The sequence below is a fragment of the Sphingomonas yantingensis genome, from assembly GCF_014199325.1.
Classification (GTDB): domain Bacteria; phylum Pseudomonadota; class Alphaproteobacteria; order Sphingomonadales; family Sphingomonadaceae; genus Sphingomonas; species Sphingomonas yantingensis.
On record NZ_JACIJJ010000004.1, the window covers coordinates 1 to 111735 of the forward strand.

The window sequence follows — 111735 nt, forward strand, 5'->3', positions numbered from 1 at the left end:
AGCATCACCGGCTTCTCGCACTCGGCCACAACCTCGCGCAGGATGTGGATGCTCTCGGCTTCGAGCCGCTGAAGGTGGTTGAGGTCGGTCATCGGACGCTTCTCTGCCTGCTCGCTTGCAGGCGGGCCTCCCATATGGGAGGTTCTTCGCCATGGATTTATCTCGCGTCGACCAAGCTGAACTGCTGACCACGCTCCACGCGATCGGCGAAATGACGTATTTCTCTGCATTTCTGGAGCGATTGCTGCGGCGAACGCGCGCGGCTGAGGCGTTCGTAATCGAATGGAGCGAGCGCGACGGCTGGCGGTCATCGCGGCACGGGCGGACGGGGCAATCCCTGGCGGCGGCGTTGCCGCTGGATGCGTTGCGGGCGCTGCGGGCCGGCCGCGTCTATGATCTTGCGGAAATCGGGGTGCGCGGTGCGGGAAAGGTGATCCGATCAACCGGCACACTTGGCGACGTTTGGCTCGGCGTTCGCGGCGATACGCCGTTCGACGCGGCGGATGGCGCGCTGCTTGCCGCGCTGTCGCCGCATGTCGCGATCGCCAGCGACAATCACGCCCGGCTGGCAGCGATGCAGCGCGATCTGGCCTCCATGCAACTGGCGCTCGATCGTGCGGGCGTGGGCTGGACCCGGCTGGATCGGCAAGGCGAGCGTCAGGCGGGAATGCCGCCGCCGGCCTCGCCGCGGCAGCGCGCTGCGCTTGCCGACGACATCGCGGCGGGCGCGCCGATCGCGGCAGCGGGGCAGATGGTGGCGCTGCCCTTTCCGGACGGCGGTACGGACGCATCGCTCGCGCTGTTCAGGACGGAGGTGAAGGCGATCGACCGCGTGGCCGCGTTCGCCGCCGCCTTCGGGTTGACCGTCGCTGAAGCGCGGATGGGCGCGGCGATCGCGGCCGGCGCGTCGATTGCGGAGGCTGCCATCGGGCTTAACATCACCGAACAGACGGCGCGATATTATACCAAGCGGCTTTTTTCCGCGACAGGCACCCGCGGACAACCCGACCTTGTCCGCCTGTTCTGGACGAGCATCGCCGCACTCGCCTGATCCAGCGTGCCGTTCGTTCCGAATGTCTCGTAGAGGTACGCTGGTCCGCCGTAGTCGGCGATGATGGTGACCCCTACGAGAATCGAACTCGTGTTTTCGCCGTGAGAGGGCGACGTCCTAACCGCTAGACGAAGGGGCCGTCAGCGAGAGGGGCGCGGATAGCGGGCGGGTGGGGGTGCGTCAAGCGTGATCTTCGCGGGAACTCGTGGGGCGTCATGCGTTGTTCGCACATGCAGCAGATCATGCTTCTCTGGCAGCGATTGCCCACGTTCGCCGGGGATATCGCGGTCGTCGCATTCGCGGTGCTGATCGCACTGGCGCTTCACTGGGCGGGGATGCGCATCCTCGACCGGATCGCGCGGCGGACACCCGGATCGACCGACGACATCATCGTCGATCATGCGCGAAAGCCGCTGCGCTGGATCGGCGTCGGCATCGCGCTCGCCACCGTGCGGCGGTTCCTCGACCTCACCCCGATCGCCGATGCGGCGTGGACGCAGGCGGCGGGGCTGGTCGTGCCGCTACTCGTCGGCAGCCTCGCGATCCAGATGATCCGCGCGGCGGGCAAGGCGATCGAGCTTGATGCCGACATTACCGTCGCCGACAATCTGCGCGCGCGGCGGCGGCGGACGCGGTCGGCGATCCTGGTCCGCATCGCTGTGTTCGGGGTGGGGTTCCTCACCATCTGCCTGATGCTGCTGAGCATCCCCAGCATCCGCAGCGTCGGTGTGACGCTGATGGCGTCGGCGGGCCTTGCTGGCCTGGCCGTGGGTGCCGCCGCGCAGCCGCTGCTCAAGAACCTGATTGCCGGCGTGCAGATGGCGTTCACCGAGCCGATTCGGCTCGACGACGTGGTGATCGTCGAGGGGGAATGGGGGCGGATCGAGGAAATCCGCCTCACCTATGTCGTGGTGCGCATCTGGGACGAGCGGCGGCTGGTCGTGCCGGTGTCGCAGTTCCTCGAAAAGCCGTTCCAGAACTGGACGCGCAACACCAGTCAGCTGCTCGGCTCGGTCTTCCTGATGCTCGACCCCGCCGCCGACATCGCCCGGCTGCGCGCGCATGCCGAGCGGGTGGTGAGGGACAACCCGCGCTGGGACGGGCGCGCGTTCGTGCTTCAGGTCACGGATTCGAAGGCCGATGCGATCGAGGTGCGCGTGCTGGCGACGGCCAAGGACGCTGGCACCGCATTCGACCTGCGCTGCGACGTGCGCGAGGCGCTCTACGCGTACATCCGCGACGAGATGCCCGAGGCGCTGCCGCGGCGGCGGGTGGCAATGGACGCGGCGCCCTCAGGCGCGGCGTGATGCCTCCCACCGCTCGACATTCTGGGCGAGGACGTTGAGCGGCACGCCGCCGCCCTTCACGACCACGTCGTTGTAACCGCGGAAATCGAAGCGGTCGCCGAGCCGCGCCTGTGATTGGGTGCGCAGCCGGTTGATCTCGCTGTGCCCGACCTTGTACCCGCACGCCTGGCCCGGCCACGCGCAATAGCGGTCGACCTCGCTCGTCACCTCGTCCAGGCCCGAGCCGTTGGTCTCGGCGAACCACTGGATCGCCTTCTCGCGCGTCCACCGCTTGGCGTGCAGGCCGGTATCGACGACGAGGCGACAGGCGCGGAACGCGATCGACTGGAGATAGCCGAGCCGACCCACCGGATCGTCGTCATAGACGCCGAGCTCGCCCGCCAACTGCTCGGCATAGAGCGCCCAGCCTTCGGAAAAGGCGTTGAAGCCCATCTGCGTGCGGATGAGCGGCAGCTTGTGCGTGTATTCGCCCTGCCAGACATGGCCGGGGATGGACTCGTGATAAGTCAGCGTCGGCAGGCTGAACTTCGTATGCAGGTCGGTGGTGCGCAGGTTGATCCAGAAGCGCCCCGGCACCTTGCCGTCGATCGACCCCGCGCCGCCATACGCGCCCGGCGCGCCGGGCTCTTCCGCCGGCGCGATGCGGCGGACCTCGACCCGGCCGTCGACCAATGTGGCGAACGCGCGGGGCAGGCGGGTGCGGATATCGGCGATGCGGTTCTGGATCAGCGCCATGATCTGCGCGCGACCGGTATCGTCGTTGGGGAAGGTGTAGCGCGGGTCCTTGCCCAGCGCGATCATCCGCGCGCCGACGCTGCCCTTGGTATAGCCGAGCTTCTTCAGGATCGTGTCCATCTCGGCCTGGAGCTTGGCCAGTTCGGACAGGCCCATCGCGTGCACCTCGTCCGGGGTCATGCGCGTGGTGGTCGAGGCGCGCAGCGCCCAGGCGTAATAGGCGTCGCCGTCCCTGAACTTCCAGACGCCGGCGTCCGCGGTCGCGACCTTGCGGTGCGCTTCGAGCTCGGCGATCTGGCGGTCGAGCGCGGGGGCGATGCGGGTCGCGGCGATCTTCGCGGCGCGCGGCCCCCAGTTGCCGGGGATCGAGCCGGTCCGCTTGGTGAGCGAAGTGACGACGTCCCAGGTCGCCGGCTCGCCCTTGCGCGTCATGCGGATCGCGGCCAGCGTCTTGTCCATCAAAACGTCGCTGGCGACGATGCCGCGCGCGCGCGCTTCCTTCAGCCGCCCGGTTTCGCCGTCGAGCTGGTCCGCGAAGGCGTCGAGGCGCGCGAGATACGCCTCGGCATCCGCCGCATTCTCGACCGTGTGGCTCGAATCGAGGAACTTGGGCACGTCGATGTAAGCGCCCATGTTCTGCGCGACGACATACGGCCCGTTGCGCCAGCCGCCGATATCGACCGCGCCGTAGGGGAAGGCGTAGCCGTCGATTGCGGTCGCATAGGCGGTGCGCGCGACCGCGGCATCGACGCGTGAGGCTTCGGTCGGCTTCAGCGTGTCGATCTTTGCGAGCGCGGTGCGCAGCCACGCGGCTTCCTTCGCGCGCCCTGCCGCCGAACGGTCAGTCAGCCGCGACTTGAGCGGTGCGCGCTTGCCGGTGTCGATGCCGAGGCCCGTCGCCCCCTCCGGCTGGAGGACCAAGAAACTCTCGGCGAGCGCATCGAGCGCGATACCGGCCGGGTCGGTCGGCGCGGCGATCTGCATCGCGCGGGCAGGTGCGGCGGCGAGCGCGAGGCTCGATCCGGCAGCGGTCATCAGGTCACGGCGCGACAGCGAAACAGACATTAGGCTTGGTTACTCCGGTAACGAAAGCAGAGGTTCGACGACGAGCGTCAGCCCGTCAATGGCGACGACGCGCGCGCGGGTGCCCGCGGGCATGGCGGGGCCACGTGCGGGCCACTCGCCGTCGCCCAGCCGCACGCGCCCCTCGCCATGTGCGAAGTCGGTGACGGCGACCACGGTCGCGCCGATGCTGCGCGCCGCGCGATCGTTGAGCAGCGGATCGGCCGAGGCGACGGCATCGCCGCCATACCAGCGCCGCCCGATCGCCACCGCCACCGCTGACCACACCGCGAAGCTCGCCAGCTGCCCGCCGATGCCGAGGTCGGGGAAGAGCAGCGTGAACGCTCCCGTGATCGCCGCCGCGACCGCGAGAAAGACGAGAAATACCCCCGGCACGGCCAGCTCGATGCCCGCGAGCAGCGCCGCGGCGATCAGCCAGAGGATGCCGGGTTCGGCCAGCCAGTCGGCCAACTCAGCCCTCGCGCACCACGGGCACGCCGGTGCGCGGCGGCGGGGTCGGCGAGGCGTCGCGCCCCAGCGCTTCCTTCGCGATCTCGCCGATGCCGCCCAGCGTGCCGATCAGCTGCGTCGCCTCGACCGGGAACAACACGGTCTTGGCATTGGGGCTGGTCGCGAACTTGCCGATCGCCTCGACATATTTCTGCGCGATGAAATAGTTGATCGCCTGTGCAGAGCCCTGTTCGATCGCCTCGCTGACCAGCTGCGTCGCCTTGGCCTCTGCCTCCGCCGCGCGTTCGCGCGCCTCGGCATCGCGGAACGCGGATTCGCGGCGGCCCTCGGCCTCCAGGATGCGGGCCTGCTTCTGGCCCTCGGCGCGCAGGATCTCGCTGGCGCGCGTGCCCTCGGCCTCGAGGATGTTGGCACGCTTCTCGCGCTCGGCCTTCATCTGGCGGCCCATCGCGTTGACGATGTCGGCGGGCGGGCGGATGTCCTTGATCTCGACGCGGGTGATCTTGATCCCCCACGGATTGGTCGCGTGATCGACGACGGACAGCAGCCGCGCATTGATCTCGTCGCGCTTCGACAAGGTTTCGTCGAGGTCCATCGACCCCATGACGGTGCGCAGGTTGGTGGTCGTGATCTGTTGCAGCGCGACGAACATGTCGGAGACTTCGTACGCCGCCTTGGCCGGGTCGAGCACCTGGAAGAAGACGACGCCGTCGGTCGACACCATCGCATTGTCGCGGGTGATGATCTCCTGCCCCGGAATGTCGATCACCTGCTCCATCATGTTCACGCGGCGACCGACGCGGTAGAAGAAGGCCGGGTAGAAGTTGAAGCCCGGCTTTGCCACGCTGGTGAAGCGGCCGAAATGCTCGATCGTGTATTGATAGCCCTGCCGCACGATCTTGATGCTGGCGAAGAGATAGGCGAGCGCGACAAGCACCAGCAGGCCAAGCGCGCCGACGAAACCGTCCATGTTTCCAGACCCCTCCGGTGTTGCGGGCGCAGTCTAGCCGTGCGGCGGGCGAAGTCGAGCGGAACCGGGATGACGAACGGGGCGCGGGCAGGGTAAGTGAGCGGCATGACCACCGTTCCATATATCCCGCCGCGGACCGCGTTGTTCCTGCCCGCCTCGAACCCGCGCGCGATCGAGAAGGCGCGGGGGCTCGCGGCCGAGATGATCGTCCTCGACCTGGAAGACTCGGTGCGCGACGAGGACAAGGCGTGCGCACGGGAGGCTGCCGTCGCCGCCGCGGCTGAGGGGTTCGGTGGCCGGCTGGTCGCGATCCGCGTGAATGGCGAGGATCATGAGTGCCACGCCGACGACGTGGCGGCAGTCGCGGCGTCGGCGGCCGATTTCCTCGTCGTCCCCAAGGTCGAGACGGCGGCGCTCGCCGCACGGGTCGCAGCGGCGGGCAAGCCGGTGTTGGCGATGATCGAGACGCCCGCTGGCTTGCTCGCTGCACCCGCCATTGCCGCGGTGCCGGGCGTCGCGGGGCTGATCGCGGGCGTCAACGACCTGCGCGCGACGCTGGGCGTGCCGGCGGACAGCGGGCGAGCGGGGATCGGCTATGCGTTGCAGGCGATCGTGCTCGCGGCGCGGGCGGCGGGCGTCTGGGCGCTCGACGGCGTCTACAACGCGCTGGAGGACGAGGCGGGGCTGGCCGAGGATTGCGCCGCCGGCCGCCTGATCGGCTTCGACGGCAAGACGCTGATCCATCCGAACCAGATCGCCGTCGCCGCGCGCGCCTTTGGCCCGAGCGAGGTGGAAATCGCCGATGCAGAAGCGCTGGTCGCCGCCGCCACCGGCGGGGCCGAGCGGTTCCGCGGGCGGATGATCGAGGCGATGCACGTGGACCAAGCGCGCGCCTTGCTGGCCCGCGGCGGACGGGGGTAGCGCCGGAGGCCGCCCGCGTTTAGATGGGCCGCCAATCCTCGACTCGAACCGGATCCGGCGCCCCCATGGACATTCCCCTCGGCCTCACCTTCGACGATGTGCTCCTGTACCCGGCGGAATCGGACGTCCTGCCGAGCATGGCCGACACCCGGACCAAGGTGGCCCGGGGCCTCGACCTCAACATTCCGGTGCTGTCGTCGGCGATGGATACCGTGACCGAGGCGGACATGGCGATCGTCATGGCGCAGATGGGCGGCATTGGCGTGCTCCACCGCAACCTGTCGGTCGAGGAACAGGTGGCCGCGGTGCGTCAGGTCAAAAGGTTCGAGAGCGGGATGGTCGTCAACCCGATCACCATCACCCCGAATGCGCCGCTGCGCGATGCTCAGGCGCTGATGCAGCGGCACAGGATCAGCGGCATCCCGGTGGTCGAGGCGTCGGGCAAGCTCGTCGGAATCCTGACAAACCGCGACGTTCGCTTCGCCGAGAACCCGGACCAGCCTGTGTCCGAGCTGATGACGCGCGACAACCTCGCCACCGTGAAGACCGGCGTGACGCAGGAGGAGGCGCGCCGCCTGCTCCACCAGCGCCGCATCGAGAAGCTGCTGGTGGTTGATGACGCCTATGCCTGTGTCGGCCTCATCACCGTGAAGGACATCGAGAAGGCTGTGCTCTATCCCGAGGCGACCAAGGACGCCGCCGGGCGGCTGTGCGTGGCGGCGGCGACGACTGTCGGCGACAAGGGCTTCGACCGCACTGCGGCGCTGGTCGATGCCGAGTGCGACCTGATCGTCATCGACACTGCCCACGGCCACAACCGCGACGTCGCGCGTGCGGTCGAGCGAGTGAAGAAACTCTCCAACTCGGTGCAGGTCATCGCCGGCAACGTCGCCACGGCCGAGGCGACGAAGGCGCTGATCGACGCGGGCGCGGACGGGATCAAGGTCGGCATCGGCCCGGGTTCGATCTGCACCACGCGCGTCGTCGCCGGCGTCGGCGTGCCGCAGCTCACCGCCGTCATGGACGCGGCGCGCGAGGGTGCGAAGGCGGGCGTGCCGGTGATCGCCGATGGCGGCATCCGCACGTCGGGCGACGTGGCCAAGGCGCTGGCGGCGGGCGCATCCGCCGTGATGATCGGCTCGCTGCTGGCGGGGACCGAGGAAGCGCCGGGCGAGACCTTCCTGTATCAGGGCCGCGCCTACAAATCCTATCGCGGCATGGGCAGCGTCGGCGCGATGGCGCGCGGCTCCGCCGACCGCTATTTCCAGCAGGACATCAAGGACCAAATGAAGCTGGTGCCCGAGGGGATCGAGGGGCAGGTCCCGTTCAAGGGGCCGGCGCGCGACGTCATCCACCAGCTCGTAGGCGGGGTGAAGGCGGCGATGGGCTATACAGGTAGCAAGACGCTCAAGGACCTGCGCGAGCGGGCGCGGTTCGTGCGGATCACCGGCGCGGGGCTGCGCGAAAGCCACGTCCACGACGTGACGATCACGCGCGAGGCGCCGAACTATCCGACGCGCTGACGACTGGACAGGGGCGGCGAGGTGACCGACCAGCAGAAGGTGCTGCTGATCGTCGCGATCACCGGCCTCTACATCTTCCTGCGCATCCGCTGGCTGCGTCGCAAATGGCATGTGACGCGGGCGAAGCTGGCGGCTGAACAACAACGGGAGCGCGGCGAATGACACCGGGCGCGCGGGTACAGTCCGCCATCGAGATCCTCGACCTCGTCATCGGTGCGGCGAGGAGCGGCGGCGCGGCCGCCGACACGATCCTCGCGCGGTGGTTCGCGGCCCATCGCTTTGCCGGGTCGAAGGACCGGCGCGCGATCCGCGAACTGGTCTATGCCGCGATCCGCCGCTGCGGCGAGGTGCCGGCGAACGGCCGCGCGGCGATGCTGGCGGTGGCCGAGGTCGATGCGGCAGTTGCGGCGGCTTTCGACGGATTAGGCTATGGCCCGCCGCCGATCGGGACGGGCGAGCAGGCGGCGGTGGCCGGGGCGGTGCCGGCCTGGCTGGCCGAGGCGCTGGCGGCATCCGGGCTGGACGAGGCTGCGCAAGCCGCGTTGCTCGGCCGCGCGCCGCTCGACACCCGGATCAATCGTCTGCGCGCCGCCACGGTCGCGATCGACGGGGCCGAACCGATCGAGGGACTGCCCGATGCCCTCCGCCTCGCGCCCGATACGCAGGTCGAGCGGCTGCCCGACTATGCGACCGGCGCGATCGAGGTGCAGGATGCGGGCAGCCAAGTCGTCGCGCTAGCCTGCGGTGCGAAGCCCGGCGATCGCGTCGTCGACCTGTGCGCGGGGGCGGGGGGCAAGACGCTTGCGCTGGCTGCGGCAATGGCGAACGAGGGCGCGATCCTCGCCGCCGATACCGACCGCGCGCGGCTCCAGCGGCTACCGCCGCGGGCCGAGCGCGCAGGGGTGACGATCGCCGAGACGCGGCTCCTCGATCCGAACCGGGAGGCCGCCGCGCTGGAGGACTGGCGGGGCAGCGCCGACGTGGTGCTGGTCGATGCGCCTTGTTCGGGTACCGGCACGTGGCGGCGCAACCCGGAGGCGCGCTGGCGGCTGACGCCCGAGCGGCTGGCGCGGTTGACCGATACGCAGGCGCGGCTCCTCGACATCGCCGCCGACCTTGTGCGGCCGGGCGGGCGGCTGATCCACGTCGTCTGCTCGCTGCTCGATGCAGAGGGGCGCGATCAGGCCGAGGCGTTCGTCCTGCGCCATCCCGGCTGGGTCGCTGCGCCGGTCGACGTGCCCTTCGGCAGCCGACACGGCCTTGGAATCCGGCTCGATCCCGCCCATCATCGGACCGACGGCTTTTTTGTCGCGGCCCTCACAAAGCCGTGATAGCCCTGTGAGCGTGGTTTCGGAGAGCATCATGCGGTTCACCAGCGTTTCGGTCGCCCTTGCCCTGGCAGCGGTCAGCATCTCGACCTCGCTGCACGGACAGCGGCCCGACGACCAGATCGACCCCAGGTCGATGGCGCTGGTGGAAAAGGCAAAGGCGGCGCGGGCGGCGGGCAATCTGTCGGGCGCCAACGACCTCCTTGAAAGCGCCACCGTCGTCGATCCGCGCAACCGGCAGGCGTTCGTGCTCTTGGCAGAGGTTGCGCGGCAGCAGGACCTGCCCGGCAAGTCGATCCGCTTCTATCGCGAGGCGCTGACGATCGAGCCCAACGACGCCGCCGCGCTGGCGGGACAGGGACAGGCGCTGGTCGACAAGGGCGCAGTGTCGAAGGCGCGCGAGAACCTCGCCAAGATCAAGACGTTGTGCGGCACGAAGCCGTGCGGCGAGGCGACCCAGCTCGCCGCCGCGATCGCCAAGGGTCCGCCGGTGACCGCGACGGCGCAGCAGTCGGTTGCGCCGACCCCGGCGGCGACACCGCCCGCGAAGAATTAAGCCGCACCCGCCAGCTTCGCCTGTTCCCACGCCGCTTTCGCCAGTGGCCTCACCCGCTCGGCCATCGCAGCGGCGCCGGCGTTCGAGGCGTTGCCGTCGATCACGCGCTTCTTGATTCCCTGAACGATGCCCACCAGCCGGAACAGGTTGTAGGCGAAGTACCAGTTGAGGTTGGGCAGGCCGTCGCGCCCGGTCGCCGCGCAGTATCGCGCCACCGCCTCGTCCATCGTCGGGATGCCGTGTGCCGTGAGGTCGAGGCCGGCCAGCCCTGAGCGCCCGTCCTGAGGCATCGCCCAGTTCATCGCTAGATAGGCGAAGTCGGCGACCGGGTCGCCGAGCGTCGCCAGTTCCCAGTCGAGTACCGCGCGCACATTGGCATCGTCGCCGTAGATCAGATTGTCGATGCGATAGTCGCCATGGATCACCGATACGCGATCCTGCGTGGGCAACGTCCGGGGTAGCCATTCGATCAGCCGCTCGACCTCCGCCACGTCGTCGGTCTGCGCGGCGCGGTACTGGCGGGTCCAGCGCGCGACCTGCCGCTCGATATAGTTGCCGGGCGGGGCGAAATCGGAAAGGCCGATCGCGGCGGGATCGAGTGAATGAAGCGCCGCCATCGTGTCGATCATAGCGAGGTAATGCGGCCGCCGCGCCTCGATCGGCACTTCGGGCAGGGCGCCGTTCCAGAAGGTGCGCCCCTCGACCATCTCCATCAGATAGAAGACCGCGCCGATCACCCCCTCGTCCTCGCACAGCGCGATCGGGCGGGGGACGGGAAAGCGGGTGGGGTGAAGCGCGCGCAGCAGCCGGTATTCGCGATCGACCGCGTGAGCGGAGGGGAGAAGCGGACCGAACGGCTTGCGGCGCAGCACCACGTCGCCGCTCGTCGTGCTGATGCAGTAGGTCGGGTTCGACTGGCCGCCGGCGAACTTCGCGATCCGCGTGACCTGTCCCAAGGCGGGTAGGTTTGCGGCAATCCAGTCGGCGAACGCCTGTTCGTTCAGATCATGCGGTTCGGGCATACCCATCCTTCGATCGCGCGGCTTTGTAGCTTCATCTGATGCATACCGATCCCTCCAAGCCCCGCGCAACCCGGACATAAAATGAAATGCGCGGCCGATGGCACCGCGCGGGCGCTCCCGCGTTCTATGTGCATGGAGAGCCGGGCTTTTTTCCGGGTGTAAGAGCAGCGACAATGACCGACGAGCAGACCGTGACCGATGCCGAATATCTCTACCGCCGTGCCGAACAGGAACTGCTTCAGGCGCAGCGCGCCGAACATCCGGCGGTGGTGAAGGCGCACTATATGCTCGCGGGTTACTATCTCGACCTCGTCTATGGCCCCGGCGATGCGGAAAAGGCGGCGGCCGAATAGGCGTCAGTCGTCGATCATCGCCTGTAGCGGCAGTGTGAGGACTTCGCCCGCCCGCGTCACGATCCGTGCGGCGGGTTTGAGCGGTTCGAGCGCCGACAGGTCGGGCCACGCGATCGCGATCGCTGTGGCGAGTGCATCGGCGGCCATCGCGGTTTTCGCGACGACGCTGACGCTGACCACGCCGTTATCCGGCGCGCGGCCGGTGCGCGGGTCGATCGAATGGGCACCGCGAACATAATCGCCGCTCGTCGCGACGCCCATCTGAAGCAGTGCGATGCGAAGCGGCAGCAGCGGCGGGCCGGGCGGCGTCTCGAGATCGACCCACCATGGCTCGCCATCGGGCCGGATGCCGCGCCCGACGAGTTCGCCGCCGACTTCGATCAGGCAATGCGCGATCCCCATCCGCCCCAGCCGGTCGGCGAGTTCGTCGGCGGCATAGCCCTTGGCGATCCCCGACAGGTCGAGTTGCAGCCCGCCCGGTTGGCGAAGGCACTGGCCATCGCCATCCCAGTCGAGCCGCTGCCAGCCCGAGACCGCCCGCGCCGCCTCGATTGCCGCTTCGTCCGGGACAGGCATCGGGCCGCGAGGGCCGAAGCCCCAAAGGTCAACCAGCGCGCCGACCGCCGGATCGAACGCGCCGCCGCTCACCCGTGCCAGATGAAGCCCGGCATCGACAACGCGGGCGAGGTCGCGCGGCAATGTCACCCACGCGCCCGCTGTCCGGTTGAACCGGCAGAGCGCCGAGTCCGGTTCCCAATGACTGAGCACCGCAACTAGCTCGGCGAGCCGCGTCTCGATCGCCGCCTGCACCTCGCCCGGCGGGGCATGGCGCGCCGCATAGAGCACGCGCCATGTCGTTCCCATCGTCTCCCCCGCCAGCGCATCGACCGGCGCATCGGGATCGTGACCAGCCAGCGCCGCCGGGTCGATCCGCAGGGGCAGGGCGATGCGCGGGTTCAGGGCGTCATCACCTCGACCGTCGACGTATAGCTCATCCGCCGCCCGGTCGCGCGCGGTTGCGTCACCTTTGCGTCCTCGGCGGTGGCGTTCAGCCAGTACATTCCCGCGGCGGGCCAATCGAGCGCGACAATGCCGTCCGCCCCTGTCGTCAGATCGCGCGCACCCTCGGCATCTCGGTATCGCTTGCCGCCGGGGACGACCGTCACCTTCAGGTTGGCGGCGGGTTTGCCGTCGATCAGGAAGCGGACCCGCCCCGGCTCGCCCGCAACCAGTTCGTCGGGATGGGTCTGCCAGTCTGCCTCCAGGCCCTTGCCCGCGGGCTTGAGCACCGTCGTCGTCGGCTCGCCCGCGGTCACGTAGATCTCGTTGCGGCTCGACACCTCGGTCAGCTTGACCTCGGTCGCATCGGCGGGGATGTCGGCGGCGGTCAGCGGGGGCAGGCGCTTGCCGTCCTGCCCCATCTGCGGGCGTCCGCCGATGCGCTTCTCGACGCCGCCGACCTTGAAACTGCCCATCAGGCCGTCCTGCACCATGCCGATCTTCCACGTGCCCGGCGCATCGAGCTGAACGTCGAAGACCGAGCGGTAGCGGCCGGTCGACCCGTTCTGCATCCGCCCCTCTTGGCCATCGGGGCGCCAGACCTTCACGCCCTCCAGCCGCCCGGGCTGGTGGTCGGCGTAGAACAGGTCGTTCGACGCGGCCATGTCGACCGTGACCCAGCTGTCGGTGCCCGAAAAGATCGTGCCCGAGGGGAGGAGCCACAGCCGGTGGGCGGACACGCCGACCGGGATCGAGGCGAGCGCGGCGGCGGCGAGCAGGCGGAGGGTGAGCTTGTTCATCGGATACCTCAACGGGCGGAAAGGGTGACGGCGCCGAGTTCGTGGCTGCCCGCGGCGCGTGCGGCGGCCTTGGTCGGCACGGACAGGGGCACGCGGACGAGTTCGCGCCCACCGGTCTCGCGCGCCGCCTCGACATTCAAGACATACTCGCCGGGCTTGAGGTCGGCGGGGAGCGGGATGGTGTGACTGCCCGGCGCGCGGGTCGCGCCGCTGATGCCGTTGGCGGGCATCTTCATCGACCGCCCGCCCTTGCGCCACCAGGCGCGCAGGTCCGCGAGCCATTTGGTGCCGGGCTCGGCGCCGGCCTTCTTCACGTCATACCAGATCGCGATCGTGCGCGCGGGCCCGCCCGCGGCGGGCTCGACCCACACCGCCACATAGGGCCGATGATATTCGGCGACGTTGAGGCGCGGGATGGTGATCGTCACCGAACCGGCCACCGCCGGGGCGGCGAAGGCGCCGGCGAGCAGCACGAGCGAGGAAAGGCGCATAGAGGCTCCGGTCAATGAATGAAGAACACGGCAAGGATCAGCGGCAGCACGAGCCCCGCCGCGACGATCGGCCAGGTCGAGGGGCGGCGGCGCGCGTGCATGTAGAGAAGGAGTAGCCCGGTCACGGAGAAGACGACGCTGGCGACCGCGAACACGTCGATGAACCAGAACCACGCCGCGCCCGAATTGCGCCCCTTGTGCAGGTCGTTGGCCCAGGCGATCCAGCCGCGGTCGGTCACCTCCGCCTCGATCGCGCCGGTCGTCCGGTCGATGCTGACCCAGGCGTCGCCGCCGGGGCGGGGGAGGGCCACGTAGACCTCGTCGTCGGACCATTCGCCGGGACGCCCGCGCGCGTCGAGCCCGACCGCATTCTCGACCGCATCGGCCACGACTGGTGCCAGCGGCTCGGCCCCGCTGCCGGTCAGCCGACGGACGAGGGGGGCGGGGAGCTTGCCCGACCGCTGCGTCACCTTTGGCTCGGCGGAGATCGTTGCTGCATGATTGAGCGTGATGCCCGTCACCGCGAACAAGAGCATGGCGGCCAGGCTGATCGCGGCGCTGATCCAGTGCCAGGTGACGAACTGGCGCATCCAGAAGCTGCGCAGGTTCTTGCGCGGCGCGGCGCGGACGGGGGTTTCGGCGTTCATGCGTCGGCCCAGCGGCGAAGGAGGTTGTGATAGACGCCGGTCAGCTCGACCACCGCGCGGTCGCCTTGCCCCTTCTCGGCCCCAACGCGCTGGATCGCGCGGTCGAGGTCGAACAGGATGCGCCGCTCGCCATCGTCGCGCACCATCGACTGGACCCACAGGAACGAGGCGAGGCGGGTGCCGCGCGTCACCGGCTCGACCCGGTGGAGGCTGGAGGCGGGATAGAGCACCGCATCGCCGGCGCCGAGCTTCACCCGCTGCTCGCCGAACAGATCCTCGACCACCAGTTCGCCGCCGCCATAGTCGGCCGGGTCGGCAAGGAAGACCGTCATCGACAGGTCGCTGCGCAGGCGAAAGTCGCTGCCGCGCTTCAGCCGCACCGCATTGTCGACATGCGCGTCGAACGCCTGCCCGCCGGCGTAGCGATTGAACAGCGGCGGAAAGACCTTGTTCGGCAGCGCCGCGGCGACGAACAGGGCCGAGCGGCCGAGGCAGTCGAGGACGATCCGCCCCGCCTCGATGCCGGCGGCATCGTCCTCGTCCAGTTGCTCGTTGCGCTTGGCAAGCGCTGCCTGCGGCCCCGACGTGGCGTTGCCGTCGATCCACGCGGCCCCCTCCACCAGCGCGCGGATGCGGGCGAGGGTGGGGGCGTCGAGCAAGTCGGGGATCGCGAGGAGCATTTGCGAACGCTTATCGCGATCAGAAGCTGTAGAACAGGCTCAGCGTCGCCTGGCGACGGTCGCCCGGCTGCGCCCAGCCGCCGGTGACGACGCCGCTCGTCGGCTGGTTGACTGCTGTGTTCAGGTTGTTGCGCACGCCGGTCAGATACTGCTCGTCGGTGAAGTTCTGGACGTTGAGCTGCAGCGTCCAGCGATCGGCGAGCGTGTAGGCGGCGAAGGCGCGGTGGATCAGGTAGTCGTCCGCCCGGTACTGCACGGGGTTGGCGGCAACCGGCGCGTTGGTCGCGAAGCTGCCCTGATAGGTCAGGCCATAGCCGATCTCGAGCCCGAACGGCAGCTTGTAGGTGGTGAACAGGCTGCCCGAATGCTCGGGTGTCTGGATCAGCAGGCTGTCCGTCTGCGGATCGGGCACCCCCGCCGAATTGCCGCACGTCGCCGACGGATTGGCGAGGCACTGGTCGGAAACGCTCTGCAGCACCCGGCCGTCGAGATAGGTGTAGTTGGCGAACACCGTCCAGGCGGGGGTGACGTTGCCCGACAGGCCGAGCGCGATGCCGTCAACGCGGCTTCGACCGTCGAGCACCTGCAGCCCCGCGGGTAGCGCCGGGTCGTTGGAGGGGACGCGGAAGTTCGTCCGCTCGTTGCGGAACACCGCGGCGGTGAGCTGGAGCATGTTGTTCCAGAGCCCGGCCTTCACCCCCGCCTCAAAATTCTTCGCGGTCTCCGGCGCGACGGCGCACGGATCGGCACCCCCCGCAACAGTCGGCACGCCGCAGCCGAGGCGGACGGTCGCCGACGACGGCGTCTTGGCGTTGCCGTAGCCGACGTAGAGGCTCACGTCCTTCACCGGGTGGAACACCGCGCCGACGCGCCAGGAGAACAGGTCCTCGCGGTTCGTCTGCGGCACTTGCTGGAGCGGGGTGAGTGCGGTCGTGCCCGGCGGCACGAAGGCGAGCGGGATGTTGCGGAAGGTCGCGCGCTGATGCTCGAACCGGACGCCGCCGTTCAGCTCGAACATCGGCCCGAGCTCGAGCGTGTCGAAGGCATAGACCGCGATGCCCGAGGTCTCGCTGCGCGACTGGGCGGTCAGCGTGTAGTTGACCGGGCCGGTCCAGTCGGTCCGCGGGTTGGCGATTTCGATCAGCGGCGGGGTCACCACGCTGCCGTCCGGGTTGCGCAGCAGGGATGCCTGCGACAGGCGATACCCCTCCCAGATGGCTGCCGCGCCCACGTTCAGCACGTTGCGCACGCCGCCCTTGGTGCCGACTTCGTGGCGCAGGTCGGTCTGGTTGTAGAGCAGGTTGTTGACCTGATCGCGAACCAGCCCGCGCGGGCCAGAGGGGAGGTAGAAGCCCGGCGGCACGTTGGCGGGGCAGGCCGCGCCCACCGTGTCGCCGACGCGCGCGGTGATCGGCTGGCGCCCGGTGGATGCTAGGCAGAAGGTCCCCTGTGGCGCGGACGTAACGCTCGATTGCTCGACACGCTGCCAGCGAGTGAGGTTGCGCACGCCGAAGCCGCCGCCCAGTTGATACGCGAAGGTCGCGGTCAGGCGATCGACAGTCACGTCCTGCCGGTCGAGATTGGCAATGCCGAAATAGTCGCTGCGATCGACGCCGGGCAGAACGCCGTCGGTCACACCATTTCGCACGAAGGGGACGCCGTAGATCGGCGTATTGCGATCCTCCTGATGCACATAGGCGAGCGTCAGGCTGGTCGGCTCGCCGATGCCGAAGGTGACGGACGGCGCGACCCCCCAGCGCTTGAACCGCTCGACATCGCGGCCGGGCACGTCGTTGCGGTGGATCATCGCGTTGAGGCGGACGGCGGTGAAGTCGTCGACGCGGACGTTGCTGTCGATCGAGCCGCGATAGTAGTTGTCGGTCCCGACCGATCCTTGCGCGATCGTCAGCGTCTCGGTGCCCGGCACCTTGGAGACGAGGTTGATCGTGCCGCCGACGCTGCCCGATCCGTTGAAGACGCTGTTGGCGCCGTTGTAAACCTCGACCTGCTGCAAATTGAACGGGTCGGTCCGACTGTACTGCGCGCTGTCGCGGACGCCGTCGATGGTGACGTCGTTGTTCGCCGAATAGCCGCGCAGGTTGATACTGTCGCCGTATCCGCCGCCGCCCTCGCCCGCGCCGAAGGTGATGCCGGGGATCGTCTGGAGCACGTCGCGCAGCGTCTGGAGGTTCTGTTTGCGGATCGTCTGTTCGCTGACGACGGTGATCGTCTGCGGCGTGTCGATGATCGCCGCGGTCGCCTTGGGGCTTTCGACGTATTTCGGCGCCCCAAGCTTCTGGCCGGTGACGACGATGTCGCGGTCGGCGGGGCGTGACTGATCGCTGACCGGTGCCTTGTCCTCATCGGCGGCATAGGCAGGCGCGGTCGCCAGAAAGCCGACGCACGACAGCGCGAGAAACGTGTTGGACACCCCGAACCCCTTATCTTGTCTGGGGCTGGGCTATTGCGAGTCACTCTCACTGTCAAGCGAGTTGCGAACGATTATCGTTTACACCTCGGCGGCGCGCACGATCCGCCAGTCGATCGGCTTGAAGCTGCCGCCGTTGCTGGCGGGGGCGGAGCAGGCCGTGAGGCCGATGATAAGGTCGATCGCCGCGCGAAAGCGGATCGTGTCGCCCGCCTTGCTGAGCGGCGGCAGCACCTTGAACCAGCCGGTTTGGCCGTCGACGGGCACGTTCATGAAGCAGTTGAAGGCGACCGGGATCGCGTCGTCCTCGATCCCGTAGGGCGCGAGCGCGGCGGCGAGGTTGCCGTGACAGCCGCGATGCGGCGGCTCGTTTTCGTAGCAGAGGCGGAACGTCGCCTCGCTGCACGGGGTGAGCAGGAAATCGTGGCGGCCGACATCGTCGTGGACGATCTCCAGCATCACGTTCGAGCGGTTCGAATAGAGCCGGTCGCCCGTCGTCAGATAGATGCGCTCGGCATAATCGAGCGTGCGGCCCGACGACAGCATCTCGCGCACGTCGCCGCGTGTGACCGCGAGCAGGTCGGCGACCTGCCCGCCCATCGGATCGATGACGACCAGTTCGTCGCCGGCGTTCAGCTCGAAAGCGGTGCCGCTGCGCGGTTCGATGCGGCCATTCATGACAGAATCTCCAGCCCGGCATCGCCGCCGGGCCTGCGTGAAAAGGGGCAGCGCCAGTCGGCACCCACCGCGCGGCCGCTATATTGCCGCGCCTCCGACGTTTCGCCGTGGCGCGACAGCATCGGGTTGGCGCTGCCCGCCAGCGCCACGTCGCGCGCGATGATTGAGGCGCGCAGTTGCTCGTAGCGGTTCTGCTCGCGCAGCGTCTCGAATTGGTCGTGCAAGTTGAAGACGAGGGCGGGGCGCTCGAACCGGCGGGCGGGGCGGCTGGCGCCCGGATGCAGCCCGACGACGAAGAAGGCCTCTCCGCCAAAGCTCAATCCGAAATGAGGGTCGGCGGGGTCGCTGCTGACGCGCGGATCGGCGGGCTGACCGCGCCACGCATCCTTGTCCGACAGCGATTGCAGGCGCGCCCACATCGCCGCCTCGAACCCCGCTTCGTCCAAATCGTCCGGCTCCTCGAACAACACGGCAAAGCTGCGGAACAGGCCCGGCTCCTGCTTATAGGCCCAGGCGAAGCGCATCAGCGCCTCGTGAATGGCAAGGTCGTCCCAAGCGCTGCGGATCGAACGCGCGGTCAGCAGGTCGAGGGTGCCGCGCCCGAGCGCCGACTTGGCGCCGACGCAGGGAAACGACTTTTCGAGGATCATGGCCCGGAATGCCTCGGCGAGGTCGGGCGGGGTATCGGTTTCAGTCACGCGGCCTGAAGGTTCGAACCCCGTTGGAAGTTCCGATATTTTTCAAATACCTGCATCGGCCAACATGCGTAATTGATCGTCGTCAAGGTCGACGGTCCAGGCGCCTGTCAACTCGTCCAGTTGCTCGATGCTGGTCGCGCTGGCGATTGGCGCGGTGACGCCCGGCTGTGCGGCGAGCCACGCCAGCGCGACCTGCGCGTGGGTGACGCCAGTCTGTCCGACGACCTCGTCCATCGCCGCCAGCACCGCCGCGCCCTTGCCCTCGAGCAGCTTGGCCATGTTTGCGCCGCGCACGCTTTTCTTGAGGTCGTCGGTCGACCGGTACTTGCCCGTCAGGAAACCGGCCGCGAGCCCGAAATAAGGCAGCACGCCGAGATTGTGGGTGATGCACAGGTCCTGCAACTCGCCCTCGAACTTGCGGCGGCTGACGAGGTTGTATTCGGGCTGGAGCGCGCGGAAATGCGGCAGGCCCTGCTCGGTCGCGAGGTCGAGCGCCGCCTTCAGCCGCATCGCGTGGAAGTTGGAGGCGGCGATGTGGCGGACCTTGCCCGCCTCGATCAGCCGCTGGAACGCGGCCAGGACCTCGGCCTGCGGTACGCTGTCGTCGTCGCAATGCGCGTAGTACAGGTCGATCGTATCGACACCCAGCCGCTGGAGCGAAGCGTCGCAGGCGGCGGCGATGCGATCGGGCGCGAGGCCCTTGCCGCCTTCGCCCGGCAGCATCCCGACCTTGGTAGCGATCAACACGTCGCCGCGCCGGCCCGATGCCTTCAGCCACCGGCCGATCACTGCCTCACTCTCGCCGCCCTTATGCCCCTCGACCCACGCCGAATAGACGTCGGCGGTATCGATCATTGTGCCCCCCGCGCCGACGAAGCGGTCGAGGATCGCGTGGCTCGTCGCTTCGTCCGCGGTCCAGCCGAAGACGTTGCCGCCGAGGATCATCGGCGGGGTTTCGAGGTCGGTCGCGCCGATACGGCGAAGATCGGTCATTGCGTGTTCCCGGTTTCGTTGAGCGCCTCTGCCGACACCGCGTTGACGTCGAGCATCTCGGCCGCCTCGTTCAACTCGCGCGCCTCGCTCTGCGTCACGCTGCCCGGCCCCGGATCGTTGTCACCCGCCCCGCAGGCGGCGAGGCCGAGGATAGGGAGGACGGCGAGGATCGAGCGCATGAACGGGCCTTTCGGACATGAAAAGGGCCGCACCAGCCCTAAGGCGCGGCGCGGCCCCGTCAACGGCGTCGATCGACGACGATCAGCGCTGCATGTCCTTGCCGGCCGCCTCGAGGCTCTGGCCCGCTTCGCGCTTTGCGTTGTCGGCGGCGGCATCGGCCTTGGCCGCGCCGCGCTCGACCGCAGCGCCCGTGCGGTCGGCAGCGTTCTCGATCTTGTCGCCCGCGCGATCCGCGGCCTGCTCGGCTTCACCGAACGCGTCCTTCGTCGCGTCCTTCACGTCGCGCGCGGCTTCGCCCACGGTCGAATTCACGTCGGCGGCGACGGCACCGGCGGCCTCGCCCGTCTGCTGCTGCGCGTTCTCGCTGCACGCGGCGAGCGCGAGGCCGGCAAGGGCGGGGAGGATCAGCACTGTCTTCTTCATGGGACTTCCCTCTTAGGTCATGATTGCTGGCGAGCACGACGCACGATGCCGCCCGTTCGTTCCGCCCCCGTGCATTCGTACCCGGACCCATCTTCAAGATTGACCCCATATAAAGATATCTTTATATGTTCATTCCATGCCCGGTGCCGTCGAAATCTTTCAAGCGCTCGCCGACCCGACCCGGCTTCGGATCATCGCGCTCCTGCGCGCGATGGAGCTGTCGGTCGGCGAACTGGCGCAGGTGCTGGGCCAGAGCCAGCCGCGCGTCAGTCGGCATGTGAAGATCCTGTGCGATGCTGGCCTCGCCCGCCGCCGCAAGGAAGGCAGCTGGGTGTTCGTCGCGATGGGGGAGGGGGCGGCAATGCCCGACCTGCTCGCCGCCGTCGATGCTGTCTGGGAAGCGTCGGGCAGCGACCATTGGGCGGTCGCCGACACCGCGCGCCTCGCCGCCGTCCGCGCTGACCGTGCGTCGGCCGCGGCGGAGTGGTTCGAGGCGAATGCCGGCTCGTGGGACGCGATCCGCAGCCTGCACGTCGCGGACAGCGAGGTCGAGGCGGCGATGGCCTCGGTCCTCGGCAGCGGCGGGATCGGCCAGCTCATCGACATTGGTACCGGCACCGGCCGGATGCTCGAACTCTTCGCGCCGCAGGCCGAGCGCGCGCTCGGCATCGACCGCTCCTCCGAAATGCTGCGGCTGGCCCGCGCGAAGCTCGCCGAACAGGGGCTCGCCCGTGCCGAGCTTCGTCAGGCGGACCTCTACGCGCTGCCGCTGGCGGATGGTGCGGCGGACGTCGCGATCCTGCACCACGTGCTCCACTTCGCGCAGCAGCCGGGGGCGGCGATCGCGGAGGCGGCGCGCGTGCTGGGGCAGGGCGGGCGGCTGCTCATCGCCGACTTCGCACCCCACGAGCGCGAGGAGCTGCGCATCCGCGACAACCACGCCCGCCTCGGCTTTTCGGACGAGCAGATGCTCGGCTGGTTCGCGGGCGCGGGCCTCGCCCCCGTCCGGACCGAGACGCTGGGCGGCGGCGAACTTACCGTGAAACTATGGCTGGCGCGCCGCACGGGCGATGCCAAATTGGAGGTCAAGGCGGCATGACGCTTTCCGTTGGACAGCTAGAAGAGGCGCGCCGCGCGCTCGACGGCCCGCTGTTCGCCGACGTGGCCGGCGACGCCGACGTGTCGTTCGAATTCTTCCCGCCCAAGACCGAGAAGATGGAAGCGGCGATGTGGGAGGCGGTGCAGACGCTCGCGCCGCTCGGCCCGCGCTTCGTCAGCGTCACCTATGGCGCGGGCGGCACCACCCGCGACCGCACCCACGCGACCGTCGCCCGCATCGCGCGCGAGACGAGCGTGCCCGCCGCCGCGCACCTCACCTGTGTCGAGGCGAGTCGCGACGAGGTGGATGCGGTGGCGCGTGAATATTGGGCGGCGGGCGTCCGCCACATCGTCGCGCTGCGCGGCGATCCGCCGACGATGGGCGAGGCGTTCGTGCCGCACCCGCAGGGCTATGCCAGCGCCGCCGAACTGGTCGCGGGGCTGAAGCGCCTGCACCCGTTCGAGATTTCGGTCGCCGCCTATCCGGAGGCGCATCCCGAGGCGACGAGCGCGTCGGCAGATATCGACAATCTGAAGCGCAAGCTCGACGCCGGCGCTACCCGCGCGCTGACGCAGTTCTTCTTCGAGCCGGAGACCTTCTTCCGTTTCCGCGACGCGGCGGCGGCGGCGGGGATCGGGGCGGAGATCGTGCCCGGCATCCTGCCCGTCTCGAACTATGCGCAGACGCAGAAGTTCGCCGGCATGTGCGGCGCGGCGATCCCCGACTGGATGGGCCGGCTGTTCGACGGGCTCGACGCACATCCGGCCGCGCGCCAGCTCGTCGCTGCGACGATCGCGGGCGAGCTGTGCCGCCGCCTCTATGCGGGCGGCGTGCGCCATTTCCATTTCTACACGCTCAATCGCGCCGAGCTGAGCTACGCGATCTGCCACATGCTGGGGCTGCGGCCCAAGGCACAGGCGGCGCTGGCCGCGGCGTGAAGGAACCGACGATGACCACCGCCCGCGACCGCCTGTTCACTGAGGCCGCCAAGCGCATCCTGATGACCGACGGGGCGTTTGGGACGGAGATCCAGAACTGGAAGCTCGCCGAGGCGGACTATGCCGGCGACCTCGGCCTGTCCCACGACCAGAAAGGCAACAACGACATCCTCGCGCTGACCAAGCCGGAGGTGCCGCGGATCATCACCGAAAGCTATCTGAAGGCGGGGTCGGACATCGTCTCGACCAACACCTTCTCGGCCAACCGCATCAGCCAGGCCGATTACGGCGCCGAGCATCTGGTGCGCGAGATCAACGTCGCCTCCGCCCGCATCGCGCGCGAATGTGCCGATGCGTTCGAGGCCGCCGATGGCCGCCCCCGCTTCGTGGCCGGCGCGATCGGGCCGACCAACAAGACGCTGTCGCTGAGCCCGGACGTCAACGACCCCGGCTTTCGCGAGATCGACTTCGACTATCTGAAGGACGTGTACCGCGAACAGGTCGATGCGCTGGTCGAGGGCGGCTGCGACTTCATCCTGATCGAGACGGTGTTCGACACGCTCAATGCCAAGGCGGGCGTCATGGCGGTGATCGAAGCGGGCGAGGCGCTGGGGCGCGAGGTGCCGATCATGCTGTCGATGACGCTCACCGACCTCAGCGGCCGCAATCTGTCGGGCCATACCGTCGAGGCATTCTGGCACGCGATCCGCCACGCGCGGCCGGTGACGATCGGGCTAAACTGCTCGTTCGGGGCGGAGCAGCTTCGCCCGCACGTCGCGGTGCTGTCGAAGCTCTGCGACACGCTCGTCATGGTCTATCCCAATGCGGGGCTGCCCAACGAACTCGGCGCCTATGATGAGGCGCCGGTGACGACTGCCGGCCTCGTGCGCGACTGGGCCGAGCATGGCCAGGTGAACATCCTCGGCGGCTGCTGCGGCTCGACCCCCGCCCATATCCAGGCGATCGCCGAGGCGGTGGCCGACCTGCCCCCGCGCGCGCTGCCCGGTGTGCCGGTGCAGACGCGGCTGGCGGGGCTCGAGCCGTTCACGATGGCGGCTTGATCGCTGCCTGACCCCGAAATGAAGACTGACGGCCGGGCCAGTTCCGCCCGAACCGAACGGAAGCCTTGATGACCAACCCCACGCCCATCTTCGTCAATGTCGGCGAGCGCACGAACGTCACCGGTTCGGCCAAGTTCAAGAAGCTCGTCATGGCCGGCGACTACACCGCCGCGGTCGAGGTGGCGCGCGAGCAGGTGGAGGCGGGCGCGCAGGTCATCGACGTCAACATGGACGAGGGGCTGCTCGACGCGCACCACGCCATGACGACGTTCCTGAAGCTCATCCAGGCCGAGCCCGACATCGCCCGCGTGCCGGTAATGGTCGACTCCTCCAAATGGGACGTGATCGAGGCGGGGCTGAAGTGCGTCAGCGGCAAGCCCATCGTCAATTCGATCAGCATGAAGGAGGGTGAGGCCCAGTTTCTCGCCCAGGCGCGCAAGTGCATGGCGTACGGCGCGGCGGTCGTCGTGATGGCGTTCGACGAGGTGGGACAGGCGGATACGAAGGACCGCAAGGTCGAGATCTGCGAACGCGCCTACAAGCTCCTCACCGGCGTCGGTTTTCCGCCCGAGGATATCATCTTCGACCCCAACGTGTTCGCGGTGGCGACGGGGATCGAGGAGCACGATAACTACGCCGTCGACTTCATCGAGGCGTGCCGGGAGATCAAGGCGCGCTGTCCGCACGTCCATATTTCGGGCGGGCTTTCCAACCTGTCCTTCAGCTTCCGCGGCAACGAGCCGGTCCGGCGGGCGATGCACAGCGTGTTCCTCTATCACGCGATCCCCGCGGGCATGGACATGGGCATCGTCAATGCCGGCCAGCTCGACGTTTACGATGCGATCGACCCCGAACTTCGCACCGCATGCGAGGACGTGATCCTCAACCGCGATCCCCAGGCGGGTGAGCGGCTGGTGGCATTGGCTGAGCGCTTCCGCGGCACCGACGCAGTGGCGGAGAAGGCCGCGCAGGAATGGCGCGGGTTCGAGGTGCGCAAGCGGCTGGAATATGCGCTGGTCAAGGGTATCGACGCCTATGTCGTCGAGGATACCGAGGAGATGCGCCTCGCCATGGATCGCCCGATCGAGGTGATCGAAGGCCCGCTGATGGACGGCATGAACGTCGTCGGCGACCTGTTCGGGTCGGGCAAGATGTTCCTGCCGCAGGTGGTGAAGTCCGCGCGCGTGATGAAGAAGGCGGTCGCCCACCTGCTCCCCTATATCGAGGCGGCGAAGGAACCCGGCGCGAAGGGCAAGGGCCGGGTCGTGATGGCGACGGTAAAGGGCGATGTGCACGATATCGGCAAGAACATCGTCGGCGTCGTCCTCCAGTGCAACGGCTTTGAGGTCGTGGACCTCGGTGTCATGGTGCCGTGGACGAAAATCCTGGAGGCGGCGAACGAGAACGACGCCGATATGATCGGCCTGTCGGGCCTCATCACCCCCAGCCTAGACGAGATGGTGACGGTGGCCGAGGAGATGCAGCGCGCCGGCATGGCGATGCCGCTGCTGATCGGCGGTGCCACAACCTCGAAGGTGCATACGGCACTCCGCATCGCGCCTGCCTATCAGGGGCCGGTCGTGCACGTCCTCGACGCCAGCCGCGCGGTGGGCGTCGCGACGACGCTCGTCTCCGACACGCAGCGAGACGATTACGTGACGAAGATCGCCGACGACTACGAAGCCGTCCGCCGCGCGCGCGAGGGGAAGGGCCAGTCCGACCTGATCCCGATCGAGAAGGCGCGCGAGAACGGCTTCAAGGCAGACTTCGCGCTCAAGCCCGCCGCGCCCGTGCAGCCAGGCCTGCACGTGTTCGACGACTGGGACCTCGCCGACCTGCGCGAGGTGATCGACTGGACGCCGTTCTTCCGCTCGTGGGAGCTGGCCGGCAACTTCCCCGCGATCCTCGACGACGCGATCGTCGGTGAAAGCGCGCGGTCGCTGTACGCGGACGCACAGGCGATGCTCGACACGATCGTCGGCGAGAAGTGGCTGACCGCACGCGGCGTCGCCAGCCTGTGGCCGTGCCGGCGCGACGGCGACGACGTGATCGTCACGGGCGAGCATGGTGAGACCCGCTTCCCGTTCCTACGCCAGCAGATCGCCAAGCGAGAGGGGCGGCCGAACATGTGCCTGGCCGACTTCGTCGACCCCGCGGGCGATTGGATCGGCGGGTTCGCGGTCGGCATCCACGGCATCGACGACCATATCGCCCGGTTCAAGGCGGGGCATGACGACTATCAGGACATCCTCCTGAAAGCACTCGCCGACCGCTTCGCCGAGGCGTTCGCCGAGCGGCTGCACCAGCATGTGCGCACCACCCTGTGGGGCTATGCCGCGGGCGAGCAGCTCGACAACGAGGCGCTGATCCGCGAGCAATATCGCGGCATCCGCCCCGCGCCCGGCTATCCCGCGTGCCCCGACCATTCGGCCAAGCCGATGCTGTTCGAACTGCTCGGCGCCTCCGCCCGCGTGGGCCTCACCCTGACCGAGAGTTTCGCGATGCTGCCGACCGCGGCGGTGTCGGGCTTCTATTTCGGCCACCCGGACGCCAGCTATTTCGGGGTTGCGCGCGTCGGCCGCGACCAGCTCGAGGATTATGCCCGCCGTCGCGGCGTCGACCTCGCCCAAGCCGAGCGGTGGCTGCGCCCGAATCTCGATTGAGGTGAGCGTCGAGGCGCTTATCGCCCGCTACGGCCTTCCCGCGCTGTTTCTCGGCGCGGGGGTCGAGGGGGAGACGGTCGTCGTCTTAGGCGGCGTCGCGGCGCATCACGGACTGTTCGGGCTGGTCCCCGCGATCCTCGCGGCGGCGATGGGGTCGTTCCTCGCCGATCAGATTTTCTTCTACACCGGCCGCCTGTTCCGCCACCGCCCACGCGTCCGGCGGCTGATGGCGAAACCCGCATTCGAGCGCGCGATGGCGACGTTCGAGAAATACCCGACGGGTTTCGTCTTCGTCTTTCGCTTCCTCTACGGGCTGCGGACGATCAGCCCGATGGCGATCGGCACGAGCAGCATTTCGGCGGCGCGCTTCGCGATCCTGAACGCAGTGGCGGCGTTCGTCTGGGCAGCGATCTTCGTCGGGCTCGGCTATGCCTTCGGCAACGCGATCGAGGCCGTGCTCGGCCGGCTGATGCACGGGGCCGAGTGGGTGGCGCTCGCCGCCGGGCTGGCGGTCGCGATCTGGCTGATCGCGCGCGGGATCGCCAGGCGCCGCGCTTGAACCATCGGGCCGACCGGCCGATAGAGGGCCCATGTCGACCTATCCCGCGCTTCGCCTTCGCCGCACCCGCGTCAGCCCATGGAGCCGCGCGCTCCATGCCGAGAACGTGCTGACCCCTGCCGACCTCATCTGGCCGCTCTTCGTGACCGAGGGGGCGGACGAGGAGCCGATCGCCAGCCTGCCCGGCGTCTCGCGCTGGTCGATCGTGGAGATCGCGAAGCGCGCGAAGGAAGCCGCCGCGCTCGGCATCCCCGCCATCGCGCTCTTCCCTAATACGCCCGAGCATCTGCGCACCGACGACGGCCGGGAGGCGACCAATCCCGGCAATCTGATGTGCCGCGCGATCCGCGCGATCAAGGATGCCGCGCCGGGCATCGGCGTGCTGACCGACGTCGCGCTCGACCCCTATACCGCGCACGGCCATGACGGGCTGGTGGACGAGGGCGGCTATGTCCTGAACGACGCGACTGCCGCGGTGTTGACGCAGCAGGCGCTGGTGCAGGCGGCGGCCGGTGCCGATATCGTCGCGCCGAGCGACATGATGGACGGCCGCGTCGGCCTGATCCGCGCCGCGCTGGAGGGTGACGGGCACCACAATGTCCAGATCATGGCCTATGCCGCCAAATACGCCAGCGCCTTTTACGGCCCATTCCGCGATGCGGTGGGCAGCCGCGGCCGGCTGAAGGGCGACAAGAAGACCTATCAGATGGACCCGGCCAACGCCGAGGAGGCGCTGCGCGAGGTCGCCGCCGATCTGGACGAGGGCGCCGACAGCGTGATGGTCAAGCCCGGCCTTGCCTATCTGGATATCGCGCGGCGCGTGAAGGAACGGTTCGAAGTGCCTGTCTTCGCTTATCAGGTGTCTGGCGAGTACGCGATGATCGAACATGCCGCCGCCGCCGGGGCGGGCGACCGCGACGCGCTGGTGATGGAGACGCTGATGGCGTTCAAGCGCGCGGGTTGTTCGGGCGTGCTCACCTATCACGCCGCGCATGCCGCGCGGCTGATGGGCGCGTGATAGAAACCGCGCGTCTGCGGCTACGCCGGCCTGTATTCGCGGACCTCGACGCGCTCGCCGCGATCTGGGGCGATCCGCGCGTCATGGCCGATCTTGGCCCGGTCAAGGATCGCGCGATGAGCGCGGCGACGCTCGAGCGGCACCTCGGTTACTGGGCGGACGGCTTCGGCTTCTGGCTGATCGAACATAATGGCGCGGTCGCGGGCTTTGGCGGGCTCAAGCCCGGCGCACCGGACACCCCGATCGAGGGTGAGATTGAGGCCGGCTGGATGCTTGCGCCCGACCACTGGGGGCAAGGGCTGGCGGGGGAGGCGATGACCGCGGCGCTCGGCTGGGGCTGGGTCAATCTCGCTCCCCCACGGATCGTCGCGATCACCGCCGAGCAGAACGGCGCCAGCCGCCGGCTGATGACGCGGCTGGGCATGGCGCAGTTACCCGACCTCACTTTCGACCACCCGCAGTTCGATCTGGCCGATCCGTGCCGACGCACCGTCACCTATGCGATCGCGCGCCCGTGATCGAAACCGTCCGACTGATCCTGCGCGAATGGCGCGAGAGCGACGTTGAACCGTTCGCGGCGATGGGCTGCGATGCCGAGGTGATGGCGTTCATCGGCCCGCCGCTGGACGAAGCGGGCGTCCGCGCCGCGATCGAGCGGCAGCGCGGGTTTCAGGCGGCACATGGCTACTGCTTCTGGGCGATCGAACGCCGCGTTGACGGCGCGTTCCTCGGCTTTTGCGGATTGAAGCCCGGCGCGACCGGCACCCCGATCGAGGGCGAGGTCGAAATCGGCTGGCGCCTCGCCCGTCATGCCTGGGGGCAGGGCTATGCGCGTGAGGTTGCAGCAGCCTGTCTCGCCTGGGGCTGGGCGCGGGGGATGCGGCGGATCGCGGCGATCACCGTGCCCGCCAATGTCCGAAGCTGGGGGCTGATGGAACGATTGGGGATGCGCCGGCTGGCCGATCGTGACTTCGCGCACCCAGCGCTTGCCGCTGACGACCCGCTCTCGCTGCATATCGTCTATGTCATCGACAATCCCGGCTGAGCGACCCGTGCGGGAAGCGCGCATCGATATCGTTCGAGGAAGCGCGATCCTCGTCATCCTTGTGAACCATCTGAGCCAGGTGGCTGAATTGGGAGGGCTTCGGTCGGGTCTGATCCCGACGCCGACGCGATATGGCTGGTCGACCGCGGCCGAGCTGTTCGTGATGCTGTCGGGCTATATGGTTGGGCTCGTCTATCTCCGCCGCCCGGCGCCCTCGCGTGCGATCTGGCGCCGGGCGGGGCGGCTGTGGCTCTACGATCTGGCGTTGCTCGCGCTCGTGTTGCCGCTGGTCGCGGTGATGCCGGGGGAGGAACTGGCCTTCTGGCGGCTCGATCCGTTCGCCGCCGATCCGCTCACTGCAACGCTGCGCTTTGCCGCGCTCCTGTCGGCGCCGCGGCTGCTCGACATTCTCCAGCTCTACATCGTGCTGATGCTCGCCGCGCCGATCGCGATCGCGGTGCAGCGGCGGTCGAACGCGCTGCTGATCGTCCTGTCGGTCGCCATCTATGCGGCGGCACAGCTCTGGACGATCGGGCTCGTCGCGGCGGGCGGGAGCAAGGACGGGCTGCCTGACCGGCTGGCGTGGCAGATGCTGTTCTTCGTGCCGATGGCATTGGGCGCGATGGGTGTGCACGAGCCGCTGCTCGGCGGGCTCGACCGCCATCGTTGGGTCGCTGCGCCGCTGCTCGCGCTGTTCGTCGCGGCGGCGTTCGCCAAGGGGCATGAGCCGGCGATTTTCGACCCGCGCCACGGCCTGACGCTGCTGCGCGTCGGGCATGGCGTGCTCGTCCTCCTCCTGTACCTCGCGCTGCTGACGCTGGCTGGCGGCTGGACGCGGCGCCAGCCGCTGGCGGCGGTGGCGATGGTGGGGCGACATAGCCTTGACTGCTTTGCGGGCGGCGTGTTGCTCACCTATGGGCTCGGCACCCTGTGGCTCCGTCTCGCGAGCGGCTATGATGGCTACCTCGTTGCGGTGGCGGCGGGCATCGCCGCGACGGTCGCGCTCGCCGCGTGGCGGGACGGCCGCCGTACCTAGCTTTCGCGACCCCGCCGGCTAAGGTCGGGCGATGCGTATCGAAACCGATAGCGGCGCGGGCGGCGGGGCCGTCCGCATCCGCCAGCCCCTTCGCCCCCTGTTCGTCGCCGCGATCCTGTCGGGGTCGTTCCTCCTCTTCCTCGTCCAGCCGATGGTGGCGCGGATGGCGCTGCCGCGGCTCGGCGGCGCGCCGGCGGTCTGGAATTCGGCGATGCTCGTCTATCAGGCGCTGCTGCTCGGCGGGTACGGCTATGCGCATTGGCTCGGCCGGTTCGGGGTGCGGCGGCAGGCGGGTATCCATCTGGCACTGCTGGCAGTCGCCGCGCTGTGGTTGCCGATCGGGCTGATCGAGGGGGCGCCGGGCGTCGGCGATGCGCCGGTATTGTGGGTGCCGTGGCTGCTCTTCGCCTCGATCGGGCCGCTGTTCCTGGCGGTGTCGGCGCAGGCGCCGCTGCTCCAGCGCTGGTTCGCCGCCTCAGCGCCGGCCGCGAACCCCTATGCGCTCTATGCGGCGTCGAACATCGGCAGCTTTGCCGGCCTGATCGCCTATCCGCTGCTGGTCGAGCCCAACATGGCGCTGTCGGGGCAAAGCTGGCTCTGGACGGCGGGCTACGCGTTCGTCGCGCTACTCGTCGGTGCCTGTGCGCTCCGATTGCCACGCGGCGGGGCGGCGGCGCGGGTGCTGCCGACCAGCGTCGCGCCGACGCGTCGCCGCATCGCGCTCTGGATCGCGCTATCGCTCGTGCCGTCGGGGCTAATGCTCGCGACCTCGACGTTTCTCACGACCGACATCGTCGCGGTGCCGATGCTGTGGGTCCTCCCGCTCGGGCTCTATCTGCTCAGCTTCAGCGCCGCGTTCGCCGCGGGGCGGCGGGTGGCCGACTTCCTGACAACATTCGCGCCGGTGACGATCCTCGTCTTCGGCGGGGTGATGATCGGGGGGACGCACAGCTATCCCTATCTCAATGCCGTGATCGCGCTCGGCCTGCTCTTCATGGCCGCGACGGCGCTCCACACGCGGCTCTATCGGCTGCGGCCCGAGCCCGATCGGTTGACGGGGTTCTACCTCGCCATGTCGGTGGGCGGCGCGCTGGGGGGCGTGTTCGCCGCTTTGGTCGCGCCGATCGTGTTCGACTGGACGTACGAATACCCGATCCTGATCGTCGCCGCGGGCCTGCTCGTGCCGCAGGAATGGCTGCTGCCGGTCCTGCGCCGCGCGTGGGGGGAAAAGCGGTCGCTGACGTTCGCGCTCGTGACCGCGGCGGCGGGCGCGGTCATGCTGATCGGGCTCGAAAATCCCGGCGACCTGCTCGGGCCGAAGCACGAGAGCCTCGCCTTCCTCGTGCTCGCCGGCATCGGCATCGTCGCGATCGGCGCGCGCCCTGCCTATGTCGCCGTGCTTGTCGCGTCGCTCCTCCTGTTCGGCGGCTGGCGGGCGCTTCAGGTGAGCTTCCAGGGCGACGCGCGGACGCGCAGCTATTTCGGCGTCTACACGATTCGCGACTATCCCGAGACGGGGACGCGCACGCTGGCCCACGGCACCACGCTGCACGGTGTCCAGTTCGTCGACGATCAGGCAAAGGCGCGCGAGCCGACCAGCTACTACGTTCCCGGATCGGGGATCGGACAGGCGATGCAGGCGCTGCCCGCCCTCTACGGCCCCGGCGCGCGGGTCGGCGCGGTGGGACTGGGGACCGGGACGCTCGCCTGCTACGCCAAGCCGGGGCAGGACTGGCGCTTCTACGAGATCGACCCGGCGGTGGTCCGCATCGCCCGCGACAGCGGCAAGTTCGGCTATCTGAGGCGCTGCCTGCCCGATGCGAAGATCGTCGTCGGCGATGCGCGCCTGTCCATCGCTGCGCAGCCGGCAGCGAGCCTCGATCTACTCGCGCTCGATGCATTCTCATCAGACGCGGTGCCGATGCACCTGATGACGCGAGAGGCGCTGGCGACCTATGCCCGCGTGCTCGGCCCGCGCGGGCTGCTGATGGTCCACGTCTCCAACCGCTTTCTCGACCTGGAGCCCGTCGTCACCGCGACCGCGCGCGGCGGCGGCTGGCATGCGGCGGCGCTCCATTACGTGCCGGGGCTGGGTGACAATTCGGAGGCGACGCCGTCGGACTGGATCGCCCTGACCCGCGATCCCGAGGTGCTGGCGGGGCTGTTCGAGGGCGGCGGCGACTGGCAGCCGCTCCGCTTCCGCCGCGACGTGCCAGCCTGGACCGACGACTATTCGTCGATCGTGCCGGTGCTGGAGGATCCGCTGGCCGAGCTCAAGGACTGAAGCGTCAGGCCTCCGGCACCGGGATGCCGGGCAGCGCCTTTGACGTGCGGATCGTCAGCGACGTCTTGACGCTCGCCACGTTGTCCGCGGTCGTAAGCTGCGTCGTCAGCATTTCCTGAAAGCTCTTGAGGTCGGTCGCGACGATCTTGAGGATGAAGTCGATCTCGCCGTTCAGCATGTGGCATTCGCGCACTTCGGGAATGTCGGCGATGTGCCGCTCGAACGCCGCAAGGTCGCTCTCGGCCTGGCTCTTCAGGCTGACGAGCGCGAAGACGGTAATGCCATAGCCGAGCGACAGCGGATCGAGCGCCGCATGATAGCCGCGGATCGCGCCGCCCTCCTCCAGCGCGCGCACCCGGCGGAGGCAGGGCGGCGCGGTCAGCCCGACGCGTTCGGCCAGCTCGACATTGGTCATGCGGCCATCCTCTTGCAACAGCGAGAGGATCTGGCGGTCGATGCGGTCGAGACTCATGAAGGCTCCGAAATTCTGGTACAAACAGCGCGGCGCGCGATGCCCCTTTAGAAGAAAATTGCTCGCCTGCGCAATTGTCCCACAATGCGACGTGCCGTTTTAGGTGGTTCCTGTGGCGAGTCCGCCGCGTTAAGAAATGATCGACGGCGCCCCCGGCCGTTCAGGAAACGATCCCGTTGCGCTTCGACGATACCCTCGACACCGTGCTCGCTGCCGACCTGTCGACGCCGCTGGGGCGCCAGTCGGTTTATCGGCAGCTCGTCGACCTGATCGGGCGCCGCCGCGTCGCCCCCGAAGCGCGCGCGATCGAGACGCTGGAGGCGATCGCGCCCGCGGTGGCGCTCTCGCACCGCACCGCCGCGGCGCGCGGTCTTGCCTTTGCGCAGCCGCCCTTCGCGCTCGTCCGTCTGTTCGCGCGCGACACGCTGGCGGTCGCGGCGCCGGTCCTGCGCACCGCGACGCTCGACCCCGCCGAGTGGCGTGCGCTGCTGGGCGAACTTGCGCCGCCCGCGCGCGCGGTGCTGCGCCATCGCCGCGATCTTGGCAGCGAAGTCGAACGCGCGCTCGAGGCGTTCGGCGCTGTCGACTTCGTGCTGGCGGACGAGCGGGCCGATGCCAAGCCCGTGCCAGCCACGACGCCGGTCGAGCCCGAACCCGCGCCGGTCGAAACGGCCGAGCCCGTCGTCGAGCCTGAAATACCCGAGCCTGTTCCGGAACGCCGTCCCGCGCTTCCGCCGACGTTTTCGAGTTTCGGTGCGGTCGCGCTGACGCTGCCCGTCGTGGCCGAAGCGGTCCGGCGCAGCGAGGTCGAGCCGGCGCCGCCGCCCCCGCCAGAGCCGATGCCGGAAGGCCCGTTCCGCATCGCCGACGTGGTCGCCCGGATCGACGCGTTTCGCGACGCGCGCGAAAGGGCGCGCCCCGTCGCCAACGACGAGAGCCAGCCTGCGGGCGAGGCGCGGATGCGCTTCGAAACCGATGCGGAGGGGATCATCCGCTGGGCCGACGGGATCGGCCGCGCTGCGCTGATCGGCCTGTCGCTGCGGCTGGCCGGCGGTACCGGCCTTGCCCGTGTCGACGGCGTGGCGGCGGGCGCATTCCGCCAGCGATCGCGGTTTCGCGACGCCCGGTTGCGGATCGACGGCAACGGCCCGGCGACGGGCGACTGGCTGATCTCCGCGATGCCCGCCTTCGACCCTGCCTCCGGCCGGTTCACGGGGTATCAGGGCACCGCGCGCCGCCCGCATTTCGGTGAGGTCGCGGCGCCGACCGGCGCGCCCGCACCCGCGCCCGATGCCCTGCGCCAGCTGGTTCACGAGCTGCGGACCCCGACCAACGCGATCATCGGCTTTTCGGAGATGATCTCGCTCCAGATGCTCGGCCCGGTCGCCGACCCCTATCGCGACCGCGCGCGCTCGATCCATCGCCACGCCCGCGACCTGCTCGGCGCGATCGACGACCTTGACCTCGCGGCCAAGATCGAGAGCGATGCGCTGACGCTCCGGCCGGAGGCGGTGTCGCTGCGCGCGGTGCTGGGCTCGGTCGCGCACGATCTGGCGCCGCTGGCCGAGCTTCGCGGTGCGACGATCGCGCTGCCCGAGCGCGACGGCGCGGTGGAGGGGGACCGCCACGCGATCGAGCGGCTGTTCGGCCGGCTGATCGCGACGATGCTCGCTGCCGCCATCCGCGGAGAGGTGCTGGCGATGGCCATCGAGGAAGCGGGCGACCGCCTGACGCTGTCGATCTCGCGCCCCGCCGGCCTGCCCGACCATGCGCGCGCCGGCGGCGAGGTGAGCGAGGAGGACGCGACCTTCGCCGCGCTGCCGCTCGGCACCGGCTTCGCCCTGCGGCTGGCTGAAAATCTCGCGCGCGAGCTGGGCGGCGACATCGGCTTCGGCCCTACCGCGATCGAGGTGCGGCTGCCCGCCGCGATCCGTGATACGGGACGCGCCGCAACCAATTCTTGATGTGGGTGCGATAGGGCGGGGCCATGTCGACCGCTTCTTGGCCCGCCGCCGTCGCACCGCCGACCGGCCCCCGCTTTCGCTGGCCCGCCGGGTTCGGCACCCGCTTCGCCATCTGCATCGATACGGAGGAGGAGTTCGACTGGAACGCCGCTTTCGACCGACAGGCGACAGCGGTGACGGCCATTCGCGCCCTGCCGGCGATGCACCGCCGCTTCGCCGATCGCGGCGTGCCGCTCACCTACTTGACCGACTATCCCGTCGCCTCGACGCCGGAGGCCGCGGACACGATCGCACGGCTGCTTGAGGATGGGGTGAGCGCGGTCGGCGCGCACCTCCACCCCTGGGTCACGCCCCCACATGAGGAGGTCGTCAGCCGCCCGCACAGCTTTGCCGGCAATCTGTCGCCCGCGCTGGAGGGGGCCAAGCTCGACGCGCTGGGCGCGGCGATCGAGGCGGGGTTCGGGCGTCTCCCGCGGATGTTCCGCGCCGGGCGCTACGGCATGGGCCCGTCCACGCTGGGGCTGCTCGCCGAGCGGGGCTATGTGATCGACAGCTCGATGCGATCGGGCTTCTGCTACACGGGCGAGGGCGGGCCCGATTTCCGGCACGTCGGCAATCACGCCTTTCGCGCCGGACCCGGCGGGGCGCTGCTCGAACTGCCGCTGACGACGGTCTGGCTGGGCGCGATGCGGGCGGGGGGCGCCGCGCTCTACGACCTGTTCGATCGCCTGCCGCGGGGGCGCGGCGTCGCCTCGCGGCTGGGCCTACTCGACCGGATCGCGCTGACGCCCGAGGAGATGCCGCTGGCCGAGGCGCTGCGCGCGATCGACCGCGCGGTCGCAGACGGGGTCGAGCTTCTCAATTTCTCCTTCCATTCGCCGACGATCGTCCCGGGGATGACGCCGTACGTCCGCAATGCCGAAGATCTTGCCCGCTTTTACGCATGGTGGGACGCGGTGCTCGATCGCCTCGACCATCACGGCGTCCGCCCGGCGAGCGAGGCCGATCTCGTAGCCGCCGCCACGACGGCCCCGCTTGCCGTCGCCGCGTAAGGTCGGCTAGGCGAGAGGCGCTGGGGGCCTGTAGCTCAATGGTTAGAGCTGGCCGCTCATAACGGCTAGGTTGCGGGTTCGAGTCCTGCCGGGCCCACCAGCGTTTCGTTCGGCCAGCCCGGCGGTTGGCTTGGCCCTATCAGGAGGATCGCTGACCGTGGCGACCGCGAACGACGTCGCGCGATTGTCTCGATGCGGCTGGTCGGCGCTCTCCGCTCGCCGGCCGGGCACGGTATAGCATCATGCGGGGACCGACCCTTCGCCAGGCGCGGGTCGCGCTGAAGCGGCATGGGCCGACCGCGCCGATCTGGCGGCGCCGGACCGCGATCCTCGGCGGCGCGGTGCTCATCGGGCTCGTCGCTCTCGCTTTCGCTTCCGCCGCCGATCACGCGGGCGAAGCGTTCGCCGCACTAGCCGCGCGGTGGTGGTGGGCGCCGCTGATCGTGACGCCCGCCGGCTTTGCTGCGATCGCCTGGCTGACCGCGCGCATCGCGCCAGCGGCACGCGGATCGGGCATCCCCCAGGTGATGGCCGCAACGCACGATCCGGATCGTGCGATGACCGGCCTCGTTTCGCTCCGGACGGTCTCGGTCAAGCTCGTACTGACGATCGGCACGCTGCTCGTCGGTGCCTCGACCGGGCGGGAAGGGCCGACGGTCCAGGTCGCCGCGTCGATCATGGGCTATGCCCACCGCCTGCTCGCGGTGCCGCTGCGCGCCTCGGTCTTCATCGCCGGCGGCGCAGCGGGGGTGGCGGGCGCGTTCAACACCCCGCTGGCGGGCGTCGCCTTCGCGATCGAGGAACTCGCCGCCGCCTATGAGCAGCGGATGACGCTGCTCGTCATGACCGCGGTGCTGATCGCCGGGATGGTCAGTCTCGGCCTATCGGGCGATTACGTTTATTTCGGCGTGATGCGACAGACGCTGAGCGTGCGCGAGACGCTGCTGGCGGCCCCCGTCGCGGGGATTGCGGGCGGGCTGGCCGGCGCGCTGTTCTCGCGCCTCGTCATCGGCGAGGGGCGCGTGCGCTGGGCACCGCTGGCGGCCATCAAGCGACAGCCTGCGGTCTTTGCCGGGATCCTCGGGCTGTTCGTCGCGGCGATCGGCGTCGCGACCGGCCTCACATGGGGCACGGGCTATGGCGCCGCGCGCGGCATCATCACCGGGGCGGAGGTGCCGGTCTGGTTCGGCGCGGCGAAGTTCGCGAGCACGCTGGCGACCGCGGTCTCGGGCATGCCCGGCGGCATCTTCGCGCCATCGCTGTCGGTGGGTGCCGGCCTCGGCGCGATGCTGCGCGAGCTGTTTCCCGCCTATCCGCCCGGCGCCGTCGTGCTGCTGGGCATGGTCGCCTATTTCACCGGCGTCGTGCGCGCGCCGCTGACCGCGGTCATCATCATCGCCGAGACGACCGCGAGCCGCGGCCTGATGATGCCGCTCCTCGCCTCCGCCCTGATCGCCGACGGCGTCGCGCAGGTCGCATGCAAGGAACGCCTCTACCACGCGCTGGCAAAGGGCTTCCTCTCGCCGCCTGGCGAGGTGGGCGATGATTCGCGTCGTGACGGGCACTGAAGGGCAAGCGGCGGCTGATCGATCGGCGGTATGTTCCAACCGCCGATCGAAGGCGGATCCAGGCCAGCGCCGTCCCGTAACTTTAGGCCGACCTCGTCCTACTTCCCGTTGCCCATCCGTTCGGCGCACCGCGCCACCCAGTCGGGGATTGCCGGATCGGCGGGCATCATGTCGGCGAACCAGAAGAACGGCGAACTGCACAGCATGTCGGCAGCGGAGAAACGCTCGCCGAGCAGCCACGGCCCCTTGCGGAGCGGCTCGGCCAGTCGCTCGATCATCGTGTCGAAATCGCGCAGGCCCGCGGTGATCGCGGGATGGCCGACGTTCGCCCATTTCAGGATCAGCAGCGGTTCGATGACGCCCTGATAGTAGAATAGCCACGACAGATAGGCGCCGCGCCCCGCCTCGCCGGGCAGCGGCCCGAGCCCGGCATCGGGATAGGCGTCGGTCAGGTAGAGCATGATCGCCCCGCGCTCGCGCACCGAATCGTCGCCATCAATCAGATAGGGCACCTTGCCCTCCGGGTGCGGATTGGCGGGATCGCGGCCGCCCGATCCGTCCTGTCGCGCGATGGTCACCTCCCGCATGTCGATATCGGCGCCGAGCATCCGCACGAGCGCGACGACCGTGTCGGACCGCGAATTGGGCGAGTAATAGAGGGTGCGCATCGGATTGCTCCTTGCGTTGAATGACGCCGTCACCCTACGAAGGTGCTCCTGACATTTTCGGGCAGTAGGAATGGCACGATCCGATCGCCTGATGCGGTTGCTCGACGCGTTGCGACGGCTTCCAAAGCCGGTGACGGCGACGCGCCTCGCCACGGAAACCGAAATCTCGACGCGGCAGCTCTACCGCGACATTGCCACGCTGCGTGCCGGTGGGGTACTGATCGATGGAACGGCGGGCTATGGCTACACGCTGACCGAAGACCCGGCGCTTCCGCCGCAGAGCTTCTCGCGCCTCGAGATCGAAGCGCTGATGCTCGGGGTCGCGAGCCTCGGCGATCTCGGCGACGATACGTTGACGAGGGCGGGCCGCAATGCGCTGGCGCGGATCGTCGCGACCTTGCCCGACCGGCAAGCGCGGCAGGCAGCCCACGCCACGATGCGATCCTGGCGCCCGTCGGCGCCGCGCACCGCCGTCACCATCGACCTCGATCTGCTGCGCGAAGCCTGTTGGGACGAGTTCAGCGTCCGCATTGCCTATCGCGACGCTCAGGGGCGACGGACTGAACGCGAGATCCTGCCGCTCGGCATGTCCTATAGCCCGACGACGCTGATGCTGGTCGCATGGTGTTTGCTCCGCGAGGCCCATCGCACGTTCGAGGTGGCGCGGATCGAAGCGCTGGAACGGGGCGGACACAGCTTTCGTCCCCGCCGCGTGCAACTGCTTCGGGAGTATGTCGTCCTGCGGACCGCGGAGTGGAAGCGAAAGGAGGAGGATACGCAGACTTCGTCGTGAAAGCGTCGCCCGCAAGGCCGAGGTTCGGCGAATGGCATCCGACGACGACAGCCTGCGTTCGCGCGCCGGCGAGGGGGATCAGGGCGTCGACACGACGCCGCAAATTGCTATCGAGGGTATGCGGATCGGCGGGCGCGACGATCCCGGCCGCTACCGCGCCCGAAACTCGTCGGAGGACGCACCTATGGCTTCGGCGCGCATCCTCGTACTTGGCGGCACCGGGACGATCGGTCGCGCGACGGTGCGCGAACTCGTGTCGCGCGGGCACGAGGTCGTCTGCTTCGTCAGGCAACGCGGCGGCGATAGCGACGCCGAGCAATTGTCGGGTGCGACGATCCGGGTCGGCGATGTTACCGATCCGTCGTCGCTCTCGAACGACGGGATCCGAGGTGAGCATTTCGACGCCCTGGTCTCGTGCCTCGCCTCGCGCACCGGCTCGCCGGAAGAGGCTTGGGCGATCGACTATCGCGCGCATGTCGGCGCGTTGCAGGTCGCTCGCGCGGCCGGCGTGAGGCAGATGGTCCTGCTCTCCGCCATCTGCGTGCAAAGGCCGGTGCTGGCCTTTCAGCAGGCCAAACTGGCGTTCGAGGACATGCTGGTCGCGTCCGGCCTCGATTACACGATCGTCCGGCCCACGGCGTTCTTCAAGTCGCTCTCGGGACAGGTGGAGCGGGTCAGGCGCGGCAAGCCGTTCCTCGTTTTCGGCGACGGCACGCTGACCGCGTGCAAGCCCATCAGCGATCGCGATCTCGCAATCTATCTGGCCGACTGCCTGGAAGATGAAAGCCGGCGCAATCGCGTGCTTCCGATCGGCGGCCCGGGGGATGCGATCACGCCCCGGGACCAGGGCGAGCGTCTCTTCGCCCTGCTCGGGCGCCAGCCGCGCTTCAGGCAGGTGCCGCTATGGTTGCTGGACGCGATCATCACGGTGCTAAGCGTGTCGGGCCGTCTATTGCCGCCGCTCGCGGCAAAGGCCGAGCTTGCTCGCATCGGCCGCTATTATGCGACCGAGTCCATGCTGGTCCTAAATCCGCGAACCGGATCGTACGACACGGACGCCACCCCCGCCAGCGGGACCGAAACCCTCTTCGATTACTACGCCCAGCTCCTCAGCGGCGAGGCGACGGCCGAGCGCGGCGACCACGCCGTTTTTTGAGCGGCATGTCAGCTTAAGCAAACAGCGAGAACGCGGGGCCGAAATCGTGCGGCAGGATCGGCGGGGCCACGCTGCCCATTCGCCAGCGTATCCAGACGGCGATGAGCCCTGACCCCGGGGAGCAGCGCTCAAGCGGATGACGGAGACCGTAGCCCTTCATCGCCACCAGCCCTCGCCGGAGTCGCGGCGGTGTAAACCGGGTGAAATACGTTGTGGCTAGGTGCTTGATCTATTGGTCGGGGAGACAGGATTCGAACCTGCGACATCTTGCTCCCAAAGCAAGCGCGCTACCGGGCTGCGCCACTCCCCGACCGTGGGGCGGGCCTTAGACCAAAAGTGGCGCGCGTCAAACCGGCGGTGGGCGTCGTGCGTATCCGGCAGCGACCCATCCAGGCTGGACAGCGGCGGTCGTTCGGGCGAAGGCGTTGGCGATCCGATCGATGGGCCGCCGGACGGGCGTTCGCGCTCGCGGTCTTTCTTTCTTTCTTTCTTTCTTTTCACGACAATGGTGGCCCAGCCTTGAAATCCGCCCTTCTCGCCGTCGCTCTGTTCGGTGCAGCGGCGCTGCCGCTCGCGGCGCAGTCGCTGGAGGAGGCGGGGGACACGCGCCGCGCCGGCGAGGCGGCGGCGGTCCGGCGCGAGATCGCGGGCGATCCGGTCGCCCCCGCCGTGGCACCGAAGGGGGCCGACGTCACGCTGGTCGTCTTCTCAGACTATCAATGCCCCTATTGCCGCCGCATCCATCCCGCGATCGAGCAACTGAAGCGCGAGGACCGGCGCCTGCGCATCGTCTATCGCGATTGGCCGATCTTCGGCGCGCCATCGGTCGAGGCGGCGCGCACGGCGATCGCAGCGAACTATCAGGGCCGGCACGCGGCGTTCAACGACGCGCTGATGGCGACGCAGGGGCGGATCGACGGGGCGGCGATCCGGGCGGCGGCGGCGCGCGCGGGCGTCGACTGGAAGCGGCTGAAGGCCGACGAGAATCGCCATGCGGGCGAGATCGAGGGCGTCATCGCGCGCACTCGCGGCTATGCGCGGGCGATGGACCTGACCGGGACGCCGGCGATGCTGGTCGGGCGATATCTGATCCCCGGCGCGGTCGACCTGCCGACGCTGCGCAAGGCGATCGCGGCGGCGCGCGCCGACAACCCTAGCCGCGCAGGTCCTTGAGGTCGATGCCGAGGCGCTTCACTCGGTAATAGAAGGTTTCGCGCGGGATGCCGAGCAGCCGGGTCGCAGCGGCGACCTCGCCGCCTGCGCGCCGCACCGCATCCTCGATCGCGGCCCGTTCGAACGCGCGCACGCGGTCGGGCAGCGGAAGGTCGCCGGCCGCCGGCCCGTCCGCATCGTCGAGGCCGAGGACAAAGCGCTCGGCCGCCATTTCGAGCTCGCGGACGTTCCCCGGCCAGTCGCGCCGCGCGAGCATGGCGGCGGCGCTCGCCATCGGCGGAGGGGGGCGTCGGCGGGCGGCGGCGATCGACGTGAGGAAATGCGCGGCCAGCAAGGGCACGTCCTCGGCTCGCTCGGAAAGCGGCGGCAGGCGAAGCGTGACGGCCGCGAGCCGGTGATAGAGCGCCGGCTCGATCCGCAGCCGCGCCCCCTCGTCGATCGCGGCGACGATGCGAACGTCGACCCCGACCGGGTCGCGCGTCGCCAATGCAACAGCACGGCGCTCGGCGAACTCGGCGAGGCGGTGCTGGAGCGCGGGGGGCGCGCGGTCGAGATTGTCGAGGAACAGCGTGCCGCGGTCGGCGCCGGCGATCGGGCCGCGCGCCTCGAACAGCGGGTCGATCCCGCCGATCGCCGCGCAATCGACGACCGCGAAGCGATGGCGCCCGCGCTTGCCCGCCCGGTGGATCAGCCGGGCGACCAGTTGCTTGCCCGTGCCCGTCGCCCCCTCGATCACGATGTCGAGATCGGCATCGGCCAGCGTCGGCAGCGTGGCGCGCAGCCGCGCGATCGCCGGACTGCGCCCGATCAGTTCCTCGCCCGCCGATGCTTCGGCGAGCGCACGCAGCCGGCGATTCTCGATCGTGAGGCTGCGCGTGGCGCCCGCCCGAGCGACGGCGGCGAGCAGTGCGTCGGGCCCGAACGGCTTGGCGAGGAAATCCCACGCCCCCGCCTTGATCGCCGATACCGCCATGTCGACGTCGCCGTGCCCGGTGACGAGGATCACCGGCAGCTCGGCATCGCGCGTATGCAGCGTGCGGAACAACCCGAGCCCCGACATGCCGGGCATGCGGATATCGGTTACGACGACGCCTGGAAAGTCGCGGGTCAGTGCGGCGAGAGCGGGCTCGGCGGCGGGAAAGGGCCGAACCTCGTGCCCCGCCAGCGTCAGCAATTGCGCGGTCGCGGTGCGCAGGTCGTCGTCGTCGTCGACCAGCGCGACGGGGGCGGGCGCGGTCATGCGCGCACCATCTCGATTTCAAATCGTGCGCCCGCCTCGCCCGCGATGTGGCGGAGCGAGCCGCCCATCTCGACCATGATATCCTGCGCGATGACGAGGCCGAGGCCGAGCCCCTCCGCGCGGCTGGTGACGAAGGGGGTGAAGAGGCGTTCGGCAACGTCGGGCGGGACGCCCGGACCGTTGTCCTCGACCGTGAGGACGACACGATCGGGACCGGCATCCAGCGAGAGCGCCAATCGCGGGGCAGGGCGGTCGCGCAAGGCCTCCAGTGCGTTCTGCATCAGGTTGACGAGCACCTGCTCGAGGCGGACGCGGCCGCCGATGACTAGCAGGCCGGAGTCGATCGCCGGCGCAAAGAACGCGACCGCGCGAAGCTGCTCGCGCAGGATCAGTGTCGCACCCTCGACCACCTCGGCCAGCGGCACGGGGCGCAGCGGACCGGGGCGGCGGCGGGCGAAGCCGCGCAGCCGTTCGGTCACGGTGCCGATGCGGTCGGACAGGCGCGCAATCGTCGTGAGGTTGTCGCGCACCGCATCTGCGTCGCCGCGGTCGAGCAGCATCGCGCTCGTCTGCGCATAGGTGCGGATCGCCGCCACCGGCTGCGCGGTCTCGTGCGCGACGCTGGCGGTAACCTGACCCAGCGTGGCGAGGCGGTTGGCCTGGCGCAGTCCCTCGCGCAGTTCGGCGGCGCGCGCCTCGCTCGATGCGCGTTCCTCCATCTCGCGGGTGAGCGCGGCGGTCCGGGTCGCGACGGCGGCTTCCAGCTCGGCGGTGCGGCGGCGGGCGAGCGCGGCGCGCTGGGCGAGGCCCCAGGCGAGCGCACCCGCGGCGATCACCGCCAGCGCCGCGCCGATCGCGGCGATGCGAACGCTCGGCCAGACCAGCGGCGCGGCGGCGCGGCGCAGCGTCAGCGTCCACCCCGGCTGCGCGGCGGGAACGCGCGCGGCGACGGGATCGCGCATCGCGGGCAGGGGGCGGAGCGCCGCTTCCGACAGGCTGGCGTCGGCGCGCAGTTCGGCGAGATGCCGCGCGTCGATCGCGCGGGTGCGGCGAAAAACCCATTCGGGGCGGCTGGACACCAGGACGACGCCCTCGGCATCCTCGACGAAGGTTTCGCCGCCGGCGCGCGCCCAGTCGGCCTGGATGCGATCGAACTCCAGCTTCACGACGACGACGCCGCCGGCGACGCTGCGGCGCGAGAAGAACAGGCCCGCGCGGCGACTGACGGTGCCGCGGGCGAATTGCGCGGCGCTGCCCCTGTCCACCGCTTCGCGGACATAGCGGCGAAAGGCATAGTCATTGCCGACGAAGCTGGTCGGCGTGCGCCAGTTGCTGGCCGCGATACCCCGTCCGCGACCATCGACGACGTAGATGACCGAAGCGCCGGTACTTGCTGCCAGTGCCTCCAGCTTGGCATCGAGCACGGGGACTGCGCCGGCCTTGCCCTGAAGCGCCGCGACCACGTCGCGATCGTCGGCCAGCGCCAGCGGCATCAGCCGGTAGCGGGCAAGCTCGCTGTCGAGCAGTGCGGCACGCAGCCGCGCATCGGCCATGACGGTGTCGGCAAGGCCCGCGCGGACCCGCCCGCGCGTCACCCAGCCGGCGACCAGCGCAGCAAGCGTCGCCGCCAGCGCGACGGCGATCAGCCAGCCGAGGCCCGAACGAGCGGCGCGAGTCATGGCGATGTTCTAGCGCGGCCTGCCGGCTGTGCAAATCTTTGCACAATCGACAGGACCGGCATGCAGCATTCTACACGCTGCGGTCGGACCGATCACGGAACAATCCTTGAATAACCCAGCTTTTCGCCGGGTTGCACTATTCGTTCGCCGCCGCACCGCGTCCGGCGACAGACTGTCCGCTTCCAACGATCCGCCCGAAGAGCGGCAAGGAGAGGTTCGATGATCGCCCAAGACAGCGTCCTGCCGCCCCCGGCCCCCAAGCCGTGGTACCGCCACCTCTATGTCCAGGTGCTGGCCGCGATCGCCGCGGGCGTGCTGCTCGGGCATTTCTATCCCCAGACGGGGGAGGCGATGAAGCCGATCGGCGACGGGTTCATCAAGCTCGTGAAGATGATCATCGCGCCGGTGATCTTCCTAACGATCGTCACCGGCATCGCCGGCATGCGCGACCTCGCCTCGGTCGGCCGGGTCGCGGGCAAGGCGTTCGCCTATTTCCTCTTCTTCTCGACGCTGGCGCTGATCGTCGGTCTGATTGTCGCCAATGTCGTCCAGCCGGGGGCGGGCCTCAACATCGACCCCGCCAGCCTCGATGCCGGCAAGGTGGCCGATTATGCGGCCAAGGCGCACGAGACGACGCTGACGGGCTTCCTCCTTGGCATCATCCCCGACAGCTTCATCGCGGGTCTGGCGGCGGGCAACATCCTCCAGACGCTGTTCGTCGCGATCCTGTTCGGCATCGGCCTTGCCATGATCGGCGAGCGGGGGGAGCGGATCACGAACGCGCTGGAGGACCTGTCGCTCGCCGTCTTCAAGGTGGTGGCGATCCTGATGAAGGCCGCGCCCATCGGCGCGTTCGGCGCGATGGCGTTCACGATCGGCAAGTACGGCGTCGGTAGCCTCGCCAATCTCGCGGCGCTGGTCGGCACCTTCTATCTCACCAGCCTGCTGTTCGTCGTCGTCGTGCTGGGCGCGGTGTCGCGGCTGGCGGGTTTCTCGATCTTCCGCCTGATCGCCTATCTCAAGGCCGAGCTGCTGCTTGTCCTCGGCACCTCTTCGTCCGAGAGCGCGCTCCCCAGCCTTATCGAAAAGATGGAGCGGGCGGGGTGCCCCAAGTCGATTGTGGGCCTCGTCGTGCCGACGGGTTACAGCTTCAACCTCGACGGCACGAACATCTACATGACGCTGGCGGCGCTGTTCATCGCGCAGGCGGTGGGCGTCGACCTGACGCTCGGTCAGCAGTTGCTGTTGCTCGGCGTGGCGATGCTGTCGTCGAAGGGCGCGGCGGGCGTCACCGGCGCGGGGTTCATCACGCTCGCCGCCACGCTGTCGATCGTGCCGACCGTGCCGGTTGCGGGCATGGCGCTAATCCTCGGCGTCGACCGCTTCATGTCCGAATGCCGCAGCCTCACCAACTTCATCGGCAATGCGGTGGCGACGATCGTCGTCTCGCGCTGGGAGGGGCGTCTCGACCGCGAGCAGCTGAACGCCGCGCTGTCGGGCCGGGCACGCCCGGTGGACGAGCTGCCCGCCAACGCCGTTCCGGCCGAATAAGGAAGGCCCGCCATGATCCGACCGATCCGCGCGCTTCTGAGCGCCACGGCCCCCCTCGCGCTTGCGCTGGCTGCCGCCCCCGCCATCGCCCAGACCGCGCCGAGTGAGGCCGGGCAGACCCGCAATCCCGCCAACCCGACCGTCAGCAGCTATCCCAACGCGGCCGCCGGTGACGGCGCGACCACCAACGGCTTCAACCTGTCGCGCTGGGCCGAGGACTGGCGGGTGATGCGCGATCCCGCCAAGCGCGACGACTTCATCGACCGGCTGAAGTTCCTGCCGATCGACGACGATGGCGATGTGTACCTGACCCTGTCGGGCGAGTTGCGCGCACGCGTCAACCTGACCACCAACCCCAATTTGCGCGAGGCGGAGGCGCAGCGGCAGGACATCAACCGCATCTTCCTCGGCGCCGACCTGCATGTCGGGCCGCACCTGCGCTTCTTCGGCGAAGTGGCGCATGGCGGCATCTCCGGCCGCAATCTCGGCGTACCCGCCGCGACGCTGCGCAACGACGTGGTGTTCCAGCAATATTTCGCCGAAGCTTCCGCGGAAGTTGGCGGGATCGACGTGGGCGCGCGTTACGGCCGGCAGGAGTTCACCGACGGGCCGAACCTGCTCGTGTCGCAGCGCGACAACAACACGATCCGCTATACGCTGAACGGCCTTCGCCTGTGGGCGAGGGGCAGCAAGGTGCGCGTCGACCTGTTCGACCTGAAGCCCACCCAATATGGCGATCTCGGCACCGACGACGACGTGATTGATCCGGCGCGGCGTTTTTCGGGCGTCACCATGGGCTTCGTCCTGCCCAAGACGTGGTTCGGCAAGTCGTCGCTCTATCTCGACCCCTTCGTCTGGCGCCGCCGCAACGACGTCGGCGCGTGGGGCGGGCGGATCGGCCCGGCGGAGCGCTTCTATGCCGGCGCGCGGCTGTGGGGCGATGCAGGGCGGTTCAACATCGACTGGTCGGTCAACCACCAATGGGGGACCTATATCGACCAGGAGATCGACGCCTGGCACGCTTTCATCGCGCAGACCTATCGCCTCGGCAAAGGCGCGACCTCGCCGCGCATCGGCGTCCATTTCGATTATGCGAGCGGCGGCGGCGGGTATGGCGACGGCAAGCTGCGCAACGCCTATGCGCCGTTCGGGAACAACATCTATTACAGCTATGCGTTGTTCCTGACGCCCTCGAACCTGATCGCGCTGGCGCCCAATTTCACCTTCTCGCCGGTGAAGAAACTGCGCGTGACCGCCGAGTATCAGCTTGCCTGGCGAGATAACGTGCGCGACGCGGTGTACCGCGCGAACGGCCAGCCCTTTGCCGGCACGCAGAACGTCGCGGACGCCAAGATCGCCGACGTGGCGCGGTTGCAGGCGGTGTGGTCGATCACCCCGCGCCTGTCGGTGACGGGCAGGTACGAGCATCTGGCGGCAGGGCCGTCGCTGACCAAGGCGGGCTATGCCAGTTCCGACTTCCTTGCCGGCTGGGTCAGTTTCCGGTTTTAGGTCAGATGATTTCTGACCAGCCGCAACCATCCATCGTCACCCCGGACTTGATCCGGGGTCCCGCTTTCTTTCAACCGAAGAAGAAGCGGGACCCCGGATCAAGTCCGGGGTGACGAAAGAGGGATGGTGCAGGTTGATCGACGAGGAGGAAGCAAAATGACCCAAGCCATCGACGATCGCCGTCACCGCCTGAAATCGATCATCGGCGGCTCGACGGGCAACATGGTCGAATGGTTCGACTGGTACGTCTATTCCGCCTTCACCCTCTATTTCGCGCCGCACTTCTTTCCGAAGGGCAGCCAGACCGCGCAGCTGCTCAGCGCCGCCGCCGTGTTCGCGGTCGGCTTCGTCATGCGGCCGGTGGGCGCGTGGATCATGGGCATCTATGCCGACCGGCATGGGCGCAAGGCGGGGCTGACGTTGTCGGTGACGCTGATGTGCGCCGGCTCGCTCATCATCGCTTTGACGCCGGGGTACGAGACGATCGGGCTGGTCGCGCCCGCACTGCTGGTGATCGCGCGGCTGATGCAGGGGCTGTCGGTGGGCGGCGAATATGGTGCGTCGGCGACGTACCTGTCGGAAATGGCGGGGCGCGACCGGCGGGGGTTCTTCTCCTCCTTCCAGTACGTCACGCTGATCTCGGGCCAGTTGCTGGCGATCGCGCTGCTCCTGATCCTGCAGTCCGCCATGTCGGCTCAGGCGCTGGAGGCATGGGGCTGGCGAATCCCGTTCGCGATCGGCGCGGTGCTGGCGGTAGTAGTGTTCCGCATCCGCCGCGGGCTGGCCGAGACTGAAAGCTACAAGAACGCGAAGCGCGAGGGCGCGGAGAAGTCGGGCGCGCTGATGCTCCTCAAGCGCCACCCGCGCGAGTTCGGCCTCGTCATGCTGCTGACTGCGGGCGGCACGCTCGCCTTCTACGCCTATTCGATCTACATGCAGAAGTTCCTGGTAAACACCAGCGGCTTCAGCCGGGAAGCGGCGAGCCAGATCAACGCGGTCACGCTGTTCGTTTTCATGTGCATCCAGCCGCTGGCGGGCGGGCTGTCCGACCGGGTGGGGCGCAAGCCGCTGATGGTCGGCTTCGGCATCGCGGGCACGCTGTTCACCTATCCGATCTTCGCCGCGCTGGAGCAGACGCGCGACGTATGGGTTGCGGGCGCTCTGGTCATGGCGGCGCTCATCATCGTCACCGGCTACACCTCGATCAATGCGGTGGTGAAGGCCGAACTGTTCCCCGCGCATGTCCGCGCGCTCGGCGTTGCGCTCCCCTATGCGCTCGCCAACACGATCTTCGGCGGGACCGCGGAATTCGTGGCGCTGTCGTTCAAGGACAATGGCTGGGAGCGCGGCTTCTACTGGTACGTCACCGCGATGATCGGCCTGTCACTGATCGTCTATCTGCGCATGCGCGACACGCGGACCACCAGCGCGATCGGCGAGGACTAGACACGGCGGGGCGGCGATCCCAAAGAGAGGGTGCGCGAAGCCGAGAAGAGCCGCGCACCCCATTCACAGTCCTTGAGAACGCCCCATGTCCGCCGCGCCGCTTGCCGTTGTCCTCGTGTCCGGGGGGCTCGATTCGATGGTCGCGGCCGGCCATGCGCGAGAGGCCGGGTTCGACATTCTCGCGCTGTCGGTCGACTATAACCAGCGGCATCAGGTCGAGCTGGCCGCCGCGCGCCGCATCGCCCGCGCGCTGGAGGCGGAGCGCCACGTCGTCCTGCCGCTCGACCTGTCGGCGTTCGGCGGCTCGGCGCTGACCGCCGATATCGACGTGCCCAAGGGCGGCGTCGGCGACGATATTCCCGTCACTTATGTGCCCGCACGCAACACGATCTTCCTCAGTCTCGCCTTGGGCTGGGCGGAGGCGGCGGGCGCGCGCGACCTGTTCATCGGCGTCAATGCGCTCGATTATTCGGGCTATCCCGATTGCCGGCCCGAGTTCGTCGCCGCGTTCGAGGGGCTGGCGGAACTCGCGACCAAGGCGGGGGTCGAGGGACAGCCGTTCAAGATTCACGCCCCGCTCCAGCACATGACTAAGGCGGATATCGCGCGGGAGGCGGCGCGCCTCGGCCTCGACGCTGGCATGAGCTGGTCCTGCTACGACCCCGCGCCCGGCGGCAAGCATTGCGGCCTGTGCGACAGCTGCCGGCTTCGCGCCAAGGGGTTCGAGGAAGCCGGGCTGCCCGATCCCACCGTCTACGCGACCCGGCCATGAGCTACGCGGTCAAGGAACTGTTCCTGACGCTGCAGGGCGAGGGGTTCCACGCCGGGCGACGCGCGGTGTTCGTGCGGTTCGCCGGCTGCAACCTTTGGTCGGGCCGCGAGGAGGATCGGAGAAACGCGATCTGCAAATTCTGCGACACCGATTTCGTCGGTATGGACGGCGGCGGCGGTGCGCGTTTTGCCGATGCCGCGGCGCTGGCGGCGGCGGTGGTCAAGGCGTGGGGAGAGGGCACGGAACGCCGCTTCGTCGTGCTGACCGGGGGCGAGCCGATGCTCCAGGTCGACGATGCGATCGTCCATGCGCTCCACGATGCGGGCTTCATCATCGCGATCGAAAGCAACGGGACGCTGCCCGTCCATCCCGGCATCGACTGGGTCTGCATCAGCCCCAAGGCGGGCAGCGACGTCGTCCAGCGAACCGGCGACGAACTGAAGCTCGTCTGGCCGCAGGCGGGGACCGACGTGGCGGCGATCGAGACGTGGGACTTCCGCCACTTCCTCGTCCAGCCGCTCGACGACGCGGCGGGGCAGGCGAATTGGGAGGCGGCGACGGCGTTCGCGATGGCGCGACCGAAATGGCGGCTGTCGCTCCAGACGCACAAGCTGCTCGGGTTGCGGTGAGGGTCGCGCCATCCTCGTGCCCCTCCCTGACTGGGAGGGGTTGGGGTGGGTCGGCCAGTTTGAATCGATGCACTTACCAACCGGCCAACCCACCCTCAGCCTCTCCCTTTCAGGGAGGGGAGCCGTCCGGTCGCTTCCCGGCGGCCGCCTGACCCATGCACATCGCCGCCACCGCGATCATCCTGTCGGTGCGGGCGCATGGCGAGCATGGGGCAGTCGTCCGCGCGCTGACGCCCGAGGACGGCGTGCAGCCGGGCTATGTCCGCGGCGGGCGGTCACGCGCGCTTCGGCCCGTGCTCCAGCCGGGCAACCTCGTCCGAGGCGACTGGCGCGCCCGCTCGGAGAGCCAGCTTGCGGCATTGACAGTCGAGCTGGTCGAGAGCCGCGCGCCGCTGTTCGCCGAGGCGCTGCCCGCCGCGGCGATCGAATGGCTGACCGCGCTCACCGTCGCGACGCTGCCTGAGGCGCAGGGCTATCCGCGCCTCCACGCCGCGCTCGATGCGGTGATCGTCGCGGTCGAGGCGGCACCGGCCGCGCGCGCCTGGGCGGGGCTGGTCGCGCGGTACGAATTGCTGCTGCTTGCTGAGCTGGGCTTCGGCCTCGCGCTCGACCAGTGCGTGTCGACGGGGGCACGCGACGACCTGGACTTCGTCAGTCCGAAGAGCGGCAGCGCCGTATCGGCCGGTGCGGCGCACGGGTATGAGGCGCGGCTGTTTCCGCTGCCGCGGTTCCTGGTCGAGGGGGGCGAGGCACCCGACTGGCCCGCGATCTTCGATGCGTTCGCCATCACCGGCCATTTCCTCGAACGCGATCTCCTGACCGGGCGCGCGGCGGAAACGCTGGCGGCGCGTGCACGATTGATCGATCGGTTGCAGCGCGCCAGCGGCTAGGGCATTGGCGGGCCGCTACGAGGGAGGGTTCATGCCGCATCTGATCGCCGTGTTGCCGGGGGACGGCATCGGCCCCGAAGTCGCCGCCGAGGCGCGCCGCGTGCTCGAGGCGACGGGCCTCGACCTGACCTTCGAGGAGGCGGCGGTCGGCGGCGCGGCCTATGACGCGGCGGGCCATCCGCTGCCGCCCGCGACGCTCGCGCTGGCGCAGCGCGCCGACGCGATCCTGTTCGGCGCGGTCGGCGATGCGCGTTACGACAAGCTGGAGCGGGCGCTGCGGCCCGAGCAGGCTATTCTCGGCCTGCGCAAGGAACTTGGCCTGTTCGCCAACCTGCGCCCCGCCAAGCTGTTCAAGGGGCTGGAGGGCGCCTCGGCGCTCCGCCCCGAGGTGGCCGCGGCGATCGACCTCGTTATCGTGCGCGAGCTGACCGGCGACGTCTATTTCGGGCTGAAGTCGCGCGGCACCAGTGCCGAGGGGCTGCGCGAAGGCCGCGACCTCATGCGCTATGACGAGGCGGAGGTTGCGCGCATCGCCCGCGTCGGGTTCGAGACCGCACGGACGCGCCAGTCGCGGCTGTGCTCGGTCGACAAGGCCAACGTCCTCGAAACCTCGCAGCTGTGGCGCGACGTGGTGATCGAGGTGGCCGCGGACTATCCCGACGTGGCGCTGACCCACATGTACGTCGACAATGCCGCGATGCAGCTGGTGCGCGATCCGGGCCAGTTCGACGTGATCGTCACCGGCAATCTGTTCGGCGACATCCTGTCGGATCAGGCGTCGATGTGCGCGGGATCGATCGGGATGCTGCCCTCCGCCGCGCTCGGCGCCACGGGCAAGGGGCTGTACGAGCCGATCCATGGTTCCGCGCCCGACATTGCCGGGCAGGGCAAGGCCAATCCGTGCGCGGCGATCCTGTCGGCGGCGATGCTACTGCGCCATTCGCTGGACGAGGGCGAGGCGGCCGGCCGGATCGAGGCGGCGGTGGCTGCGGCGATCGCTGGCGGCGCGCGCACCGGCGATCTGGGCGGGTCGCTGTCGACGAGGCAGATGGCCGACTGCATCCTCGCCGGGCTCTGACACGAACATGCTCGAACTCGCGGTCGTCGTGCCCGTGTTCAATGAGGCGAAGAACGTCGCCACGATGGTCGCGCGGCTCGATCAGGTGCTGGCGGGACGCGCCTGGGAAGTCATCTTCGTCGACGACGACAGCCCCGATGGGACGGCTGGTATCGCCCGCGAGCTCGGTCGCGTCGACCCGAGGGTCCGGGTGATCCAGCGGATCGGCCGGCGGGGTCTGTCCACTGCCTGCATCGAGGGGATGTGCGCCACCGCCGCGCCGCTGGTCGCGGTGATCGACGGCGACATGCAGCATGACGAGGCGCTGCTGCCCGCGATGGCCGACGCGCTGAACGCCGAGCGGGCGCTCGACCTCGTCATCGGCTCGCGCTTCGTCGAGGGCGGCGGGACGGGCGACTGGGACCGCGACCGCGTGGCGAAGTCCGAGTTCGCGACGCGGTTGTCGCGCCGGGTGCTCAATGCCGACCTGTCCGATCCGATGAGCGGCTTCTTCATGATCCGTTCGGACCTGCTCCGTACGATGGTGCCCAAGCTGTCGGGGATCGGCTTCAAGATCCTGCTCGACATCATGACCGCGAGCGATCGGCCGCTCAATTTCAGGGAGTTGCCCTACGTGTTTCGCACGCGGACCGAAGGCGAGAGCAAGCTCGACCATGTGGTCGCCATGGAGTATCTGATTGCGCTCTACGACCGGATGTTCGGCAAGATCGTGCCCGTGCGCTTTGCCATGTTCTCCGCCATCGGCGCGCTCGGCGCCGGCGTCCACATGACGATCCTGTCGGCACTCTATGTCGGTCTGGGAGCCAGCTTCATCCTGGGCACGATCGTCGCGACGGTTGTCGCGATGACGTTCAACTTCTTCCTCAACAACGCACTCACCTATCGCGACCGACGGCTCAAAGGGGCGAGGGCGCTGTTCGACGGGTGGGTGTCGTTCTGCGTCGTCTGTTCGGTCGGCGCGGCGGCCAATGTGGGCGTGGCGGCGTTCCTGCACGACGTTCGCGCAGGTTACTGGGCGCTATCGGCGATTGCGGGGATCGTGGTGGGCGCGGTCTGGAACTTCGCCTTGTCGTCGCGCTTCACCTGGGGGCGGTACGGGCGGAAGGCTTCGGCCTGAGAGGGCGGAGCGCTCGCTCCGCCCGCTCCGATCAGAGATCCACGCCCGCCGCGATCGCCTCGAGCTTCTTGATCCGCTCCTTAAGGTCGGCGATCTCGATCCGCTGGGTGGGCGAGGGGCCGGGCATGTCGGCGGGCAGGTGCCCCGCCAGCGCCATCTGCTGCTGCTTGAGGGTCAGCCAGCCGCGCCAGGCGGTGAGCAGACCGGCGGTGACCATGCCGAGCGCGACGAGGCCGGCGGCGGCCATCACGAAATAGAATTGGGGGTCCTGCATCGCTGCTTCTCCCAGGTTGAACACGGGGGGCATCAGTCGCGGGGATCGCGCAACCGCGCGATTTCCCGGTCGAGGCGGACGCTGTCCTCGCTGTCGGTGACGACGCGCTCGAGGACGGCGACACGCTCCTTCAACGTCCGGACTTCCTCGCGCATCCGGATCGCATCGGGGTGATCGGCGGCGGGCTGGCTCTCGCGGGTCTTGACCTTTTCGCGCACGATCTTGCCGACCGTGACCACCGCGACGATCCCGACGACCATCGAAAACGGATCCATGGTTACACTCCCTCTTATGTTCTGGTTCAGTTGAGCGGCGCGTCGCGCAGCCGCTCGATTTCCTCGGACAGGCCGAGGCCTTGGTCGGTGACGATCCGCTCCAGCACCCGCACCCGCTGTTCGAGCCGCTCGACCTGCGCGGCATATTGCGCTGCCTTCTCCGCGGTCTGGGCGTTGAGCGCGGTGGTCATCGCCTCCTTGTGGCGTAGCCAGCGCTTGAACATGTCGCCGCCGACCCCGGCGATGACGGGGATGCCGACAACGATCATGAAAAAGGCGATTGCGGTCGTGTTCATGGCCGTTGGTCCTCAGTTGGTGCGGCTGCCGCGCAGCTGCTCGATCTCGCGGTCGAGGCTGTGGGCGCTGTCGGTGACGATCCGCTCGACGTTCGCGAGGCGATCCTTGATCGAGCCGAGCTCGGCGCGAAGCTGGGCATTCTCCTGGCTGAGCAGCCGGATGCGCTCCATCGCCTCGTCGCTTTTCTTCGGATAGATCGCCTGTCCCCAGGCGCCGTCGAGCGGATAGCCGTTCTTGACGCGCAGCCAGGTGGTGAACATCCAGGCGATCAGGCCCAGGGCGCCGATGCTCATGCCGCCGGCGATGATCCAGGGCAGGTTGGGCAGGATGATGTTGTCGGCCGGGTCCATGGTCGCTCTCCCTTCAGCGCAGCGCGTCGATGTCGCGGTTCAGACGCTCGGCGGGATCGGTGGCGATCCGTTCAAGCACCGCGATCCGCTCCTCCAGCCGTCCGATCTGGCCGACCAGCCGCTCGTTCTCGCTCGTCAGCAATTCGATCTTGCGCTCGGCATCGGGGCCGCCACTTTTGTGGATCGTCTTGCCGTTGTCGTCGGTGATCGGATAGCCGTGCTTGACGCGCATCCATGTCGTCGCGACCCAGGCGCCCATCGAAAGGCCGATAATCGCAAGGACGAAACCGGGTCCACCCCAACTCATGGTCACTCTCCCTTGTTGACCGGCGCGCCTTAGCGCAGCCGGTCGATTTCGTCGGCGAGCCGGCTGTTGCGGCCCACATAGAAGCTCTCGATTTCAGCGAGGCGACGGTCGATGTCGCGGAACTTCGAGCGAACCTCTGCGGTCGAGCGCTTCGGGTTCGAGCGGACCCGCTGCCAGAACTTCTCGTCCTCGGCATTCTCGTACAGGCCATAGGGCTTGGCCGGAGCCATCCAGGCGATCATCCCATAGGCGACCAGCGTCCAGGGAAACCCGCCAAGGCAGGTGAGCAGCACGGCGCCTACCCGGACCCAAATGACGTCAACCCCGGTATAGTCCGCGATGCCGGCGCAGACGCCCATCCACTTGCCGTTCTGCTTGTCGACATAGAGCTTGGTGCGGCTGGCAGACATCAGTTCCTCCTCTGGGGTTCGTAGGACGACCGCAGCTCCTCGCGCACTCGCGGGGCCTCGAGCCGGAAGTCCGGATTGTCGGCGGCGACGATGCGCTCGATCGTTTCGAGCCGTTCGTCCAGCCGGCGGGCGAGGTGATGCAGCTCGTCGAGCAGCTTCTCGTCCTCGCCGGTCATCGTCGGCGCCTGTTTCCACTTCGTGAGATAGTGGAGGATGATCCAGGGCATGCCGACGAACAGGATGCCGCAGATCATGATCGGCAGGAAAACGTCTTCCATCGATCAGCCCTCCTTGTTCAGGCGGGCCTTGAGCGCGGCGAGCTCGGCATCGACCTTTTCGGACGACTTGAGTTCGGCGATCTCCTCCTCGAGGCTCTTGGCACCGCCCATGCCCGCGGCATCGGCGCGGCCCTCGGCCATGTCCACGCGGCGCTCCAGCGTGTCGAAGCGCGAGAATGCGTCGGCCACCCGCTCGCCGGCATACATCTCGCGCAGGCGATAGCGGTTCTCGGCGCTTTCGAGCCGGGTCGCGATCGAGTTCTGGCGGGCACGCGCCTCGCGAAGCTTGTTCTGGAGCTTGGCGATGTCGGCCTCCGACGCCCTGAGCGCGTCGTCTAGCACGGTGATCTCGGCCTGAAGCTGGTCGGCCATGTCGGCGGCCTTCTGGCGCTCGACCAAAGCGGCCTTGGCCAGGTCCTCACGGTCCTTCGACAGCGCCAGCTCGGCCTTCTCCGTCCAGCTTTCCTGAAGCTTGTCGAGCTTGGCGATGTGGCGGCGCATCTCCTTCTGGTCGGCGATGGTGCGCGCGGCGGACGCACGGACCTCGACCAGCGTCTCCTCCATCTCGAGGATGATCATGCGGATCATCTTCGCGGGGTCCTCGGCCTTGTCGAGCAGGTCGGTGACGTTGGCGGCGATGATGTCGCGGGTGCGGGAGAAGATACCCATTTGAACGAACTCCTTGCGTGCAATTCTGAAAATCCGGGGCGAGGATGGGGGCCTCGCCCCGGCAGTGGCCGATCAGCCTTGCGGCCGGTCGGCGGGAACCTCTGCGTGAGACTGCTGGATGCGCGCCGCCAGGTCCAGCGCGGTCCGGCGGATCGCCGGACGCGAGCGGTTGGCATTCGGCGTGCCGAAGAACACCTCGACCGGCACCACCCGCACCCGGCCGCGCATCGCGGCCGGCAGCGCGGGGAAGTCGATCGCGTTGACCGCGCGCAGCGCCTCGTTGTCGAGCACGCGGTTACCGGTCGCGACGTCGAGCGAGGTGGCATAGAGCACGCCATCGCGATCGAAGTGCGCGGCGACGACCGCCGCCTTCTGCATCCGCACCGCGGCGGGGACCGTCGGCATGTCGCGGATCTGCTGCTGCAGGTCGCCGCTCACGCGGGCGGTCCATTCGCGGGCGTCATCACCGGCGGCACGGGCCGGGGCGGCGGCGAGCCCAAGGACCAGCGTCGAAGCGGCGGCGGCACCGAGGATCGAGACGATCGAGTGGCGGACATTCTGGCTGGCCTTTACGAACATTGGTGGTTCTCCCTGAACCTTGGCTGTTTTTCCTGCCACTCTGCGGTGGTCGAAAGATGCTTTGCAGGGGCCGTGCCAATTTGCTCGGAGGCCGATTTTCCTCGCTTTTCTGACGTTCGGTTCATCGACGCGGCGATTTCGGTTGCCAAGCATTGGCAAAATCCACCATCAAGCGGTGCATGGAACGTGTCGCCCCCGTCATCGGCCAGTCCACCGCCTTTCTCGACGCGCTCGAACGCGCTAGCCGCGCGGCGTCGCTCGATCGCCCCGTGCTGGTCATCGGCGAGCGGGGGACGGGTAAGGAACTGGTGGCCGAGCGGCTTCATCGCCTGTCAGGTCGCTGGTCGCAGCCGCTGGTCATTATGAACTGCGCGGCATTGCCCGAGACGCTGATCGAGGCGGAGCTGTTCGGACACGAGGCGGGCGCCTTCACCGGCGCGTCGAAGGCGCGGGCGGGCCGGTTCGAGGAGGCGGATGGCGGCACGCTGTTCCTCGACGAGCTGGGCACGCTGTCGATGGCGGCGCAGGACCGGCTGCTGCGTGCGGTCGAATATGGCGAGATCACGCGCATCGGCTCGTCGCGGCCGCTGCGCGTGGACGTGCGCATCGTCGCGGCGACCAACGAGCATCTGCCCGATCGCGTGCTCAAGGGCACCTTCCGCGCCGACCTGCTCGATCGGCTGAGCTTCGAGGTGGTGACTCTGCCGCCGCTGCGCGCGCGGAGCGGCGATATCCTGGTGCTGGCCGATCATTTCGGGCGGCGGATGGCGGCCGAACTGGGCCGCGATCGCTGGCCTGGCTTCGGGCCGGAGGCGATCGAGATGCTCGAGAACCATCGCTGGCCGGGGAATGTCCGCGAGCTTCGCAATGCGGTCGAGCGCGCGGTCTATCGATGGGAGCGCGACGGGCCGGTCGATATGATCCAGATCGACCCGTTCGATTCGCCCTGGCGCCCGGCATCGAGCGGTGGCTTCACCCCGGCGCCCGAGGTGGCGGAGGGCGAGCCGACGCCGGTAGTGGCCGTGCCCAGCGAACCGCCGATCGAGGGTGATTTCCGCACCCGCGTCACCACCTACGAACGCCGCCTCCTGAGTCGCGCGATGGCCGAGCATCGCTACAACCAGCGTGCGACGGCGGAGGCGCTGGGGCTGACCTATGATCAGTTGCGCCACGCGCTGAGGAAGCACGGGCTGTTGTCGGGTTGAGCCGCGACCTTCAGGGCTATGCTTGCCGGAAAGTTAGGATAGGGTGCCCACCGAACGATAGGGTGGGTGCGTGACGGACAGGAAGCTCAAGGGGGTCGCGCTGTTCCGCGCGGCGCTGACCAATCGCAAGACATCGGCGATGCTTGTCCTCGGCTTTGCGTCCGGGCTGCCGTTCACGCTGCTCATCGGCACGCTCAACGCGTGGCTGGGCGAATTGAAGGTCAGTCTGGCGACGATCGGCGTCTTGTCGTGGATCGGGCTTGCCTATGCGTTCAAGTTCCTGTGGTCGCCGGTTGTCGACCGCCTGCGTCTGCCGGTCATCGGCGAGCTGGGGCGGCGGCGGTCGTGGCTGGTGCTGTGTCAGGCGCTGCTCGCCGCCGCGCTCTGGGGTCTTGCCGCCACCGATCCGCTCTCCGCGATCGGCGCGTTCGCGGGGATCGCGGTGGTCGCCGCGTTCCTGTCGGCGACGCAGGACGTGGTGATCGACGCCTGGCGGATCGAGATCGCCGACGACACCGCGACGGTCGAGTTCCTGTCGGCGGTCTATCAGCTCGGCAATCGCTTCGCCGCGCTGGCGGGCGGCGCCTTGGCACTGGTGCTGGCGGCGCGGCTCGACTGGCCGAGCGTCTATGTCGGCTTCGGCTTCGTCATGCTGGTCGCGGTCGCGGTGACGATCTTCCTGCCCGAGGCGAAGCTCGACGCCGCCGACGCGGCCGAGCCGCTGGCGGGCCATGCGGTGCCCGATCGCGCACAGCGGCGGACGGCGCTGGCCATCGTCGCCGTGTGCTGGACCTGGGCGATCTTTACGCTCGGCAGCTTCATGGTGTCGGCGCTGCAACCGCCGGTGCCGGGCGTCACCGCGCCGTCCGCCAGCGACTTCACGCGGATGACCGGACCGTGGATCATCGTCGCCACCGTCATCATCCCCGCGCTGGTCGCCGGCTGGACTCGCCGCCTGCCGCAGCATCCGGGCGGGGGCGAGCCGATGGGCGGACTGCGCGCCGCAGCCGATCACAGCTATCGCGCGCTGATCCTGCCGCTGGCCGAGATCGTCGACCGGCTGAAATGGGGCGCGATCCTCGTCCTCGCCGTCATACTGCTCTATCGCATTGCCGATTCGATCTGGGCGCCGTTTGCCTTTCCCTTCTATCTCGATTTCCTGGGCTATTCGAACGACGAGGTGGCGTTCGCGTCGAAGCTGTTCGGCGTGTGGATGACGATCGGCGGCGTCGCGCTGGGCGGGTTCCTGCTGGCGGCATGGGGGCGGATGCCGACACTCGTCGTGGGTGGCATCGTCGCGGCGCTGTCGAACCTGCTCTATGCCGACATGGCGCTGGGCGGGGCGGGGATCGACGGGTTCGCGCGGCTGTTCGGGCTCGACAGCATCGGGGTCGATCCGCGGCTGATGCGCCTGCTCATCGCGATCAGCGGCGAGAACATCGCCGGCGGTCTCGCGGGGACAGCGTTCGTCGCCTACATCTCTTCGATCACGGCGCGCGAATACAGCGCGGTACAGTACGCACTCCTGTCCTCGATGACGTTCCTCGTCGGTGCGCTGGGCCGCGCGGCGACGGGGGAGGCGATCGACGTTTACGGCTATGCCAACGTCTTTTTCGTGACCGCCGGCCTCGGCGGGATCGCGGTACTGCTGGTGCTCGCCGAATGGTGGCGCAGCCGCGCGCAGGTCGAGGTCAGTCGGGTCTGATTGGCAGGCCGAGGTCGCCGAATGCCGACACCACGCCGGCCATCGCGCACACGGCGGCATCGGCGCGCCGCACCCCGATTAGGTCGGCGATAAGATAGGCCGAGCGGTCGGGATTTTCGCTGAAACCGCGCATCGCCTCGACCAACGTGGCTTCGGCGGCGGTCATGCGCGGGCAGCACCACGGCGCGATCGGAATCGGACGCGCCGCCGCCACCGACAATTCATGCATTAGCACGCGCAGCATCATCAGCGGCCGGCGAAAATCGACGCCGAACGCGGTGAGGAAGGCATTGGCAGCCGTCGCCTCGTCCAGCCCCTGCGCGCCCATCTGGCGGATGCCGAACAGGATCAGGCGGGCGGCGGGATCGGCGGGTTGCAGATGCGGCAAGGGCGCCGACAGGGTTTCGAGCGTGCGCGTCAAGGCAGGGTCCTTTCGCTGACCCCACCCTTGTCACGCGTCCGTTATTGATAGTCAATATCAATAAAGCGTCAGTCCGGCGCCTCGTCGTTCAGCGCGAGCACCCGGCCGGCAAGATAGAGCGAGCCAAGGATCAGCACGTCGCCGGTCCAGCCGGATAGGCTGCCCAGCGCCGCGGGCACGTCGGCGGCCGGCTCGGCCTGCAACCCGCGCGCGGCGGCGAGGGCGGCGAGGTCCTCAGGCGCGTGAAAGGGGTGCGAGGGGACGGGTATCGTCCGCACCGGCCCGACATAAGGCGCCAGCGCGTCGAGGATGCCGCCCGCATCCTTGTTGGCGAGCACGCCGAGGATGAGCGCGGGCTTGTCCGCCCGCTGCGCCAGATACGCCGCGGCGGCGTCGGCGGCGTTGCGATTGTGCGCCCCGTCGAGCAGCAGGCTCCCACGGACGCGATCGGCGAGCGGCCCAGGGCGCAGCCGCTGCATCCGTGCCGGCCAGTGCGCGCGGGCGGCGGCACAGATCGCATCATCGCCGACGGGCAGCCGGTCCTGTGCCCGCAGCATCGCGGCGGCGAGCGCCAGATTCTCGTGCTGATGCGCGCCGGGCAACGCGGGCAGCGGCAGGTCGAGGATCCCACGCGTATCCTCGAACCGGATCGTGTCGCCTTCCGTCCGCGAGTGCCACTCGGCGCCGCGCCGCTGAGGGGTCGCGCCGGTTGCGGCGGCCACCTCCTCGATCACCGCTGCACAGCTCGCCGGCTGGTCGAGCGTCACCAGTGGCACGCCCGCCCGCGCGATCCCCGCCTTCTCGCCAGCGATCGCCTCAAGCGTATCACCCAGGAACGCCTGATGGTCGATGCCCAGCCGCGCGATCCCGCCAACCAGCGAGGTCGGAATGACGTTGGTCGCATCGAGCCGCCCGCCAAGCCCCACCTCGATCACGCAGGCATCGGCAGGCGTACGCGCAAAGGCGAGAAAGGCGGCGGCGGTCGTAACCTCGAAGAAGCTCGCGCCGATGTCGCCGCCCGCGTCCAGCACCTCGGCCAGCAGCGTCGCCAATGTCCGGTCGTCGATCAGCGTTCCCGCCACCCGTATCCGCTCGTTGAAGCGGACGAGGTGCGGGCTGGTATAGGCGTGGACGCGATAACCCGCCGCCTCCAGCCCCGCGCGCAGGAATGCGCAGGTCGAGCCCTTCCCATTGGTCCCCGCGACATGGAACACCGGCGGCAGCGCGCGGTGCGGATCGCCGACACGTGCGAGCAACCGCGTGATCCGCTCCAGCCCCAGCGTGTCGGCACCGGGGCCGAGCGCGTTCAGCCGGTCGAACTGCGCCTGGACGAAGGGATCGTCGGAGCGGGCATGGTCGGCCATGATCGCGCGGCGGTCAGGCGGCGGCGCGGTCGTGGGTCAGGTAATCGATCAGCGACGACAACTGCGCGCGCAGATCCTTGCGCTCGACCACCATGTCGATCAGGCCGTGGTCGCGATAATATTCGCTGGTCTGGAAATTCTCGGGCAGCTTCTCACGGATCGTCTGTTCGATCACACGGCGACCGGTAAAGGCGAGCGTCGCCTTCGGCTCGGCGATCTGCACGTCGCCCAGCATCGCATAGGCGGCCATCACCCCGCCCGACGTCGGGTCGGTCAGCACGACGATATAGGGCAGGCCCGCATCGTGCAGCATCTCGATCGCCACGGTGGTGCGCGGCATCTGCATCAGGCTCAAAATGCCTTCCTGCATCCGTGCGCCGCCGCTGGCGGTAAAGACGATGAACGGCGCGCGGGCGGCGATCGCCGCCTCGACCCCGGCGATAAAGCCTTCACCCACTGCCTGGCCCATCGACCCGCCCATGAAGGCGAAGTTCTGCACGCCGATCACGGCGCGCCGCCCCTCGATGTTGCCGCGGGCGGATACGAACGCGTCCTGGTCGCCGGTATCGGCGCGTGCGGCCTTCAGCCGGGCGACATAGGGCTTGGAATCGCGGAACTTCAGCGGATCGTCGGCAACACGCGGGGCGGGGAGGAGCTTGCACGTCCCCTCGTCGAACAACTGCGCAAACCGCTGCTTCGGCCCGATGCGGCCGTGATGGTCGCACAGCGGGCAGACGTAGAGGTTTTCCTCATATTCCTTGGTGAAGATCATCTGCCCGCATCCCTTGCACTTGTGCCAGAGATTGTCGGGCGTCTCCTTGACGGGAACGACGGCGGCGAGGGCGTTGCGGACGCGGTTGAGCCAGCTCATGCAGGAATCCTGGAGGTTTCGATCGCGTCCTTGAGCGAACGCACATAGTCGGTGACGTGGGGCGCGGCGGCGATACCGTGCTCAGCGACGATCTCGACGATCGCGGAGCCGACGACGACGCCGTCGGCGACGCGCGCGATCGCGGCGGCCTGATCCGGGGTGCGCACGCCGAAGCCGACCGCGATGGGCAGGTCGGTGCCCGCCTTGAGCCGCTGGACGGCCTCCTCGATCGAGGCCTGCGCGGCCTGCTGCAACCCGGTGATGCCCGCGACGGAAACGTAATAGACGAAGCCCGACGCGCCGGCCATGACCGCGGGCAGGCGAGCGACGTCGGTGGTCGGCGTGGCAAGACGGATCAGATCGACACCCGCGTTTCGGAGGGCCGGGCCGAGCGCATCGTCCTCCTCGGGCGGCACATCGACGCAGATGACGCCATCGACGCCGGCCTCGGCAATGGCGCGCGCGAACCAGTCCGGCCCACGGCGAAGCATCGGGTTGGCATAGCCCATCAGGACGAGCGGCACGTCCGCGTGGCGTTCGCGGAAGCCGCGAGCGATCGAGAGAATGTCGGCGGTCGTCGTGCCCGCGGACAGGCTGCGGATGTTCGCTGCTTGGATCGCGGGGCCATCGGCCATCGGATCGGTAAACGGCATGCCGAGCTCGATCACGTCCGCCCCGCCCGCGACCAGCGCGTCGAGGATCGCGGGGGTCGCGTCGGGCGTGGGGTCACCCGCGGTCACGAACGCGACGAGCGCGGGATTTGTCTTGGCGAAAGCGGCAGCGAGGCGGGTCATCGGCGGGTTCCAGTCTGGCCGAAGAGTTGGGAAACCGCACCGACGATGCCGCCGGTCAGCACGACGCGGCCCGTCTGCGGATCGCGGACCGACCAAGCCTGAACATCAAGCCCATGCCCGAACAGCAAATGGACGAGCAGCGCCACGACCACGCCGATGCCGACGCCGGTCAACAGGTTGCGTGTGGCGATCAAATCGCCACTCCCAGCGCGTCGGCCACGGTGAAGATGTCCTTGTCCCCCCGCCCGCACAGGTTGGCGAGGATCACCTTGTCCCGCGGCATTTCGCGCGCGCGCTTCGCCACGGCAGCGATCGCGTGCGCGGGTTCGAGCGCGGGGATGATCCCCTCGGTCCGGCAAAGAAGCTGGAAGGCGTCCAGCGCCTCTGTGTCGGTGATCGACGTATATTCGACGCGGCCGATCTCCTTCAGCCACGCATGTTCCGGGCCGATACCCGGATAATCGAGACCCGCGGAGATCGAATGCGCCTCGGCGATCTGGCCGTCCTCGTCCTGGAGCAGATAGGTCTTGTTGCCGTGAAGCACGCCCGGCGCGCCGCCCGCCAGGCTGGCGGCATGCAGCTTGTCGAGGCCATGGCCCGCCGCCTCGACGCCCAGCATCTTGACGTCGGCATCGTCGAGGAAGGGGTGGAACAGCCCGATCGCATTCGACCCGCCGCCGATCGCCGCAACCAGCATGTCGGGCAGGCGGCCGGTACGCTTAAGCATCTGCTCGCGCGCCTCGCGTCCGATCACGCTCTGGAAGTCGCGGACGAGTTCCGGGTACGGATGCGGGCCGGCGGCGGTGCCGATGATGTAGAAGGTGTCGTGAACGTTCGCGACCCAGTCGCGCAGCGCCTCGTTCATCGCGTCCTTGAGCGTTGCCGAGCCCGACGTGACCGGGCGGACCTCGGCCCCGAGCAGCTTCATACGGAACACGTTCGGCTGCTGGCGCGCGGCATCGGTCGCGCCCATGAAGATGGTGCAAGGGAGGCCGAAGCGCGCACAGACCGTGGCGGTGGCGACACCGTGCTGGCCCGCGCCGGTCTCGGCAATGATGCGCGTCTTGCCCATCCGCATGGCGAGCAGGATCTGGCCGACGCAATTGTTGATCTTGTGCGCGCCGGTATGGTTGAGCTCGTCGCGCTTGAACCAGACTTCTGCGCCCATGCCCGGCTCGGCGCTCTCGCGCAGCGCCTCGGTCAGCCGCTCGGCGTAATAGAGCGGGCTGGGGCGGCCGACATAATGTTCGAGCAGGTCGTCGAACTGCGCAGCGAAAGCCGGGTCGGTCTTGGCCGCGCGGTACTCGCGCTCGAGATCGAGGATCAGCGGCATCAGCGTCTCGGCGACGTAGCGGCCGCCGAAATCGCCGAAATGGCCGCGCTCGTCGGGCTGCTGGCGAAGGCTGTTGGGAGCGTTCATGGGTGCCACTTAGCGATGGCGATGCCCGAACGGAAGCCCGCGGGTCAGGCCGACGATACGGCCTTGAGGAACGCGGCGATCTTCGTCGCATCCTTGACGCCCGGCGCGCTTTCGACGCCGGAGGACACGTCGACGATCGGCGCGCCCGTGCGCCGGATCGCCTCGACCACGTTGCCCGCGTCGAGCCCGCCCGACAGCGCCCAGGGGGCCGGGTGGCGGAACCCGTCGAGCAGGCCCCAGTCGAAGCGCAGGCCCATCCCGCCGGGCAGGCTCGCCCCCTCGGGCGTCTTGGCGTCGTAAAGGATACGGTCGACGAGGCCGGCCAGTGGGCGCGCTGCGTCAAGGTCGGCGCGCGCCTTCACCGCGACGGCGGCCCAGACCGGCAGGCAGTGGCGCGCACGGATCGCGGCGATCCGCTCGGGCGCGGTCTTGTGGAGTTGCAGCACGTCCAGCCGTCCGGCGGCGATTGCGCGCTCGAGCAAGTCGTCGGCCGGATCGACGAACACGCCGACGCGCGCCACCCGATCCGGCACCCGCGCCGCCAGCCCCGCCGCCGCATCGAACGACAGGTTGCGGGGGGAGGGGGCAAAGAACACAAAGCCGACATGGCTCGCCCCGCCAGCGATCGCGGCGTCGAGCGTGTCGGGCGTCGATAGGCCGCAGATCTTGGCAGTGGTCATGGGCGTGCGTTAGCGATGCTTTTCGACGGATGACAGCCCCGGTTCATCCTGCGTTAGCATAGCCATGCTATCAGGTTGCAAAGAGGAGGTTCGTGATGCGGTTCAACCCCATCGTCCGCGCCAAATCGCGTGGGCTTGTCATTGCATTGGTCGTCGGCGCGCTCGTGATGGGCGTGCTCCTGGTGACCGCCGGTCAGGCGATCACCAATTACGCCACCGCGGTCTGACCGCGCTTAACCGTCGATGCTGACGCCTAGCGAAGCGTTGACCAGCCCGCCGTCCACCGTCAGCGTTTCCCCCACCACGTAATCGCCCGCGCGGCTGGCGAGATAGATCGCCGCCGCCGCCATGTCCTTCGCCTCGCCGATGCGGCGCGCGGGGATCGCTTTCGCCACGTTGTCGCCGTGGTCGCGCGCCGCCTTGTTCATGTCGCTGGCAAAGGCGCCGGGGGCGAGCGAGGTGACGACGATGTTGTCGCGGATCAGCCGCGCGGCCATCCGGCGGGTGAGGTGGATCAGCGCCGCCTTCGAGGCTTGGTAGCTATAGGTTTCCCAGGGGTTGCAGCGCTGGCCGTCGATCGAGGTGATGTTGATGACCTTGGCCGGGCGCCCGCCCGTGCCGCTGGCCTTCAGCGCCTCGTGCAGTGCCTGCGTCAGGAAGAAGGGGGATTTCACGTTGAGGTTCATCACCTTGTCCCAGCCGCTTTCGGGAAAGGTGTCGAACGGCTCGCCCCAGGCGGCGCCAGCATTGTTGACGAGGATGTCGAGCCGTCCCTCACGCGCCGCGATCTCGGCGGCGAGGGCGCGGCATCCCTCGACTGTCGAGACGTCGGCGGGCAGGGGGATGGCGTTGTCGCCGAGCTCCGCCGCGGTCGCCTCGCACGCATCGGCCTTGCGCGAGCAGACATAGACGCGCGCGCCCATGCCGATGAAGCCGGTGGCGATCATCCGCCCGATCCCGCGCGACCCGCCGGTGACGAGCGCGACGCGGCCGTCGAGGCGGAAGAGGCTGTTGGTGTCCATGGTTGCTCCTGTTCAGCGGTTGGGCGCGGCGTCGTTGACTTCGATCCGGTGGCCGTCGGGATCGTGGATATAGACCTGTCGCACGCCGTCGGTGCGGAGGCGCTGGATCGTCGAGGGTTTGTCCTCGAAATCGGTGAAGGGAATCCCCTCGCGCACCAGCATCGCGACGAAGCCATCGAAATTGGCAACGGCGAAGGCGATGTGGTTGCCGCGGTCGACCCCCACCGGCGCGGTGCGGTCGGGGATAATGTGCATCGCGAATCCGCCGCCAAGATCGAGCCAGCGGCGGTTCTTCACCGGCGCCTTGAGCTCGGGAAAGCCGAAGACGCGTTTATAGAACTCGGCACTGCGGTCGAGGTCGGTGACGGAGATGGCGACATGATCGCCGCGCGCCGCGACGGGGGCGGGGCGGTCCTGCGCCAGCGTCGGGGTAGCGACGGCGAGGGCGGCGAGAAGCAGGGCGCGCATGCTCAACCCCCGCGCTTCATCGTCTCGCGCGCGACGATGACCTGCTGGATCTGGGTCGTCCCCTCATAGATGCGGAACAGGCGCACGTCTCGATAGAGCCGCTCGATACCGTAGTCGGCGATATAGCCCGCGCCGCCATGCACTTGTACCGCGCGGTCGGCGACGCGGCCGACCATCTCGCTGGCGAACAGCTTGGCGGCGGCGCTTTCCAGCACCACGTCTTCGCCGCGATCCTTGGCATCGGCGGTCTGGAGGACGAGCGCGCGGGCGGCCAGTGCCTCGGTCTTGGAGTCGGCAATCATCGCCTGGACGAGCTGGTGCTCGGCGATCGGCTTGCCGAACTGGCGGCGTTCGCCGGCATAGGCGACGGTGTCGGCGATCAGCCGCTCGGCGACGCCGACGCACACCGCGGCGATGTGCAGGCGCCCGCGGTCGAGCACCTTCATCGCGATGCGGAACCCCTCGCCCTCTTCGCCCAGCCGGTTGGCGACGGAGACGGGCACGTCGTCGAAATGCACGTCGCAAACGTGCGCGCCCTTCTGCCCCATCTTCTTCTCGGGCGGCCCGACGCGAAGGCCGGGCAGGTCGCGGGGCACGAGGAACGCACTCACGCCCCGCCCGCCGGGCTCGTCGCCGGTGCGCGCCATCACGGTGAACAGGTCCGCCTTGTCCGCATTGGTGATATAGCGCTTGGTCCCCGACAGCCGGTACACGTCGCCATCGCGGACCGCGCGCGTCTTCACGCTGCCCGAATCGCTGCCGACATCGGGTTCGGTGAGCGCAAAGCTGGTCACGATCTCGCCGCTGGCGATGCGCGGGAGCCACTCGGCCTTCTGCTCGGGCGTGCCGGCGATGACGAGGCCCTGACTGCCGATTCCGACATTGGTGCCGAAAGCGGAGCGGAAGGCGGGCGTCGTGCGCCCCGTCTCCATCGCGACACGCACCTCTTCGGCCATCGAGAGGCCGAGGCCGCCATACTCCGGCGCGATCGACAGGCCGAACAGCCCCATCTCGCGCATCTCCGCCACCACGTCGGCGGGGATCGCATCGTCGTTTTCGACCTGCGCCTCCAGCGGGCGAAGCCGCTCAGCGACGAAGCGGCGGACGGCGTCGATCAGTGCGTCGAAGGTATCGGCGTCGAGCGCCATGGCGGCATCCTCTCCGGCTGGGGGCTGGACCTCGGCCATCGGAAGCCGGTACGCACCCCGCATCGTTATCTGGCGACATCGCTAGGGCAAGGCAGGGCGAGATGGCAAGTCGAAAGGCATACCCGATCTTCCAAAATCGCCATGAACGGTTCGCCGAACGATGAGCGGCGCAATACCCGATGCGCGAAGCGGCGATGCCCACGCGCTGCCGCCCGTCCGCCGCGTGGCGACGGCGACGACGCTTGCCTATGGCTTCGGCGCGGTGGCGTACGGGGTGAAGGACAATGGTTTCGGCACGTTCCTGCTCCTCTTCTACAATCAGGTGATGGGCCTGCCCTCGGCGCAGGTCGGGTTCGTCGTCATGTGTGCGCTGCTGCTCGATGCGGTCATCGATCCGATGATCGGCGTCGCGTCGGACCGGACGCGCAGCCGCTGGGGGCGGCGGCATCCCTGGATGTACGCCGCCGCGCTGCCGATCGCGCTCGGTTGGGTGGCGCTGTGGAATCCGCCCGCCCTGAGTTCGGGCTGGACGCTGGCGTGGCTGTTCGGCGCGGCGGTGGTCGTGCGGACCGCGGTATCGGCGTACGAGGTGCCGAGCCAGGCGCTCACCCCCGAACTCACCGCCGATTATGACGAGCGGACGCGGATCACCGCCTATCGCTACATCTTCGGCTGGACGGGCGGGCTGCTGATGCTGCTCGCCGCCTATCAGTTGTTCCTGGTGCCGGAGGCGGGGCAGACCAACGGGCTGCTCAATCGAGAAGGCTATCGCGGCTTCGCTATCGCCGGGGCGATCGCGATGTTCGTCGCGATCACGGTTTCGGCGATCGGTACGCATCGCGAGATCCGCCGGTTGCCCAGGCCCGCGATCGAGCCGGGCGGTCTCGGCACCGCGTTCCGTGAACTGGCGAGCGCGATGAAGAACCGGCCGTTCCTGATCCTGATGGCGGCGGGGCTGTTCGCCTACACCAATCAGGGGATCAGTTTCGCGCTGTCCAACTATCTCTATACCTTCGTCTGGAAGTTCGAGACGGCGACCTTCGCCTGGCTGGCGGCGGTGCTGTTCGCGGGCGTCGTCATCGCCTTCGTCGGCGCGCCCGCGCTTGCCCGCACGATCGGCAAGCCGCGTGCTGCCGCCTCGATGATCGCGGCAGCGGGCCTGCTTCAGGCGACCCCGTTCGCGCTGCGCCTTGCCGGCATCTTCCCGGAGCCGGGAGAGCCGGCGATGCTGCCGATCCTGTTCGCGATCTACACGCTCAACACCGCCGTCAGCGTCGGCACCGCGATCCTCGGCGCGTCGATGATGGCCGACGTGGTCGAGCATAGCGAGGTGCGCACCGGCAAGCGCAGCGAAGGCGTGTTCTTCGCCGGCGCCTTCTTCGTCCAGAAATGCACCAGCGGGATCGGTATCTTCGTCTCGGGCCTGATCCTCGCCGCCGTGGGTTTCCCGGAGGGGGCGAAGCCGGGACAGGTGGGGGCGGACACGCTCGACTGGCTGACGATCCTGTTCGCCGGGACCTATCTCGTCCTCTCCTTTTCGGCGGCGTGGCTGTTCCTCCACTTTCCGTTCGGCGCGGCGGAGCATCGCGCGCGGGTCGAGGCGCTGGCGGCGTCCGACTGACCCCATTGCCGCGCAGGCGGCGACGCAATAGGGCTTGGGCCATGTCGAGTGCAGTCCGCCGGCGATGCTGGCCCGTTGCCGCCGCCGGCCTGTTCCTGTTGTCGCCCGCGGCCGCGTGGGCGCAGGATCAGTCGCGGCCGGGCGACGACGCGCTCCTCGATCCCGGCGATCCGCTGGCGCCGATGCCCGAACTCGGCCTCGATTGGCCCGACCTCAAGGCCGATCCCGCCGATCCCGCCGCCGCGACCGACGCGCCGCAGATCGCCGCCGAAACCCGCTATCGCTACCGGGTCGAGGGGATGGACGGCATCTGGACCGACCTGATGCGCCAGCGGTTCAACGAAGCCTCGACGCTCAGGACGGGCGAAGGCAAGCCGGCCAACGCCGCGCAACTCGATCGCCGCGCGCGCGAGGATGCGGGGCTGCTGAACGAGCTCCTCCGCGCCGAGGGCTATTACGACGCGGAGGTGCAGACGCGGGTCGAGGCCGAGGCGGGTGACGTGACCGTGCTGCTGACCGCGGTGCCGGGCGACGTCTATCGCTTTGCAGGCGTGACGCTGGAGGGGCTGGACGCCGCGGGGGCCAAGACCGACGCGCTACGAAAGGCGTTCGCGGTCGAGCCGAAGGACCCGGTCAATGCCGACACGATCGCCGCGGCCGAAGCGAACCTAAAGGAGCGGATCGGGCGCGAGGGCTTTCCCTTTGCTGAGGTGGGCGAGAGCCGCATCGTGATCGACCACGCCACCCGCACCGCGACGCTCGCGGTCAAGGTGTCGCCGGGCGAGGCGCTTCGCTTCGGCCGGATCACCACGCGCGACAATCGCGTGTTCGACGGCGACCATGTGCAGGACATTGCCCGGTTCAAGCCGGGCGAAAGCTTCGACCAGGGATCGGTCGATGACCTCAGGCGCGCGATCATCCAGACCGGCCTCGTCAGTGCGGTCCGTATCGAGCCGGTGAAGGGCGCCGAACCCGGCACCGTCGACCTCGACGTCCGCATGGCCCCCGCGCCGCCGCGCACGATCGCGGGCGAGATCGGCTATGGCACGGGCGAGGGCGCGCGCGTCGAGGCAAGCTGGACGCACCGCAACTTCTTCCCGCCCGAGGGAGCGCTGACGCTGCGCGGTGTCGCGGGCACGCGCGAGCAGCTGGCGGGCGTCACCTTCCGCCGCAACAATTTCCACGAGCGCGACCGCGTGCTGACGCTCCAGGCGACCGCCGCGCATCTGGAGCGCGACGCCTATTCCGCCGACACGCTGCTGCTGGCCGGCACGCTGGAGCGACAGACCAACATCTTCTTTCAAAAGGCTTGGATCTGGTCGCTGGGCGCGGAACTCGCCGCCAGTCGCGAGCAGGACGTGGTCGTCTCGACCGGCGAGCCGCGAGTTCGCACCTACTTCATCGGCGCGCTGCCGACGAGCCTGACCTATGACGGCACCGACGACCTCTTGAACCCCACGCGCGGGTTTCGCCTCGGCGGGCGGCTGTCGCCCGAGGTGTCGCTGTCGGGCGCGACGTTCGGCTATGCGCGCACGCAGCTCGATGCGAGCATCTATCGCCCCGTCACCGATCGTGTCGTCCTGGCGGCACGGACGCGGCTCGGCACGATCGTCGGCGCGCCGCGCGATGCGATCGCGCCGTCGCGGCGCTTCTATGCCGGCGGCGGCGCGTCGGTGCGCGGCTACGGCTTCCAGTCGATCGGGCCGCGCGACGCCAACAACGACCCGATCGGCGGCCGCAGCCTGACCGAGTTTTCGATCGAGGCGCGGGTCAAGGCGTTCGGCAATTTCGGCATCGTGCCGTTCATCGACGCGGGCAACATCTATACCTCGCCGCTGCCCAAGCTGACCGACTTCCGCATCGGCGCGGGCGTGGGCGTCCGCTATTACTCCAACTTCGGCCCGATCCGAGTCGATGTGGGCACGCCGATCAACCCGCAGCCGGGCGATTCGCGCATCGCCGTCTATGTCAGCCTGGGGCAGGCATTTTGAGCGAGGAAGTGCCGCCGCCCGCAAAGTCGCCGCGCCGCTGGTGGCGGTGGCTGCTCGGGCTGGTCGCAGTGCTAGTGCTCGCGATCGGCGCGGCGCTGCTGCTCATCGACACGCAGCCGGGGCACCGTTTCATCGCCGATCGGATCGCGGCGCTCGCCCCCCGCGACGGCATGAAGTACCGCGTCGGCCGGATCGAGGGGTCGATCTACGGCCGCGCGACGCTGATCGACGTGACGATCCGCGATCCCAAGGGCCTTGTCTTCAGCGCCCCGCGGGCGGAACTCGACTGGCGGCCGCTGGCCTGGGGTCGTAACACGCTCGACATTCGTAGCCTGATCGTGCCGGCGGCGACGCTCCACAAGCTGCCGCAGCCGAACCCCACCGGGCGGCGCGGGCCGATCCTGCCGGGGTTCGACATTCGCGTCGGGCTGCTGCGCGTCGAGCGGCTGGAGCTGACGCCCGCCGTCGCGGGCCAGCGACGCGTGGCGACGCTGATCGGCCGCGGCGACGTGCGCGACCGCCGCGCGCTGATCGACCTTGCCGCGCTGGTGCAGGGGAGCGATTTCGTCCGGCTGAAGCTCGACGCCGCGCCCGATCGGGACCGGTTTGACCTCGCCGCGCGTGGTCGCGGGCGCGGTGACGGCGTGCTTGCGCGCATGATTGGGACGCGAACGCCGGTTGGCTTCGCGGTCGCGGGCGACGGTAGCTGGTCGCGCTGGCGCGGGTCGGCCCGCGCCGATGTAGGAGCGGCGCGGATCGTCGACCTCAAGCTCGGCGTGGACGCGGGCCGCTATGCGCTGGACGGCAACCTCGCCCCCGCCAGCCTGTTGAAGGGCCGGCTCAAGCGCCTGTCGCAGCCGCGCATCCGCGTGGCGGGACAGGCTACGCTGGCCGACCGGCGGCTCAACGGCACGCTGTCGCTGCGCACCGCGGCGCTGGCGATCGACAGCAAGGGGGGCGTCGATCTGGCGACAAGCGGCTGGCGCAACCTCGTCACCGAGATCCGCCTGCTGCGCCCGCCCGCTTTGTTCCCCAACATGACCGGGCGCAACATCCGCGCGCGCGTGACGCTGGACGGCGCGTTCGATCGGGCAAGCTTCGACTATCGCCTGACCGCCGACCGCGCCGCGTTCGACCAGACGGGGTTCGAGGTCGTGCGCGCCGCCGGCCGCGGCCGGCTGTCGAAGGCGCCGGTGACGGTGCCGCTGACGCTGACCGCCGCGCGCGTGACGGGCGTGGGCGACGTGGCGGGCGGGATCCTGCGCAACCTGACCGTCAGCGGGCCGCTGAAGGTGACGAGCACCGCGCTCACCGCCGACGCGCTTCAGGTGCGGTCGGATCAGCTCAACGGCCGCGTCATGCTGCTCGTCGACCTGCGCACCGGCCGGTACGAGGTCGGGCTGGCGGGTGGCCTAAAGCGCTATCGCATCCCCGGCCTGGGGCTGGTCGAGGTCGATACGAAGCTGTCGGTCGTGCCCGGCGCGAACGGGGTCGGCACGCGGATCGTCGGCACCGGCACCGCGCGGATGCTGACCCTCGAAAACGCGTTCTTCCGCTCGCTGACGCAGGGACTGCCGCGGATCGTTACCCGGCTGGAGCGGGGGCCGGACCGCATCCTGCGCTTCACCGACCTGCGCCTGACCTCGCCCGGCTTGAATCTCCGCGGCAACGGTTATCGCCGGATCGACGGGACGTTCGTCTTCGCCGGGCAGGGCGTGTCGCGCCAATATGGCCCGGTCGTCCTCAGCATCGACGGCCGGATCGACCGGCCCGTGATCCGCCTGCGGCTCGCCCGGCCGCAGGAGACGCTGGGCCTCACCGACGTCACCGCCGCGCTCGATCCGGTGGCGGAGGGGTATCGCTACACTGCCGCAGGCGGTTCGCGGCTGGGGCCGTTCACCGCCGGCGGAACAATCCTGTTGCCGCGCGGGGGACAAGCGCGGATCGTCATCGACCGGCTCGACGTGGCGGGCGCGCGGGGCCAGGGGGCGCTCGATATCTTGCCCGGCGGTTTCTTGGGCGCGATCGACCTCACGGGCGGCGGCCTCTCCGGCCGGATCGGCTTCGCGCCCGAGGGAGAGATACAGCGCATCGACGGCGACCTGACGGCACAGGGCGCCACGATTTCGGGCGCGCGTATTCGCTCGGGCCGGCTGCGCTTCACCGTGCGGCTCGATCCAGCGGGCACGGACCTGGCCGCCGAAACGCAGATCCGCGGCCTCAGTCGTGGCGCGCTCAGCCTTGCCCGGCTGGGGGGCAGCGTCGTGCTGCGCGACGGGTCGGGCAGCGGCAAGGTGTCGCTGGCGGGGTCGCGCGGGCGGCGGTTCGCGCTCGATTTCGACCTGGGCGTGACGCCGGATCGCTACACGCTGTCGGGCGGCGGGCAGGTCGATGGACGCCCGTTGAAGTTGCTCAGTTCCGCCGAACTGACGCGGACGGTCGAGGGCTGGGCGCTGGCGCCTACGAAGCTGTCGTTCGCCGGGGGCGAGGCGCAGCTCTCGGGCCGGTTCGGCGACGCGCTGGCGATCGACGCCGGCCTGACGCGGATGCCGCTCGGCGTGCTCGACATCGGCTATCCGGGCCTTGGCCTCGGCGGATCGGCGTCGGGCAAGCTCAGCTATTCGAGCGCGCCGGGCGCGGCGCCGACGGGTAGCATCGACATGACCGTGCGCGGTTTGAGCCGCGCTGGCCTCGTCCTCTCGACAACGCCGATCGACATGGGCCTGCGCGGCATCCTGCGCGCCGACCAGGCTGGGTTCCGCGCGGTCATGGCCTCGGGCGGGCGTGTCGTCGGCCGGGCACAGGCGCGGATGGCGCCGCTGGGCGGCGGTACGCTGGCCGAGCGGCTGTCGAATGCGCCGCTGTTCGCCCAGCTTCGCTATGGCGGGCCGGCGGATACGCTGTGGCGGCTGACGGGGATCGAGCTGTTCGACCTGTCCGGCCCGGTGCAGATCGGCGCCGACGTGACCGGCCGCCTCGCCGATCCGCGCATCCGCGGGCTGGTGCGCAGCGACAATGCGCGGATCGCCAGCGGGGTGATGGGCACCGTGCTGACCGGCGTGAAGACCGCCGGCCGCTTCGACGGCTCGCGCCTCGTCATCGAGCGGTTCGAGGCGAGCGACGGCAAGGCGGGGACAATCACCGGCAGCGGCGCCTTCGACCTCGCCGCCGCGCGCGGGTTCGGCATGGACCTGAAGCTCGAGGCAAAGAACGCGCTGGTCATCAACCGCGACGATATCGGTGCCAGCGTCAGCGGCCCGGTGACGATCAGGAGCGACGGTGCCGGCGGTACGATCGCGGGCGAGGTGACGCTCAATTCGAGCCGCTATCGCCTCGGCCGCGCGACCGCCGCCGCGGCGATCCCGCGCCTCAACATCACCGAGATCAATCTGCCCGAGGGCGACGAGGAAGTGCGGGCGACCACCCCGTGGCAGCTCGACCTGCGTGCGCGGGCGCCCGGCGGCATGAAGGTGACGGGCCTCGGCCTCGACAGCGAATGGTCCGCGGACCTTCGCATCGACGGCGAGCCAACCAACCCACGCATCCGCGGACGCGCCGATTTGGTCCGCGGCGATTACGAGTTCGCCGGCCGCGACTTCGACCTTGAACGCGGGGCGATCCGCTTCGACGGATCGGTCCCCGCCAACCCCGCGCTCGATATTCAGGCGAATGCCGACACGCAGGGGCTGAATGCGACGATCCGCGTGACGGGGACGGCGCTGAAGCCCGAGATCAGCTTCTCCAGCGTCCCCGCGCTGCCCGAGGACGAGCTCCTCTCGCGCCTGCTGTTCGGCACGTCAATCACCAGCCTGTCGGCGCCGGAGGCGTTGCAGCTGGCGGGGGCGGTGGCGGCGTTGCAGGAGGGGGGCGACGGCCTCAACCCGATCAACGCGCTGCGCCGTGCCGCCGGGCTCGACCGGCTGCGCATCCTGTCCGCCGACCCGCAGACGGGGCAGCAGACCGCGATCGCCGCGGGCAAGTTCATCACCCGCCGCGCTTATGTCGAGATCATCAGCGACGGCGCGGGCTATTCCGCGACACGAGCCGAGTTCCAGTTCACGCGCTGGCTGTCGGTCTTGTCGACGATCTCGACGATCGGGCGGCAAAGCGTCAACGTACGCATCTCGCGCGATTATTGATCGGAGTCGTCCCCATGCAGACCCATGTCCAGCGCATCGCAAAGACCGGCGGGCCGGAAGCGTTCGAGTTCGTTGGCACCGCGCTGCCCGAGCCCGGGCCGGGGGAAGTGCGGCTGCGCGCGACGGCGATCGGGCTCAATTACATCGACACCTATCACCGCACCGGCCTCTATCCGATCGACCTTCCGGCGGTGCTGGGGCAGGAGGGCGCAGGCGTGGTCCAGGCGCTGGGCGAGGGGGTGACGGATTTCGCTGTCGGCGACCGAGTCGGCAGCTTCACCGCGCGCGGCGCCTATGCGACGCACCGGACCGTGGCGGCCGACCAGCTCGTGCGGCTGCCCGACGACGTGTCGGACGAGGATGCGGCGGCGCTGATGCTGAAGGGCGCTACCGCCGCAATGCTGGTCGAGGATTGCGGGCGGGTCGAGGCGGGGCAGACCGTCCTCGTCTATGCCGCGGCGGGCGGCGTCGGGCTCTTACTTACCGGCTGGCTGAAGGCGATCGGCGCAACCGTGATTGCTGTCGTTGGCAGCGAGGCGAAGGCGTCGCGCGCCCGCGGGGCGGGGGCCGACCACGTGATCCTGCACCGCGACGAGGACATCGCTGCGCGGGTGCGCGAGATCACCGGCGGTGCGGGCGTGCCGGTCATCTTCGACAGCGTGGGCAAGGCGACGTGGCAGGCCTCGCTCGACAGTGCGAGCCCGCGCGGGCTGATCGTCAGCTTCGGTAACGCCAGCGGGCCGGTCGAGGGCATCAATCTCGGCGTGTTATCGGCAAAGGGTTCGCTGTTCGTCACCCGCCCGACGCTGTTCCACTATGCCACGACGCCCGAAGCGCGGCAGCGTTATGCGGACAAGGTGTTCGCGATGCTGCGCTCGGGCGCGATTCGGGCCGAGATTGGCCAGCGCTTCCCGCTGGAAGCGGTGGCGGAGGCGCATGAGGAGCTTGAGGCGGGGACGACGATCGGCAGTACGGTGCTGATCCCGTAACCGAAGCGTCACCCCGGAACCAGTCCGGGGTGACGCCGGGGGACTTACCCCGGGTAGGGCGCTCCCTTCAGCAACCCCGCCAGATGCGCGGCGTTCGACGCGACCATCTTCGCGGTCTCCGTCACCTTCTCCGGCGTTTCGTCGAGGTCCTTGAAGTCCACCGACCCCATCGCCTCGCCTACCCAATAACAGGCGGCGACCGCGGGAATGGTGAAGCCGACGTCGTTGAGCGATTGGAAAATCTGCGCCGAAGAGAAATGTGCGCCGTCCTCGTTTCCGACGATCGCGGCGACCGCGACCTTGGAATAGCTCGGCATCCGGCCCTGATCGTCGGTCTCGGAGATGAAGGCGTCCATCCGCTCCATCACGCGCTTGGCGACGCTGCCGGTCTGTCCCATCCAGATCGGCCCGCCGAGGATAAGGATGTCGGCGGCGAGGATCTTCTCGCGAATCGCGGGCCAGGCGTCGCCGTCGCCTTCGTCGCTCGTGACGCCGGGTTTCACGTCGTGCGCGGCGACGCGGATCGTCTCGGTGATCGTCACGTCATGCGCCTTGAACGCGTCGGCCAGCACCGCGATCATCGCGTCGGTGGAGGACTCGCCGCTGGGCTTGAGCGTGCAGTTGAGTGCGAGGGCGGTGAGGGCCATGAACCTGTCTCCTGATTAAGACAGGTTAGACATTTCAACGGCTTCGCGGTTCCTTGGACAACCGCGTCAGGAATACCGCATTTCGGGTCGCCTGACGCGGCAGGCTGGTGAGGTCCATCCACTCGCCCTCAGCATGTGCCTTGCCCCCGACGGGGCCGAGGCCCGCGAGCGTCGGCACAATCGCCGCGACCCAGCCCGAATCGGCCGCGCCGCGCTTGGCGGGATCGTACTCGGGCATTTCGGGCAGCTTCAGCTCGCGATTGACCGCGTTGAGCGTCGCCAGCAGCGCGCGATTGCCCGCACTGGGCGCCATCGGCGGCATCCCGTCGAAGAAGGTCAGCGTCGCGCCGGTCTTCGGCAAATGCTGTGAGACGATCGCTTCCATCTTGGTCCGCACGCGCGCGTCCTGCTCGGGCGTCAGTGTGCGCAGGTCACCGCGCGCGACCGCGGCTTCGGCAACGATGTTGGTCTTGCCGCTGCCGCTTGCGGTGACGCCTGCCGCGTCGATCGCCGCGGGGGTGCCGCCCGCCATCACGCCGACATTGTAGGTCAGGTTTTTCTCGGGCAGCTCGCGACGGAAGCCGTCGAGGATGCGCGCCATTTCATAGATCGCGCCGTACCCCAGGCTCTCGCCAAAGATGCCGCTCGAATGGCCGGTGACGCCAGTCGTCTTCAGTTCCCAACTGGTCGAACTGCGCCGTGCGACGGTGCCGTATTCGACGCCGTCCTCGGTCGCCTGATTCTCGTATTCGAGCGCGACGTCGCTGGCCTTCGCGGCGGCCACCAGCCCCTCGCGTGCCTTCTCGGCAGGCGCCCCGGTCCGCTCCTCGTCGCCGGTCAGATAGACGGTGATGTCAGCGCCCTTGAGAGTCCCCGCCGCCTGCATCGCGCGCAGCGCCGCGACGATGATGACGACGCCGCCCTTGTCGTCGCCGACACCCGGCCCGATCGCGCGCGTCCCCTCGCGCTTAAAGCCGGTGAAAGGCGAGGAGGGCTCGAACACCGTGTCGAGATGGCCGATGAGGAGCAGCCGCTTGCCGCGCCCGTCGCCCTTGTGCCGCGCCACCAGATGGCCCGCGCGGCCGACCGCCGTCTGGTCGACCCATTCGACCGCGAAGCCGAGCGGCTCGAGTTCGGCTCGCACGATCTCCCCCGCCGCCTTGACGCCGGGCAGGTTCAGCGTGCCCGAGTTCTGGACGACCAGCCGCTCCAGCAGCGCCTCGTTTCGCGGCGTATCAGCGGCGACGGCCTTGCGCATCGCCTCCACCTGCGGCGGGGTCTGCGCAAGCAGGGGGAGGGGCAGGGCAGCAAGCGCGATCGCGCCGAAACGGGTGAGCATCCCCGATGCTAATCCGCCGCGCCGCGGCTTGCCAAGCCTAACCGCCGTGCGCGTGGAGGATCGTGTCGAATGCCGACGGATCGCGGCGAAGTGCCTCGAACTCGTCGGCAGTGATGGCGAAGCGGCGCTCGCGCCCGCCGAGATCGCCGGTCTGATATTCGAGCTCGAACCCGTCGTCGGTCCGCCGGGCATGCCATGCGTCGCCCCAGATATTGTCGGCGTCGTTGGTCCGCGGCGTGGCCGTGGCCGTCGTCTTTTCCCCGAATTTGAGCTTCATCGTCACTCTCCCAGCGTGACAGGGGTATATGGCATCCCCGCGGGCAGGTCCACGACCGCCTCCGGCACGCCTTGGCCGGTGTAGCCGCCGGGGACCCACATCCCGTCCCACGCGCCGCGCTCGTTCCCGCTCGGGATGCGCAGATTGTTGAGGTCTTCCGGCGCGATATAGGCGATGACGTTGTCGCCGCGCGTCAGCGTGCCGGGGTCGAGTTGCAACCGCGCCTCGATCCGGCCGAGATCGCCGCCGGTTTCCTCGACCAGCCGCTCGAAATCGGCCCGCGGCATGATGAAGCCGCCATCAGGCGGGCCGAGCGTGCCGTAGCGATCGATGCTCGATTGCGGGGTGAAGCGGATCGCACCGCTTTCCTCGAACGGGCGCAGATGGGCGGCGATCCGTTCGGGCGACAGATATGTCGACGGGTCGGGCCGGCCCGGCTTGGGCGTATCGAGGATTTCGCGCACGCGCGTCTCCGGAATGCCGGTGCGGCTGGCGGTTTCGGCAATTGTCGCGCCCGGCACGCCATTGGCGCTGGGTGGCGGGTCGATCCGGGCACCCCCGCTGGCCGCGTCGTCGGCGTGGCGGGCGGCGCCCTGTGCGACTTCGGTGCCCGCGTCTGCGACGTTCGAGCCGCCGCGGATCGCCGCCTTGGCCGCGTCGCCGATCCCCGGCACCCAGCCGACGACCGACGCGCCGAGGTTGAGCCAGCCGCCATTCTCGCCGCGGATCACCTGGCCGATCGAGGCGGCGGTATCGCGCAGGTCGGCAATCTGGCCGGCGACGGGGACGAAGCCGACCACGACCTGACCCGCGGTTGCCGACCAGCTTGAATTGTCGCCGAAGTCGCCGAGGATCGCGCCCTCGACGAACGAGCCGACACCCTCGCGGTCGTTGGCGGCGGCGGGGACCGGCGCGGGCGACGCGGTCGGTGCCTGTGCATAGAGCTGGCGGTCCAGCTCGGCGCCGACCTGTGCCGGGTCGGTCGTACCAAGCCGGGCAGCGGCACCGTCGAACGCCTCGCGATAGCCTGAGCCGGCGGGCTGGCTGCCCCAGTCGGTCGTTCTCGGCGCACTTGCGGAGATGCCGTCGAACACCCGTCCTTCGGCGACATGCAGACGCCCTGCCGCGACTTCCCCGCTCTGTACCGCGGTCAGCGGCGGCGGGGGTGGGGGCGCCCGGTCGGTGCCCGGCTGCTGCACGGGTTGGGCGGCGTGGCCTTGTATCTGCATCGAGCGTCTCCGATCAGGATCGGCCCGTTTTAGGCAGTGCAGAGGCGGCTGGCTGTAATCGCTTCGATTACGGCGCGGACGGAAAAGGGCGCCCGGTGGTGCCGGACGCCCTTTTCGTGAGGTTTGTGCCGCGGCGAAGCCGCGTCGTCGGTCGCAGGCTTCGCCTGCGCCGGCCGGCAGCAGCTGTCGCGCTGCGACCGGCGCGGGCGCAGCCGCGCCTCAGCTGCTATAGTACATGTCGTACTCGACCGGGCTCGGCGTCGTCTCGAACCGGATCACGTCGGCCCACTTGATGTCGGCGTATGCCTCGATCTGGTCCTTGGTGAACACGTCGCCCTTCAGCAGATACTCATGGTCGTCCTGCAGCGCGATCAGCGCCTCGCGCAGTGAGCCGCAGACGGTGGGGACGTTGACCAGTTCGGCGGGCGGCAGATCGTAGAGGTTCTTGTCCATCGCCTCGCCCGGATGGATCTTGTTCTGGATGCCGTCGAGGCCCGCCATCAGGATCGCGGCATAGGCGAGATACGGATTGGCGAGCGCGTCGGGGAAGCGGAACTCGACACGCTTCGACTTGGCGCCCGTGCCGTACGGGATGCGGCACGAGGCCGAGCGGTTGCGCGACGAATAGGCGAGGAGCACCGGCGCCTCGAACCCCGGCACCAGCCGCTTGTAGCTGTTGGTCGAGGGGTTGGTGAAGGCGTTGAGCGAGCGCGCATGCTTGATGACGCCGCCGATGAAGTAGAGGCACATGTCGCTGAGCCCGGCATAGCCGTCGCCCGCGAACAGCGGCTTCGAGCCTTCCCAGATCGAGAAATGCGTGTGCATGCCCGAGCCGTTGTCGTCCTTGATCGGCTTCGGCATGAACGTCGCCGACTTGCCGTACGCGTGCGCGACCTGGTGCACGACATACTTGTAGATCTGCATCCGGTCGGCGGTGGTGACGAGCGTGCCGAAGGTCAGGCCGAGCTCATGCTGCGCGGCGGCGACCTCATGATGATGCTTGTCGCAGGGCAGGCCCATTTCGAGCATGGTCGAGACCATCTCGCCGCGGATGTCGACCGCCGAATCGACCGGCGCGACGGGGAAATAGCCGCCCTTGGCACGCGGGCGGTGGCCCATGTTGCCGCCCTCATATTCCTTGGACGAATTGCCCGGCAGCTCGATGTCGTCGATCTTGTAGTAGCTCGACGAGTAGGTGTTCTCGAACCGCACGTCGTCGAACATGAAGAACTCGGCTTCGGGGCCGACATAGACGGTGTCGCCGATCCCCGTGGTCTTCACATACGCCTCGGCGCGCTTGGCGGTCGAGCGCGGGTCGCGCGCATAGAGCTCGCCGGTCGACGGCTCGACCACGTCGCAGAAGACGATGAGCATCGGTGTAGCCGAGAACGGGTCGGTATAGACCGCGTCGAGGTCGGGCTTCAGCACCATGTCGCTCTCGTTGATCGCCTTCCACCCCTCGATCGAGGAGCCGTCGAACATCAAGCCGTCGGTCAGCTGGTCCTCGTCGAGCGCGGAGGCGACCATCGACAGGTGCTGCCACTTGCCCTTGGGGTCGGTGAAGCGCAGGTCGACCCACTCGATCTCCTCGTCATGGATGCGCTTCATGATCTTGGCGCCGTCGGTGGCCATTCAAAGTCCCTTTCGTTCCAAAAAGTCACTCACGCGAATCGCGCAAGGAAATGTCGCGGGTCGATAACTCAAAAGCGTGTTTGCTGCGCCGCGTCAAATCGCGTCGTCGTTGCGCTCGCCGGTGCGGATGCGAAGAGCGGTCTCGACGGGAATGACGAAGATTTTGCCGTCGCCGATGCGGCCGGTCTGTGCCGCCGCGGCGATCGCCTCGACCGCACGGTCGGCCAGACCGTCCTCGACGACCACCTCGAGCTTCACCTTGGGCAGGAAGTCAACGACGTATTCGGCGCCGCGATAGAGTTCGGTGTGGCCCTTTTGCCGGCCGAAGCCCTTGGCCTCGGTCACGGTGATGCCCGAGACGCCGACATCGTGCAGCGCCTCCTTCACCTCATCGAGCTTGAACGGCTTGATGATGGCTTCGATCTTCTTCACGCCGCGAATCCCCGACTGTTGGAACCAGTGCGTCCAACATCCCTCGCGCCGGGCTTTGCATCAAGTGTGCCAGCCCGAAAACCGCGAAAAATCGAGGTTTGCCTGATCGCCGCCTGCCCCAAAAGCGAGCATGCTGCGCAGCACTGCCCGCTTTTGCAGCAGGTCAGGCGTAGGGCGGCTGGTGCAGACCGGCGGGCGAGAGCGTGAAGATCTCGCACCCGTCCTCGGTGATGCCGATCGAATGCTCGAACTGCGCCGACAGGCTGCGGTCGCGCGTCACCGCCGTCCACCCGTCTTCGAGCAGCTTCACATCGGGGCGGCCAATGTTGATCATCGGCTCGATCGTGAAGATCATGCCGGGGCGCAGTTCGGGGCCCGTGCCGGGGCGGCCGACATGGACGACCTCGGGGGCGTCGTGAAACAGGCGGCCGACGCCGTGGCCGCAGAAATCGCGGACGACGCCGTAGCGGTGCTTCTCGGCGTGACGCTGAATGACGTGGGCGACGTCGCCCATCGTGTTGCCGGGCTTCGCCTGCTCGATCCCGAGCATCAGGCATTCATAGGTCACGTCGACCAGCCGACGCGCCTTCAGCCCCACATCGCCGACCAGGTACATGCGGCTGGTATCGCCGTGCCAGCCATCGAGCAGCGGGGTTACATCGACGTTGACGATGTCGCCGTCCTTCAGGATGCGATCCGACGGGATGCCGTGACAGACGACATGGTTGATCGAAATGCACGACGAGTGCGTGTAGCCGCGATAGCCGAGCGTCGCGGGCACCGCACCCGCCGCCAGCATCTTCGCCCGGATCGCGTCGTCGATCGTCCGCGTCTCGGTCCCCGGCACCATCAGTGGCACGATCGCGTCGAGGATCTCGGCGGCAAGGCGCCCGGCGCGGTGCATCCCCTCGAACGCATCGTGGCCATAGAGGTGGATGGCGCCGCTGCGCGACAGCGGCTGATCGGGGGCGACGGTCGCATATTCGGTCATGGGCGGCGACATAGCCCTTCGACGGGGGATTTGCGAGGGGGCGCCGCCGCGCTATGCCCCGGCCATGAGCGAGCGCATCTGGACGGCCGGCATCGTGGTGATCGGCGACGAAATCCTGTCAGGCCGAACGCAGGACAAGAACATCGCGCAAATCGCGACGTGGCTGAACGTGCAGGGCATCCGCCTGTCCGAAGCGCGGGTGGTGTCCGACCGCGAGGAAGCGATCGTCGAGGCGGTGAACGCGATCCGGCAGCGCTGCGACTATTGCTTCACGACCGGGGGCATCGGGCCGACGCATGACGACATCACCGTCGATGCGATCGCAGTGGCGCTGGGCGTCGAGGTCGTGGTGCACCCGGAGGCGCGCGCGGTGCTCGAAAAATATTACCAGACGCGCGGCGGGCTGACCGAGGCGCGGCTCCGCATGGCGCGGGTGCCGGACGGCGCCGACCTGATCGTCAACCGCGTGTCGGGCGCGCCCGGCATCCGCCACGGCAACATCTTCATCCTGGCCGGCGTGCCGCACATCACCGCGGGGATGCTCGATGCGCTGACCGGCACCTTGGAGGGCGGTCGGCCCGTCGTTGCGCGTACCATCGGTTGCTGGGTGGCCGAGAGCGAGGTCGCCGACCTCCTTCGCACCACCGAGCGCGACTATCGCGGCGACGGGGCCGAAGCGGGCGTCGCGATCGGCAGCTACCCCTTCTTTCGCGAGGGGCGGACGGGTGCGAATTTCGTCGTGCGCGGTACCGATCCGGTGGTGGTCGATGCGTGTCTCGCGGCGCTGACCGCCGGGCTGGAAGCCGCCGGCCGCGACGTGACCGACGGCGGCATCTGACCTGTCCGACGCTGTCGTCCTGCTGGCGGCCGGTGCTGACGTAGCCAAACCCCTCAGCCGCCACGAGGTCGAGTGCGTGGAACGCAGCGTCTTCGGTAACGATGACCAAGGCCGCGCCACCCTCGGCCGCATCAAAGGCTGAGGTTGAGCAGGCTACGCCGTAGAGCATCGGGCGCGCCGCTCCCATCCGCTCGGGGTTGTAGGCGCGGATCGTCGCGCCCCTGTCCTGAAGCGCCGGGATGATCGCGATCGACGGTGCCTTGCGCATGTCTTCGGTGTCGGGCTTGAAGGTGAGGTCGAGGATGGCGACCGTCTTGCCGTGCACGTCGCCGCCCATCGCGGCGATGACCTTTCACGCCATCAGCGTGTCGCTGACGGCATTCATCGTTCGATCAGCCTGTGCGGTCTTGATCGGCGCAAACCTGTCCGTCGGGAAGCATGCGCCGCTATCGCCCGGGCCGCGGTGTAGAGGTTGGGCGCCGATTGGGTCGTCGGGGCCGATGCCGCGCGACGCCTTCTGCACGTCGGCACCTGAAGAGGACCGGCGTCTTGTCAAGATAGAGCGTGCGATCGATCTAATCCATCGGGCCGCGCAAACGCTTGTCCTCGATGCCGGTGAACGGACTTCGGCCTTAGCTACGGTGCCGGCAAGGTTGATGGGAAAGGATAGGCATACGGCTGCGACATTCTTTGCAGCCCGCTGCGCCGCGCGCCGGTGTCTGACAAGTGACAAGCGGGCAGTGGCAATGAGAAAAAAAAGGCATCCGCTTGAGGATGCCGTCAACACAGCCGTATTTTACTAGGCGGTGGAAGGCTCGGATCGACCCGACAAGCGCATCGATCCGAGACCGTTTCAGGAATTCAGAACGGACGAATGGTTTCGCCGTACACTTCCCGGAACAGGACGTCGTACATGTTTTTTCTCCCAGCGGGGTCGTTACGCCCCGCGCCAAGAGTTAATGGATAATTAACCGCTCAACAAGCGAGTTTTCGATGCCTAATCAGGATCATTGTTGGACGGTCGCGCGGTTAACCGGTTGGCAACGGCTCTTGCCTAAACCGGCAAAAGATGCCGCCAGACGCCCTTTCCGCGATCACCGCACCGTCCGCCGCTCATAGCGGCATGGCTGTGGCTGGCCTGCCTGCCTGGCAGCTTCTGCTGCTGGCGGAGATCGTCAATTTCGGGGCGCTGCGTCGCCACCTCGGCCGGTCTCGCGCCGACTTTCTTGCCGAGGATGTCGCCGCGATCATGGCGCGTCAGTTGCCGGGTGCGCGCGTCCTGCCGGTCGGCCGGTCGACGCTGGAAATCGCGTTCGAGGGCGCGCTGCCGACCGATGCCGACTCGGCGATCAGCCGGCTGCGAGAATGCTTCGCGCTGCCGCTCGACATCGACGGTGAAAAGCATTCGCTCGAACTGCTTCTGGCCGGGGCGGCGATGCCCAGTCATGAGCGCGACGACGTCCGACTTGCGGAGGCGGCCGAGGCCGCGCTCGGCCAGGCGCGCGCCGACCAGCGAGACGTAGTCCGCGATCTCAGCCGGATTGAGCACGCCTATGACCGCCTGTCGCTGATGCGCGACCTGTCAAAGGCGATCGGCAATGGCGAGATCTTTCTCCAGTATCAGCCCAAGGTCCATCTGCGCCGGCAGGAGATCGTCAGCGTCGAGGCGCTGGTGCGCTGGCAGCATCCGCAGCGGGGCCTTATCCTGCCGGGCGATTTCATTCCGCTGGCCGAGGAATCCGGCAAGATCGGCGCGCTGACGCTCTGGACGATCCGCCAGGCGATCGCCGACCAGCAGGTGCTGGCCGAATCGGGGCACGACATCCCGATCTTCGTCAACATCTCGGGCTTGCTGCTCGCCGATGCGGAGTTCGTCGATCAGGTGTGCACGATGGTGCGCGGCGTCGCGGCAAAGGTCGGGTTCGAGATTACCGAGACCGCGGTGATCCGCGATCCCGAATGTGCGATCCGGCATCTGCGCATGTTCGCCGATATCGGCGTGACGCTGGCGATCGACGATTACGGCGCCGGTCTGTCGAGCCTGGCCTATCTGAAGCAGTTGCCCGCGCGCGAGCTCAAGATCGACAAGATGTTCGTCCTCGAACTGACCAGCAGCAACCGCGACCCGCTGATCGTCCGTTCGACCATCGACCTGGCGCACGCACTCGACATGGAAGTGACGGCCGAGGGCGTCGAAACGCCCGCGGCGATGGCGCTGCTCAGCGTCATGGGATGCGACATGGCGCAAGGCTTTCTCATCAGCCGGCCGATCGCGATCGGCGCGATGCGTCAGTTCCTGGACGAGGGGCGGCATCTGACCGCGACCGCTGCGATGCGGCCCAGCTTCGGCCGGCCCGAAAGCTTCTGGAAGCGCGCCTGACGCCGATGTTGACCGGACCGCAAGGTTTTGCGGTCTATCATCAGCTCATGCGTGCGTTTTCTCGGCTAATCCTGATCGTGGTTGCAGCCTGTCCGCAATATCTGGCGGCCCAATCGACGACACCGTCGTTTTCGGAATCCCTGAAAACGACACTCGCCGCCGCACGTGCGACGATGTTGACGGACCCGGCGCGTGCCTATCACGAGGCGCAGCGAGCCGAGCAGGCAGCGATTGGAATTTCCGACACCCAGCAGCGTCTGGTCGGTCTTGCCAATGCGCGGTGGCTGGGCAGCGAGGCCCTGGTTCGGCTCAACCGCGCTGCCGCCGCGGCGGGGCTGGTCGACAATGCGAGGTCCCTTGCCAGGGCGACGAGCGAGCTCAAGCTGCTCGGCGACATAGAGCTGACCCGAGGAAGCGTATTTGCCTATGAAGTCAGGGTCGCTGATGCGCTCAGGGCTTATCAGACCGCGCACGCTACGTTTATCCGCGCGAACGATCTCCGCGGGCAGGCGATTGCGCTGCAAAGCATCGCCAATCTCTACACCGATGGTCGCGATTTTGCGAATGCCGAGCGCTATTACCGCCAGGCTGAGGAAGCGTTTCCCGACGATCCCGTACTGACGCTTGCCCTTTACAATAATAGAGCGACCGCGCTCATCACCCAGGAGCGCTATTCCGAGGCGGTGGTCGAGCTAGAACGCGCGCTGCGGTTGGCACGGCAGCGTGGAATCATCCCTCTACAGGCGCGAATTCTCGGGAATCTCGCCAATGCTTACATCGAATTAGGCCAGCTGTCGCGTGGCGAGCTGATGTTGCACGAGGCGTTGCCGCTAATTGCGCGGGACGAAGGTCGATCGGCGCGTTTGCAGATCGAAAGCGTCGTGGCGCAGTTGGCATTGCAACGGGGCAATACAGCGGGCGCGATGCGTCGGATTGCGCCGCTATTCGCAGGCGTCAACTTGGCAACGACCAGCGCCAGCTTTCGCGACGCTCACGTCATCGCCTACGAAGTGTACAAGGCCAGCGGCGAGACCGCGCTGGCGCTCGCGCATCTTCAGGCCCTGCGCCGGCTGACCGACGAAGAGACGCGGCTTGCTGCGTCCACGAATACCGCGCTGATGGCGGCGCGGTTCGACTTCGCCAATCAGGAACTGCGCATCGCTCGGCTGAAGGCCGAGGAGTTGCGCGCCAGCGTGGCGTTCGAAAGGTCGCGCGCGCAGTTCCAGCGGACGCTGACCATCGGCGTGGTCGGCGGTGCGATCGTCATCGTCGGGCTGCTCAGCTTCGGCATCGTGACGCTTCGTCGCAGCCGCAATCAGGTCCGCGCCGCCAATATCGACCTCGAGGCCTCGAACATCGCGCTCGGCAAGGCGCTCGCCGCCAAGACCGAGTTCCTGGCGACGACCAGCCACGAGATCCGCACGCCGCTGAACGGCATTCTGGGCATGGCACAGGTGATGCTGGCCGATCGCGCGCTGCCGCCGGCACAGCGCGAGCGCGTGCAGGTGGTCCACGGTGCGGGCCTGACGATGCGCGCGCTGGTCGACGACATTCTCGACGTGGCCAAGATGGAAACGGGGCATCTGACCGTCGCGCCAGCGCCCGTCGATCTTCGCGCGCTCCTGAGCGAGATCGCGCGGATGTGGGCGGAGCAGGCGCGGACCAAGGGACTGGCTTTCGAGCTCGACATCGCCGATGCGCCGCGCTGGATCGTCACCGATGCCGGGCGTCTGCGCCAGGTGGCCTTCAATCTTCTGGGCAACGCGATGAAGTTCACCCAGGCCGGCGCGATCGGGCTGAGCGTGCGGGCGATCGACGGGGGACAGCGTTTCACCCTTGCGGTCCGCGATACCGGGATCGGCATTCCGGCGCACAAGCACGAGGATATCTTCGAATCTTTTCGCCAGGCCGATTCGACCACCACGCGAGAGTTCGGGGGTACGGGCCTCGGCCTTACCATCTGTCGCAATCTGGCGCGCGCGCTGGGGGGCGACATCGCCGTGGCGAGTCGCGAGGGGGAGGGGTCGGTCTTCACCGTCACGCTCCCGCTGGTCGAGGCCGACGCACAGGCCGAGGTCGCGGCGGAGACCGGCGCGGGCGGCCTGGTGATCCTCGAGCGCAATCCGATCGCGCGGGCGATGCTGAAGACCGTGCTGGCCCCGCGCGGGGCCGAGATGGCGCTCGCCGACAATCTGGTCGATGCGCTCGCCCGGTTGCCGGGTGCCGACCGTATCCTGGCCGACGCGGCGACGCTGGGCGAGGACGATCCGACGCGGTTGGCGGCGGCCGCGCGGCTGGCGGCGGCGGCGGCGGAACAGGGGGCGCTCGCCTTTGTTCTCTGGAAAGAACCGGACGCAGCGATCGTCCGGCGGATCGAGGAGATGGACGCGATGACGCTCATCGAGAAGCCGATCGCAGGACCCGCGCTCGCCGAGCGCCTATTTGGGGTGCAGTCGGGCGATCCACCCCTTGTCACCGAGGCGGCTTGGGCAGATAGCACGCTCATGGTCGCAAACCTTATCCGTAACGATCGTCAGCCGGATAACCGGCGATGAACGTGCTTTTCATCGAGGATGACGCCATGAACCGGCGCGTCGTCCGCGATATGCTCGATGTCGCCGGGGCGCAAATGGCGGAGGCGGATCGAGCGGAGGCGGGGCTCGCCCGCATCGATGCTGAGGAGTTCGACGTGATCCTGGTCGATCTGAGGATGCCGGGCATCGATGGGTTCGAGACCATCGAGCGGATCCGGTCGCGCTGCGATTCCAAGCGCGACCTGCCGATCATCGTCGTCACGGCCGACACCGCCCCCGACCTCACCGAACGCTGCAAGCGGCTTGGCGCAGACGAGGTGCTGTTCAAGCCGGTAGCGATGGATTCGCTGTTCGACGCGATCGGCCGCATCCTGGCCACGCGTCCGGGCGAAACCAACGTCCTCATCTGACCTCAACCATGGTCTGCGATGCTTGAAATCGCTTCCCAACGCGCGTAAGGGGCGCGCAACGTACGAAGGGGGTCCTTCGGCGAACCCTACGCCATTGGCTTGAGAAGTTTGGAGCAAGACGGACTTATGCAGATCATCGTTCGCGACAACAATGTCGACCAGGCGCTGCGGGCGCTTAAGAAGAAGCTGCAGCGTGAGGGCGTCTATCGCGAGATGAAGCTGCGTCGTCACTACGAGAAGCCGAGCGAGAAGCGTGCTCGCGAGCGCGCCGCCGCTGTCCGCCGCGCGCGCAAGCTCGAGCGCAAGCGCCTGGAGCGCGACGGCGCCCGGTAAGTGATCCGGCCGGCCCCGTAACGGGCCGGCCGTTTTGATTCGGCATCCCGCGGCGGCGCTTCGCCCGTCCGCGACCTTGCACCATCTGTCTTTCAGGAACTCGTAGTCCCATGTCGATCACCGCCGTCCCGATCGCGCCCGTCAAGCGTGGCTATCTCGTCTGGCTCTGGATCGGTATCGCGGCGGCCGTGCTCGCGGGCGTGGGTCTCGCCTGGAAGGGGACGGCTGCGGTCGTCGCCGACACCGGCAGCAACGCACAGTTCCTCTCCTTCAACGGTGGGCAGAAGGGCGTCACGACGACCGCCAGTGGCCTTCAGTACAAGGTGCTGACCGAGGGCAATGGCGGGCGGACGCCCACCAATGAGGACCTCGTCCTCGTCAACTACAAGGGCACGTTGCGCGACGGCACGACCTTCGACGAGAGCCGCCAGCCCACGCCGATGGACCCGACGCAGGTCGTCCCCGGCTTCGGCGAGGCGGTGAAGCTGATGCCCAAGGGCGCCAAGTACCGCTTTTGGATCAAGCCCGAGCTGGCCTATGGCAGCACGCCGCCGATCGACCCGCGGACAGGCCAGCCGGGCGTGCCCGCCGACGCGTTGTTGATCTTCGACGTCGAGCTGGTCGATTTCGTGCCGAAGGCGGTCGTACAACAGATGCAGATGCAACAGATGATGCAGTCGCAGGGCCGGGCCGGCAGCGAGCCAGCGCCGTCGCAGCGTCCGTGATCCACGTCACCTGCTGGTCGGATGATAATTGCCGGACACCGTCCCGGTCGTGATGAAGATGAAACACCGGCGTGAGTTCGGACTGCGCAGCATAAAGGCCACCGATCGTCGGTGGCCTTTTCTGGTTGTTGCGGGGTGATGCCGGGCGAGAGAGATGGGCGCCGGCGGGTCCGACGCCATCTCATTCACGCAGATCGTCAAGCCTGAGGAAGGGTTGTTTCGAGAAGTCGCTGCGCGATCCGACGAACCTCGGCGCCCATGTCGGGACGCTCCAGCGCGAGGGCCAGCGTCGCTTCGACGAAGCCGAGCTTGCTACCACAGTCGAAACGGCGGCCGGCGAATGTCACGGCGTGGAAAGGTTGAACGCCGATCAACTTTGCCATCGCATCGGTCAGCTGGATTTCGCCGCCCGCGCCCTTCTCCTGCGCCTCAAGGATGCGCATGACCTCGGGCTGCAGAATGTATCGGCCGGACACGATCTTGTTGGACGGCGCCTCTGCAATCTTGGGCTTCTCGACAAGGCCATGCACCTCGGTGAGCGCGCCGCGCTGTACACCGGGCGAGATCACGCCGTAGCTTGACACTTCTTCATGCGGCACTTCCAGCACACTCACCAGATTGCCGCCCGTTTCCGAATAGGCATCGATCATCTGCCGAAGGCAGCCCGGCTCACCAATCATGAGCTCGTCGGGAAGAAGCACTGCAAAGGGCTCGTCCCCAACGATCGCCCGCGCGCACCAGATCGCATGGCCAAGACCCATCGGCTCTTGCTGGCGGACGGTCATGAGGTTGCCCGGCGTGAAGCGCGTGGCGTCAAGAACGCTGAGGTCCTTTCCCCGCGCCCGCATGGTCGTCTCGAGCTCAAAGGCGATGTCGTAATTCTCGACCAGCGCAGTCTTGCCGCGCCCGGTCACGAAGATCATCTGCTCGATCCCCGCCTCGCGCGCTTCCTCGATCGCATACTGGATCAGCGGGCGATCGACGATCGGAAGCAGCTCTTTCGGCACTACTTTCGTTGCGGGCAGAAAGCGGGTGCCCAGCCCGGCAACGGGAAACACCGCTTTGCGCACCGTCTTTTGTGTCGTCACTTGCCCGTACCCCTACTGTTCCGCACTCGGATTTAGATCTGTCGTGCCAAGCCGCGAGGGGTACACGCATAGGCTGCATCGCAGCAGGATAAAAGCCGTGCCCCGCCACCGTGACAGGTTTTGCTTCGAACGCACTTCGCCGGTGGGCCGCTAAACGGTAGCTGGCGTCGCTGCCAACCCGTGCGTGCCGCAAGGCGCCATCGTCGGACTCCGAGTCCGGGCTTTGGGTGCCAGCAGTCGCGAACGCCGTTTCCATACCGGTGGGGATCGGTCGAGCGCTTGCCGACGAACCACGCATGTTTTTGTTGATGGGTGCGCAGTGGACGGCCCGCGATATTGACCATCCACGCGGTGTCCGTAAGCCGCAGACCCCGGACGATCGGGAAGCGGGGCCATCTGCTTGGGGTGGCACGCGGCGATACTCGGGTATTGCCCTAGCGAAGTATGCAGACGGTTTCGTTTTGACTGCCTCTGGCGATAGCAAGGGGGCTCAATTTGGCGCGCCAGCCGCCTGGTTGTCGGCATAGCGACCGATGGCTTCGTCGATTTTGAACATCCGTCACGTCCTGCCCGAGGTCCCGTCGATATATCGGCCATCGGACAATCGCGGGCCGATGCGCGCACGGCAGAAGAAATGCCGATGCACGTTTCGAGGGAGGGCCCTTGTGGTGGCAGAAGGCGGTCGCCGTATCCACCCGCAGACACTGTCGATCAACGCGTCCAAGAGAAAGAGAGATTGTCGCTGTGTTCATCCGGATCGTGATGAGGCGTGATGGATCGAAGACGCGTAGGGTCGAGAACGAAGCGCGTAAGGAACGGGGTCACGCTGGATCTCTGGCGGCCGGCATAAGCGACCACAACTCCGCCGGCGTCTGGTTCCGGTCGCCGGCGGATGCTGGCAGCAAGGCTGAGGTCGGGCGACGGCCGCGGGCGACAGTGTGCCGCACGACGCTTCTTTTTCGTACCCTCTCGCCGGGCGCACCCATGACGAGGTGTTTTCGATGCTGTTTCGGCCGGTTTGCGGCGAACCGCGTCATTCTGGTACGATTATGTTGATATTGCCGCGGAACACAATGGTTGATGAAAAGTAAATGCGCTATGGGAATGACACCGCGAGTTTACCGATTCGGTGGTGCCCGCATTTGCAAAACACCGAGGTCGCAACGGGGTTTCGTAACGGGTGAGAGGCAGGGGGGGTGTTCGGGCCCACACTGCTGTTTTCACCATCAGCGTCGTTTTTGACACATTGGCTAAAGGGATGATGGACATGGGTTTTCGAGACAACAGTGTGCTGATTTCGACCGCTTCGACGATCAACGTCGTGGCGAACGGCACCGATGACGTGTACGTCGCCGGCGACGGCGCGGTCGCGTTCGTTATCGCAGACGGCAACGTCGGTGACGATCAGTTCAGCAATTTCACCAGCAACGACTCGATCATCACTGGGAAGAAGATTTTTGACGGCAACAACGACGGCTTCATCGCCTTCGGCCCGAACGGCGTGCTCGACGTCGATCGGTTCGGCGGTGGCAACAGCCGCGCCGGTGAAGACCAGATCCAGGTCGTCGGCAACGGCGGCGACATCACCGAGATTCGTTATCTCGGCACCAAGGGTGGCAATTTCGCTTATGCTGACGCGGCGACGCTGCGTAACCTGTTCGCGGAGTTCGGCCAGGCCAACGTCGTCGAGGGCACGGTCGCCAACAACACGATCAGCATGTCTGGCGGCGCGAAGGTGCTTCTGCATGACAACGCCCTGGGCCTGAATCTGGGCAGCGACATCGTCAACGATTTCGGCAACGACGATCTGTTCGTGACCACCAGCCAGCTGTTCGACGACACCGGCAACAATGTCGTCACCTTCGGTGGCAACAAGGTGCTCGACACCTCTGGCGCCAGTGGCCCGCAGTCGAGCGATCCGAGCACCGGCCCCGGTGGCCAGGTGTTCTTCAGCGGCGGCATCACCGGTCTGGCCTATCTGGGCACGCAGAACATCGGCGGCGTCGATTATTACTACTACGGAACGGCCAACACGACGGTCAATCCGTTCGCCGGCGAAGCGTAATCTGGTTGGGTCGGGCCAAGCCTGACCCATCGGTTACCTGGAGGCCCGCCCCGTCATCCACGGGGCGGGCTTTCTCGTTTTTGGACTGGATCAGTGCGCGCAACACGTCCCGGCTGAGATCGGTCGAAACCAGCATGGAAGGCAGGAAAGTCGCGATCGCCACCAGCGCGGCTCCTCCCGTAGAAGCGCCCCACAGCATTGTCCGTCGCCGATCGGTTACTCTGGCTGGCGAGCCGGTCCGAGCGGCAGGTCGTCGCCGTTCGCCTTTGCGGCGATCCGCTTCAGGCGGGATCGGGACCTGCTGCCGGCGTCGGTCATATTGCCTGCGACGTTCGGGATGCGACAGCGTCCGATACGCTTCGATGATCCGCGCCGCCCGGTCCTGCGATCCGCCCTGTTCGCCGCAATCGGGGTGCCAGGTACGGATGAGCGCGCGAAACGCCGCGCGCACCGTTGCCGCGTCGGCGGCTTGGGGAACCATTAGGACATCGTAATAGCTAGGACTGCAATAGTTCGACACCCCCCAACCCCTTAATTGCGGACGCAACGGGGGCTTGCTACAAACCAATGTATCGACCGTTGAATTCATTCCTTAGCGAGCCGTTCATCATGAATTCGTCAGCGGACAGGATGACGGCGACCATGGTTGCCGACGACCCAGTCAGTCAGATCGGGCCGATCCGGATCGCCGTCCTTTCCGAGGCCCAAGGGGTGCAGCGAGTGCACGCCATGATCGAGGCATCCGGCGAACGGATCGTGGCATTCTGCAACGCCCACAGCGTCAATCTGGCGCGCAAGGATCCGGCACTGCGCGACGCCTATGCCCGGGCGTTGGTGCTCAATGACGGAATCGGCTTGGATATCGCGCGCAAGTGGCTGGAGGGGGCGGCGTTCCCCGCCAACCTTGCCGGTAGCGATTTCGTCACCCGGCTCCTGCGCGATCGTCGCGCGCCGCTGAAGCTGTATCTGCTGGGAAGCAAGCCGGGCGTCGCAAAGGCGGCCGCCGCTGGATTGTCGGCGATCGTTCCGCAGCACCGGGTCGTCGGTGTTCAGGACGGCTATTTCGCACCGTCACAGACCGATGCGGTGGTGTCCGATATCGTCCGGTGCGAGCCCGATATCGTGCTGGTCGGTATGGGGCAGCCCCGACAGGAAATCTGGGCGGCACGCCATGCCGCGCAGACCGGGGCGCTCGTGATCTGTGTCGGCGCCTACCTGGATTTCGTCGCCGGCGTCTTTCCCCGCGCGCCGAAAGTTCTGCGTGCGCTGCGCGTCGAATGGCTCTATCGTCTGGCGCTCGAACCAAGACGACTGTTCAGTCGCTATGTGATCGGCAATCCGAAGTTCCTGCTCGGTATTCTGCGCGATCGAAGTAAATCGAGAATTAAGCAGTCATCCTAAGGCTTTGCACAAGTCCCTTGTCCTATCGGCTACGCGAACGGTCGCATCATGCGACCATCGGGGCTGGGCAAGACGAGCATGCTGGGAATCAATCTCTCCGGGGCGGAATTCGGCAAGGGCGACAAGTACGGATACGACTATATCTATCCGTCTTCGAAGGATCTGAAGTTTTACGCCGACCAGGGATTGACGCTCGTTCGATTGCCGGTGCGCTGGGAACGTCTCCAGCCGGAACTGGGGGGCTCGCTCGATGCCGTTGAACTCGGACGGCTGAACACCTTTCTGGTGAATGCGGCGAAGGCCGGGGTGCAGGTCATCGTCGATGTACACAATTACGGGCGCTATGACGGCAAGGTGATCGGGTCGCCGGAGGTTCCAATCGCGAGCTTCGCCGACTTCTGGTCGAAGCTGGCCGGCGCGATCGGATCATCGAGCGCGTTGCTTGGCTACGACCTGATGAACGAACCGCACGACATGCCGAACAAGACGATCTGGCCGCAGGCCGCTCAGGCCGCGACTGACGCCATCCGCGCGCTGGGCGATACCCGCACGATCTTCGTCGAAGGCGAACATTGGGCCAATGCGACAAACTGGGCGGCGAAGAACCCGTTTCTTGACGTGAAGGACCCGTTGGGCAACCTCGTCTATGAAGCGCATGTCTATTTCGACAAGGACGGATCGGGCACGTACAAGGGCACCTATGACCAGGAAGGCGCGTATGTTGAGATTGGCGCACAGCGCCTGAAAAGCTTTGTCGGCTGGCTGGAAGCGAAGGGCGCGAAGGGCTTCATCGGCGAATTCGGCGTTCCCTCGGACGATCCCCGGTGGCAGGCGGTACTCGACCATTTTCTGGCAACGCTGAACGATTATGGCCTGTCGGGCACCTATTGGGGCGCGGGGTCTTGGTTCAACGGCTACAAGCTGGGTCTGGTCGACAAGAAGGGCGCAGTGACGGCGTCGCTGGACACCTTGCTGTCGCACGTCGCCGATGGCGCGGATGTCGGGATCGGTGCCGTCGCACCCTCGGCGGTCGATACCGCGTCACGCGTCGAACTGGACGGTATCGTCCGCTATGTCGGCACGGCGGGTCATGACGTGGTCGACCTGTCGGCATCCGGCGACGCGGTGATCGCCACGCTCGACGGGGTGCGGTTCGTGTCGATCGAGGAACTGATCGGCGGGCGCGGCAACGATGTCTTGACCGGCGACGGCATGGCCAATCGCCTGCGAGGAGGCGACGGCAACGACTGGCTCGACGGGCGCGGCGGCGCCGACATGCTGGTCGGCGGGGCTGGTGACGATCTCTATTTCGTCGATCACAGCGGCGACGAGGTGATCGAGCGCGTCGGCGAAGGCCGCGATCAGGTCATCGCGAGTATCGATTGGACACTCGACAACTCGATCGAGAACCTGACGCTGGGCGGGGCCGCGGTGCAGGGGACGGGCAACGGTCTGGGCAATGTGCTGATCGGCAATGCGCTGAACAACCGTCTGATCGGGCTGGGCGGCGACGACGTGCTGGATGGAGGGGCCGGGGCTGACACGCTGACCGGGGGAACCGGCAACGACCGGTACGTGGTCGACAATATCGGCGATGTGGTCATCGAGCGGTCGAAGGAAGGCTTCGATACGGTCGTGGCGTCGCTCAACTGGACGCTGAATGCGAATGTCGAACATCTGTCGCTGGTCGGTGCCGAGCGCCTGACCGGCACCGGCAATGCGCTCGACAATCGCATCGATGCCAACGACGCGGGCAACATCCTGATCGGCGGCAGCGGCGACGATACGCTGACCGGCGGGGCCGGCGCCGATCGTCTGGACGGCGGTAGTGACGAAGATACGTTGATCGGCGGTGCCGGTGACGACATCCTGATCGGCGGTCTCGGGCGCGATTGGCTGACCGGTGGTGCCGGCAACGATCGTTTTGTCTTCCTGACGCGCAACGACTCGAAGAATGCCGGCATGGACCGGATTCTCGATTTCGTGCGAGGCGAGGATCTGATCGACCTGTCCGCGGTGGATGCGAATACAAGGGCATCGGGCAACCAGAGCTTCGCCTTCATCGGCGCGGAAGCATTCGGCAAGCGCGCGGGGCAGCTTCGTTACGACACGCGCGACGACTATACCGTTGTTCAGGCCGATCTGGACGGCGATGGCGTCGCCGATATCGCCTTCCGCCTCGAGTCCTTCGTCCACAAGCTGGCGGCATCCGACTTCCTGTTGTGAACCGGCCCGCGCAACCGTCGGGCTGATAAACCTCAAGTCAAGAATCGCGTCTGGGAAGAAAAAGAAAGTTGCAGTGTACGTCGAAAGAGCTTGGGGGTAGACGCGTCGTTAACCATTCGCTGACAAGCTGAGGCGACGGGAGAATCATGATGCTAAGCGAAATTGCCAAGCTGATCGCTGATGTGGAAACCATGGGCGGCGAGCCGATGAGCGAGATCCTCGCGCCCAGCGAGATCCGTGCCATCGCCGAGACGATCGTCGCGTCGAACCTGCTGGCGAGCGGGCAAGCCATGGCGGCGGCCTATCCGACCCGTTTCGCGTGGATGGCATCGCTCCCACCGGCTTTACACGACTGTTTCAGCGCCTGAACCCTGCCGCGCGGCCCAATCACCGGGGCACGGACCTCTCCCGATCGACCTCAGTCATGATCGGCACCAGCGACCGGGAAAGATAAGGGATCAGGGTTCGGACGAACGTATTCGTCAGGTGATGCCGATCGGAATACATCACGATATTGCCGGCGACCACTGGGCAGCGTGTCTCCGGACAAAGGTGGTCGGTAATGTCCACGAAATGAAGTCGCGGCTCGGTCGTGGCGTTAGCCAGAGGACTGGTCGCGGCGAGTGCCCGCGATCTCGGCATCGTGCATCGCACACTGTCGGGGCCGTTGACCTGCACGCATTCGGGCACGTCGTTCGGAAACCAAGGATTGTCGCGGATCGCCACGACGTGCACGCCCAGCGGCGTCAGCTTTGCCCAGCGTTCGGCAAATTGCGGCACGACATGCTCATTCGCACCGTCCCTGCCATGGGTGGCGGTCGTGAAGACGATATCGGGTCGCAGCGCGATCAGCCTCGCCATCAGATTCTCGTTCCAGCGGGCGCAGGAACGGTCGTTTTTGGAGGTGCCGGTGCGCGGCGTGGCGAAAACGCAGCCGCTCTTCGTGAACGTCACCACGCGCCAGCCCTGTCCGGTGACGATCGGTTCGATCGCCGAGAAATAATGGGCGCTGTGCGATCCGCCGACCAATGCCAGCACGCGCGCCGCATTCGGATCGCCGAATGTGCAACTGACCAGACCGGCCTTGTCGATGTCCTGATGACATTTCTTGGCATAGAGTGGCGAAACGTCGCGCTTCATCCATAGCGGGCCGGGCTTGACCGGCACCTTGCCGTCGGCCGCAAAATAGCCGCGATCGAACACGGCGGCTCCGGGATAGCGAAGCGGATCGGGCCTGGTCAGCTTGTCCGCCGGCACTGCGCGTGCCGTCTGCATCCGCCACGCGCCGTCGCCGGCGGCGATCAGGGCGACCGCTGCGACGCCGACGGCGATGGTGCGCCACGGGCGGTCTTCGCGCACCGTGCGGAACGGACCTTCCACCAGCCGCGTGGTCAGCCATGCCAGCACGACCGACGCCGCCAGGATCGCCGATCCCGCCGCGAACGATGCCTGCGTCTGGTAGGTCACGGTCAGGAACGCGATGAGCAGCGGCCAGTGCCACAGATACAGCGCATAGGATATCCCGCCCAGCCAGTTCAGCGGCTGCAGCGATAGCAGGCGGCGTACGCTGAACCGGTGCTTTGCTTGACCGCACAGCAGGATCAGCGCCGCGCCGAGCGTCGGCCACAGTGCGGCATAGCCCGGAAAGATGGTCGATACCTGTAACAGGACGCCGCAGCTAAGTACGAGGAACAGGCCCAGCCACCCGCCGATCAACTGCGCCGCGGCGGGCAACCGCACCCGCGACAGCAGCACCGCGGTCAGGCCCCCCAGCGCGAATTCCCAGATGCGGGCGAAGGTATTGAAATACGCGACAGGCTGGTTTGTCGCGGTCGCATAGACCGAATAGGCGAATGAGAGCGCGAACACCGCGATCAGGACGGCGATCGCCGCCGGTTCCCGGTGACCGGTGCGCTTTCGGATCACGAGCCCGGTCACCGTCATCGTCAGGCACAGCAGGACCAGCGCCTGCACCTGTGCCGACATCGCCCAGTAATGCTGCAGGGGGCTGGCAACCTCGTCACGGGCCAGATAGTCGACCGCCGACCATGCCAGATACCAGTTCTCGACATAAAGGGTCGATGCCAGCACATGCGTGACATGCCCGGCCCAGCGGGTCTGCGGCATCCAGAATGGCGCGGACACCAGCACGACCGCGATCACGAACAGCGACGCCGGCAGCAATCGCTTCACGAGCCGCCCGATGAACGCGACGAAATCTACGCGGCCGTCGTTACGCAATTCGCGCACCATCGAACCGACCAGCAGGAAACCCGACACGACGAAGAACACGTCGACGCCGCCCGAGACGCGTCCCACCCAGATGTGGAACGCTGCCACCAGCAGCGCGCCGATCGCGCGCAGCCCCTGGATGTCATCGCGCCGGGTTTGGCGCGGGCGTGGTGTCGCTGGATCCGGTGTCAACATCGATATTACTCCCACCCCGACAGGATTGCGCCGCAATATCGCATCGTCGCGCGCAATGCGTCTTAAATCACTGGGTCGGGACGGGAGACTTTTTGGGACACTTTAACCGCGTCCGTGATAGGCGACGGTGATCGGCCTCAGGCGGACCCGTCCTGACGGACAGGGGACTGGCCAGCTTCCGAAAAAATGAAACGGGGTGGCGGCGTGTTGAAATATCGTACCGATATCGATGGCCTGCGGGCGGTGGCGGTTGGCGGCGTCGTCCTGTTCCATGCCTTTCCGACACTGCTGACCGGGGGGTTCATCGGCGTTGACGTGTTCTTCGTCCTGTCGGGTTTCCTGATTACAGCGATCATCCGGTCGGATGCCGAAGCCGGCACTTTTTCGATCGCTGGTTTCTACGAACGCCGGTTCCGGCGGATCCTGCCCGCGCTGCTCGCGATGGTGGCGGCCACGTCGCTGGCCGCGATCGTCATCCTGCCGCCATCCGAACTGCGCAACTACGGCAAGAGCCTGGCCGGGGTCGGCCTGTTCGTGTCCAACATCGTCTTTTGGAACGACAGCGGATATTTCGACACCGCTTCGGCCGACAAGCCGTTGCTGCATACCTGGTCGCTGGCGGTGGAGGAGCAATTCTACATCGTCTGGCCGATCGTGGCGGCGCTGCTGGTCCGCCTGGGGCGGCGGCGGTTGCTGGCGGGGTTCGTCTGGGCGACCGTCATGCTGTCGCTACTGGCAGCGATCGCGGCGGTGCGATATTCGCCGTCGCAGGCATTCTACCTGCTGCCCTATCGCGCGTGGGAACTGGGAATGGGCGCGCTGCTGGCCACCGGTGCCGTCCCGCCGCTGCGCCAGCAATGGGCGCGAGAGGGCGCCAGCTGGGCCGGGCTGGCGCTGATCGTCGTGCCGATGCTGGCTTATACAGAGGCGACCCCATTCCCCGGCCTCGCCGCGCTGCCGCCGTGCCTTGGCGCGTTGCTGATCCTCCATGCGGGGCAGGGGGCGGAAACCCGCGTCGGTCGGATGCTGTCGTGGCGGCCGATGCTGTTCGTGGGGCTGGTGTCGTACAGCTTCTATCTGTGGCACTGGCCGCTGCTGGTGCTGCCGCGCATCGCGCTCAACCGTCCGCTGACCGCGGTGGAGGCGGCGGTGGCGGTAGCGGTGGCGCTGGGCCTGGCGGCACTGTCGCTGCGCTATGTCGAAAAGCCGTTTCGCGGGCGGGGTACGATTGCCTTGTCACGGCGCTCGGTGCTGACCGCCAGCCTGGTCGCATGCATTGGGCTGATCGGCATCGGGGCCGGCCTATTCGCGACCCGCGGCTTTCAGGCGTTCGCCGCGCCTGAGATCGTTGCGGCCGAGCGAGCGGTGGGCAGCATCAACCCCTTGCGCAAGACATGCCATAATGACGAAGGTACCGACGTACTCGGTCCGGTCGGTCGTTGCATGGGCGGCGCGCCGTTGCGCTCGAACGGTGGCTATCAGGTGCTGCTATGGGGTGATTCCCATGCCGACCACCTTGCCGCCGGGTTCGACCGCCTTGGCCGGGAACAGGGCTTTGCCTTTCGTCAGGCCAGCGTTTCGGGGTGCGACACGCTGGCAATCCTCGATACCGACGACCGGCGCAAGGCTTGTGCGGATTTCCATCGCAAGGCGCTGGCCGAGGCTGCACGGCAGCCGGGCCTGCGTGCAATCGTCATCAGTTCACGGTGGTCGAAATCGCTACCGGGCCGGGCCGCCATCCTGAAATCGGAACCGGGGGCTATCCGCCAGATGCACGACAAGCTGACGCAGATGGTGCAACTCATCCGTGCCCAGATCGGCCCGCGTCCGGCGATAATCCTGATCGGCTCGACGCCCGAGTTCGATTTCTGGCCGGCGACCTGTCTGGCGCGGGCCGCCAAGTCGGGGATGGGCAGGGGGCAGTGCACGCATGCCGTCGCCGCGGACCGGCGGTGGGGACCGAAGGCGGATCGCGTCCTGACCGGGATCGAGGGCGTGACCGTGATCCTGCCGCGCCGGTCCTTCTGCCGCGGCGATCGATGCCAGACGGTGGCTGGCGATAAGATCCTGTATCGCGACGATGACCACCTGACCAACGAAGGTGCATGGTTCGTGGCCCGTCAAGCCGCAGCGGCGATCGCCGCCGCCCGGCCGGCGGCCCGCGCTTCCGACCCCAGATAGCTGGTTTACCCTGTTTCGCCCTTTCCCTATCCGGTGACATTTGCCGGTATGCAGGAGCTTGTGCCATGTCCGACGTCCCGCTCGTCTCGGTGGTCAGCGCCTTTTACAATCGTGCCGGCCGGGTCGCGGAATCGATCGGCAGCGTGCTGGCACAGGACTATCCCGCCCTCGAAGTCATCGTCGTCGATGACGGATCGCGCGACGATACGGTGGGGGAACTGCGCAAGATTGCCGACTCCCGGCTGACGATCATCCATCGCGAAAACCGCGGGTTCGTCGCATCCATGAACGAGGCGATCGCCGCCAGTCGCGGCGCCTTTGTCGCGGTCCACGGATCGGGCGACCTGTCGCTACCGGGGCGTATTGCCCGACAGGCCAAAATCCTCACCGAACAGGCTGAAGTGAGCGTGGTGGGGTGCTGGGTCGACAACGAAGAGACGGGTGGCGCCGGATCGCGGACGTTCAAGCCCCCGCGCGGGCTGGACTTCCACAAGACGCTATTGTCGCGCGGGTTGTTCACCCATGGCGAAGTGATGTTCCGGCGCTCGCATTTCGATGCGGTCGGCGGCTATCGGGACTTCTTCCGCTTTGCCCAGGATCGCGACCTGTGGCTGCGCATGTCGCGGCTGGGCGGCTACGAGATCGTGCCCGAGATACTGTACCGGCGCTACAAACCCGAAGGCGGGGTGAGTGCCGATCCCGAAAAGCTGCTGCTGCAAGCCTATCTGTCCGACTTTGCGGTGCAATGCGCCCGGATCGTCGATGCCGGTGGGCGCGATCCGATCGACCGGCACGGGGGGGCGGCGGCGTTCCTGCGCACGCCGTCACCGATGTTCGCGCGCAAGCTGGCCTGGTTCGGCGCCCGGATGATGGTGGAGGGCGATGTAGCACAGGGCTGGCTGATCGTCGAACGCGCCCATCGCGAGCATCCCGGCCGACAGGTCCGGATGATCCGCGCGCTGGCCGCGCTCCACGACCGCCCGGCGCTGTGGGCACGGATCGGCCGGCCGGTCCTGGCGCGGCGATTGCGCCAGTTTCGGGAGGGTCACTGACCGATCGCTGCGCCGGTTCAGCGCACCAGGATGTTGCCCAGCACCGGCACATCATTGGCGGCCAGTCGATCGATCAGCGCACGAACCGCTTCCAGCGGCGTATGGCGACGTTCGGACAACAGCAGCACGCCGTCGGCACCGCGCGCGATCGCAGCAACGATGTCGGCGGGCTGATTGCCGGCATCGACGATGGCAAAGCGATAGCCGCCACGCAGCGCGCGCAGCTGTTCGACCAGCGATACCCGTTCCACCGCTTCGCTCAGCCCCGAGATGACGGGACCTGACGCGATAAGGTCGAGGTTGGGGACCGGGGTGGAGACGACGCTGTCCTCGCGCGCCGCGCCGCCGGTCAGCAGCGACGTCGCCCCTTCGACAGGGGAGACCCCGAACAAGGCATCCTGTGCTGCCGCGGCGAAGTTGGCATCGACGACGAGTCCCGGCTTGCCGAGTTGCGCGAACAGCGTGGCCAGATTGGCTGCCACCCCCGCCGTGTCATCGGTACCGCAGCCCGCCAGTACGACGACCGACAGCGCGTCCCGATCGATCTCCAGCACGGTCAGCAACGATGACCGGACCTCGCGCAGCTTCACCGACAGGGGATCGTCGGGGGCATAGGCAGCGACGACCGCACGATTCACGCCGGTCGTATCGGGATCGATCAGTTCGCCCGCCTCGACATGGCGGGCCAGCGCTTGGCGCACCGCATCGGGGTCCACGAGGCCGAGGTCGACGGCGGCGGCATCGACGCTGGCGCCGGTCCGAGCCTGGTACCGGGCGATGCGATCGCGATCCTCGGCACTCAGGCTGTCGATATCGATCAGCGGCGAGTCTGTCCGCCGGCTGGTGCCCGGCATGCCGAAATCGACCGACGACGACGCCAGACCTCGACCGGTGCTGGAACGCAGCTTCATGCCATGGCTCCCGAGCCCAGAAGTTTCGGCTCGCGGTTGAGGTCAGCGAGCACCGGCACGCCGGTGAGCGACACCAGTCCGCCGATCGTGCGGACCTTGGGATTGCGCCATTCGAGGAAAAGCGCCGCGGCGATACCAAGAAACAGACCCGCGAACAGCCCGAGCAGGAAGCGCAGCGGGACATTCGGGCTGGACGGCAGGGTCGGCGCGACCGCGCGGTCGAGCACGCTGACGTTGCTCATCGGCACTTCGCTCTGCAGCCGAACTTCGTTCAGGCGCGCCGTGACCGCATCATAGGCGTTGCGTGCGGTATCGACGTCACGTTGCAACACCGCCATCTGATCCTGCGCTCCCGACAAGCGCAGCACCTGCTCCCGCTTGGCCTGAACCAGACCGCTCAATTCGCCGGCGCGTGCCTGGGCGGCGGCATTGGCAGTCTGGACCGCCGAAACCGCTAGCCCAACCGCCTGCCCGCGCTTGGAACGCAGCTCGGCGATCTCGGCATTGGCGGCCGTCACCATCGGATGATTCGGACCGAGAGACTGACGCAATTGCTGCAACGAAGCGGACTTGGCGGCAATCTGTGTGTCAAGACTTTGGACCACCGCCGACTGCTGGGCATCCGACGAGCTGCCGATACTGCTGCCTGCCTTGGCGCGCGCCTGGGCGGCGTCCGCCTGTGCGGCAGTCAACTGCTGGCTGAGTTCGCTCAGCTGTGCCTGTTCGATATCAAAACGACCGGCTCCGACTAGGCCGCGTTCTTGCTGGAAGCGCGTCAACCGCGCCTGAGCCTGTTCAAGGCGGCCGCGCGCTTCGCGGATCTGGCTTTCAAACCATTGCGAATAGACCCGTGCGGGATCGATGCGCAGCTGCAACTGAACCTGAACATAGGCCTGGGCAAAGGCGGTCGCCAGACGCGCCGCCAGCTCCGGATCCTCACTCTTGTAATTGACGGCCAGCACGCTGGTGTTGCGGGTCGGCAGAATCTCAAGCGGCTTGGTGATACGCCGCCCGATCCACTCGCGGATCGGCAGCGTGCTGTTCGACGCCTGATACTGGCGGATCAGCTGCGGGTTGCGGTCCATGGCCAGATTGCCGGCGACCCGCTGAGCGACATAGGCGCTGCGGATGATGTCGGCCTGGGTGCCGATCACCGCGGCGGCCTTTGTCGCTCCGCCCGCGCCGGATTTGGTCGCAACGGGATCGGCCTGTTGCGTGTCGAACAACAGCGTGGCCGCCGCGGTGTAGGTTCGGGGTGAGGTCCAGGTCCACAGCCCCACGACCCCCAGCACGGCCAGCGTCGCCAGGACGATCAGGCGCCAGCGGGCGCGCAGCGCCTCGACGTAATCCCACGCATTCATTGCCTCACCCCCTTGATGATCCGGGACTGGCCGGTTTGATTAGCCCACCGCTCCGCAGCGCAGAAGGTCAACAGGAATTGCGGTGCAAGCACATCGTCAAATGCCAGTCGCGCGGTCCCCTCGTCCAGGCGGCCCAGTGCCGGCGACAGCGCCTCGATCATCTGAGAAGCAATCGCCGGGTCGGCACCGATTGCGGTCAGCGCGCGAATCAGGTCGTCGGGCGTGAATTCCAGTCGCATCGCCGCCGTCTGGGCAAATGCCTCGATCGCGGCCAGCGGGAAGCGGCCCTCGCGCACCAGCGATGCGAACAGCGCCTCGTCTCGCTGGTTCGTCTCGCGCCAGATTTCCCGAGCGCGCGCGCCGCCGGCAAGGACGATCTCGGTGGTGGCGAAACGATGGTCGCGCTCGATCGCGCACAAGCAGCTGTGCAGGCTGAGCAGGCGCATGTGATAGGGCGAACCGCAAACCAGCCAGCGCAGCAGCGCCAATGCCTCGTCGTCGAACTGCAGGCCGATGGCCTGGCTTGTCGTCTGGATGAAGCGTTCGACGTCCTCGTCGGCGATCGGCATCAGCCCGACCGCCAGAATATGCCGTCGAACCGACGCGTGAACGTCGATCAGGTCGCCAACATCGCCCGAGATGCCCACGAAGATCAGCCGGACGCGCGATCGCATGTCGGACAGAAGCTTGATGAGCAGCGCGATCTGCCCCTTCGTCGCCTTGTCTTCCAGCCGGTCGAATTCGTCGAGGATCAGGATCACGTCCTCGCGCTCGACACGCGCCAGCATCGTGGCCACGGACCGCGGCGTCGGCGCGGTGCGGATCAGGGTCACCGCTTGTGCGAAATCATCGGCACGCATGCCGAATGCGGCCGGACCGATCTCGTCCAGATAAGGCAGCATCAACTCGCCGAAATCGCCGCCGCCCGCACATGACAGGTAGATAACCGACAAGCCCTGCGCATCGGCCAGATCGCCGAAAACGCGGACGAGCGACGTCTTGCCGCTGCCGCGCGGCCCGTAGATCACCGCGTGCATGTGTGAATCGATCACCGCCCCGATCAGGCTGTCCAGTTCCCGCTGGCGACCGAACAGGTCGCGGGGATTGTCAACGGGCTGATGCGCGCCGAACAGCCGGATCGCCAGGGTTCGGGTCCGTTCCGCCATCCGCACCGCGCGTTCCGGCGCGATCGGCGCCGACGCAGCGCGCGGGGCAGGCGCTCGGGCTGCCTGGGATGCGCTGCGCAGCGGATCGGGCAGCGCCAGCACGGGCGGCCTGCGCGTCAGCCAGTCACGCAGATAACCGAACCATTCACGCAGCATGGCTATCTCCGACAGGCATGGAAACGAAGCTGCCTTTCCCCGACGAAACGATCTGAAGCCGCATTATTGTCTGCCTATGACCTAACCTTGGCCCGGACAAGTCTTGCCCGTTCTTCTTGACCCCTTTTGTCATGGTCGCGCGGTATCCGAATAACGCTCGGGATGCAGCAGCCGTTCGCCGATTTCCTCCCACCGCGGGAAGGATCGAGGCTTGATCGTACCGGCCGCGGCCAGTGCGATCGCTACCGCGCGTTCGATCGATGCGGGCTGGTCTGGGTGATAGGGGGATCGCGACGCGACGTCGCCGGCGGCGAAATCGGGGCATACCGCCGGCAGCCCCAGATATTCGAACTGGGCAAGCTTGAGGCTCGTGTCCGCAAGATACTCGACGCCCGGTGCGTTCACGTACGGTGCAATGCCGATCGTGGCATGGGCGATATAGGGCAGGGTGTCACGAAACGGCATTTCGTCATGCACGACGACGTTAGCTGCGGCCGTGAACCGCCGGCCGCAGCCGATCACATGGAAGACGACGTCGGGAAAGGCGGCAGCGGCGTGATGGAAGAAACGTTCGTCGAACAGCATCGACCCGACCGACACGGCGTTCCGAGTGCCCGCCGGGTAGGGGCTGGGGCCGATATTGGCGAAATCGGCGGGGTCGATGCCAAAACCGATCCGCGTGAGCCGGTCGGATGCCCATGCGAAGTCCGGGGCCATCAGCCACGATCGCATGCTGACATGGTGGATCAGGCCCGCATCGCGCGCCAGCTGGGCCTGCACGAACGGGTGTGCGCCGACCGTGGCAAGGCGGTCCGTCGCATAATAGATGATCCGCGCAGTCGGGTTCAGCCGTCGGATGCGGCGCAGCAAAATCGCGGCGACACTCGCCTCGACGACGACGTGATCCGCTGCCGCCAGCAACGCATCGACATCGCGATTGGGCAGCCGTGCGTATAGCCGGAACAGCGGTCCCATCAACCGGTCGGCCAAGGCGTTGCCCGTTGCGAAGGGGTGAAGATGCGTGCGCCATAGATAGCAGCCGATGCCGTCGACCATCTCGATACGATTGGCGCGCTCCCAAAGGTTCAGGCGGGAATCGCCCTTCGATCGCGACAGCCGGCTGAACCGCGTCGAAAGAAACGACACGGCATAGCCGCTGCGGGCGAGCGCATGGGCGATCTGATGGATGCTCGCGCGCTTGGCAGTGCGGTAATCGTGAAAAGCGGAGATGAAGACTACATTGCCCTTGTTCATCTCGCCCCCGGCTCCATAAGAATGCCGTCGCATGGCCGTCCGGCTGTGCAGGGTCAAGCCGGTTGCGATGCAACATCGGTTGCTGCTACCGCTAGCACATCATTGGAAGGGCCGACGAACGTCGGCCCGACGAGCTGCCTGCGTGGAAATGAGGATGGTCATGCCTGGGACTGCGCCGCTCGTTTCTGTCATCGTGCCCGCTTACAATGACGGCGCGCGCCTCGCCTTGTGTCTCGAGCTGCTGCTGGCTCAGTCGATCGCAGACCAAGCTGAAATCATCGTCATTGATAATGGGTCAAGCGAGGACCTGGCGCCGCTACACGAACGCTATCCGATGGTTCGCTGGCTGCATGAAGCCACTCCGGGGTCCTATGCCGCGCGCAACACCGGTATCACCGTGGCACGCGGGTCGATACTGGCGTTCACCGATTCTGATTGCCTGCCGTCGGCAGGATGGCTGGAGCATGGCATCGCACCGCTGCTGGGTGATGATCCGCCCAGCTTCGTGGGCGGCGCGATCGATCTGGTCACGACCGGAGCGGCGAGGTTGAGTGCCGCTGAACTGTTCGACCTGGCCTCAGGATTTCCGCAGAAACGCTTTGTCGAGCAAGTCCATTTCGCGATGACCGCCAATATGCTGACCACCGCCAAAACGATGGCGAAGGTCGGACCGTTCGCGACGAGCATGAAATCGGGCGGTGACCGCGAGTGGGGCAACCGCGCCTGGGCGATGGTCGGTCCGGGCCACTACGTCTCGGCCGCTCGCATCGGTCATCCTACGCGATCCAGCCCCGCCGAGGTGCTGAAACGGGTACGCCGCGTCGCCGGCGGTGAGCGGGATCGCAAGCCGGGCTGGGCCGATTGCCTTGCCTTTTGCGCGCGCCAGCTGACGCCGCCGCGCCGCGCGTTCCTCGATATCGCGGCGCTCGATCCCGCGGTCGCGCCGCCGGTGGCCAAGGCGTCGGCGATGCTGTTCGCCTATCGCACCCGGCTGGCGCTGGTCCGCTACCGGCTCGCACTCCAGTTCGGCGGAGAGTCGAGCCGTTCATGATCCTTTGACGCCTGACACCGAATGAAATATCGACCATGGCTCGCGCACTGTCGTCAGCCGGGTGATGTGGTGTGCCGGGGGGAACCAGATTTCATGATTCGCGGCTTCATGGTCGGAATGGTCATCGGCCCGATGGCGCTGACCGGCACGGCATATGCGCAGGAAAACAAGTTCGAGCTTTCGGCGCGGCTGGTCGAGACGTATGACAGCAATATCCTGCGCCTGGGTGATCTGCGCACCGACAATCCGACCGACAACCTCTCGGTCTCGCCTCGCGTCGCGGTGGATTTCGACCGGCGTTTTGCCCGGCAGCGGGTTTATGTCACCGGATATGCTGGCTATAACTTCAACAGCCGCTTCCGCTTCCTCAATCGCGAGGAACTGGCGCTGAACGGAGGGGTCGATCTGCGGTTCGGGCCGCGTTGTCGTATCACACCGTCCATGTCGATCCTGCGAGCCCAGTCCGACCTTGAGGATCTGGGTCAGATCGTGACCAACGTCGCCACGATACAGGATTACAGTATCCGCGCTTCGTGTCCGCGTCCCGCCGGATTCTATCCAACGGTCGGTGCAGGCTATTACCAGGTGCGCAATTCCGAGATCCGCCGCGAACGCGACCTGTCGATCGTCGATGCGCGCGTCGGCATTGCCTATGCCCGGCCCAGCATCGGCAATTTCGAGCTGTTCGGGCAGTTTGCCCGCATCGAGCGCAACCGGCGCGACCCGACGCCCGCCGGGCTGTTACAGGATGAAACCGATGTACGCACCGTCGCACTGCGTTTCAGCCGCGACGTCGGCACCCGGATCGAATCCGCGCTTCAGATCGGCTATACCGATGTCGTTCCCAAAACGGTCGACGTGCCCAGTTTTTCGGGTCTGACCTATGAGGGCAGCCTGACCTACCAGCCGACGCCGCCCCTGGCCCTCACGCTGGGTTTCGGCCGTCAGGTCAGCGGGCGCGGCAATCTTGGTACCAGCTATTACGTATCGGACAATGTCCAGCTGCGCGCGCGGGCGAAGCTGAGCGCGCGCACGTCGGCGGGTGCCGGGATCCAACTGTCGAGGCGCGATTTCGCGGGTGAGGACCGGGTGTTCCAGTTCGGGCCACGTGGTCGCGACCGCCAGTTGGATGCCAACGCCACGATCGGCTACCGCCTGGCACGACCGATTAACCTCGACCTGTCGACCCGCTATCGCCGGCGAAATGCAGAGAATGATTTTTACGACTATGACAGTCTTTCCGCCACGCTGGCGGCGGCGATGAGCTTTTGAGATAACGGAGACGGACGATGAAGGCATTCGCACTAGCAGGGATCGCCGTGTTGCTGGCGCCGGTAGCTGGCGTGCCGGTCGCCGCCGGCCAGACCGTCTGGCAAGGGTATCAGCTGGGGGCCGAGGACCAGATCGAGGTCCAGATCCACGGGCAAGGCGGGGCCACCGTCAAGACTCGGGTAAAGTCCGACGGGTCGATCACCCTGCCGCTGGTGGGTCGCGTGCGCGCCGCCGATCAGACGACGCAGTCGCTCGCGACCGCGATCGAGGGGCAGCTGAAGCGCGGTGGGCTGATCATGAACCCAATCGTAAACGTCGAGATCCTGGAATATGCCAGCCGCACCGTCACGATGCTGGGTGAGTTCGCGAATCCCGGCCTGGTCCCGCTCGATCGTCCGCTGACGCTGACCGAGATCGTCGCGCGCGTCGGCGGGCTGAAGGCGGGAGCATCGGATGATGTCGTGCTTCGCCGCGCTGGCGGGACGATTGAACGCTACAATCTGACCGCGATCGCCCGCAACGAAGCGAGGGACATCGTGCTGTCGCCGGGCGATGCACTGTTCGCGACGGCGGCGCCGCAATATTATATCTACGGCCAGGTCGGCAACGCCGGCAGCTTCGCGATCGCGCCGCAGATGACGATCCGCCAGGCTCTGGCGCGCGCCGGTGGCCCCACGCTGGCCGGATCGGAGCGGAAGATCACCCTGTTTCGCGGCGGTCAGGAAATCGATGCCGACCTTTCTGCGTTTATCCAGCCCCGCGACGTCCTGTTCGTACGCGAGCGTGTGTTCTGATCTTTCGGCGTCCTACCGGTAAGCGGCCCGGGCCGCGCCGGGTATCCGTCGCTGTCGATTGAGGCGTACCACATGACCGACGACAGCCGCATCGATACCGACGACGCGGTGTTCCCCCGCCGCCCGGCCGGTTCGATGAAGCGCCAACTGGCCATCGGCGCAGGCTGGATGACGGGGCTGCAACTGCTGTCCAAGGTTATCGAGATCGGCTTCATCGCCGTCCTCGCGCGTATCCTGTTTCCCGCCGATTTCGGCGTGATCGCCGGCGCGGCCATCTTCATCCAGCTCGCATCGCTGCTGGTCGAGGTTGGCATCGGTGCGACGATCGTCCAGATTCCGAACCTGACGCGCACCGACCTGCGCATCGGGGGCACCATCGTGGTCCTGAACGGCGTCGGCTATTTCACGCTGGCCCAGGTGCTCGCCCCGTTCGCGGGCGATTTCATGGGCATTCCGGGCACCGAGCCGGTCATCCGGGTGTTGGCGCTGGTGTTCATTATCCAGTCGTTCGGGATCGTGTCCGAAAACGTGCTGGTTCGCGATTTGGAAGTGCGGCGGGTGATGGTCGCGCAGCTGATGTCGCGGGTGATCGGTACCGGCGTGATCGGGATCGCCCTGGCGTGGGCGGGCTTGGGCTATTGGGCGCTGGTCGTGGCCACGCTTGCGGAAACGTCGATCAAGGCCACGTGGCTGGTCTTGCTGGTGCGGCCACCGATGCGACCGTTGCTGACGCGACCCGGCGCGGCGCGGCTGATGCGGCGCGGCGCGGGATTCTCCCTCGCCAAGGTCATCAATTTTTTCGCACTGCGCGCGGACAATGCGATCGTCGGGCGAACGATGGATGCCGCTGCGCTGGGGCTGTATTCGCGCGCCTATAACCTGATGAACGTCCCCGCGGACCTTTATAGCCGGATCGCTGAACGGATCGTCTTTCCGGCAATGGCCAAGGTCCAGGACGATCCGGTCCGGCTGCGATCGGCATTCCTGCGTGGGCTGGAACTGACCGCGGTGTTTGGCTTGCCGATCTCGGCGCTGCTGGCGCTGCTGGCGCCCGAGGTGATCCTGTTCATCCTCGGCCCTCGCTGGGTCGAGGTAATCGTGCCGTTCGCGGTGCTGTGTTCGGTCACCTATCTGAGGCTGGGCACCAAGGTCAGCGGGTCGCTGCAACGGGCCAAGGCGGCGACGGGGGCAATGATCACCAATCAGATCGTCTATGCCGGCATGGTGATCGGCGGCTGCCTGATCGCCTATCCGCACGGCATCGTCGCGGTAGCGACCGCGGTCAGCATCGCGGTCGTCGCGTTCTATCTGATCGTGAACTACAACGCCTGTCGCCTCGCGGGCGTCGGCCTCCGCGATTTTGCGAGGGTCCATGGCCATGGCGCGTTGCTGGCGCTGGCCTGTACCCTGGCGGCGGCACCGGTCGTCTTCGGGATGCGCGCTGCCGGTGGCCTTCCGCCGATCGCGATCCTTGGCGCATCGGGTGCGGCGATCGCCGTGCTGGGGGTGA

General features: G+C 67.8%; 108 protein-coding genes, 3 tRNA genes and 2 pseudogenes (1 of these 113 only partly in view). 56 read left to right on the forward strand and 57 right to left on the reverse strand.

Going from position 1 to position 111735, the window contains the following annotated elements:
• Nucleotides 1-92: pseudogene (locus tag FHR19_RS17730) on the reverse strand (sulfate adenylyltransferase subunit CysD); the annotation flags it as partial.
• Between the two features lie 59 nt (nt 93-151).
• Here FHR19_RS17730 and FHR19_RS12645 point away from each other — a divergent pair.
• Entirely contained in the window at nt 152-1051 is a 900-nt protein-coding gene (locus FHR19_RS12645) for a hypothetical protein (RefSeq protein ID WP_184029007.1), read from the forward strand.
• 64 nt (nt 1052-1115) lie between these two features.
• On the opposite strand, the gene FHR19_RS12650 is transcribed toward FHR19_RS12645, so the two are convergent.
• A tRNA-Glu gene (locus FHR19_RS12650) sits at nt 1116-1190 on the reverse strand.
• A 91-nt stretch (nt 1191-1281) separates the two neighbouring features.
• On the opposite strand from FHR19_RS12650, the gene FHR19_RS12655 reads away from it, so the two are divergent.
• Entirely contained in the window at nt 1282-2358 is a 1077-nt protein-coding gene (locus FHR19_RS12655; RefSeq protein ID WP_184030094.1) for a mechanosensitive ion channel family protein, read from the forward strand.
• Here FHR19_RS12655 and FHR19_RS12660 read toward each other — a convergent pair.
• The 3 genes from FHR19_RS12660 to FHR19_RS12670 are packed head-to-tail and all read right to left on the reverse strand — an operon-like array spanning nt 2344 to nt 5596.
• Complete coding sequence (locus FHR19_RS12660) at nt 2344-4158, reverse strand: DUF885 domain-containing protein (protein ID WP_184029009.1); 1815 nt, start codon at nt 4156-4158, stop codon at nt 2344-2346. The genes FHR19_RS12655 and FHR19_RS12660 overlap by 15 nt on opposite strands.
• A gap of 9 nt (nt 4159-4167) precedes the next feature.
• Nucleotides 4168-4626: an NfeD family protein gene (locus tag FHR19_RS12665; RefSeq protein ID WP_184029012.1), complete on the reverse strand. Its 459-nt coding sequence runs from the start codon at nt 4624-4626 to the stop codon at nt 4168-4170.
• A gap of 1 nt (nt 4627) precedes the next feature.
• A complete protein-coding gene (locus FHR19_RS12670; protein ID WP_184029014.1) occupies nt 4628-5596 on the reverse strand; it encodes an SPFH domain-containing protein in 969 nt (322 codons plus the stop codon).
• A 105-nt stretch (nt 5597-5701) separates the two neighbouring features.
• Here FHR19_RS12670 and FHR19_RS12675 point away from each other — a divergent pair, with 105 nt between their 5' ends.
• The 5 genes from FHR19_RS12675 (at nt 5702) to FHR19_RS12695 (ending at nt 9924) form a co-directional block, all read left to right on the forward strand.
• A complete protein-coding gene (locus FHR19_RS12675) occupies nt 5702-6517 on the forward strand; it encodes an HpcH/HpaI aldolase/citrate lyase family protein (RefSeq protein WP_184029016.1) in 816 nt (271 codons plus the stop codon).
• Between the two features lie 65 nt (nt 6518-6582).
• On the forward strand, nt 6583-8040 hold the full coding sequence (gene guaB / locus FHR19_RS12680) for an IMP dehydrogenase (RefSeq protein ID WP_184029018.1): 1458 nt from the start codon (nt 6583-6585) through the stop codon (nt 8038-8040).
• Between the two features lie 21 nt (nt 8041-8061).
• A complete protein-coding gene (locus FHR19_RS12685) occupies nt 8062-8202 on the forward strand; it encodes a hypothetical protein (RefSeq protein WP_184029021.1) in 141 nt (46 codons plus the stop codon).
• On the forward strand, nt 8199-9371 hold the full coding sequence (locus tag FHR19_RS12690) for an RsmB/NOP family class I SAM-dependent RNA methyltransferase (RefSeq protein WP_184029023.1): 1173 nt from the start codon (nt 8199-8201) through the stop codon (nt 9369-9371). The genes FHR19_RS12685 and FHR19_RS12690 overlap by 4 nt, the downstream gene beginning before the upstream one ends.
• Before the next feature lie 31 nt (nt 9372-9402).
• Nucleotides 9403-9924, forward strand: coding sequence for a tetratricopeptide repeat protein (locus FHR19_RS12695; RefSeq protein ID WP_184030097.1), 522 nt, complete (start codon nt 9403-9405; stop codon nt 9922-9924).
• On the opposite strand, the gene FHR19_RS12700 is transcribed toward FHR19_RS12695, so the two are convergent.
• Nucleotides 9921-10946, reverse strand: a complete 1026-nt coding sequence (locus tag FHR19_RS12700; RefSeq protein WP_184029025.1) for a phosphotransferase family protein — start codon at nt 10944-10946, stop codon at nt 9921-9923. The genes FHR19_RS12695 and FHR19_RS12700 overlap by 4 nt on opposite strands.
• Before the next feature lie 173 nt (nt 10947-11119).
• On the opposite strand from FHR19_RS12700, the gene FHR19_RS12705 reads away from it, so the two are divergent.
• Nucleotides 11120-11299 carry a hypothetical protein gene (locus FHR19_RS12705; RefSeq protein ID WP_184029027.1) on the forward strand — a complete coding sequence of 60 codons (180 nt, stop codon included), beginning with the start codon at nt 11120-11122 and terminating at the stop codon, nt 11297-11299.
• Nucleotides 11300-11302: 3 nt separating this feature from the next.
• Here the strand turns inward: FHR19_RS12705 and FHR19_RS12710 are convergent, their stop codons facing one another.
• From FHR19_RS12710 to FHR19_RS12760, 11 genes are all read right to left on the reverse strand, one after another.
• The gene (locus FHR19_RS12710; protein ID WP_184029028.1) at nt 11303-12163 is read right to left on the reverse strand and encodes an FAD:protein FMN transferase; all 861 of its coding nucleotides are present in this window, start codon (nt 12161-12163) and stop codon (nt 11303-11305) included.
• A 92-nt stretch (nt 12164-12255) separates the two neighbouring features.
• Nucleotides 12256-13098: a DUF4198 domain-containing protein gene (locus FHR19_RS12715; protein ID WP_184029030.1), complete on the reverse strand. Its 843-nt coding sequence runs from the start codon at nt 13096-13098 to the stop codon at nt 12256-12258.
• Between the two features lie 8 nt (nt 13099-13106).
• The gene (locus tag FHR19_RS12720) at nt 13107-13589 is read right to left on the reverse strand and encodes a DUF2271 domain-containing protein (protein ID WP_184029032.1); all 483 of its coding nucleotides are present in this window, start codon (nt 13587-13589) and stop codon (nt 13107-13109) included.
• A gap of 11 nt (nt 13590-13600) precedes the next feature.
• Nucleotides 13601-14236 carry a PepSY-associated TM helix domain-containing protein gene (locus FHR19_RS12725; RefSeq protein ID WP_184029035.1) on the reverse strand — a complete coding sequence of 212 codons (636 nt, stop codon included), beginning with the start codon at nt 14234-14236 and terminating at the stop codon, nt 13601-13603.
• The gene (locus FHR19_RS12730; protein ID WP_184029037.1) at nt 14233-14916 is read right to left on the reverse strand and encodes a Fe2+-dependent dioxygenase; all 684 of its coding nucleotides are present in this window, start codon (nt 14914-14916) and stop codon (nt 14233-14235) included. Before FHR19_RS12730 ends, FHR19_RS12725 begins: the two co-directional genes overlap by 4 nt.
• Nucleotides 14917-14935: 19 nt before the next feature.
• Complete coding sequence (locus tag FHR19_RS12735) at nt 14936-17347, reverse strand: TonB-dependent receptor domain-containing protein (protein WP_184029039.1); 2412 nt, start codon at nt 17345-17347, stop codon at nt 14936-14938.
• A gap of 78 nt (nt 17348-17425) precedes the next feature.
• Nucleotides 17426-18022: a DUF1989 domain-containing protein gene (locus FHR19_RS12740; protein WP_184029041.1), complete on the reverse strand. Its 597-nt coding sequence runs from the start codon at nt 18020-18022 to the stop codon at nt 17426-17428.
• A complete protein-coding gene (gntA, locus tag FHR19_RS12745; protein WP_343053264.1) occupies nt 18019-18720 on the reverse strand; it encodes a guanitoxin biosynthesis heme-dependent pre-guanitoxin N-hydroxylase GntA in 702 nt (233 codons plus the stop codon). Before gntA ends, FHR19_RS12740 begins: the two co-directional genes overlap by 4 nt.
• A gap of 42 nt (nt 18721-18762) precedes the next feature.
• Entirely contained in the window at nt 18763-19713 is a 951-nt protein-coding gene (locus FHR19_RS12750; protein ID WP_184029043.1) for an aldo/keto reductase, read from the reverse strand.
• Nucleotides 19710-19892: a hypothetical protein gene (locus tag FHR19_RS12755; RefSeq protein WP_184029045.1), complete on the reverse strand. Its 183-nt coding sequence runs from the start codon at nt 19890-19892 to the stop codon at nt 19710-19712. Before FHR19_RS12755 ends, FHR19_RS12750 begins: the two co-directional genes overlap by 4 nt.
• Before the next feature lie 82 nt (nt 19893-19974).
• Entirely contained in the window at nt 19975-20316 is a 342-nt protein-coding gene (locus FHR19_RS12760) for a hypothetical protein (protein WP_184029047.1), read from the reverse strand.
• 136 nt (nt 20317-20452) lie between these two features.
• Between FHR19_RS12760 and FHR19_RS12765 the strand changes: the two genes are divergently transcribed.
• The 10 genes from FHR19_RS12765 (at nt 20453) to FHR19_RS12810 (ending at nt 32019) form a co-directional block, all read left to right on the forward strand.
• Nucleotides 20453-21415 (forward strand): ArsR/SmtB family transcription factor, encoded by a 963-nt coding sequence (locus tag FHR19_RS12765; protein ID WP_184029050.1) that lies wholly within the window; start codon nt 20453-20455, stop codon nt 21413-21415.
• Nucleotides 21412-22353 (forward strand): methylenetetrahydrofolate reductase [NAD(P)H], encoded by a 942-nt coding sequence (gene metF, locus FHR19_RS12770; protein WP_184029052.1) that lies wholly within the window; start codon nt 21412-21414, stop codon nt 22351-22353. The genes FHR19_RS12765 and metF overlap by 4 nt, the downstream gene beginning before the upstream one ends.
• A gap of 11 nt (nt 22354-22364) precedes the next feature.
• The gene (locus FHR19_RS12775; RefSeq protein WP_184029054.1) at nt 22365-23414 is read left to right on the forward strand and encodes a homocysteine S-methyltransferase family protein; all 1050 of its coding nucleotides are present in this window, start codon (nt 22365-22367) and stop codon (nt 23412-23414) included.
• Nucleotides 23415-23482: 68 nt separating this feature from the next.
• On the forward strand, nt 23483-26077 hold the full coding sequence (gene metH / locus FHR19_RS12780; RefSeq protein WP_184029056.1) for a methionine synthase: 2595 nt from the start codon (nt 23483-23485) through the stop codon (nt 26075-26077).
• 1 nt (nt 26078) lies between these two features.
• The gene (locus tag FHR19_RS12785; protein ID WP_184029058.1) at nt 26079-26636 is read left to right on the forward strand and encodes a VTT domain-containing protein; all 558 of its coding nucleotides are present in this window, start codon (nt 26079-26081) and stop codon (nt 26634-26636) included.
• Nucleotides 26637-26667: 31 nt separating this feature from the next.
• Entirely contained in the window at nt 26668-27654 is a 987-nt protein-coding gene (gene hemB / locus FHR19_RS12790) for a porphobilinogen synthase (protein ID WP_184029059.1), read from the forward strand.
• On the forward strand, nt 27651-28172 hold the full coding sequence (locus FHR19_RS12795; RefSeq protein WP_184029061.1) for a GNAT family N-acetyltransferase: 522 nt from the start codon (nt 27651-27653) through the stop codon (nt 28170-28172). Before hemB ends, FHR19_RS12795 begins: the two co-directional genes overlap by 4 nt.
• Nucleotides 28169-28699 (forward strand): GNAT family N-acetyltransferase, encoded by a 531-nt coding sequence (locus FHR19_RS12800; protein WP_184029064.1) that lies wholly within the window; start codon nt 28169-28171, stop codon nt 28697-28699. The genes FHR19_RS12795 and FHR19_RS12800 overlap by 4 nt, the downstream gene beginning before the upstream one ends.
• Nucleotides 28677-29735, forward strand: a complete 1059-nt coding sequence (opgC, locus tag FHR19_RS12805) for an OpgC domain-containing protein (RefSeq protein WP_246359519.1) — start codon at nt 28677-28679, stop codon at nt 29733-29735. The genes FHR19_RS12800 and opgC overlap by 23 nt, the downstream gene beginning before the upstream one ends.
• Before the next feature lie 31 nt (nt 29736-29766).
• Nucleotides 29767-32019 (forward strand): spermidine synthase, encoded by a 2253-nt coding sequence (locus FHR19_RS12810; protein WP_184029069.1) that lies wholly within the window; start codon nt 29767-29769, stop codon nt 32017-32019.
• Nucleotides 32020-32023: 4 nt separating this feature from the next.
• On the opposite strand, the gene FHR19_RS12815 is transcribed toward FHR19_RS12810, so the two are convergent.
• On the reverse strand, nt 32024-32491 hold the full coding sequence (locus FHR19_RS12815; RefSeq protein WP_184029073.1) for an Lrp/AsnC family transcriptional regulator: 468 nt from the start codon (nt 32489-32491) through the stop codon (nt 32024-32026).
• A 176-nt stretch (nt 32492-32667) separates the two neighbouring features.
• Between FHR19_RS12815 and FHR19_RS12820 the strand changes: the two genes are divergently transcribed.
• The 4 genes from FHR19_RS12820 (at nt 32668) to FHR19_RS12835 (ending at nt 37075) form a co-directional block, all read left to right on the forward strand.
• On the forward strand, nt 32668-34455 hold the full coding sequence (locus FHR19_RS12820; RefSeq protein ID WP_221228533.1) for a sensor histidine kinase: 1788 nt from the start codon (nt 32668-32670) through the stop codon (nt 34453-34455).
• 23 nt (nt 34456-34478) lie between these two features.
• The gene (locus FHR19_RS12825; RefSeq protein ID WP_184029076.1) at nt 34479-35507 is read left to right on the forward strand and encodes a polysaccharide deacetylase family protein; all 1029 of its coding nucleotides are present in this window, start codon (nt 34479-34481) and stop codon (nt 35505-35507) included.
• Between the two features lie 24 nt (nt 35508-35531).
• Nucleotides 35532-35607: transfer RNA gene (locus FHR19_RS12830), tRNA-Ile, on the forward strand.
• Between the two features lie 142 nt (nt 35608-35749).
• Nucleotides 35750-37075: a chloride channel protein gene (locus FHR19_RS12835; RefSeq protein ID WP_184029079.1), complete on the forward strand. Its 1326-nt coding sequence runs from the start codon at nt 35750-35752 to the stop codon at nt 37073-37075.
• A gap of 98 nt (nt 37076-37173) precedes the next feature.
• Here the strand turns inward: FHR19_RS12835 and FHR19_RS12840 are convergent, their stop codons facing one another.
• Nucleotides 37174-37743 carry a glutathione S-transferase family protein gene (locus FHR19_RS12840; RefSeq protein WP_184029082.1) on the reverse strand — a complete coding sequence of 190 codons (570 nt, stop codon included), beginning with the start codon at nt 37741-37743 and terminating at the stop codon, nt 37174-37176.
• Nucleotides 37744-37834: 91 nt separating this feature from the next.
• On the opposite strand from FHR19_RS12840, the gene FHR19_RS12845 reads away from it, so the two are divergent.
• Both FHR19_RS12845 and FHR19_RS12850 read left to right on the forward strand, forming a co-directional pair.
• A complete protein-coding gene (locus FHR19_RS12845) occupies nt 37835-38536 on the forward strand; it encodes a helix-turn-helix transcriptional regulator (RefSeq protein ID WP_221228534.1) in 702 nt (233 codons plus the stop codon).
• 31 nt (nt 38537-38567) lie between these two features.
• A complete protein-coding gene (locus tag FHR19_RS12850) occupies nt 38568-39692 on the forward strand; it encodes an NAD(P)H-binding protein (protein WP_246359520.1) in 1125 nt (374 codons plus the stop codon).
• 233 nt (nt 39693-39925) lie between these two features.
• Here the strand turns inward: FHR19_RS12850 and FHR19_RS12855 are convergent.
• Nucleotides 39926-40002: transfer RNA gene (locus FHR19_RS12855), tRNA-Pro, on the reverse strand.
• Nucleotides 40003-40211: 209 nt separating this feature from the next.
• Here FHR19_RS12855 and FHR19_RS12860 point away from each other — a divergent pair.
• Nucleotides 40212-40865, forward strand: coding sequence for a DsbA family protein (locus FHR19_RS12860; protein ID WP_184029087.1), 654 nt, complete (start codon nt 40212-40214; stop codon nt 40863-40865).
• On the opposite strand, the gene FHR19_RS12865 is transcribed toward FHR19_RS12860, so the two are convergent.
• A complete protein-coding gene (locus tag FHR19_RS12865) occupies nt 40846-42105 on the reverse strand; it encodes a sigma-54-dependent transcriptional regulator (protein WP_184029089.1) in 1260 nt (419 codons plus the stop codon). The two genes, FHR19_RS12860 and FHR19_RS12865, sit on opposite strands and share 20 nt — an antisense overlap.
• Nucleotides 42102-43784, reverse strand: coding sequence for a sensor histidine kinase (locus tag FHR19_RS12870; RefSeq protein WP_184029091.1), 1683 nt, complete (start codon nt 43782-43784; stop codon nt 42102-42104). The genes FHR19_RS12865 and FHR19_RS12870 overlap by 4 nt, the downstream gene beginning before the upstream one ends.
• A gap of 219 nt (nt 43785-44003) precedes the next feature.
• Between FHR19_RS12870 and FHR19_RS12875 the strand changes: the two genes are divergently transcribed.
• From FHR19_RS12875 to FHR19_RS12910, 8 genes are all read left to right on the forward strand, one after another.
• A complete protein-coding gene (locus FHR19_RS12875; RefSeq protein ID WP_184029093.1) occupies nt 44004-45335 on the forward strand; it encodes a dicarboxylate/amino acid:cation symporter in 1332 nt (443 codons plus the stop codon).
• 12 nt (nt 45336-45347) lie between these two features.
• Nucleotides 45348-46844: an alginate export family protein gene (locus tag FHR19_RS12880; RefSeq protein ID WP_184029095.1), complete on the forward strand. Its 1497-nt coding sequence runs from the start codon at nt 45348-45350 to the stop codon at nt 46842-46844.
• A 156-nt stretch (nt 46845-47000) separates the two neighbouring features.
• Nucleotides 47001-48290, forward strand: a complete 1290-nt coding sequence (locus FHR19_RS12885; RefSeq protein WP_221228535.1) for an MFS transporter — start codon at nt 47001-47003, stop codon at nt 48288-48290.
• Between the two features lie 85 nt (nt 48291-48375).
• Nucleotides 48376-49062, forward strand: coding sequence for a 7-cyano-7-deazaguanine synthase QueC (gene queC / locus FHR19_RS12890; protein ID WP_184029099.1), 687 nt, complete (start codon nt 48376-48378; stop codon nt 49060-49062).
• Nucleotides 49059-49691 carry a 7-carboxy-7-deazaguanine synthase gene (queE, locus tag FHR19_RS12895; RefSeq protein WP_184029101.1) on the forward strand — a complete coding sequence of 211 codons (633 nt, stop codon included), beginning with the start codon at nt 49059-49061 and terminating at the stop codon, nt 49689-49691. The genes queC and queE overlap by 4 nt, the downstream gene beginning before the upstream one ends.
• Nucleotides 49692-49846: 155 nt before the next feature.
• Entirely contained in the window at nt 49847-50581 is a 735-nt protein-coding gene (gene recO / locus FHR19_RS12900) for a DNA repair protein RecO (RefSeq protein ID WP_184029103.1), read from the forward strand.
• Between the two features lie 31 nt (nt 50582-50612).
• Nucleotides 50613-51659 carry a 3-isopropylmalate dehydrogenase gene (gene leuB, locus FHR19_RS12905; protein ID WP_184029105.1) on the forward strand — a complete coding sequence of 349 codons (1047 nt, stop codon included), beginning with the start codon at nt 50613-50615 and terminating at the stop codon, nt 51657-51659.
• Between the two features lie 7 nt (nt 51660-51666).
• On the forward strand, nt 51667-52776 hold the full coding sequence (locus FHR19_RS12910; RefSeq protein WP_184029108.1) for a glycosyltransferase family 2 protein: 1110 nt from the start codon (nt 51667-51669) through the stop codon (nt 52774-52776).
• A gap of 31 nt (nt 52777-52807) precedes the next feature.
• Here the strand turns inward: FHR19_RS12910 and FHR19_RS12915 are convergent, their stop codons facing one another.
• The 9 genes from FHR19_RS12915 to FHR19_RS12955 all read right to left on the reverse strand — a co-directional run bounded on the left by FHR19_RS12915 (nt 52808) and on the right by FHR19_RS12955 (nt 56215).
• Complete coding sequence (locus tag FHR19_RS12915) at nt 52808-53050, reverse strand: hypothetical protein (RefSeq protein ID WP_184030110.1); 243 nt, start codon at nt 53048-53050, stop codon at nt 52808-52810.
• A gap of 32 nt (nt 53051-53082) precedes the next feature.
• Entirely contained in the window at nt 53083-53325 is a 243-nt protein-coding gene (locus FHR19_RS12920; RefSeq protein WP_184029111.1) for a hypothetical protein, read from the reverse strand.
• A gap of 26 nt (nt 53326-53351) precedes the next feature.
• Nucleotides 53352-53621: a hypothetical protein gene (locus FHR19_RS12925; RefSeq protein WP_184029114.1), complete on the reverse strand. Its 270-nt coding sequence runs from the start codon at nt 53619-53621 to the stop codon at nt 53352-53354.
• A gap of 12 nt (nt 53622-53633) precedes the next feature.
• Nucleotides 53634-53915, reverse strand: coding sequence for a hypothetical protein (locus FHR19_RS12930; RefSeq protein ID WP_425505975.1), 282 nt, complete (start codon nt 53913-53915; stop codon nt 53634-53636).
• Nucleotides 53916-53985: 70 nt separating this feature from the next.
• Nucleotides 53986-54279: a hypothetical protein gene (locus FHR19_RS12935; protein ID WP_184029120.1), complete on the reverse strand. Its 294-nt coding sequence runs from the start codon at nt 54277-54279 to the stop codon at nt 53986-53988.
• A gap of 29 nt (nt 54280-54308) precedes the next feature.
• On the reverse strand, nt 54309-54689 hold the full coding sequence (gene pspC / locus FHR19_RS12940) for an envelope stress response membrane protein PspC (RefSeq protein WP_184029123.1): 381 nt from the start codon (nt 54687-54689) through the stop codon (nt 54309-54311).
• The gene (gene pspB / locus FHR19_RS12945) at nt 54689-54967 is read right to left on the reverse strand and encodes an envelope stress response membrane protein PspB (RefSeq protein WP_184029125.1); all 279 of its coding nucleotides are present in this window, start codon (nt 54965-54967) and stop codon (nt 54689-54691) included. The genes pspC and pspB overlap by 1 nt, the downstream gene beginning before the upstream one ends.
• Nucleotides 54968-54970: 3 nt before the next feature.
• Complete coding sequence (gene pspA, locus FHR19_RS12950) at nt 54971-55636, reverse strand: phage shock protein PspA (RefSeq protein WP_184029127.1); 666 nt, start codon at nt 55634-55636, stop codon at nt 54971-54973.
• Nucleotides 55637-55708: 72 nt separating this feature from the next.
• The gene (locus tag FHR19_RS12955; protein WP_184029129.1) at nt 55709-56215 is read right to left on the reverse strand and encodes a TonB C-terminal domain-containing protein; all 507 of its coding nucleotides are present in this window, start codon (nt 56213-56215) and stop codon (nt 55709-55711) included.
• A 179-nt stretch (nt 56216-56394) separates the two neighbouring features.
• Between FHR19_RS12955 and pspF the strand changes: the two genes are divergently transcribed.
• Together pspF and FHR19_RS12965 are read left to right on the forward strand one after the other, a co-directional pair.
• Nucleotides 56395-57420, forward strand: a complete 1026-nt coding sequence (gene pspF / locus FHR19_RS12960; protein WP_184029131.1) for a phage shock protein operon transcriptional activator — start codon at nt 56395-56397, stop codon at nt 57418-57420.
• Between the two features lie 70 nt (nt 57421-57490).
• Nucleotides 57491-59125, forward strand: coding sequence for an AmpG family muropeptide MFS transporter (locus FHR19_RS12965; RefSeq protein ID WP_343053267.1), 1635 nt, complete (start codon nt 57491-57493; stop codon nt 59123-59125).
• On the opposite strand, the gene FHR19_RS12970 is transcribed toward FHR19_RS12965, so the two are convergent.
• The 7 genes from FHR19_RS12970 to FHR19_RS13000 form a co-directional block, all read right to left on the reverse strand.
• On the reverse strand, nt 59112-59546 hold the full coding sequence (locus FHR19_RS12970; protein WP_184029134.1) for a DUF6628 family protein: 435 nt from the start codon (nt 59544-59546) through the stop codon (nt 59112-59114). The two genes, FHR19_RS12965 and FHR19_RS12970, sit on opposite strands and share 14 nt — an antisense overlap.
• 68 nt (nt 59547-59614) lie before the next feature.
• Nucleotides 59615-60910 (reverse strand): bifunctional folylpolyglutamate synthase/dihydrofolate synthase, encoded by a 1296-nt coding sequence (locus FHR19_RS12975; RefSeq protein ID WP_184029136.1) that lies wholly within the window; start codon nt 60908-60910, stop codon nt 59615-59617.
• Between the two features lie 13 nt (nt 60911-60923).
• Nucleotides 60924-61781 carry an acetyl-CoA carboxylase, carboxyltransferase subunit beta gene (accD, locus tag FHR19_RS12980; protein WP_184029138.1) on the reverse strand — a complete coding sequence of 286 codons (858 nt, stop codon included), beginning with the start codon at nt 61779-61781 and terminating at the stop codon, nt 60924-60926.
• Nucleotides 61778-62575 (reverse strand): tryptophan synthase subunit alpha, encoded by a 798-nt coding sequence (gene trpA / locus FHR19_RS12985; RefSeq protein ID WP_184029140.1) that lies wholly within the window; start codon nt 62573-62575, stop codon nt 61778-61780. The genes accD and trpA overlap by 4 nt, the downstream gene beginning before the upstream one ends.
• A complete protein-coding gene (locus FHR19_RS12990; protein WP_184029142.1) occupies nt 62572-62769 on the reverse strand; it encodes a hypothetical protein in 198 nt (65 codons plus the stop codon). The genes trpA and FHR19_RS12990 overlap by 4 nt, the downstream gene beginning before the upstream one ends.
• Nucleotides 62766-63995: a tryptophan synthase subunit beta gene (trpB, locus tag FHR19_RS12995; protein ID WP_184029144.1), complete on the reverse strand. Its 1230-nt coding sequence runs from the start codon at nt 63993-63995 to the stop codon at nt 62766-62768. The genes FHR19_RS12990 and trpB overlap by 4 nt, the downstream gene beginning before the upstream one ends.
• Nucleotides 63996-64039: 44 nt before the next feature.
• A complete protein-coding gene (locus FHR19_RS13000) occupies nt 64040-64675 on the reverse strand; it encodes a phosphoribosylanthranilate isomerase (RefSeq protein WP_184029146.1) in 636 nt (211 codons plus the stop codon).
• Between the two features lie 95 nt (nt 64676-64770).
• On the opposite strand from FHR19_RS13000, the gene FHR19_RS17870 reads away from it, so the two are divergent.
• Complete coding sequence (locus tag FHR19_RS17870) at nt 64771-64902, forward strand: hypothetical protein (protein ID WP_281375701.1); 132 nt, start codon at nt 64771-64773, stop codon at nt 64900-64902.
• A gap of 6 nt (nt 64903-64908) precedes the next feature.
• On the opposite strand, the gene FHR19_RS13005 is transcribed toward FHR19_RS17870, so the two are convergent.
• The 3 genes from FHR19_RS13005 to FHR19_RS13015 are packed head-to-tail and all read right to left on the reverse strand — an operon-like array spanning nt 64909 to nt 67313.
• The gene (locus FHR19_RS13005; protein WP_184029148.1) at nt 64909-65697 is read right to left on the reverse strand and encodes an SDR family oxidoreductase; all 789 of its coding nucleotides are present in this window, start codon (nt 65695-65697) and stop codon (nt 64909-64911) included.
• 12 nt (nt 65698-65709) lie between these two features.
• Nucleotides 65710-66165, reverse strand: coding sequence for a VOC family protein (locus FHR19_RS13010; RefSeq protein WP_184029151.1), 456 nt, complete (start codon nt 66163-66165; stop codon nt 65710-65712).
• Nucleotides 66166-66167: 2 nt separating this feature from the next.
• Nucleotides 66168-67313, reverse strand: coding sequence for an acyl-CoA dehydrogenase family protein (locus FHR19_RS13015; RefSeq protein ID WP_184030116.1), 1146 nt, complete (start codon nt 67311-67313; stop codon nt 66168-66170).
• Nucleotides 67314-67473: 160 nt separating this feature from the next.
• Here FHR19_RS13015 and FHR19_RS13020 point away from each other — a divergent pair, with 160 nt between their 5' ends.
• Genes FHR19_RS13020 through FHR19_RS13035 form a run of 4 tightly spaced genes read left to right on the forward strand, consistent with a single transcriptional unit; the run spans nt 67474 to nt 76053 of the window.
• Nucleotides 67474-68934 carry an MFS transporter gene (locus FHR19_RS13020; RefSeq protein ID WP_184029153.1) on the forward strand — a complete coding sequence of 487 codons (1461 nt, stop codon included), beginning with the start codon at nt 67474-67476 and terminating at the stop codon, nt 68932-68934.
• A 41-nt stretch (nt 68935-68975) separates the two neighbouring features.
• Nucleotides 68976-70925: an autotransporter assembly complex protein TamA gene (locus tag FHR19_RS13025; RefSeq protein WP_184029155.1), complete on the forward strand. Its 1950-nt coding sequence runs from the start codon at nt 68976-68978 to the stop codon at nt 70923-70925.
• An 8-nt stretch (nt 70926-70933) separates the two neighbouring features.
• Nucleotides 70934-75064, forward strand: coding sequence for a translocation/assembly module TamB domain-containing protein (locus tag FHR19_RS13030; protein ID WP_343053268.1), 4131 nt, complete (start codon nt 70934-70936; stop codon nt 75062-75064).
• 14 nt (nt 75065-75078) lie between these two features.
• Entirely contained in the window at nt 75079-76053 is a 975-nt protein-coding gene (locus FHR19_RS13035) for a quinone oxidoreductase family protein (RefSeq protein WP_184029157.1), read from the forward strand.
• A 44-nt stretch (nt 76054-76097) separates the two neighbouring features.
• On the opposite strand, the gene FHR19_RS13040 is transcribed toward FHR19_RS13035, so the two are convergent.
• From FHR19_RS13040 to map, 7 genes are all read right to left on the reverse strand, one after another.
• Entirely contained in the window at nt 76098-76700 is a 603-nt protein-coding gene (locus FHR19_RS13040) for a flavodoxin family protein (protein WP_184029159.1), read from the reverse strand.
• A gap of 34 nt (nt 76701-76734) precedes the next feature.
• Entirely contained in the window at nt 76735-78039 is a 1305-nt protein-coding gene (locus FHR19_RS13045) for a M20/M25/M40 family metallo-hydrolase (protein WP_184029162.1), read from the reverse strand.
• Between the two features lie 37 nt (nt 78040-78076).
• A complete protein-coding gene (locus tag FHR19_RS13050) occupies nt 78077-78316 on the reverse strand; it encodes a hypothetical protein (RefSeq protein WP_184029164.1) in 240 nt (79 codons plus the stop codon).
• A 2-nt stretch (nt 78317-78318) separates the two neighbouring features.
• Nucleotides 78319-79545 carry a hypothetical protein gene (locus FHR19_RS13055; RefSeq protein WP_184029166.1) on the reverse strand — a complete coding sequence of 409 codons (1227 nt, stop codon included), beginning with the start codon at nt 79543-79545 and terminating at the stop codon, nt 78319-78321.
• A 219-nt stretch (nt 79546-79764) separates the two neighbouring features.
• A complete protein-coding gene (glnA, locus tag FHR19_RS13060) occupies nt 79765-81177 on the reverse strand; it encodes a type I glutamate--ammonia ligase (RefSeq protein WP_184029168.1) in 1413 nt (470 codons plus the stop codon).
• A gap of 93 nt (nt 81178-81270) precedes the next feature.
• Nucleotides 81271-81609, reverse strand: a complete 339-nt coding sequence (locus FHR19_RS13065; RefSeq protein WP_184029170.1) for a P-II family nitrogen regulator — start codon at nt 81607-81609, stop codon at nt 81271-81273.
• Nucleotides 81610-81772: 163 nt separating this feature from the next.
• On the reverse strand, nt 81773-82600 hold the full coding sequence (gene map, locus FHR19_RS13070) for a type I methionyl aminopeptidase (protein ID WP_184029172.1): 828 nt from the start codon (nt 82598-82600) through the stop codon (nt 81773-81775).
• A gap of 64 nt (nt 82601-82664) precedes the next feature.
• On the opposite strand from map, the gene FHR19_RS13075 reads away from it, so the two are divergent.
• Nucleotides 82665-83438: a competence/damage-inducible protein A gene (locus FHR19_RS13075; RefSeq protein ID WP_184029174.1), complete on the forward strand. Its 774-nt coding sequence runs from the start codon at nt 82665-82667 to the stop codon at nt 83436-83438.
• A 124-nt stretch (nt 83439-83562) separates the two neighbouring features.
• Here the strand turns inward: FHR19_RS13075 and FHR19_RS18045 are convergent.
• A pseudogene (locus FHR19_RS18045) lies at nt 83563-83775 on the reverse strand (UDP binding domain-containing protein); the annotation flags it as partial.
• Between the two features lie 15 nt (nt 83776-83790).
• On the reverse strand, nt 83791-84225 hold the full coding sequence (locus FHR19_RS18050; RefSeq protein ID WP_425505968.1) for a hypothetical protein: 435 nt from the start codon (nt 84223-84225) through the stop codon (nt 83791-83793).
• Between the two features lie 282 nt (nt 84226-84507).
• On the opposite strand from FHR19_RS18050, the gene FHR19_RS13085 reads away from it, so the two are divergent.
• From FHR19_RS13085 to FHR19_RS13105, 5 genes are all read left to right on the forward strand, one after another.
• On the forward strand, nt 84508-85818 hold the full coding sequence (locus FHR19_RS13085) for an EAL domain-containing protein (RefSeq protein WP_246359521.1): 1311 nt from the start codon (nt 84508-84510) through the stop codon (nt 85816-85818).
• A gap of 47 nt (nt 85819-85865) precedes the next feature.
• Nucleotides 85866-88373 (forward strand): ATP-binding protein, encoded by a 2508-nt coding sequence (locus FHR19_RS13090; protein ID WP_246359522.1) that lies wholly within the window; start codon nt 85866-85868, stop codon nt 88371-88373.
• On the forward strand, nt 88370-88762 hold the full coding sequence (locus tag FHR19_RS13095) for a response regulator (protein ID WP_184029177.1): 393 nt from the start codon (nt 88370-88372) through the stop codon (nt 88760-88762). The genes FHR19_RS13090 and FHR19_RS13095 overlap by 4 nt, the downstream gene beginning before the upstream one ends.
• Before the next feature lie 126 nt (nt 88763-88888).
• Nucleotides 88889-89095: a 30S ribosomal protein S21 gene (gene rpsU, locus FHR19_RS13100; protein WP_034160206.1), complete on the forward strand. Its 207-nt coding sequence runs from the start codon at nt 88889-88891 to the stop codon at nt 89093-89095.
• 110 nt (nt 89096-89205) lie between these two features.
• The gene (locus tag FHR19_RS13105; protein ID WP_184029179.1) at nt 89206-89820 is read left to right on the forward strand and encodes an FKBP-type peptidyl-prolyl cis-trans isomerase; all 615 of its coding nucleotides are present in this window, start codon (nt 89206-89208) and stop codon (nt 89818-89820) included.
• 197 nt (nt 89821-90017) lie between these two features.
• On the opposite strand, the gene FHR19_RS13110 is transcribed toward FHR19_RS13105, so the two are convergent.
• On the reverse strand, nt 90018-90908 hold the full coding sequence (locus FHR19_RS13110) for a sugar phosphate nucleotidyltransferase (RefSeq protein ID WP_184029181.1): 891 nt from the start codon (nt 90906-90908) through the stop codon (nt 90018-90020).
• A gap of 1261 nt (nt 90909-92169) precedes the next feature.
• Here FHR19_RS13110 and FHR19_RS13115 point away from each other — a divergent pair.
• Nucleotides 92170-92973 carry a hypothetical protein gene (locus FHR19_RS13115; RefSeq protein ID WP_184029183.1) on the forward strand — a complete coding sequence of 268 codons (804 nt, stop codon included), beginning with the start codon at nt 92170-92172 and terminating at the stop codon, nt 92971-92973.
• Here the strand turns inward: FHR19_RS13115 and FHR19_RS13120 are convergent.
• Complete coding sequence (locus tag FHR19_RS13120; protein WP_281375703.1) at nt 92948-93562, reverse strand: DnaJ domain-containing protein; 615 nt, start codon at nt 93560-93562, stop codon at nt 92948-92950. The two genes, FHR19_RS13115 and FHR19_RS13120, sit on opposite strands and share 26 nt — an antisense overlap.
• Before the next feature lie 41 nt (nt 93563-93603).
• On the opposite strand from FHR19_RS13120, the gene FHR19_RS13125 reads away from it, so the two are divergent.
• The 3 genes from FHR19_RS13125 (at nt 93604) to FHR19_RS13135 (ending at nt 96968) form a co-directional block, all read left to right on the forward strand.
• On the forward strand, nt 93604-94374 hold the full coding sequence (locus FHR19_RS13125) for a WecB/TagA/CpsF family glycosyltransferase (protein WP_184029187.1): 771 nt from the start codon (nt 93604-93606) through the stop codon (nt 94372-94374).
• 48 nt (nt 94375-94422) lie between these two features.
• Nucleotides 94423-96600, forward strand: a complete 2178-nt coding sequence (locus tag FHR19_RS13130) for a cellulase family glycosylhydrolase (protein ID WP_184029189.1) — start codon at nt 94423-94425, stop codon at nt 96598-96600.
• Between the two features lie 149 nt (nt 96601-96749).
• A complete protein-coding gene (locus tag FHR19_RS13135; RefSeq protein WP_184029191.1) occupies nt 96750-96968 on the forward strand; it encodes a hypothetical protein in 219 nt (72 codons plus the stop codon).
• Between the two features lie 19 nt (nt 96969-96987).
• On the opposite strand, the gene FHR19_RS13140 is transcribed toward FHR19_RS13135, so the two are convergent.
• The gene (locus FHR19_RS13140) at nt 96988-99027 is read right to left on the reverse strand and encodes an acyltransferase family protein (protein ID WP_184029193.1); all 2040 of its coding nucleotides are present in this window, start codon (nt 99025-99027) and stop codon (nt 96988-96990) included.
• Nucleotides 99028-99234: 207 nt separating this feature from the next.
• On the opposite strand from FHR19_RS13140, the gene FHR19_RS13145 reads away from it, so the two are divergent.
• Both FHR19_RS13145 and FHR19_RS13150 read left to right on the forward strand, forming a co-directional pair.
• Nucleotides 99235-101208: an acyltransferase family protein gene (locus FHR19_RS13145; RefSeq protein WP_184029194.1), complete on the forward strand. Its 1974-nt coding sequence runs from the start codon at nt 99235-99237 to the stop codon at nt 101206-101208.
• 65 nt (nt 101209-101273) lie between these two features.
• On the forward strand, nt 101274-102260 hold the full coding sequence (locus FHR19_RS13150; protein ID WP_184029196.1) for a glycosyltransferase: 987 nt from the start codon (nt 101274-101276) through the stop codon (nt 102258-102260).
• Nucleotides 102261-102277: 17 nt separating this feature from the next.
• On the opposite strand, the gene FHR19_RS13155 is transcribed toward FHR19_RS13150, so the two are convergent.
• The 4 genes from FHR19_RS13155 to FHR19_RS13170 all read right to left on the reverse strand — a co-directional run bounded on the left by FHR19_RS13155 (nt 102278) and on the right by FHR19_RS13170 (nt 107108).
• Nucleotides 102278-103171 carry a P-loop NTPase family protein gene (locus FHR19_RS13155; protein ID WP_184029198.1) on the reverse strand — a complete coding sequence of 298 codons (894 nt, stop codon included), beginning with the start codon at nt 103169-103171 and terminating at the stop codon, nt 102278-102280.
• Nucleotides 103168-104532, reverse strand: a complete 1365-nt coding sequence (locus FHR19_RS13160) for a GNVR domain-containing protein (protein WP_184029200.1) — start codon at nt 104530-104532, stop codon at nt 103168-103170. The genes FHR19_RS13155 and FHR19_RS13160 overlap by 4 nt, the downstream gene beginning before the upstream one ends.
• A complete protein-coding gene (locus FHR19_RS13165; RefSeq protein ID WP_184029202.1) occupies nt 104529-105854 on the reverse strand; it encodes an AAA family ATPase in 1326 nt (441 codons plus the stop codon). The genes FHR19_RS13160 and FHR19_RS13165 overlap by 4 nt, the downstream gene beginning before the upstream one ends.
• 129 nt (nt 105855-105983) lie before the next feature.
• The gene (locus tag FHR19_RS13170) at nt 105984-107108 is read right to left on the reverse strand and encodes a GumK N-terminal domain-containing glycosyltransferase (protein ID WP_184029205.1); all 1125 of its coding nucleotides are present in this window, start codon (nt 107106-107108) and stop codon (nt 105984-105986) included.
• Nucleotides 107109-107268: 160 nt separating this feature from the next.
• Here FHR19_RS13170 and FHR19_RS13175 point away from each other — a divergent pair, with 160 nt between their 5' ends.
• The 4 genes from FHR19_RS13175 to FHR19_RS13190 form a co-directional block, all read left to right on the forward strand.
• Nucleotides 107269-108159, forward strand: coding sequence for a glycosyltransferase family 2 protein (locus FHR19_RS13175; protein ID WP_221228538.1), 891 nt, complete (start codon nt 107269-107271; stop codon nt 108157-108159).
• A 93-nt stretch (nt 108160-108252) separates the two neighbouring features.
• Nucleotides 108253-109431 (forward strand): outer membrane beta-barrel protein, encoded by a 1179-nt coding sequence (locus tag FHR19_RS13180; protein WP_184029211.1) that lies wholly within the window; start codon nt 108253-108255, stop codon nt 109429-109431.
• Nucleotides 109432-109448: 17 nt separating this feature from the next.
• A complete protein-coding gene (locus tag FHR19_RS13185; RefSeq protein WP_184029214.1) occupies nt 109449-110225 on the forward strand; it encodes a polysaccharide biosynthesis/export family protein in 777 nt (258 codons plus the stop codon).
• A 72-nt stretch (nt 110226-110297) separates the two neighbouring features.
• On the forward strand, nt 110298-111735 hold the 5' portion of the coding sequence (locus tag FHR19_RS13190; protein ID WP_184029217.1) for a lipopolysaccharide biosynthesis protein. Its footprint extends 110 nt past the window's final position; the window shows 1438 of its 1548 coding nt (coding positions 1-1438); its start codon is at nt 110298-110300; its stop codon lies beyond the right edge, outside the window.

Coding starts and splice junctions, on each gene's coding strand:
- FHR19_RS12645 (WP_184029007.1), top strand. CDS start 152: ATGGATTTATCTCGCGTCGACCAAGCTGAACTGCTGACCACGCTCCAC.
- FHR19_RS12655 (WP_184030094.1), top strand. CDS start 1,282: ATGCAGCAGATCATGCTTCTCTGGCAGCGATTGCCCACGTTCGCCGGG.
- FHR19_RS12660 (WP_184029009.1), bottom strand. CDS start 4,158: ATGTCTGTTTCGCTGTCGCGCCGTGACCTGATGACCGCTGCCGGATCG.
- FHR19_RS12670 (WP_184029014.1), bottom strand. CDS start 5,596: ATGGACGGTTTCGTCGGCGCGCTTGGCCTGCTGGTGCTTGTCGCGCTC.
- FHR19_RS12675 (WP_184029016.1), top strand. CDS start 5,702: ATGACCACCGTTCCATATATCCCGCCGCGGACCGCGTTGTTCCTGCCC.
- guaB (WP_184029018.1), top strand. CDS start 6,583: ATGGACATTCCCCTCGGCCTCACCTTCGACGATGTGCTCCTGTACCCG.
- FHR19_RS12690 (WP_184029023.1), top strand. CDS start 8,199: ATGACACCGGGCGCGCGGGTACAGTCCGCCATCGAGATCCTCGACCTC.
- FHR19_RS12695 (WP_184030097.1), top strand. CDS start 9,403: ATGCGGTTCACCAGCGTTTCGGTCGCCCTTGCCCTGGCAGCGGTCAGC.
- FHR19_RS12700 (WP_184029025.1), bottom strand. CDS start 10,946: ATGCCCGAACCGCATGATCTGAACGAACAGGCGTTCGCCGACTGGATT.
- FHR19_RS12705 (WP_184029027.1), top strand. CDS start 11,120: ATGACCGACGAGCAGACCGTGACCGATGCCGAATATCTCTACCGCCGT.
- FHR19_RS12710 (WP_184029028.1), bottom strand. CDS start 12,163: ATGGGAACGACATGGCGCGTGCTCTATGCGGCGCGCCATGCCCCGCCG.
- FHR19_RS12715 (WP_184029030.1), bottom strand. CDS start 13,098: ATGAACAAGCTCACCCTCCGCCTGCTCGCCGCCGCCGCGCTCGCCTCG.
- FHR19_RS12720 (WP_184029032.1), bottom strand. CDS start 13,589: ATGCGCCTTTCCTCGCTCGTGCTGCTCGCCGGCGCCTTCGCCGCCCCG.
- FHR19_RS12725 (WP_184029035.1), bottom strand. CDS start 14,236: ATGAACGCCGAAACCCCCGTCCGCGCCGCGCCGCGCAAGAACCTGCGC.
- FHR19_RS12730 (WP_184029037.1), bottom strand. CDS start 14,916: ATGCTCCTCGCGATCCCCGACTTGCTCGACGCCCCCACCCTCGCCCGC.
- FHR19_RS12740 (WP_184029041.1), bottom strand. CDS start 18,022: ATGAATGGCCGCATCGAACCGCGCAGCGGCACCGCTTTCGAGCTGAAC.
- FHR19_RS12750 (WP_184029043.1), bottom strand. CDS start 19,713: ATGACCGATCTTCGCCGTATCGGCGCGACCGACCTCGAAACCCCGCCG.
- FHR19_RS12755 (WP_184029045.1), bottom strand. CDS start 19,892: ATGCGCTCGATCCTCGCCGTCCTCCCTATCCTCGGCCTCGCCGCCTGC.
- FHR19_RS12760 (WP_184029047.1), bottom strand. CDS start 20,316: ATGAAGAAGACAGTGCTGATCCTCCCCGCCCTTGCCGGCCTCGCGCTC.
- FHR19_RS12765 (WP_184029050.1), top strand. CDS start 20,453: ATGCCCGGTGCCGTCGAAATCTTTCAAGCGCTCGCCGACCCGACCCGG.
- metF (WP_184029052.1), top strand. CDS start 21,412: ATGACGCTTTCCGTTGGACAGCTAGAAGAGGCGCGCCGCGCGCTCGAC.
- FHR19_RS12775 (WP_184029054.1), top strand. CDS start 22,365: ATGACCACCGCCCGCGACCGCCTGTTCACTGAGGCCGCCAAGCGCATC.
- metH (WP_184029056.1), top strand. CDS start 23,483: ATGACCAACCCCACGCCCATCTTCGTCAATGTCGGCGAGCGCACGAAC.
- hemB (WP_184029059.1), top strand. CDS start 26,668: ATGTCGACCTATCCCGCGCTTCGCCTTCGCCGCACCCGCGTCAGCCCA.
- opgC (WP_246359519.1), top strand. CDS start 28,677: ATGTCATCGACAATCCCGGCTGAGCGACCCGTGCGGGAAGCGCGCATC.
- FHR19_RS12810 (WP_184029069.1), top strand. CDS start 29,767: ATGCGTATCGAAACCGATAGCGGCGCGGGCGGCGGGGCCGTCCGCATC.
- FHR19_RS12815 (WP_184029073.1), bottom strand. CDS start 32,491: ATGAGTCTCGACCGCATCGACCGCCAGATCCTCTCGCTGTTGCAAGAG.
- FHR19_RS12825 (WP_184029076.1), top strand. CDS start 34,479: ATGTCGACCGCTTCTTGGCCCGCCGCCGTCGCACCGCCGACCGGCCCC.
- FHR19_RS12835 (WP_184029079.1), top strand. CDS start 35,750: ATGCGGGGACCGACCCTTCGCCAGGCGCGGGTCGCGCTGAAGCGGCAT.
- FHR19_RS12840 (WP_184029082.1), bottom strand. CDS start 37,743: ATGCGCACCCTCTATTACTCGCCCAATTCGCGGTCCGACACGGTCGTC.
- FHR19_RS12845 (WP_221228534.1), top strand. CDS start 37,835: ATGCGGTTGCTCGACGCGTTGCGACGGCTTCCAAAGCCGGTGACGGCG.
- FHR19_RS12850 (WP_246359520.1), top strand. CDS start 38,568: ATGGCATCCGACGACGACAGCCTGCGTTCGCGCGCCGGCGAGGGGGAT.
- FHR19_RS12865 (WP_184029089.1), bottom strand. CDS start 42,105: ATGACCGCGCCCGCCCCCGTCGCGCTGGTCGACGACGACGACGACCTG.
- FHR19_RS12870 (WP_184029091.1), bottom strand. CDS start 43,784: ATGACTCGCGCCGCTCGTTCGGGCCTCGGCTGGCTGATCGCCGTCGCG.
- FHR19_RS12875 (WP_184029093.1), top strand. CDS start 44,004: ATGATCGCCCAAGACAGCGTCCTGCCGCCCCCGGCCCCCAAGCCGTGG.
- FHR19_RS12880 (WP_184029095.1), top strand. CDS start 45,348: ATGATCCGACCGATCCGCGCGCTTCTGAGCGCCACGGCCCCCCTCGCG.
- FHR19_RS12885 (WP_221228535.1), top strand. CDS start 47,001: ATGACCCAAGCCATCGACGATCGCCGTCACCGCCTGAAATCGATCATC.
- queC (WP_184029099.1), top strand. CDS start 48,376: ATGTCCGCCGCGCCGCTTGCCGTTGTCCTCGTGTCCGGGGGGCTCGAT.
- queE (WP_184029101.1), top strand. CDS start 49,059: ATGAGCTACGCGGTCAAGGAACTGTTCCTGACGCTGCAGGGCGAGGGG.
- recO (WP_184029103.1), top strand. CDS start 49,847: ATGCACATCGCCGCCACCGCGATCATCCTGTCGGTGCGGGCGCATGGC.
- leuB (WP_184029105.1), top strand. CDS start 50,613: ATGCCGCATCTGATCGCCGTGTTGCCGGGGGACGGCATCGGCCCCGAA.
- FHR19_RS12910 (WP_184029108.1), top strand. CDS start 51,667: ATGCTCGAACTCGCGGTCGTCGTGCCCGTGTTCAATGAGGCGAAGAAC.
- FHR19_RS12915 (WP_184030110.1), bottom strand. CDS start 53,050: ATGCAGGACCCCCAATTCTATTTCGTGATGGCCGCCGCCGGCCTCGTC.
- FHR19_RS12920 (WP_184029111.1), bottom strand. CDS start 53,325: ATGGATCCGTTTTCGATGGTCGTCGGGATCGTCGCGGTGGTCACGGTC.
- FHR19_RS12925 (WP_184029114.1), bottom strand. CDS start 53,621: ATGAACACGACCGCAATCGCCTTTTTCATGATCGTTGTCGGCATCCCC.
- FHR19_RS12930 (WP_425505975.1), bottom strand. CDS start 53,915: ATGAGCATCGGCGCCCTGGGCCTGATCGCCTGGATGTTCACCACCTGG.
- FHR19_RS12935 (WP_184029120.1), bottom strand. CDS start 54,279: ATGAGTTGGGGTGGACCCGGTTTCGTCCTTGCGATTATCGGCCTTTCG.
- pspC (WP_184029123.1), bottom strand. CDS start 54,689: ATGTCTGCCAGCCGCACCAAGCTCTATGTCGACAAGCAGAACGGCAAG.
- pspB (WP_184029125.1), bottom strand. CDS start 54,967: ATGGAAGACGTTTTCCTGCCGATCATGATCTGCGGCATCCTGTTCGTC.
- pspA (WP_184029127.1), bottom strand. CDS start 55,636: ATGGGTATCTTCTCCCGCACCCGCGACATCATCGCCGCCAACGTCACC.
- FHR19_RS12955 (WP_184029129.1), bottom strand. CDS start 56,215: ATGTTCGTAAAGGCCAGCCAGAATGTCCGCCACTCGATCGTCTCGATC.
- pspF (WP_184029131.1), top strand. CDS start 56,395: ATGGAACGTGTCGCCCCCGTCATCGGCCAGTCCACCGCCTTTCTCGAC.
- FHR19_RS12975 (WP_184029136.1), bottom strand. CDS start 60,910: ATGGCCGACCATGCCCGCTCCGACGATCCCTTCGTCCAGGCGCAGTTC.
- accD (WP_184029138.1), bottom strand. CDS start 61,781: ATGAGCTGGCTCAACCGCGTCCGCAACGCCCTCGCCGCCGTCGTTCCC.
- trpA (WP_184029140.1), bottom strand. CDS start 62,575: ATGACCCGCCTCGCTGCCGCTTTCGCCAAGACAAATCCCGCGCTCGTC.
- trpB (WP_184029144.1), bottom strand. CDS start 63,995: ATGAACGCTCCCAACAGCCTTCGCCAGCAGCCCGACGAGCGCGGCCAT.
- FHR19_RS13000 (WP_184029146.1), bottom strand. CDS start 64,675: ATGACCACTGCCAAGATCTGCGGCCTATCGACGCCCGACACGCTCGAC.
- FHR19_RS17870 (WP_281375701.1), top strand. CDS start 64,771: ATGCGGTTCAACCCCATCGTCCGCGCCAAATCGCGTGGGCTTGTCATT.
- FHR19_RS13005 (WP_184029148.1), bottom strand. CDS start 65,697: ATGGACACCAACAGCCTCTTCCGCCTCGACGGCCGCGTCGCGCTCGTC.
- FHR19_RS13010 (WP_184029151.1), bottom strand. CDS start 66,165: ATGCGCGCCCTGCTTCTCGCCGCCCTCGCCGTCGCTACCCCGACGCTG.
- FHR19_RS13015 (WP_184030116.1), bottom strand. CDS start 67,313: ATGGCGCTCGACGCCGATACCTTCGACGCACTGATCGACGCCGTCCGC.
- FHR19_RS13020 (WP_184029153.1), top strand. CDS start 67,474: ATGAGCGGCGCAATACCCGATGCGCGAAGCGGCGATGCCCACGCGCTG.
- FHR19_RS13025 (WP_184029155.1), top strand. CDS start 68,976: ATGTCGAGTGCAGTCCGCCGGCGATGCTGGCCCGTTGCCGCCGCCGGC.
- FHR19_RS13035 (WP_184029157.1), top strand. CDS start 75,079: ATGCAGACCCATGTCCAGCGCATCGCAAAGACCGGCGGGCCGGAAGCG.
- FHR19_RS13040 (WP_184029159.1), bottom strand. CDS start 76,700: ATGGCCCTCACCGCCCTCGCACTCAACTGCACGCTCAAGCCCAGCGGC.
- FHR19_RS13045 (WP_184029162.1), bottom strand. CDS start 78,039: ATGCTCACCCGTTTCGGCGCGATCGCGCTTGCTGCCCTGCCCCTCCCC.
- FHR19_RS13050 (WP_184029164.1), bottom strand. CDS start 78,316: ATGAAGCTCAAATTCGGGGAAAAGACGACGGCCACGGCCACGCCGCGG.
- FHR19_RS13055 (WP_184029166.1), bottom strand. CDS start 79,545: ATGCAGATACAAGGCCACGCCGCCCAACCCGTGCAGCAGCCGGGCACC.
- glnA (WP_184029168.1), bottom strand. CDS start 81,177: ATGGCCACCGACGGCGCCAAGATCATGAAGCGCATCCATGACGAGGAG.
- map (WP_184029172.1), bottom strand. CDS start 82,600: ATGACCGAATATGCGACCGTCGCCCCCGATCAGCCGCTGTCGCGCAGC.
- FHR19_RS13075 (WP_184029174.1), top strand. CDS start 82,665: ATGAGCGAGCGCATCTGGACGGCCGGCATCGTGGTGATCGGCGACGAA.
- FHR19_RS13085 (WP_246359521.1), top strand. CDS start 84,508: ATGCCGCCAGACGCCCTTTCCGCGATCACCGCACCGTCCGCCGCTCAT.
- FHR19_RS13090 (WP_246359522.1), top strand. CDS start 85,866: ATGCGTGCGTTTTCTCGGCTAATCCTGATCGTGGTTGCAGCCTGTCCG.
- FHR19_RS13095 (WP_184029177.1), top strand. CDS start 88,370: ATGAACGTGCTTTTCATCGAGGATGACGCCATGAACCGGCGCGTCGTC.
- rpsU (WP_034160206.1), top strand. CDS start 88,889: ATGCAGATCATCGTTCGCGACAACAATGTCGACCAGGCGCTGCGGGCG.
- FHR19_RS13105 (WP_184029179.1), top strand. CDS start 89,206: ATGTCGATCACCGCCGTCCCGATCGCGCCCGTCAAGCGTGGCTATCTC.
- FHR19_RS13115 (WP_184029183.1), top strand. CDS start 92,170: ATGGACATGGGTTTTCGAGACAACAGTGTGCTGATTTCGACCGCTTCG.
- FHR19_RS13120 (WP_281375703.1), bottom strand. CDS start 93,562: ATGAATTCAACGGTCGATACATTGGTTTGTAGCAAGCCCCCGTTGCGT.
- FHR19_RS13125 (WP_184029187.1), top strand. CDS start 93,604: ATGACGGCGACCATGGTTGCCGACGACCCAGTCAGTCAGATCGGGCCG.
- FHR19_RS13130 (WP_184029189.1), top strand. CDS start 94,423: ATGCGACCATCGGGGCTGGGCAAGACGAGCATGCTGGGAATCAATCTC.
- FHR19_RS13135 (WP_184029191.1), top strand. CDS start 96,750: ATGCTAAGCGAAATTGCCAAGCTGATCGCTGATGTGGAAACCATGGGC.
- FHR19_RS13140 (WP_184029193.1), bottom strand. CDS start 99,027: ATGTTGACACCGGATCCAGCGACACCACGCCCGCGCCAAACCCGGCGC.
- FHR19_RS13150 (WP_184029196.1), top strand. CDS start 101,274: ATGTCCGACGTCCCGCTCGTCTCGGTGGTCAGCGCCTTTTACAATCGT.
- FHR19_RS13155 (WP_184029198.1), bottom strand. CDS start 103,171: ATGAAGCTGCGTTCCAGCACCGGTCGAGGTCTGGCGTCGTCGTCGGTC.
- FHR19_RS13160 (WP_184029200.1), bottom strand. CDS start 104,532: ATGAATGCGTGGGATTACGTCGAGGCGCTGCGCGCCCGCTGGCGCCTG.
- FHR19_RS13165 (WP_184029202.1), bottom strand. CDS start 105,854: ATGCTGCGTGAATGGTTCGGTTATCTGCGTGACTGGCTGACGCGCAGG.
- FHR19_RS13170 (WP_184029205.1), bottom strand. CDS start 107,108: ATGAACAAGGGCAATGTAGTCTTCATCTCCGCTTTTCACGATTACCGC.
- FHR19_RS13175 (WP_221228538.1), top strand. CDS start 107,269: ATGCCTGGGACTGCGCCGCTCGTTTCTGTCATCGTGCCCGCTTACAAT.
- FHR19_RS13180 (WP_184029211.1), top strand. CDS start 108,253: ATGATTCGCGGCTTCATGGTCGGAATGGTCATCGGCCCGATGGCGCTG.
- FHR19_RS13185 (WP_184029214.1), top strand. CDS start 109,449: ATGAAGGCATTCGCACTAGCAGGGATCGCCGTGTTGCTGGCGCCGGTA.